At 44.0% G+C, this 115,343-nt stretch carries 98 protein-coding genes, 1 rRNA gene, 2 pseudogenes and 2 other annotated features (1 of these 103 running past the window's edge); of the genes and pseudogenes, 12 read left to right on the forward strand and 89 right to left on the reverse strand.

The annotated features are described in order from the left end of the window. The 10 genes from AC58QD_RS00005 to AC58QD_RS00050 all read right to left on the reverse strand — a co-directional run. Positions 1 to 115, reverse strand: a 16S ribosomal RNA gene (locus AC58QD_RS00005); the annotation flags it as partial. Between the two features lie 418 nt (positions 116 to 533). After that, positions 534 to 2,051 (reverse strand): malate:quinone oxidoreductase, encoded by a 1,518-nt coding sequence (locus AC58QD_RS00010; RefSeq protein WP_497328704.1) that lies wholly within the window; start codon positions 2,049 to 2,051, stop codon positions 534 to 536. A 424-nt stretch (positions 2,052 to 2,475) separates the two neighbouring features. Then, complete coding sequence (gene ypfJ, locus AC58QD_RS00015) at positions 2,476 to 3,318, reverse strand: KPN_02809 family neutral zinc metallopeptidase (protein ID WP_497328706.1); 843 nt, start codon at positions 3,316 to 3,318, stop codon at positions 2,476 to 2,478. Between the two features lie 222 nt (positions 3,319 to 3,540). Next, positions 3,541 to 6,798 carry a glycoside hydrolase family 44 protein gene (locus tag AC58QD_RS00020; protein WP_497328708.1) on the reverse strand — a complete coding sequence of 1,086 codons (3,258 nt, stop codon included), beginning with the start codon at positions 6,796 to 6,798 and terminating at the stop codon, positions 3,541 to 3,543. Between the two features lie 432 nt (positions 6,799 to 7,230). Further along, positions 7,231 to 8,598 (reverse strand): fused MFS/spermidine synthase, encoded by a 1,368-nt coding sequence (locus AC58QD_RS00025; protein ID WP_497328710.1) that lies wholly within the window; start codon positions 8,596 to 8,598, stop codon positions 7,231 to 7,233. A gap of 343 nt (positions 8,599 to 8,941) precedes the next feature. Next, positions 8,942 to 11,365, reverse strand: a complete 2,424-nt coding sequence (locus AC58QD_RS00030) for a heavy metal translocating P-type ATPase (RefSeq protein ID WP_497330022.1) — start codon at positions 11,363 to 11,365, stop codon at positions 8,942 to 8,944. A gap of 64 nt (positions 11,366 to 11,429) precedes the next feature. Continuing rightward, entirely contained in the window at positions 11,430 to 11,627 is a 198-nt protein-coding gene (locus AC58QD_RS00035) for a cation transporter (RefSeq protein ID WP_497328712.1), read from the reverse strand. A gap of 38 nt (positions 11,628 to 11,665) precedes the next feature. Then, positions 11,666 to 12,286, reverse strand: coding sequence for a nitrite reductase (locus tag AC58QD_RS00040; protein ID WP_497328714.1), 621 nt, complete (start codon positions 12,284 to 12,286; stop codon positions 11,666 to 11,668). A gap of 27 nt (positions 12,287 to 12,313) precedes the next feature. Next, a complete protein-coding gene (locus AC58QD_RS00045; RefSeq protein WP_497328716.1) occupies positions 12,314 to 13,153 on the reverse strand; it encodes a DUF8832 domain-containing protein in 840 nt (279 codons plus the stop codon). Between the two features lie 149 nt (positions 13,154 to 13,302). Next, entirely contained in the window at positions 13,303 to 13,620 is a 318-nt protein-coding gene (locus tag AC58QD_RS00050) for a metal-sensitive transcriptional regulator (RefSeq protein WP_497330024.1), read from the reverse strand. Positions 13,621 to 13,820: 200 nt separating this feature from the next. On the opposite strand from AC58QD_RS00050, the gene AC58QD_RS00055 reads away from it, so the two are divergent. Beyond that, the gene (locus tag AC58QD_RS00055) at positions 13,821 to 14,282 is read left to right on the forward strand and encodes a VOC family protein (RefSeq protein WP_497328718.1); all 462 of its coding nucleotides are present in this window, start codon (positions 13,821 to 13,823) and stop codon (positions 14,280 to 14,282) included. A gap of 252 nt (positions 14,283 to 14,534) precedes the next feature. Here the strand turns inward: AC58QD_RS00055 and AC58QD_RS00060 are convergent, their stop codons facing one another. The 15 genes from AC58QD_RS00060 to AC58QD_RS00130 all read right to left on the reverse strand — a co-directional run bounded on the left by AC58QD_RS00060 (position 14,535) and on the right by AC58QD_RS00130 (position 31,567). Then, positions 14,535 to 15,062: a hypothetical protein gene (locus AC58QD_RS00060; RefSeq protein ID WP_497328720.1), complete on the reverse strand. Its 528-nt coding sequence runs from the start codon at positions 15,060 to 15,062 to the stop codon at positions 14,535 to 14,537. Positions 15,063 to 15,298: 236 nt separating this feature from the next. Then, positions 15,299 to 15,748: an NUDIX hydrolase gene (locus tag AC58QD_RS00065; protein WP_497328722.1), complete on the reverse strand. Its 450-nt coding sequence runs from the start codon at positions 15,746 to 15,748 to the stop codon at positions 15,299 to 15,301. An 18-nt stretch (positions 15,749 to 15,766) separates the two neighbouring features. Next, positions 15,767 to 16,759 (reverse strand): S41 family peptidase, encoded by a 993-nt coding sequence (locus tag AC58QD_RS00070; protein WP_497328724.1) that lies wholly within the window; start codon positions 16,757 to 16,759, stop codon positions 15,767 to 15,769. A 397-nt stretch (positions 16,760 to 17,156) separates the two neighbouring features. Further along, complete coding sequence (locus AC58QD_RS00075) at positions 17,157 to 17,825, reverse strand: RraA family protein (RefSeq protein ID WP_497328726.1); 669 nt, start codon at positions 17,823 to 17,825, stop codon at positions 17,157 to 17,159. A 46-nt stretch (positions 17,826 to 17,871) separates the two neighbouring features. Further along, entirely contained in the window at positions 17,872 to 19,710 is a 1,839-nt protein-coding gene (locus AC58QD_RS00080) for a hypothetical protein (protein WP_497328728.1), read from the reverse strand. A 39-nt stretch (positions 19,711 to 19,749) separates the two neighbouring features. Continuing rightward, the gene (locus AC58QD_RS00085) at positions 19,750 to 21,552 is read right to left on the reverse strand and encodes a hypothetical protein (protein ID WP_497328730.1); all 1,803 of its coding nucleotides are present in this window, start codon (positions 21,550 to 21,552) and stop codon (positions 19,750 to 19,752) included. A 7-nt stretch (positions 21,553 to 21,559) separates the two neighbouring features. Then, positions 21,560 to 22,711: a Gfo/Idh/MocA family protein gene (locus tag AC58QD_RS00090; RefSeq protein ID WP_497328732.1), complete on the reverse strand. Its 1,152-nt coding sequence runs from the start codon at positions 22,709 to 22,711 to the stop codon at positions 21,560 to 21,562. Positions 22,712 to 22,807: 96 nt separating this feature from the next. After that, positions 22,808 to 23,797, reverse strand: a complete 990-nt coding sequence (locus AC58QD_RS00095; RefSeq protein WP_497328734.1) for a Gfo/Idh/MocA family protein — start codon at positions 23,795 to 23,797, stop codon at positions 22,808 to 22,810. 4 nt (positions 23,798 to 23,801) lie between these two features. Next, positions 23,802 to 24,176 (reverse strand): RidA family protein, encoded by a 375-nt coding sequence (locus AC58QD_RS00100; RefSeq protein WP_497328736.1) that lies wholly within the window; start codon positions 24,174 to 24,176, stop codon positions 23,802 to 23,804. A 37-nt stretch (positions 24,177 to 24,213) separates the two neighbouring features. After that, complete coding sequence (locus AC58QD_RS00105) at positions 24,214 to 25,326, reverse strand: mandelate racemase/muconate lactonizing enzyme family protein (RefSeq protein WP_497328738.1); 1,113 nt, start codon at positions 25,324 to 25,326, stop codon at positions 24,214 to 24,216. Positions 25,327 to 25,339: 13 nt separating this feature from the next. Next, positions 25,340 to 26,179 carry an amidohydrolase family protein gene (locus tag AC58QD_RS00110; protein WP_497328740.1) on the reverse strand — a complete coding sequence of 280 codons (840 nt, stop codon included), beginning with the start codon at positions 26,177 to 26,179 and terminating at the stop codon, positions 25,340 to 25,342. A 36-nt stretch (positions 26,180 to 26,215) separates the two neighbouring features. Further along, on the reverse strand, positions 26,216 to 27,937 hold the full coding sequence (locus tag AC58QD_RS00115) for a DUF4091 domain-containing protein (protein WP_497328742.1): 1,722 nt from the start codon (positions 27,935 to 27,937) through the stop codon (positions 26,216 to 26,218). Between the two features lie 31 nt (positions 27,938 to 27,968). After that, positions 27,969 to 28,838: a carbohydrate ABC transporter permease gene (locus tag AC58QD_RS00120; RefSeq protein WP_497328744.1), complete on the reverse strand. Its 870-nt coding sequence runs from the start codon at positions 28,836 to 28,838 to the stop codon at positions 27,969 to 27,971. A 27-nt stretch (positions 28,839 to 28,865) separates the two neighbouring features. Beyond that, positions 28,866 to 29,771: an ABC transporter permease gene (locus AC58QD_RS00125; protein WP_497328746.1), complete on the reverse strand. Its 906-nt coding sequence runs from the start codon at positions 29,769 to 29,771 to the stop codon at positions 28,866 to 28,868. Between the two features lie 80 nt (positions 29,772 to 29,851). After that, on the reverse strand, positions 29,852 to 31,567 hold the full coding sequence (locus AC58QD_RS00130) for an extracellular solute-binding protein (protein WP_497328748.1): 1,716 nt from the start codon (positions 31,565 to 31,567) through the stop codon (positions 29,852 to 29,854). Between the two features lie 402 nt (positions 31,568 to 31,969). Between AC58QD_RS00130 and AC58QD_RS00135 the strand changes: the two genes are divergently transcribed. Continuing rightward, positions 31,970 to 32,767 carry an IclR family transcriptional regulator gene (locus tag AC58QD_RS00135; protein WP_497328750.1) on the forward strand — a complete coding sequence of 266 codons (798 nt, stop codon included), beginning with the start codon at positions 31,970 to 31,972 and terminating at the stop codon, positions 32,765 to 32,767. Positions 32,768 to 32,965: 198 nt separating this feature from the next. On the opposite strand, the gene AC58QD_RS00140 is transcribed toward AC58QD_RS00135, so the two are convergent. From AC58QD_RS00140 to AC58QD_RS00190, 11 genes are all read right to left on the reverse strand, one after another. After that, on the reverse strand, positions 32,966 to 34,444 hold the full coding sequence (locus AC58QD_RS00140) for an Lsa family ABC-F type ribosomal protection protein (RefSeq protein ID WP_497328752.1): 1,479 nt from the start codon (positions 34,442 to 34,444) through the stop codon (positions 32,966 to 32,968). Between the two features lie 415 nt (positions 34,445 to 34,859). Beyond that, the gene (locus AC58QD_RS00145; protein WP_497328754.1) at positions 34,860 to 35,831 is read right to left on the reverse strand and encodes an NAD(P)-dependent alcohol dehydrogenase; all 972 of its coding nucleotides are present in this window, start codon (positions 35,829 to 35,831) and stop codon (positions 34,860 to 34,862) included. A 30-nt stretch (positions 35,832 to 35,861) separates the two neighbouring features. Beyond that, entirely contained in the window at positions 35,862 to 36,578 is a 717-nt protein-coding gene (locus tag AC58QD_RS00150) for a DUF4386 domain-containing protein (protein WP_497328756.1), read from the reverse strand. Continuing rightward, entirely contained in the window at positions 36,575 to 37,495 is a 921-nt protein-coding gene (locus tag AC58QD_RS00155) for an NUDIX hydrolase (RefSeq protein WP_497328758.1), read from the reverse strand. The genes AC58QD_RS00150 and AC58QD_RS00155 overlap by 4 nt, the downstream gene beginning before the upstream one ends. 225 nt (positions 37,496 to 37,720) lie before the next feature. Then, a complete protein-coding gene (locus tag AC58QD_RS00160) occupies positions 37,721 to 37,921 on the reverse strand; it encodes a tautomerase family protein (RefSeq protein WP_497328760.1) in 201 nt (66 codons plus the stop codon). Between the two features lie 44 nt (positions 37,922 to 37,965). Continuing rightward, positions 37,966 to 38,457, reverse strand: coding sequence for a GyrI-like domain-containing protein (locus AC58QD_RS00165; protein WP_497328762.1), 492 nt, complete (start codon positions 38,455 to 38,457; stop codon positions 37,966 to 37,968). Between the two features lie 281 nt (positions 38,458 to 38,738). Next, on the reverse strand, positions 38,739 to 39,131 hold the full coding sequence (locus AC58QD_RS00170) for a YheC/YheD family protein (protein WP_497328764.1): 393 nt from the start codon (positions 39,129 to 39,131) through the stop codon (positions 38,739 to 38,741). A 7-nt stretch (positions 39,132 to 39,138) separates the two neighbouring features. Continuing rightward, positions 39,139 to 39,696 carry a class I SAM-dependent methyltransferase gene (locus tag AC58QD_RS00175; protein WP_497328766.1) on the reverse strand — a complete coding sequence of 186 codons (558 nt, stop codon included), beginning with the start codon at positions 39,694 to 39,696 and terminating at the stop codon, positions 39,139 to 39,141. Positions 39,697 to 39,783: 87 nt separating this feature from the next. Further along, positions 39,784 to 40,050 (reverse strand) — a binding site (T-box leader). A gap of 79 nt (positions 40,051 to 40,129) precedes the next feature. Beyond that, complete coding sequence (locus AC58QD_RS00180; RefSeq protein ID WP_497328768.1) at positions 40,130 to 40,447, reverse strand: hypothetical protein; 318 nt, start codon at positions 40,445 to 40,447, stop codon at positions 40,130 to 40,132. A 43-nt stretch (positions 40,448 to 40,490) separates the two neighbouring features. After that, complete coding sequence (locus AC58QD_RS00185) at positions 40,491 to 41,153, reverse strand: chloramphenicol phosphotransferase CPT family protein (protein WP_497328770.1); 663 nt, start codon at positions 41,151 to 41,153, stop codon at positions 40,491 to 40,493. A gap of 221 nt (positions 41,154 to 41,374) precedes the next feature. Beyond that, entirely contained in the window at positions 41,375 to 42,067 is a 693-nt protein-coding gene (locus AC58QD_RS00190) for a metallophosphoesterase family protein (protein WP_497328772.1), read from the reverse strand. A gap of 224 nt (positions 42,068 to 42,291) precedes the next feature. Here AC58QD_RS00190 and AC58QD_RS00195 point away from each other — a divergent pair, with 224 nt between their 5' ends. Then, entirely contained in the window at positions 42,292 to 43,053 is a 762-nt protein-coding gene (locus AC58QD_RS00195; RefSeq protein WP_497328773.1) for an alpha/beta fold hydrolase, read from the forward strand. Between the two features lie 294 nt (positions 43,054 to 43,347). Here AC58QD_RS00195 and AC58QD_RS00200 read toward each other — a convergent pair whose 3' ends face one another. The 10 genes from AC58QD_RS00200 to AC58QD_RS00245 form a co-directional block, all read right to left on the reverse strand. After that, the gene (locus AC58QD_RS00200) at positions 43,348 to 43,728 is read right to left on the reverse strand and encodes an iron chaperone (RefSeq protein WP_497328775.1); all 381 of its coding nucleotides are present in this window, start codon (positions 43,726 to 43,728) and stop codon (positions 43,348 to 43,350) included. A 105-nt stretch (positions 43,729 to 43,833) separates the two neighbouring features. After that, the gene (locus AC58QD_RS00205) at positions 43,834 to 44,826 is read right to left on the reverse strand and encodes an SGNH/GDSL hydrolase family protein (RefSeq protein ID WP_497328777.1); all 993 of its coding nucleotides are present in this window, start codon (positions 44,824 to 44,826) and stop codon (positions 43,834 to 43,836) included. Positions 44,827 to 44,997: 171 nt separating this feature from the next. Continuing rightward, on the reverse strand, positions 44,998 to 45,777 hold the full coding sequence (locus tag AC58QD_RS00210) for a DUF817 domain-containing protein (protein ID WP_497328779.1): 780 nt from the start codon (positions 45,775 to 45,777) through the stop codon (positions 44,998 to 45,000). A gap of 78 nt (positions 45,778 to 45,855) precedes the next feature. Continuing rightward, complete coding sequence (locus AC58QD_RS00215) at positions 45,856 to 46,299, reverse strand: Type 1 glutamine amidotransferase-like domain-containing protein (RefSeq protein ID WP_497328781.1); 444 nt, start codon at positions 46,297 to 46,299, stop codon at positions 45,856 to 45,858. A gap of 24 nt (positions 46,300 to 46,323) precedes the next feature. Continuing rightward, positions 46,324 to 46,875 carry an AAA family ATPase gene (locus AC58QD_RS00220; RefSeq protein ID WP_497328783.1) on the reverse strand — a complete coding sequence of 184 codons (552 nt, stop codon included), beginning with the start codon at positions 46,873 to 46,875 and terminating at the stop codon, positions 46,324 to 46,326. A gap of 326 nt (positions 46,876 to 47,201) precedes the next feature. Next, complete coding sequence (locus AC58QD_RS00225) at positions 47,202 to 48,176, reverse strand: LacI family DNA-binding transcriptional regulator (RefSeq protein WP_497328785.1); 975 nt, start codon at positions 48,174 to 48,176, stop codon at positions 47,202 to 47,204. Positions 48,177 to 48,510: 334 nt separating this feature from the next. Beyond that, a complete protein-coding gene (locus AC58QD_RS00230; protein ID WP_497328787.1) occupies positions 48,511 to 51,828 on the reverse strand; it encodes a carbohydrate binding domain-containing protein in 3,318 nt (1,105 codons plus the stop codon). Between the two features lie 22 nt (positions 51,829 to 51,850). Beyond that, positions 51,851 to 53,194, reverse strand: a complete 1,344-nt coding sequence (locus AC58QD_RS00235) for an ABC transporter substrate-binding protein (RefSeq protein WP_497328789.1) — start codon at positions 53,192 to 53,194, stop codon at positions 51,851 to 51,853. A gap of 443 nt (positions 53,195 to 53,637) precedes the next feature. Continuing rightward, positions 53,638 to 54,690, reverse strand: a complete 1,053-nt coding sequence (locus AC58QD_RS00240) for an alpha/beta hydrolase family protein (RefSeq protein WP_497328791.1) — start codon at positions 54,688 to 54,690, stop codon at positions 53,638 to 53,640. Then, on the reverse strand, positions 54,671 to 55,906 hold the full coding sequence (locus AC58QD_RS00245) for a Gfo/Idh/MocA family protein (protein ID WP_497328793.1): 1,236 nt from the start codon (positions 55,904 to 55,906) through the stop codon (positions 54,671 to 54,673). The genes AC58QD_RS00240 and AC58QD_RS00245 overlap by 20 nt, the downstream gene beginning before the upstream one ends. Before the next feature lie 228 nt (positions 55,907 to 56,134). Between AC58QD_RS00245 and AC58QD_RS00250 the strand changes: the two genes are divergently transcribed. Next, positions 56,135 to 57,304 (forward strand): N-acetylglucosamine-6-phosphate deacetylase, encoded by a 1,170-nt coding sequence (locus AC58QD_RS00250; protein ID WP_497328795.1) that lies wholly within the window; start codon positions 56,135 to 56,137, stop codon positions 57,302 to 57,304. A gap of 215 nt (positions 57,305 to 57,519) precedes the next feature. Here the strand turns inward: AC58QD_RS00250 and AC58QD_RS00255 are convergent, their stop codons facing one another. From AC58QD_RS00255 to AC58QD_RS00275, 5 genes and pseudogenes are all read right to left on the reverse strand, one after another. Then, on the reverse strand, positions 57,520 to 57,981 hold the full coding sequence (locus AC58QD_RS00255) for a hypothetical protein (RefSeq protein ID WP_497328797.1): 462 nt from the start codon (positions 57,979 to 57,981) through the stop codon (positions 57,520 to 57,522). Positions 57,982 to 58,376: 395 nt separating this feature from the next. Continuing rightward, positions 58,377 to 58,606, reverse strand: a pseudogene (locus tag AC58QD_RS00260) (AAA family ATPase); the annotation flags it as partial. A 215-nt stretch (positions 58,607 to 58,821) separates the two neighbouring features. Beyond that, the gene (locus AC58QD_RS00265; protein WP_497328799.1) at positions 58,822 to 59,757 is read right to left on the reverse strand and encodes a DMT family transporter; all 936 of its coding nucleotides are present in this window, start codon (positions 59,755 to 59,757) and stop codon (positions 58,822 to 58,824) included. Positions 59,758 to 60,058: 301 nt separating this feature from the next. Beyond that, positions 60,059 to 61,198, reverse strand: a complete 1,140-nt coding sequence (locus AC58QD_RS00270; protein WP_497328801.1) for a kanamycin nucleotidyltransferase C-terminal domain-containing protein — start codon at positions 61,196 to 61,198, stop codon at positions 60,059 to 60,061. A gap of 20 nt (positions 61,199 to 61,218) precedes the next feature. Beyond that, complete coding sequence (locus tag AC58QD_RS00275) at positions 61,219 to 61,626, reverse strand: hypothetical protein (protein WP_497328803.1); 408 nt, start codon at positions 61,624 to 61,626, stop codon at positions 61,219 to 61,221. Positions 61,627 to 61,907: 281 nt separating this feature from the next. Here AC58QD_RS00275 and AC58QD_RS00280 point away from each other — a divergent pair, with 281 nt between their 5' ends. Then, the gene (locus tag AC58QD_RS00280; protein ID WP_497328805.1) at positions 61,908 to 62,327 is read left to right on the forward strand and encodes a cupin domain-containing protein; all 420 of its coding nucleotides are present in this window, start codon (positions 61,908 to 61,910) and stop codon (positions 62,325 to 62,327) included. 234 nt (positions 62,328 to 62,561) lie between these two features. On the opposite strand, the gene AC58QD_RS00285 is transcribed toward AC58QD_RS00280, so the two are convergent. From AC58QD_RS00285 to AC58QD_RS00300, 4 genes are all read right to left on the reverse strand, one after another. Continuing rightward, complete coding sequence (locus tag AC58QD_RS00285) at positions 62,562 to 63,059, reverse strand: cysteine hydrolase family protein (protein ID WP_497328807.1); 498 nt, start codon at positions 63,057 to 63,059, stop codon at positions 62,562 to 62,564. 122 nt (positions 63,060 to 63,181) lie between these two features. Next, positions 63,182 to 64,429 (reverse strand): PASTA domain-containing protein, encoded by a 1,248-nt coding sequence (locus tag AC58QD_RS00290; protein WP_497328809.1) that lies wholly within the window; start codon positions 64,427 to 64,429, stop codon positions 63,182 to 63,184. A 142-nt stretch (positions 64,430 to 64,571) separates the two neighbouring features. Further along, the gene (locus tag AC58QD_RS00295; RefSeq protein ID WP_497328811.1) at positions 64,572 to 65,033 is read right to left on the reverse strand and encodes an NUDIX hydrolase; all 462 of its coding nucleotides are present in this window, start codon (positions 65,031 to 65,033) and stop codon (positions 64,572 to 64,574) included. Positions 65,034 to 65,273: 240 nt separating this feature from the next. Beyond that, a complete protein-coding gene (locus tag AC58QD_RS00300; protein WP_497328813.1) occupies positions 65,274 to 65,474 on the reverse strand; it encodes a CDGSH iron-sulfur domain-containing protein in 201 nt (66 codons plus the stop codon). A 154-nt stretch (positions 65,475 to 65,628) separates the two neighbouring features. Here AC58QD_RS00300 and AC58QD_RS00305 point away from each other — a divergent pair, with 154 nt between their 5' ends. Continuing rightward, complete coding sequence (locus tag AC58QD_RS00305) at positions 65,629 to 66,093, forward strand: MarR family winged helix-turn-helix transcriptional regulator (protein ID WP_497328815.1); 465 nt, start codon at positions 65,629 to 65,631, stop codon at positions 66,091 to 66,093. Between the two features lie 44 nt (positions 66,094 to 66,137). Further along, positions 66,138 to 66,629, forward strand: a complete 492-nt coding sequence (locus AC58QD_RS00310; RefSeq protein WP_497330026.1) for an MOSC domain-containing protein — start codon at positions 66,138 to 66,140, stop codon at positions 66,627 to 66,629. 189 nt (positions 66,630 to 66,818) lie between these two features. Here AC58QD_RS00310 and AC58QD_RS00315 read toward each other — a convergent pair whose 3' ends face one another. The 7 genes from AC58QD_RS00315 to AC58QD_RS00345 all read right to left on the reverse strand — a co-directional run bounded on the left by AC58QD_RS00315 (position 66,819) and on the right by AC58QD_RS00345 (position 74,256). Beyond that, positions 66,819 to 68,684 carry a hypothetical protein gene (locus AC58QD_RS00315; RefSeq protein WP_497328817.1) on the reverse strand — a complete coding sequence of 622 codons (1,866 nt, stop codon included), beginning with the start codon at positions 68,682 to 68,684 and terminating at the stop codon, positions 66,819 to 66,821. A 182-nt stretch (positions 68,685 to 68,866) separates the two neighbouring features. Then, complete coding sequence (locus AC58QD_RS00320; RefSeq protein ID WP_497328819.1) at positions 68,867 to 69,115, reverse strand: hypothetical protein; 249 nt, start codon at positions 69,113 to 69,115, stop codon at positions 68,867 to 68,869. Between the two features lie 59 nt (positions 69,116 to 69,174). After that, positions 69,175 to 70,998, reverse strand: a complete 1,824-nt coding sequence (locus AC58QD_RS00325; RefSeq protein ID WP_497328821.1) for a hypothetical protein — start codon at positions 70,996 to 70,998, stop codon at positions 69,175 to 69,177. A gap of 425 nt (positions 70,999 to 71,423) precedes the next feature. Next, positions 71,424 to 71,951, reverse strand: a complete 528-nt coding sequence (locus AC58QD_RS00330; RefSeq protein WP_497328823.1) for a YfiT family bacillithiol transferase — start codon at positions 71,949 to 71,951, stop codon at positions 71,424 to 71,426. A gap of 136 nt (positions 71,952 to 72,087) precedes the next feature. Further along, a complete protein-coding gene (locus AC58QD_RS00335) occupies positions 72,088 to 72,546 on the reverse strand; it encodes a hypothetical protein (RefSeq protein WP_497328825.1) in 459 nt (152 codons plus the stop codon). Between the two features lie 289 nt (positions 72,547 to 72,835). Further along, on the reverse strand, positions 72,836 to 73,633 hold the full coding sequence (locus tag AC58QD_RS00340) for a M55 family metallopeptidase (RefSeq protein ID WP_497328827.1): 798 nt from the start codon (positions 73,631 to 73,633) through the stop codon (positions 72,836 to 72,838). A gap of 236 nt (positions 73,634 to 73,869) precedes the next feature. After that, a complete protein-coding gene (locus AC58QD_RS00345; RefSeq protein ID WP_497328829.1) occupies positions 73,870 to 74,256 on the reverse strand; it encodes a VOC family protein in 387 nt (128 codons plus the stop codon). Positions 74,257 to 74,481: 225 nt separating this feature from the next. Between AC58QD_RS00345 and AC58QD_RS00350 the strand changes: the two genes are divergently transcribed. Beyond that, positions 74,482 to 75,519, forward strand: a complete 1,038-nt coding sequence (locus tag AC58QD_RS00350; protein ID WP_497328831.1) for a C40 family peptidase — start codon at positions 74,482 to 74,484, stop codon at positions 75,517 to 75,519. A gap of 129 nt (positions 75,520 to 75,648) precedes the next feature. Here the strand turns inward: AC58QD_RS00350 and AC58QD_RS00355 are convergent, their stop codons facing one another. Together AC58QD_RS00355 and AC58QD_RS00360 are read right to left on the reverse strand one after the other, a co-directional pair. Next, positions 75,649 to 75,888, reverse strand: a complete 240-nt coding sequence (locus tag AC58QD_RS00355; protein WP_497328833.1) for a hypothetical protein — start codon at positions 75,886 to 75,888, stop codon at positions 75,649 to 75,651. Positions 75,889 to 76,006: 118 nt separating this feature from the next. Beyond that, positions 76,007 to 76,501, reverse strand: coding sequence for an LURP-one-related/scramblase family protein (locus tag AC58QD_RS00360; RefSeq protein ID WP_497328835.1), 495 nt, complete (start codon positions 76,499 to 76,501; stop codon positions 76,007 to 76,009). Between the two features lie 674 nt (positions 76,502 to 77,175). On the opposite strand from AC58QD_RS00360, the gene AC58QD_RS00365 reads away from it, so the two are divergent. Next, positions 77,176 to 77,649: a YiaA/YiaB family inner membrane protein gene (locus AC58QD_RS00365; protein WP_497328837.1), complete on the forward strand. Its 474-nt coding sequence runs from the start codon at positions 77,176 to 77,178 to the stop codon at positions 77,647 to 77,649. A gap of 118 nt (positions 77,650 to 77,767) precedes the next feature. On the opposite strand, the gene AC58QD_RS00370 is transcribed toward AC58QD_RS00365, so the two are convergent. The 22 genes and pseudogenes from AC58QD_RS00370 to AC58QD_RS00475 form a co-directional block, all read right to left on the reverse strand. Beyond that, positions 77,768 to 78,946 carry a M20 metallopeptidase family protein gene (locus AC58QD_RS00370; RefSeq protein WP_497328839.1) on the reverse strand — a complete coding sequence of 393 codons (1,179 nt, stop codon included), beginning with the start codon at positions 78,944 to 78,946 and terminating at the stop codon, positions 77,768 to 77,770. A 149-nt stretch (positions 78,947 to 79,095) separates the two neighbouring features. Next, on the reverse strand, positions 79,096 to 80,109 hold the full coding sequence (locus tag AC58QD_RS00375) for a phosphotransferase (protein ID WP_497328841.1): 1,014 nt from the start codon (positions 80,107 to 80,109) through the stop codon (positions 79,096 to 79,098). Positions 80,110 to 80,613: 504 nt separating this feature from the next. Continuing rightward, positions 80,614 to 80,780 (reverse strand): annotated as a pseudogene (locus tag AC58QD_RS00380) (DinB family protein); the annotation flags it as partial. Between the two features lie 231 nt (positions 80,781 to 81,011). After that, entirely contained in the window at positions 81,012 to 85,676 is a 4,665-nt protein-coding gene (locus tag AC58QD_RS00385; protein ID WP_497328843.1) for an Ig-like domain-containing protein, read from the reverse strand. 374 nt (positions 85,677 to 86,050) lie between these two features. Beyond that, positions 86,051 to 87,526 (reverse strand): protein adenylyltransferase SelO, encoded by a 1,476-nt coding sequence (locus AC58QD_RS00390; RefSeq protein ID WP_497328845.1) that lies wholly within the window; start codon positions 87,524 to 87,526, stop codon positions 86,051 to 86,053. Positions 87,527 to 87,778: 252 nt separating this feature from the next. Then, a complete protein-coding gene (locus tag AC58QD_RS00395) occupies positions 87,779 to 87,997 on the reverse strand; it encodes a hypothetical protein (RefSeq protein ID WP_497328847.1) in 219 nt (72 codons plus the stop codon). Between the two features lie 202 nt (positions 87,998 to 88,199). Next, entirely contained in the window at positions 88,200 to 88,472 is a 273-nt protein-coding gene (locus AC58QD_RS00400) for a GNAT family N-acetyltransferase (protein ID WP_497328849.1), read from the reverse strand. A 79-nt stretch (positions 88,473 to 88,551) separates the two neighbouring features. Further along, positions 88,552 to 89,166, reverse strand: a complete 615-nt coding sequence (locus AC58QD_RS00405; RefSeq protein ID WP_497328851.1) for a class I SAM-dependent methyltransferase — start codon at positions 89,164 to 89,166, stop codon at positions 88,552 to 88,554. Between the two features lie 43 nt (positions 89,167 to 89,209). Next, on the reverse strand, positions 89,210 to 89,665 hold the full coding sequence (locus tag AC58QD_RS00410; protein ID WP_497328853.1) for a GNAT family N-acetyltransferase: 456 nt from the start codon (positions 89,663 to 89,665) through the stop codon (positions 89,210 to 89,212). A gap of 105 nt (positions 89,666 to 89,770) precedes the next feature. Further along, positions 89,771 to 91,036 carry an FAD-binding protein gene (locus AC58QD_RS00415; protein ID WP_497328855.1) on the reverse strand — a complete coding sequence of 422 codons (1,266 nt, stop codon included), beginning with the start codon at positions 91,034 to 91,036 and terminating at the stop codon, positions 89,771 to 89,773. Positions 91,037 to 91,208: 172 nt separating this feature from the next. Next, positions 91,209 to 91,808, reverse strand: a complete 600-nt coding sequence (locus AC58QD_RS00420) for an ABC transporter ATP-binding protein (protein WP_497328857.1) — start codon at positions 91,806 to 91,808, stop codon at positions 91,209 to 91,211. Between the two features lie 3 nt (positions 91,809 to 91,811). Next, positions 91,812 to 92,651: an ATP-binding cassette domain-containing protein gene (locus AC58QD_RS00425; protein ID WP_497328859.1), complete on the reverse strand. Its 840-nt coding sequence runs from the start codon at positions 92,649 to 92,651 to the stop codon at positions 91,812 to 91,814. Between the two features lie 10 nt (positions 92,652 to 92,661). Beyond that, positions 92,662 to 93,540, reverse strand: coding sequence for an ABC transporter permease (locus AC58QD_RS00430; protein WP_497328861.1), 879 nt, complete (start codon positions 93,538 to 93,540; stop codon positions 92,662 to 92,664). Continuing rightward, positions 93,530 to 94,567, reverse strand: coding sequence for an ABC transporter permease (locus AC58QD_RS00435; RefSeq protein WP_497328863.1), 1,038 nt, complete (start codon positions 94,565 to 94,567; stop codon positions 93,530 to 93,532). Before AC58QD_RS00435 ends, AC58QD_RS00430 begins: the two co-directional genes overlap by 11 nt. Before the next feature lies 1 nt (position 94,568). Further along, on the reverse strand, positions 94,569 to 96,161 hold the full coding sequence (locus tag AC58QD_RS00440; protein ID WP_497328865.1) for an ABC transporter substrate-binding protein: 1,593 nt from the start codon (positions 96,159 to 96,161) through the stop codon (positions 94,569 to 94,571). Between the two features lie 144 nt (positions 96,162 to 96,305). Continuing rightward, entirely contained in the window at positions 96,306 to 97,121 is an 816-nt protein-coding gene (locus AC58QD_RS00445) for a glycosyltransferase family 2 protein (protein WP_497328867.1), read from the reverse strand. A gap of 265 nt (positions 97,122 to 97,386) precedes the next feature. Then, the gene (locus AC58QD_RS00450; RefSeq protein ID WP_497328869.1) at positions 97,387 to 98,268 is read right to left on the reverse strand and encodes a carbohydrate ABC transporter permease; all 882 of its coding nucleotides are present in this window, start codon (positions 98,266 to 98,268) and stop codon (positions 97,387 to 97,389) included. A 15-nt stretch (positions 98,269 to 98,283) separates the two neighbouring features. Next, the gene (locus AC58QD_RS00455; RefSeq protein WP_497328871.1) at positions 98,284 to 99,237 is read right to left on the reverse strand and encodes an ABC transporter permease; all 954 of its coding nucleotides are present in this window, start codon (positions 99,235 to 99,237) and stop codon (positions 98,284 to 98,286) included. Positions 99,238 to 99,354: 117 nt separating this feature from the next. Next, entirely contained in the window at positions 99,355 to 100,980 is a 1,626-nt protein-coding gene (locus AC58QD_RS00460) for an extracellular solute-binding protein (protein ID WP_497328873.1), read from the reverse strand. A 192-nt stretch (positions 100,981 to 101,172) separates the two neighbouring features. Next, positions 101,173 to 102,924, reverse strand: coding sequence for a sensor histidine kinase (locus AC58QD_RS00465; RefSeq protein ID WP_497328875.1), 1,752 nt, complete (start codon positions 102,922 to 102,924; stop codon positions 101,173 to 101,175). Positions 102,925 to 102,940: 16 nt separating this feature from the next. After that, the gene (locus AC58QD_RS00470) at positions 102,941 to 104,350 is read right to left on the reverse strand and encodes a response regulator (protein ID WP_497328877.1); all 1,410 of its coding nucleotides are present in this window, start codon (positions 104,348 to 104,350) and stop codon (positions 102,941 to 102,943) included. 111 nt (positions 104,351 to 104,461) lie between these two features. Then, entirely contained in the window at positions 104,462 to 106,240 is a 1,779-nt protein-coding gene (locus tag AC58QD_RS00475) for an NHL repeat-containing protein (protein WP_497328879.1), read from the reverse strand. 286 nt (positions 106,241 to 106,526) lie between these two features. On the opposite strand from AC58QD_RS00475, the gene AC58QD_RS00480 reads away from it, so the two are divergent. Beyond that, complete coding sequence (locus AC58QD_RS00480; protein WP_497328881.1) at positions 106,527 to 108,995, forward strand: NHL repeat-containing protein; 2,469 nt, start codon at positions 106,527 to 106,529, stop codon at positions 108,993 to 108,995. Positions 108,996 to 109,015: 20 nt separating this feature from the next. Here the strand turns inward: AC58QD_RS00480 and AC58QD_RS00485 are convergent, their stop codons facing one another. The 3 genes from AC58QD_RS00485 to AC58QD_RS00495 form a co-directional block, all read right to left on the reverse strand. After that, complete coding sequence (locus tag AC58QD_RS00485) at positions 109,016 to 109,999, reverse strand: TolB family protein (protein ID WP_497328883.1); 984 nt, start codon at positions 109,997 to 109,999, stop codon at positions 109,016 to 109,018. Between the two features lie 193 nt (positions 110,000 to 110,192). Further along, complete coding sequence (locus AC58QD_RS00490) at positions 110,193 to 110,732, reverse strand: hypothetical protein (RefSeq protein ID WP_497328885.1); 540 nt, start codon at positions 110,730 to 110,732, stop codon at positions 110,193 to 110,195. An 11-nt stretch (positions 110,733 to 110,743) separates the two neighbouring features. Beyond that, entirely contained in the window at positions 110,744 to 112,423 is a 1,680-nt protein-coding gene (locus tag AC58QD_RS00495) for a glutamine--tRNA ligase/YqeY domain fusion protein (protein ID WP_497328887.1), read from the reverse strand. Positions 112,424 to 112,495: 72 nt separating this feature from the next. Then, positions 112,496 to 112,749 (reverse strand) — a binding site (T-box leader). Between the two features lie 242 nt (positions 112,750 to 112,991). On the opposite strand from AC58QD_RS00495, the gene qoxA reads away from it, so the two are divergent. Together qoxA and qoxB are read left to right on the forward strand one after the other, a co-directional pair. Further along, positions 112,992 to 113,909: a cytochrome aa3 quinol oxidase subunit II gene (gene qoxA, locus AC58QD_RS00500; RefSeq protein WP_497328889.1), complete on the forward strand. Its 918-nt coding sequence runs from the start codon at positions 112,992 to 112,994 to the stop codon at positions 113,907 to 113,909. Between the two features lie 2 nt (positions 113,910 to 113,911). After that, on the forward strand, positions 113,912 to 115,343 hold the 5' portion of the coding sequence (gene qoxB, locus AC58QD_RS00505) for a cytochrome aa3 quinol oxidase subunit I (protein ID WP_497328891.1). 518 nt of this gene lie beyond the right edge of the window; the window shows 1,432 of its 1,950 coding nt (coding positions 1-1,432); it begins with the start codon at positions 113,912 to 113,914; its stop codon lies off the right edge, out of view.

Genomic DNA, 115,343 nt, shown 5'->3' on the forward strand with positions numbered 1-115,343 from the left:
ACGTGTTACTCACCCGTCCGCCGCTAACCATTCCCGAAGGAATGATCCGCTCGACTTGCATGTATTAGGCACGCCGCCAGCGTTCGTCCTGAGCCAGGATCAAACTCTCCACATTATCCCAATAAAGGGGGTAGAAATTTGACTTGCTCTTAAAACGAGTCTAGCTATTGTAAAAGATCCGAAGACCTTTAAACTTGCACGTTCGTTGTTCAGTTTTCAAGGAACAATCTCGTTCCCAGCGTGTGTCTCTCTCTCGGCCGGAGTAACAATGTAACATGGAACACAACTGCATTGCAAGTGGAAATAAAATCCTGGAGCCTATCGTTATTTTCACCTGCCTCTAAAAAGCGTCGTAGTCTTTTTATCATGCCTGTTTTCAAAAAAAAAATAAAAAGGATTCGCATTTCTGCAAACCCCTGATTGAATGCCATAACCACGTCTATGGAAATCTGCACTAAATAACTGGAATCGATCGCTGTGCCATTAAATCTTCAACAGATTGCTGCCATCGTTCTCATATCAAAACTTGTTATTTATGATACAGTTCTGCGTGCAATCTGTAACGGCACGTTCTCGATTAGACCAAGCGTCCGCGCTGTTGAAGTATGAATTTCGTCGATAAGCTCTGGGTTTTTCAATAGTGACACGCCATAAGAAGGTATCATTTCTTTAACTTTCGGTTCCCACTCTTTCATATGTTGCGGGAAGCATTTTTTAATTACCTCAAGCATAACGTGAACAGCCGTAGATGCACCAGGAGAAGCACCTAGTAATGCTGCAATCGAGCCATCAGCGGCATTAATAACTTCCGTACCAAATTGAAGGGTGCCCTTGCCCCCAGCTTCAGTATCTTTGATAACTTGCACACGTTGGCCTGCTACTACTAAATCCCAATCCTCAATTCTGGCGTTCGGGATAAACTCTCGCAACTCTTCCATGCGCTTTTCTTTCGATAACATAACTTGCTCGATCAGGTATTTAGTTAAAGACATGTTTTTTGCACCTGCCGACAACATAGTTACGAGATTATCCGGTTTTACGGAAGTTACCAAATCAAACATTGAACCGGTTTTTAAAAACTTTGGTGAAAAGCCGGCAAACGGTCCAAATAGCAACGATTTTTTATTGTCGATAAATCTTGTGTCAAGATGAGGAACAGACATTGGAGGAGCTCCAACCTTAGCTTTGCCGTATACTTTTGCATGATGCTGCGCTACAACATCCGGATTCTTACACACCATAAATATTCCGCTTACCGGGAATCCTCCAATATGTTTTCCTTCAGGAATACCGGATTTCTGCAGTAAATGCAGGCTTCCTCCCCCGCCTCCGATAAAGACGAATTTTGCAGAATGGCGCTCAACGTTACCGCTGTCGTTACGTACTTTCAATTCCCACGAGCCGTCACTAGTACGTGTAATATTGTCAACGCTATGTTTGTATTTGATATCGACGTTTTTACTCTTTAAGTGGTCAAACAAAATGCGCGTTAAAGCACCAAAGTTGACATCAGTTCCAGAGTCAATTTTGGTTGCTGCTATAGGTTCATTAGATGGACGACCTTCAATAATAAGCGGAATCCATTCCATCAGTTTTCCAGGGTCATCGGAAAATTCCATCCCTTGAAACAGAGGATTATTTGACATCGCTTCAAAACGTTTCTTTAAAAACGTTACATTTTGTTCCCCTTGTACCATACTCATATGAGGCAATGGCATGATAAAGTCCTGCGGATTGCGTATTAGATTGCTGTTTACAAGATAAGACCAAAACTGCATGGAAAGCTGAAACTGTTCATTAATTTTGATAGCTTTGCTAATATCTATAGATCCGTCAGGTTTTTCGTTAGTGTAGTTAAGCTCGCACAGTGCCGCATGCCCTGTTCCTGCATTATTCCATTCGTTAGAGCTTTCCTCACCTGCATTTTCGAGCTTTTCAAACACTGTAATTTTCCATGCCGGTACTAATTCTTTCAGAAGTGTCCCTAAAGTCGCACTCATGATTCCGGCACCAATTAAGATGACGTCTGTTTTAGTTTCTCTGTTGTTCATTTTTACCATCCTTATACCCTGAAATTTGCAGAAAGGATGTAGGCGCTCCTGCTTAAGCGTCACACCAAGCCAAAGCGCGACCTAGTGACACACCTTTTCTGAATCAATAATAAACCTATCATAGTTTATCACTATTATTTATAGATTAAAATATTTATTTACTATATATATGATAGTTAAATCTATTTACAAGCTGTGACTATGTTAAATTATAACGTTTCTCAGTAAGAGGAGCAATATTAATGATTATGTACAGCCCAGGTTACAACATTGACTCTTGAGTAACACTTCCTTTCAATCTCTACTTAAAAGGATTTTTCAAAATGATGGCAAGTGATTCTCATCTTCCTGTTTAGAAAAAAACATCGCCAACAAAGTGGCGATGTTTTAACTTAAAAACGAAAATATTGTCAGCCTGGTCCCCTTATAGATTTAAAGCATTAAAAGTATCGCCGTCCTTTAAGTTGCCAGATTGATAGCCTTTATTAAACCAACGCTTCCTCTGCTCGGATGTCCCGTGAGTGAAGCTATCTGGCACAACATATCCCTGGGTTTTCTTTTGGATGCTGTCATCCCCTACTGCGCTAGCAGCAGTCAAAGCTTCCTCAATGTCCCCTTCTTCGAGCACATCCATTCCCTGAGCATGGTGGGCCCACACACCTGCCAAATAGTCGGCTTGCAATTCAAATCGAACCTGATATTTATTATACTCCGTCTCACTAAGCTTCGAACGGTAAGACGCTAACTGCTCCGTAGTTCCGAGCAAAGTCTGCACATGGTGTCCAACTTCATGAGCAATAACATAGGCCATTGCAAAGTCGCCTGGTGCTTGAAATTTGTTTTGAAGCTCTTGATAAAAGCTCAGATCAATGTAAAGTTTGTAGTCTCCCGGACAATAGAAGGGCCCCACGGCTGAACTGGCTGAACCGCAAGCGGACTGCACAGTGCCAGAGTACAATACTAGAACCGGATTCTTGTATTCCATACCTTCCTTACGGAATACGTCTGCCCATACCTTCTCTGTATCTGCCAGAACGACTGAGACGAATTGGGACACTTCCTTCTCCTGAGCGGTTTCCTGGTAAGGAGCGTTGCTAGAGCCTGTATTCTGCAGGTCATTCAGCAGGTCCCCCGGATTGCCGCCAAGCAAAGTCATGATAAGAACTATAATTAAGCCGAGCCCGCCACCAACACCGGCGATCCCTCTTCCGCCCATTCCTCTACGGTCCTCAACGTTAGCACTTCCCTGTCTGCCTATCCATTTCATAGTTTCTCCTCCTCGGGTAACTGTGTCTGCATAGACGGTGGTTATATTATTAGGGTTATACCCGAAGTTGCAAAAGTTCAAACGAGCCCAAAGAACTCGATGGCGGATTTTGCAGCTGAAATTTCTGGAAACACAAAAGACACTCTAGAGCAAAAATGCTTAAGCGAAGCGAAAAAAGCGGCCTTCAGTCGATGACTGCAAGCCGCTTTTTGACCTTAATTCTTATTCTGCACTTAGAACGATATGGCAAACAGTCAATTCCGGGATGTTATACGAAAAAGAATTGTCTCTGATTTCTATGATCGGATCCAGCTCCTTGATTTGATCACTGCTGCCGTCAAATGCCCAGACTCGCGCCGATTTATATGCCGTACTACCGGAAATTTTCAACAATGCGTTCATGTCGAATTCATTATTTTTGTTCATGACGATCAAGTGCAGCTTGTTGTCGCTATCTTGGGATATTGACCCATAAACAGAGCTGTTCTCAATATCTGAAGATTCAGCTTTGACGGTCGTGTCCCCGAATTTTGCGCCGCTGCCGTCATAGTTCGTATAGAGTTTAAAAGCTGAAGAAATGTAAGTCGATGCTGTCACCCCGCCCGTCATTCTCCAGAAATTCGCATCCTCTACGCCGTATTTTCCGAAAATGCCAAGTACATCCGCCTGTGCGACGCCGCCATAGATGTTGTTCTCCCCGCCGAAATTGTACTCGGTAAATGCAATTTTAGTATCCGGATAATAAGAGTCGATTGATTGCTGCATCCTTGGAATCAGCGGGAAAAACTCACTGTAAAAGTCAAACAGCCAATTGTTCGACTCCGAGTAGCTCGGATCCCAAAGCTGGCGAGGCGCCTGCACACGTGCTTTATTCGTTTCCAAATTGTCGTTCGAGCGGTAATCCTGAATTCGGTAGCCTCCTGCGGTCGTCTCTGGGTACCAGTGAATATCCAAAACGTCCAGAAGCCTCTTACCTCCGTTTTGGGCAGCTTCCATCCGGAATTGATCCAAATAATAATCGAGGTACCATGCATAATTACCCTGAAGCGTACTCCAATCGGGGGCACCGCGCATGTTGTACATATCATCGAAGCCAAATGTGACCGGCCCGTATATTTTGGCGTAAGGGTCCACCTTCTTAACTGCTTTTGCCAACGCAATACCTTTATTCAGCACTTCTTCCGCTCCTGGAGGCTGAGGATGCATGTACTTATGCGTCTTCGACCAAATTCCGGGCTCGTTATCTATTTCATAAGCTTTAATACCAGTCGGAGTGCTCGCATTGCCGTACTTGGTGACCAAGAAGTTCACCAGTTCATCCATATATACTGCATTGTCGTTCAGATTCGGTGTTGCATCGAATGGCGCTCCTTTTTCCGGCTTCACCTCCACCCATCTCGGAGACGGAGCCATCTCGGCCTCGGTTACATAACCGTTCGTATCCCTTGCCACGTAGCCGGCTGCTTGAAGAGTAGCGATTGTATAGGCGCCTCCGGCTAACGACTTATCGTGAAAACCTGTAATGCCGACACCTGGCTTCGTCGTTGTATCTTCGCTCCAGGGGACGCCGCCGTAGAAATGTGCGACATATGAATCGCTGTGGAAGCCTTCATCATCACCGGAATTCGAAGCGTTGTTTTCCCAATTGTAACTCGTAAGGCGATTGCCGCCTATGCGTCGGGAGGTCCAGCCTTCCGTATCCGTCAAATCATCATTCGTACCATAAATATAGGGGCTGATTGGAGCCCGCTCTGCTGTAGTGTCTACTGTAAAATGCACGTCAAAAGTACCTGACGGGGTTTTGGTCGTGTTTTGTGTCAATAGCGTGCTCCACTCACCTTTTGTGGAATCTTCGTACGCCCGCACCCTGTAAGTGTGCAGGGAGCCCGGCAGCAACCCATCATGCGTGTAAGACTTATTCACACCATTGTTCAGCACGCTGCCGTCTGCTTCAATGTCATATCCCGTTATAACAGCATCAGGCGCTTCCCATGAAATGGTAATGCTGGTGTCCGTTTTTTGCAATTTAAGATTTACTGGAGCAGGGATGTTTTGCAGCCCAGTCGTTTTTACAGAAAGTGGCGCACTCCAGACGCTTTCGCTTGCTCCGATCTTAGTTTTCAATTTGTAAGTATGTCTAGTACCTGATTTCAACCATTCTTGCGTATAGGAAGTACCAGTCACTTCGAACGACTTCCCATCAGCATATACTAAATAGCCAGTAGCACCCTCAATGGGCTCCCACGATAAAGTAATGGCCGTATCGGATGGAGAAGCGACAATATGGGATGGAAATGCTGGAATATCGAGCAATGCCGGCTCGTTGCCATGAATCAAAGCACCGGACAAATAAGCGGTAACCGAGCTACTATAGACAAGCTCCGACGATTTGTTAAACGAGTAGTCGTTTGTCTGGTTGAAAGCCGACCAGTCACTCTTATTAATCCAAGTATTGATTTGGACAAAAGAACCAGCAGCAAGAACTCCGGACTCCCCGGCGAAGCTAAATTCCACATAATGATCGGCGTTACCAGCCGGGATAGGCATTTTCACGAATCGGACATTCGTCTGCGGTGCTGAGCTCCAAAATCCGGCAGACAGCGGAGTACCCTCACCTTCTAGCGTAAAATAGTATCGTAACTTAAGCTGCTCTAGCGAGATCGGTTGATTGCCCGTATTATGGATGGCAAAGTTTGGCCCTAACATAGAGGAAGAGCTCTCCGATCCTGTCTGGAGCTTTATTTTTATTTTATCGGAAGGAACGGTTGGATCGGGTTTAGTCTGAGCTGTGATGGTTGGACTCCAAGCACTGATTTCATCGGTGTTTTTAGCGCGTACCCGGTAGGTATGCATGGTTTCCGGGAGAAGACCTGAATGCTTGTAGGAGGTTGAATACACGGCACCGATTACAGAACCATCAGTTTCCACCTCGTAGCTGGAAGCTTCATCAACTGCACTCCATGTCAAATCAATGGAGTTGATTTCAGGGATTGCATTCAAACCGGTTGGAGCCTGAATCGATTGCTCCTGGCCGTTCCCGCTTACTTGGATGTAAGCCGCTGCTGAAAACCACTCATTGATATTAGAATTCCACCCGGCCCCGAAAATCCCAAGACTGACTATATATTTACCTTCAGAAATAGTAGCTGGCACATTCCAGACAACAGGTACTATTGTGGGTTCATTAGCCGTCACGTTGATCTGATCGACCACGATTTGGCCTACTCGTTTGTACGAGGAATCGAAAACTTCCACATCTACCAAGATCGATTTCGGCTCAGTTGACTTAACGTTTACCTGAATCGTAACACTCGACCCTGGAACTACCGCAGCCGGGTTGGCCGTCGCCGAGGCAGTGATTACCGCATTTGCTTGTGATTGGTTTGGCATAGCCACTAAACCAATGCTGCTAAGCAGCATAAACCAAGCTGTTACAAACGCAATTAGACGGATTTTATTTGCTTTGAATAATAAGTTCATACCTTGTCATTCCACTCCTTAGTTTGTGCTTTATCTTTTTGTTTTAATGGGGGGCCCTATCCCACGAGAGCCATTTTATCATGAATTTTCCAAAAAAAATGTTTCAAACTTAACACTTCCGAAATTTTATTTTTGATTATTTATGTATTCTCGTAATATTATTTCGGAATTATCTGAAAATAGGACATGGCATCCGATTCAACAAGTCGCTAGAGTCGATATTCTTTTACATAGACTCATAGCCTTGGGTGATAGCCTCATTATTAAGCATAAAAGGATAGGCTTGAAACAAAATGGCTCCGCAGATGACTTGATCATCTTGCGGAGCCATTTTGTTCGCACATAAGGTTACGGCTTAACAATACGCGACGATTTAATAGGAACGTAGGCTTGCATTGTGGTTAACCAACTGGGGATGACCATCATTTTGTCTTAGTTCAGGTTCGGAAAACGTGGTGATGAATCTGTTATCAGTTCGCCTTCCTCAAGCTTCACTTCATGATAAAGTGATAATTGGGGAGACTCAATTCGCAATGCGCTTGCGACCAAAATTATATTTTGCGAATCTTGGGAATCAGGCTCAAGCGTGTACGCACTCACGAAAGAGTACTGCTCCTTTAATGTTCTGAACATCGCATTTACCAATTGGTCACCTTTTGTTGCTCCAATCGCATTCGTTATGACATAACCGTTCGGCTTCAATTTTTCTCTAGCAATTTGGAAGAATTCTTTCGTTGTGAGATGGAATGGTATGCTATCGGCACTAAAGGCATCAAGCAAGATATAGTCGTATTTTTGATCGGGTTCGTTCACGAGCAACCGCCGGCCATCCGACACGACAACGTTATCGGGTTGATACCCAAAATACTGTTTGCTCACCTTCACCACTTCAGGATCAATTTCAGCCACCTTAAAGCGTTTGTCCGAGTTTTTATATTTATTTGCTATGGTCCCTACCCCGTGTCCTATCATAAAGACATCTTTGAAGTCAGGGTTATATTGCTCCAACATTTCGAGTTTTGTTGCAATATAGGAAAACAATATACGGTCGGGATTGTTTAAGTCAATTGCACCTTGAATCAACTTATCCGAGAATTGCAGGATACGGAAGTTACCTTGTTCACCCTCATATTGGTTTGTATCAATAACGAATAGGTCATGGTATGGGCTCGAACGTTTTTCAATTAATCTGGCCCCGTCTTGCACAGGATCACTGATCGTAATGAAAGGTAACACACAGGCTAAGGCGATTGGGACGATTTTTACCGATAAACGCTTGTTGTCATTCCAATCGTAAACAATCAAAGATACGACGAGCATAAGCGTAAGCGTGCAAATGACACCTGGAATTGATGCATAAGGAATGATGATAAACGTTGTGAGCAGTGTACCAAAAATACTGCCCAAAGCCGAGCAGATATGTAAGCTTCCGATCCTTCGTCCGTTATACTCAATATCCAGCCCTTTTTTGGTCAGCGCCGGGATCACCGCACACAAAAAAATGGTGGGCACTACAAACAGGACAGTCGCTGCTAACAATAAAGGTAAATGCCCTGGCAAATTCTTAAGCAGCGGAAAGACGACTTTCGCCATGATCGGAACCGTTGCTAAGGACACTGCTGCAATAGCAAGAGTGAGTTTGATTTTAGTAGCACTTGTGTTGGAATCCGAGATTCTTCCGCCAAACCAATAACCCAACGTGGAACCAATAAGAAAAAAAGAAATGACAGCTCCCCAAGTATAAATGGTGTTTCCGTACTCAGGGGCAATTAGGCGCATCCCCACGATTTCAAAGCTCATGAAGACAAAACTGGTTATAAAAACAAGACAGTAATATAAAAAGAGCAATGTACAGTCCACCTTTGTGAAATGATATACAAATGAATAAGGAGTAGATCCTCTTTCAAGAGACCCAGAGCTTAAAAAACACCCCAAACGAGCTGGCGCGCAGCAGGTGTGGAGTGCATCCCCATTGTCAATTATTCATTTCAATAGCCTTAGCATATAAAAGTCCATGCCGTTATGTCAATATTTATGACCTAGGGTAACTCAGCTGACAGCTCCTTGAAGGTAAGATCTAGTTTAGAATGTATATCAAAAAAAAGAAGACCCATCGTTCTAGTCTTCCTTCTACTTAATGCTTTTAAAGTTTAATTTTTTGCAGTCTTAACGCGTTTAATACAACGGATACAGAACTTAAGGCCATTGCTGCTCCTGCTAACCATGGGGCCAAAAAGCCCAGTGCAGCAATAGGTATGCCGATGACATTGTAGGCCAGCGCCCAAAACAAGTTTTGTTTAATGTTGGCCATCGTTTTCTTGCTCATAAATATGGCATCTGGAATGCTTGTTAAATCACCGCGCATGAGCGTAACATCAGCGGCCTCCATTGCCACATCTGTACCTGTTCCGATTGCCATCCCGATATCAGCAGTTGCCAGTGCGGGCGCATCGTTGATCCCGTCTCCAACCATTGCTACCTTTTTACCTGCATCCTGCAGCTTCTTTACCTCAGCAGCTTTACCCTCCGGTAGTACTTCTGCGAGAACTTTATCGATCCCCGCTTGTGCCGCTATGGCATTGGCAGTTCGTTCATTGTCTCCGGTAATCATAATCACATCGATTCCAAGCTCTTTCAAGCGATGCACGGCTTCTTTGGATGTTTCTTTGATCGTATCTGCTACGGCAACCATGCCGGCATAGACCCCATCCATAGCGACCAACATCGTCGTCTTGCCCGATTCCTCTAAACGGTTCATGGTGTCAAAAGCAGACTCCGCTTGAATATTATACTTGGCCATCAACTTGCGTGTACCGATGAGCAGTTCTTTGCCTTCTACAACAGCTCGTATTCCAAAACCCGGGATAGCCTCAAAATGTTCGGCAGAAGGAATTTCAATGCCTTGATCTTTGATACCCGCCACAATCGCTTCGGCCAGCGGATGCTCGGAATTTTTTTCTGCAGCTCCTACGTATCTCAAAAGCGTAAGCTTCTCAACACCGTCTGCAGGAAGTACATCTGTAAGCTCAGGTTTGCCTTTTGTTACCGTACCTGTTTTGTCCAAAATTATGGCTTCTACCCGGTGTGTCGCTTCCAGGTGTTCTCCGCCTTTAAAGAGAATCCCTAACTCCGCTGCACGGCCTGAACCTGCCATAATGGATGTCGGTGTTGCGAGCCCAAGTGCACAAGGACAAGCTATAACAAGAACTGCAATTGCCTTTTCCAGGGCGCCTGTGAAGCTTCCCGGATCAACAGCGAAATACCAGACGAGGAATGTAACGACAGCTATTCCTACTACGATAGGGACGAAAATGCCTGAAATCACATCTGCTACTCGTTGGATAGGAGCTTTAGATCCTTGTGCTTCCTCCACCACTTTGATGATTTGAGCCAGGGCGGTTTCTTTACCGACCTTAGTCGCTTTAATGCGGAGAACCCCGTTTTTATTAATCGTAGCACCGATTACGGTATCGCCTACGCGTTTTTCTACCGGGATACTTTCACCTGTCAGCATCGATTCATCCACTGCTGAGACACCTTCTACGACTCCTCCGTCAACCGGTATTTTTTCGCCAGGCTTCACAACGACGATATCCCCGGCCACAACATCTTCTACCGGTATGATCAACTCTTCAGCGCCGCGAATCACCAGAGCGGTCTTTGCTTGAAGGCCCATTAATGTTTTGATAGCTTCGGAAGAACGACCCTTGGCGAGGGCTTCAAACACTTTTCCAAGAAGGATTAACGTGATAAGTACGGCACTTGTTTCATAATAAAGCTCTACTTGATGGTGACCCTGTCCCCCCAAAGTTTGAAACGTTACATAAAGACTGTAAAAATACGCCGCGGATGTTCCAAGTGCAACAAGCACATCCATATTGGCACTGCCGTTTCTAAGAGCCTTATAAGCCCCTACGTAAAACTGTTTTCCAATCACAAATTGTACAGGAGTAGCTAAAGCCAGCTGAAACCAGGGATTCATAAACAAATCGGGCAACCAGATGAATGAAGTAAATGAAAAGTGACTGACCATGGCCCACAACAGCGGAAATGAAAGAACGGCGGAAACGATCAACTTGCGCTTCTGTTTTTTGATTTCCTTAATCCGGTGATCCCCGTTATCTTTTTGTTCTTGCTTCGGAGCCGCTTTATATCCGAGCTGCGCCACTTTTTTCATCATATCTTCAGCAGACACGCGGGTCGGCGTATATTCTACATGAGCGGTTTCCAACGCAAGATTGACTGTTGCTTTTCCTACACCCGACAGCTTATTCAGCCCCTTCTCGATGCGGGTAGCGCAGGCAGCGCAGGTCATGCCGGTAATTTGAAATTCAATGCTTTCCTTTACCGTGTCGTATCCGAGCGATTGAATCTTATTTTCCATTTGTGTTAAATCCGTTTTGGCTGGATCAAATGTAACAGAAGCCTGCTCAAGAGCAAAATTCACTGTCGCATCAGCGACACCTTCCAGTTTATTCAATCCTTTTTCAATCCGGTTTGCACAAGCTGCACAAGTCATACCAGTAATTTGCAAAGTAGTTTGTTGTTGTTGTTCTATGGCTTGCATCTTTTCCATTTCTAACTCCTCCATCCGATAACCCAACTCAATATTACTCGCTGTTAACTACTTCTTACACAACATCATACCCTTGTTCTTCGATGGCCTCTTTGATCTTATCTAACTCCAGATTATCATCGTATTCCACGGTAACAGAACCAGAAGTCAAGTCTACATTGCCCTGAGCCCCAATAGTTTTTAAAGCTTCTTCAATAGAATTCACGCAATGTTGGCAAGACATTCCTTCAACTTTTAATATAACGTTATTCATTGTTCATTCCTCCTGAGAATAGGTTGAATAAGCCTTTCTTAAACCATGATTTGCTTTAAAGTTTCCAGTGTTATGCGGTCAACAAACTTACTGAACTTTTCTTTACCTTTAGCATGTTCTTTATAATAAGCTATGATTTTAGTAACAACTTGCACGATCTGCTCCTCAGCGACTCCAGACAAAAGCAACTTCGCGAACGAAGCCTTAAGGCCCTTAGGATCACCGCCAACATAGATATCGAATGTATTCTTCATTTTTACAACTCCAATATCTTTGAGCAGCGGCTCACTGGTACCGAGCGCACAGCCTGCATAGCCTACTTTGATAGGAGTTGGAGTTTCAATTCCAACGATTGCTTTATTCAATATACGTGCTGTCAATAAACCGGCTTCTTCAGCCCCCTTACAGAAATTGCAAGCGATAAGCCTTTTTACGGTAAATCCTGACGGGTAAACCCCCAATCCAGCCTTTTCAAGATTTTTCTTTACATCTTCGACTCGATCTTGTTCGATTTCTATATACAGTTGTTGGAAAGGAGTCATTTCAATCTTGCTGTTCGGACCAGCTAAAGTCCCAATCATAGCTAATTGCTCTGGAGTAAACAAACTTCCCCCAACTTGAATGGATGGTGAAACGGCTATCTTTGTTTTCTCTCCCATGATTTCTTCCCTCCAGCTTGATCTCCGTTATTTTATTTCAACTGTAAAAGGAACTGTAAAAACCTCTCCCTTGTGCTGGAACTGTCCCCAAATCTTATATACTCCGCTTTTCGGGAATGATGTTCCGAATTTGGCATCCGGCCCCTTCGCTTTTTCCTCCAATGGGTGTACGTGCAAATACTCATTGGCATCTTGAGATATAATTACCACGTGACCTACAGCACCCAGATACTGCTCCAGATTTTGAATGCCTTGCTTGGTTTGAGCATCCCGTATATTAAAATTCAAGTTCACATCTTGATTCGGTTTAGTTCCGCTTAGTTGGAGTTCTATTTCTTTGCTCGCTACTTGTTTGACCATTTTAGTGTCGGGTTTCAATGAAACATGTTCTCCTGCTTTCCCTTCTACATTCACCATTTCGCTTTTAGTAACGGTTGAGCCATTCATTGGGGCGAAATCAGCAAATAATTTGTACTTGCCACCTGATGGAAACTGGGTTTTTATTATGAAATTTCCATCCCCCTTGTACTCAGGATGAATATGGTTAAAGTATCCTAAATTGTCATCAACGATAATGAGATGCAGAAGCTTTTCATGAGTCTCCTTAAACTGTTTGACCGGATTTCCTTTATCATCCGTTATTTGAATCTTTAACTCCGTGTCTTCGTTTGCTTTTGTTTGTCCGGCGGGGAGAATGAACTTTGCAAGTAAGTTATCCGGTTGTGCCTGTTGTGAACTTTCAGGTCCTCCTTTGTGTTGATCATGCCCAGAACCATGATTCATTCCTTCTTTAGAGCTTGTGTTGCCACAAGCAGAAAGCAAGCTTGCAGCGAGTATAACGGACAAAATAACCGCAATGTTTTTCATTTGTTCTCTCCATTTCTTCGGATAATGTTATTATTTGACTATAGAATACCCCACTACCCTATATTAAGTCAATAATTATTTAGTATACCCCTGTACCCTATAGTTGATTAGATTAAAAAAACATCATTTCTGATGTTTGTTCTGTACGATTATTTCAAGATCCTATTTATAGTTGTCATTAATTCCTCGATGACCTCTGTATCTCCCTCATTGATTCTTTCGACCACACAGCTTTTCAAATGATGTTCCAGCAGCAGCTTTCCTACTCCATTTAATGCTGCTTGTATGGATGAAATTTGGTTCAATATATCATCGCAATACGCGTCCTTTTCAATAAGTCCCTGTACTCCTCTAACTTGTCCTTCGATGCGCTTCAATCGATTCGTAAGACTGGATTTGACTTTATCGGAATGATGGCTTTTACGTCCTGTGCCATCAGTAGTACATAGATGAGTTTCTTCGTCCAGAACGTTACCGTGAATATCTTTATCCAATGAGTATCCCTCCCTTTTATTTTCTACTATACCATACGTGTATATGTGCCTCAATTTTCGGTCTGTATGTTTGACCGAATAAGGCCATATTGAGCAAAAAAGGAAAATGATGGTTGGATGTAGAAATTATATCAAGTTTGTTTTAAAAGTCTGTGAGAAGAGAAGGTGGACAAATGCAAGTAAACGAAGAAAGAAAAGTGGAGGAAAAGTTGGAAGACATCACTGGCATGACTTGTATTTACGTTCCAGTGAGTGACGTCTACGAGTCGATTAAATGGTATCAAAAGAATTTAGGGTGCCAACCAGCCAACAACCATCGTGTTGAGCCTGGGATGGGGATGGCTATCTTAAGATTTCCTGATTCAAAAGGCAACCCTCATGGGCCTACTGGGGCTGTTCCAGCGCTTTTCCTTCACAAGTCGGGGGAAGAAGGCGGTCGATTAGGCTTTTCATGGACATCGGACGGAGGTAAACGTCATGCCGTGGCGTGCTTCATAACTCCTCGTATCCAAGAGCTGTACGAACGCTTTAAGGAAAACGGCGTGAACATCCTAGGCGAAATACGGCAAACATGTGGTCCAAACTTACAGTTCTATGACCCTGACGGTAACCTTTGGGAAATATGGCAACCTTAATTTTTTAATTAACAGAAAACAATCGTTCAAAATTAACCGCCAGTGTTAGGGTGGTTTTCTTTTGGTCAGAAATCAACATTCAAGAATAATAGAGCCTTCTCCCCAATAGGAAGTCATTCCCCCAGCAGAAAATTGACCAAAAAACATAAATAAACATGATCGTCGACATCCTCAGTCATAAAAACGATCCCGATTGTTTGTCGATTATTAGTTATTTTCTTAGTTTTCGCCAAACAAGGAAAATCATCGTTCCTACCCCAACTCCAATAACTGCAAACCAAATAATGGATGTGTACGGTAGAGTTCACCTACAAGATTTACATGTTCAGTTGGCACTTTACCTTCACCTAATATAGCTAGATCCTCTTGCGCTTGATCCAATACATTCGTCCGATTGCAAATTATGGTAACTAGAAGTTCTTTGTCTCCGTACATCGTCGATGGATGGGCATAGACTAAATATTCCCTACCTTCTTCAAAATGAAATCCACAATCCCCTCCACCGCTTCCCGTGTGAATAATGATTTGAGATTCTGATCCACCTTTCCAAATATGGCTCACCTCGAATAGTGCAGCTTTCGTCATACTTCCATTGAAGTTCCTTTGCTCCTTCACTTCAAGGACACGACCAGCAAAAACTGCTTCCGAACGAGTGAATTCAGCTTCGACAGTTAGGGGTTGAGCACATGAACAAGCATAGACTGTAGAAGAAATGAAGATCGTCATGATACTTAAAACTAGACATGACTGCAAAATCAACATTATTATTTTTCTCATCATATATTTCCTTCTTCTCGGTGAGATAAACAACTCAACAATTATTAAACGCTCCGATGTTACCATATGTTTCAATCATTTCTAGCAGTCACCCCTTCTGCCCGTTAATGATAAAAAGCCGCCTTACGGCAGCCCAATGCATTATTTAATGTAGTGAATTAATGAGCGTATTAATTTCAGAGTCTGGGTCCTTCATTTCTTTTAGTTTCAACGCAAATCACGAAAACGCGGTGGCAAAGCTAAGTATCCTCTTCTAGAAGTTCCCCCGACAATATCCCTGCTCTTCTGATTACTTCTATTCGTTCCTGTCTTCCCTCAATTTTCTTTATCATGTCGATAGCTGTTTTAAAATTCGTAATCACGTATCCTGTTGTTTCAAAACCGTTCGGAATTTCTACAAATTGCTCCACCTTAACTAAATAATATAGCCTATACGCGTCGAATTCTTTCCAATACCAACTTGCGAAGAGTGTTTTTTCTTCTGACAATATTAAACCTGCTTCTTCCATAACCTCTCTATCGAGGCCATCAAAAATTGATTCGTCCTTAGCTAATCGTCCTCCGATTGTTGTTAATACTTTTTCTTCCTTATCCCAGACCATTACTAAGTTCCCATTATCTAAGATTGGAACACAATGTACTCCGCCAATAACTTTATTAGCTGGCAACTCAGTGATAAATTCTAGCATTCTACTTTCCTCCTTTCTTCAGGAAACAACTTCTTTCTCGAGTGTTTGTTTTATTTCATCCACTAATCTTTCATATCCTGAGATTGGCTTGTCCGATAGACGCTTCAGTTCACTTTCAAGAAGAGTTGTGTATGTAACACCGAATGCTTCGTCTTGTGGAACTTCGATATCAGGTTGAACTCCCACTCCCTCCCAATTGCCTTTAGTAACTGGGTTTATTGCACGACCATTAGGGATAAACATTTCAAAATCCCTGTTTATTCTGTGCATTTGTCCTGGGTGAGCCCCTCCTCCAGTACGTTCCCCTACAACAATTGCACGACCAATTGATTGTAAGTTGTAAGTAAACTCCTCAGCAGCTGAAAATGTCTTCCGGCTCGTTAATATGTACAATGGCTTAGTACCACCGAATCTCTTTCCAGGGACATAGGGTAGACTCCAAAACTGCTGAGTTTCACCATTTTTTCTCCAATAGAGATTATTCAAATGCGTTGGGGATGGTTCTAACAAATAGCTTGAGAGGAATGCTACCATATACGGAGATCCACCAAAATTATTCCGTAAATCAATTATCATGCAGGATGTGTTTGCAAGGAACGTCATTGCACTTGATACCGTTTCGCCAGCAAGTTCGGGCGGCATAAATGCTTGAAATTCCAAAAATCCGATATTCCCTTTTAACCGCTCGATTTTGGTGAATCCGTAGTTATCCAACCTCATCATTGTTAAGAACTTATCGTGATGTATCTTATTATCTTCCTGAGTATTCTCGACCTGAGGTTCTTCCATTCTATACCGTATTTGTAAATGCTTATCCTGAGAAATGCCCTGTAACTGTGATGTTAACAGTTCTGCAAACGATGATAGGTCTTTAAAATCATCGTATTCGTTGTTATTTAATCGTTGGGTAAGTTCATTTTTTATGATTAGAGCTGTTTCAGGAAATACATAATGCTCCATTAGTAATTTTGTTATCGCTATTATAGTAGCCGTCTTAAAGTCGTGGTCCATAATCTTCCCTCCTGTGAATATTATCCAAATGAGTCTACCACTAATTTCTATACTCCTGATGTTTATTCCTTTTATTGAAACTCGTGATTTAACGAAATAACGAGCAGGTTGCCTTGTCCGGCAATCTGCTCGTTAATATGATTTACTGTAGGCCATGAATCATTATCCTATTATTCAAGGTCAAGGACATGTGGTTAATGAGCCGTTCCAATCGCCGCCACCCGTATCATTTTCTCCGCTGCCAAAGGTTCCGTAGAATAAATTTCCCTGAAATTCCATTTTAAAATATCCTTTTCTTCCCCATGTATCCACCCACTGTCCACGCAGCAGATTGCCTCAAAACGTGGCGTAAGGGATATCGGTTCGAAGATCGGGACTTGTGACGGGTCCATGAAGGTTATAGCACCCCATATTTTTCATAGACTTCCCGAAGCAGCTTTCCTTCCAGAAGCTCCCTGCGTGTATGGTTTTCTCTTTCGACCTTCAACATCGCCATCTCTACGGTTTGCTCAAATATAGCCACAGGAATGACAGCCACCCCGTCGTTGTCGGCAAAGATGACATCCCCCGGATGTACTGGCACGCCTCCTACGACAACTGGGCAATCGTAGTCGATCACAAGGCCCCTTCCCTTGGAATCGACTGGCTTGCAACCGGTACAGAAGACGGGAAAGCCCATCTCCATTATTTTCTTCGTGTCTCGGATCAGCCCTTCCACGATGGCTCCCCGGCCTCCACGCATACGAGTCGCAGTCGACAGCAGTTCTCCCCATATTCCATTATTCTGGGATTGGTTGGTGCATACGACGGCGACCTCGCCCGGCTTAATGCTGTCGATGGATTGGATTTCCGTTTCATACGGATTCTCATGGGTGTGATACACATCGACTGCCAATATCGTTTTGGCGCGGCCCACAATGATCATTTCGCTCGAAAGCGGACGTATTTTCTCATTCATCGCTTGGTTCCGATATCCTAATTCATCCAACGTATCGCAGATGACTCCCGTGTATAAATGTTTCTCCATTAGCTGGAACAATTCTGCGTCCTTTAAGCCTCTCATCATAGGCAAGACCTCCTTCTCTCGTTAGCCACCTCGTTCTCTTGCTAGTCTATATTTGTGCTTCAAGCTTGCCACTGGCCGCGTATAGAATCTCGACCTGATGTCTGCCCTCCGGAATGTAACAAAAGGCCCGATCGATGCCATTTTGTTTGCGGATGACGCAGCTGCGCTTTTCTCCGTCGATCACGTAATTCAGTTCTTCTCCAATCTGCGCAAGAACAGGCATTTTCACAAATACGCCATTCGCGCTGGCGGTTTGAACCGTAAAGCTGACGGATTCTACTTTTCCATGGTCCGAATGGTTAATCGCATAATACTCAATATTGGTCTCGGATCGTTCATTCCACCATAAACAGAGTTGATCGGTTGAGTAGTGCAGGGCTTTATACTGCTTTTCACCGATATAACGCAGAATCTCCTCAATAGCCGGCAGGCAGTTCTCGTTCCATCCATCGCCCGCAATGTAAATTGGGTGCAAGAATACGTTCATTGTCCAGTTAAAATGGCTAGCACGGTCTAGTGCCTGTTGGATTCTGCGGACATCTTCATCACGTGTCTCGTCATATATTCGCGGCTCATAGAGGGCGATCGGGATATAAGTGTATGGAATCCTCCTATTGCCGTGCTCGTGATCGTCATATACGAAATGGGGGTATACTGTGCCGAATCCAAAACCCAGCAAATTAATAGGATTATAAGGAGGAGTAAAAGAATGAGCGCGGGAATTGTCACCCTTCACCCCGTAGTTAGAAGCCCAACGTGCCTGCTCCACCCAACCGGTATGTGTCAAATAATGATTTACGGTTGCAATCGGAATTTCACCGAACGCTGCCACATACTGATCCAATTGCTCTCTCACGTCGGCCTCGGTGAAATGATTATGGGGCGTGGCAAAATCATAATGCAGCGACAAGCTGTGCCCATTGTTCTGGATCGCTCTGTATTCTTCAGCACTGATGGCAAATTTGCCTTCCTTATCTGGCATGATATTCATGTGATAACCGAGCCCTTTGTCCTTCATATAATTGGAGGCTTTCACCTGAATGCCGGGCGTGCACTCGTCGTCACCGCCGTAATGCAGAAGCATATCCGGAACCGAACCGTCCGCAAATGGTGGAAGCTGATGGACGACCGGCTGGGGAATCTCCGTCAATACCCTTTCTATGAACTGCAACCAATAATCCGCATAAGGAACCTCCAAACTGATAATTCGGCCAAGTGCAAGAGAATCTCCGACCCGATAGTAGCCGTCGCCGTCAATATCTCTAACTACTGGCCTTCCCTGATGCATCGTCCAAAGGGTTTGCAGTAGGTCAAAGGTGAAGTAATACGTCTTCCCCAGACCGATATTGCGTTTCACAATCGCTTCGCAGCCTAAGTTCTTCTGAACGGCATCGAACAATGTACCGAGACTTTCGCCGCCTTCCACCTCCACGATCTCGACGTCAGAGATGATGGGAAGCTTCGCTCCTTCATAGGAATAATGCGGATCGGCATTGATCCCGTCAATGGAATTGAAGCGGTAATAGGCAGAAACGGTAAATTCATCGTCGGGCTGCTTAAGTGTCCTAATGCGTTTAATCCCGAACAGATCGTCCGCATCTTTCGTAACAAAGCCAAGCAATACGCCCCCTGCTGCGATCCAACGTTGCAAGAGCTGCTTGCTTTGGTGGTTCAGATTGAAATCGCCGACAATAATATACTTATATGCAGAGAGGGTCTCATCATTTTCGAGATCGATTAGGGAAATTTCGGACGGCCGCAGCCCCATTTCATCGAACATTTCCCCCACGTATTTATACCAATAATTGTTACCCGTGCGATTGGCTTCCTTACAAAGCGCTTCTTCATAAACATAGGCGGTTAATGAAACTTGTTGAGTTTTCATGAATACAGCCTCACTTTCTGAATTAGCTATAGGAGATACCTATGCCACCGAGAATTCAATGTCATGCGATCCTTGCGGGACGAAGCACATCAGCCATTTTTTTGCGTTTCTCCGTTGAACGAATCCTTGTGTGCTAATACCGTCTAGCTTATACGATGCCGTTTCGCTGGCGCTATCAGGAAGCGGGAGCTTCACATAAACGCCTTGTGAGCTTGGGGTAGTAACGGTAAAGGTTAAGGAGGAGGAATCTCCCCAACTCGTTGCATCAAGATTTACGGAGGTAGCTGCACGATCAAACCACCAAAGACATAGTTCATTAGTCGAATAATGCAAAACCCGGTATTGCTTTTCTTCAATAAATCGCAAAATTTCTTCAACGGCGGGCCAACAGTGTATCGTTTCCTTAGCGTCTACTAGATAAATCGGATGCAGAAAAATATTCAACGTCCAACGGAAGTGCGCAGCCCGCTCAATGGAGTCCCGGATTCGGGCGATGTCCGCTTCCCTGCTCTGGTCATAGATTCTCGGCTCAAAAAGGAGGATGGGGATATAGACGTACTCGATTTTGTCATTACCATGCTCGTGATCGTCATACACGAAATGCGGATAAACGGTCCCGAAGCCGCATCCGAACAAATTGATGGGATTCATTGGCGGGAAAAAGGAATGGATGCGGGTGTTATCTCCCTTCATTCCGAGTGCCGCGGCCCATCGTGCCTGGTCCGTCCAGCCGGCAGTAACCATCGAACAGTGATTCACGGTTGCGACCGGCGTTTCCCCGAATGCCGCTTCGTATTGATGCAATTGTTCTCTCAAATGGGCTTCAGTGAAATGATAGTGCGGTTCAAAAAAATCAAAGTGAAGCGACAGATCATGCCCATTGGCCTTGATCTGCTTGTATTGCTCGGCGCTGATTGCGAACTTGCCGGACTTATCCGGCATTATATTCATCTGGTAGCCAAGCCCTTTCTCCTTCATATATTCCGACGCTTTCACCTGGATACCCGGTGTGCACTCATCGTCACCTCCGTAATGCAACAACATGTCAGGCAGTTCGCCGTCAGCAAAAGGCGGCAGTTGGTGAACAAAAGGCTGTGGAACTTGCGTTAATAGATCCTCCAGATACAACAACCAATAATCTGCATATGGAAGCTCCAGGTCGGTCATCCGTCCAAGTGCAATCGCGTCGCCGGTCCGGTAATAACCATCTCCGTCCCAATCCCGATCGACCGGTCTTCCCTGATGCATGGTCCAGATTGTTTTCGGCATATCGAAGCCCCAAAAAATGGTTTTTCCAGAGCCTACCTTCTGCTCCACAATCAGTTCATATTCCGTCTCATATCTCCCTGCATTAACGAAGGACCCCACCCTGCTCCCGTCCAGAGCTTCCACCAGCTCGACATCGGAAAGGATGAACAGCCGCGCGGCTCGATAGTCGTAACGAGGATCGGCCTTAGCTTGACTTGCGGCATTAAATTGATAGGCCCCGGTGACAGTAAAATGATCGTCAGCCTGTAGGATACGTTTCACACGCTTAATTCCGAACAAATCATCAGCACCGCCGGTTGCAAACCCAATTAAAGTACCTCCGCAGGTTACCCACTCATGCAGACGTTCCTTCTCCAGTCCGGATAAGTCAACTTCTCCGATAAAAATAAATTTTAAACGGGATATCGATTCAGGCTGTAGCAGCTGACTGCGGCTAAGCTTGGAAGCGCGCAGGCCCATCTCATCGAATATTTCCTCTATATATTTGAACCAGTAATTTTGCCCACTGCTGTGACACTTGGCACAATGAGCTTCATCATAAACATAACCGGTCAATGACAATAGCTGCTCCATTCCGCTATCACACCCGCTTTCGGAAATCCGGTACTTCCATAAGAGAACCACCTTCGTTCGACGATTCCGCGGCCAAAATCGCAGGCGCTGCTGTTTCCACCGCTTTGTAGACATCCATTCCTACTTCAGTGTCTTCCATGATCGCCGTAATGAAGTTATCAATCGGCCAGCCGTCGGAGCCGGCATGACCGCTTTCTCTAATGAAATCACTAGCGTCATCGACTCTCGTACTCCAGTCCATGTCTTTCCAATCCTCATCGCCCAATGACCACATTTTGGGGTTGTCGTGCTTGGATCTGCTCCACTCTACGGTGCGATGAGTACCTTTAACATGATACCAATGATAGCCTGTTTCCTTACGCGGGCCGTGCGGCGATGTAAAGCTTGCGGCTACGCGCAATATCGTATCATTGCTCGTATGCATCAGTGCAACTTCCATATCCCTTGCCTCGTAATCTTCGACAAAATAGCTCTTCGGCCTAGTCCCCATACAGGAAACTCGGGTAACTCTCCCCCCCGTAATACTGAGCAAAGGACTGAGCGTGTGGGGGAGATAATAGATTGGATTGATGAAGGTCTTGTTGCGCCAAGTCGGCTCCACCTCACGTCCCTGTGGAGGCCTGGCGTTGCCGTATATTCTTTCACCTGTTTTAGGATCGATATAATAGTCCCAGTCCATATAATGCAGATATTCGCCTTCGGCAAAGAGGATCTTTCCGAACTCATTCCGACGTGCCATCTCGCGCCATTCCTGGATGAATCCCCAGTATCTCGTCTGCTCCGAGAGCATATATTTCACACCGGTCTTCTCCACCGTATGGACCAGGTCCCAACACTGCTTTAAAGTATAAGCCGCAGGTACCTCGGTGGTTACATGAATACCTTTCTCCATGGCGTAGCAGGCCAGATCAACCTGCATGTTCGGGGGAGCCGCGATCAGAATGGCGTCCAGTTTCTCAGATGCTATCATTTGCTCAAAGTCCGTATAGAGCTTGACATCAGGATTCCCTAGCTGAGAAGCGGCCAACTCAGCGGTTGCCTGAATACGATCGCATATAGCGGTCACGGTACAATTGGGATGAGCGTTATACAACTTCATTAGCCCTCTTCCCCTTGGACCCACGCCAACAACACCCAATCTTACTTCCTTCTTCCCCATGTTTCGTCCTCCCTCTGGAACGCGGTATTTGTCGAAGACTTGCTTTAACAGCCTTCCTTGCAAATGTTCAGTACGGACGTGGTGTTCCCGAACTGATTAACGCATAATCTCGTACTCCATTCTTTTGCAGAGCCTGAGACTATTGATTCCATCGATGGACCCAGGTACACACGGCTCATCGTTGCGTATGCTGGCAACAAACTTTTTCAATTGCTCTCGAAAGCAATAGACTCCCCAACTCTCATCCAAAGAGACGGTTTCGGTTTGTGTACCCGTCTGCAATTTCACAAACATTTGGAATCGGTCGAATACCGCGATTCCTTTCGGACCTACGATTTCGAATTCGCCTTTCGGAAACTTAGGAAAAAACCAGCCAATTTCCACTTTGGCTATATCCCCATTTGCGAATCGGATTAAGGAAGCGTCATAATTCGTCGCAGGAAATTCCTCGCGTGATTTCAGTCCGAACGCCTTGACTTCGGTAACCGGTGAATCGGCCAAAAAATATAGAAAGTCCGCAACATGCGCACCGTCGTGAATAGAAGGTGAGCCATGCTCCATGGTCAGGCGGATGCGTTCATAATGTTCGGGATTTCCCGTCGGATCCCAGATCTCATCAAAGATGCCCAGTCGATACACCAGTGGGGAGCCTAATCTGCCATCACGTATCCAGTTTCTCAACGTTTCCATCAGCTTGCCATGACGATAGGTGAAGCCCAGCTGCAGCTTTGTTCCCGTATCCTTTTCTATTTCCATTACCTTCATTGCCGTTTCTTCGTCCACGGCCATCGGTTTTTCACACAAAACATGCTTGCCTGCCCTCAAAAAATCCATCGTGATGTAAGGTGTCACCCAGGGAGGAGTGGCGACGATGACAGCATCCAGTATCCGATCCTCCAACAATTCCTTGTAGCTGGAGGTGAAGTGAGACACATTATATTTCTCGGCTAGACGTCCGGCTCTGGTAAGATCTGTATCGCAAAGCACTGCAAGGTTCGTATCTTGATTGGCGATGATCGTAGGGATATGCATGGCAGCCGCAATATCCCCGCATCCGATGACTCCGATATTAAGCGGGTTATTCATACAATTACCCCCTTACCGCCGTGCATTCGATCTCTACCAGCATTCCGTTCAATTGGCAGGCTACAACGGTCCGAGCCGGATACGGTGCGGTAAAATATTGTCCATACACCTCATTAAACGCCGCCCAATGGGTAATATCAGCCAAATAAACAGTTGACCGAACGATATCATCCATCTGGAATCCGTTATCTTCCAATAACCAGCGTATATTTTTCATAGTCTGATGGGTTTGGGTAACGAGATCATCGCCCACCAGATTCTGATCCTTATCAAAAGGCCCCTGTCCCGCCAAGTAAAGCGTGTCATTCTTGAGGATTGCAGAAGAATAATGCCCGAACACGGGGGGAATCGAATCGGATTGTATCGCTTGCTTAGTCATGAATTTCAAATCCTTTCGGTTGACTGGGTATGTATGCTTAATACATCCGCATCGAATCTAATTTATCAAAGTCTAGAGTTACACCAAGCCCAGGACGGTCGGAAATCTGGAGACAGCCGTCCTTGATGACCAATTCTTCATGGGTAACATCCTCTTTGTACCCCGTAAAGCCCCTAATATCCGAGGCGTGAGAGGCAGCCAAATTCGTCATGGCTAAGGCGACATGCCCGGAAGCGGACGCTCCGATTCGCCCTTCCGGCATCGAACCGATCGTGCATTCCTTGTCATACAAGGATGCGAGCTCAAAGATCCGTCTCGCCGGCATGATTCCGCCCGCTTCCGTTATATACACGTGCAGCATATCCGCAGCATCATGTTCAAGATACCGCTTGGCATCCTTAACATCCCAAACACCCTCATCAATCAAAATTAAGGCCTTCGTATTGCTTTTTAACCACGCTATATCCGACAATCGGTCATCTGGCATAGGCTGTTCTACAATAGTCACGCCAAGATTGACCATCTCGTCGATCAATTCCTTCGCCCTCTTCGCATTCGTCCAGGCCATGTTTGCATCTACGCGCAACTTAATCCCGTCAGGAATGGCATTTCTAATTCTACGAATCGTCTTGAGATCTCTTTCGTCATCATCGCCGACTTTCAGCTTCAATTCTTTATAGCCTTCTCCTACCTTTTTCACCGCTCCCTCAACCATATAATCGATCGAGTCGTTCATCGAAATACCGCCGGTCAGAGGAATTTCATCCCTTATTTTTCCTCCAAGAAGCTGATAGACTGGCAGATTTAACGTTTTGCCGATCAGATCCCACAACGCCATTTCGACACCCGCTTTAGCCAACAGGTGCCTCTTTGAAAAACTGCAGAACTGGTCCAATACGGCACTTATTTTCGACACATCGTGAATATCCATTCCAATTAACCGGCAAGCCAAATAATCGTTTACCTCTTTGCACAGACCATGTGCTCCTCCGAACCAGGCCAGCGCAATTTCCCCAACGCCATATTCCCCTGATTCGCCGTGAATAACCACAATCCCATGGTTGGAGGAGCCATAGCTCCCCCAATGATCGCGAATTGGAGTAATAAATGGGAGATTAATAGGGATGGCCTCAACCGAAACAATCTTCATTGCAATTCCTCCATCATTTGAGTCCAAGGATTTCAGGTGTTGAGCGGCCAATAATCTTCTCGATGACACTGTCGGGTATACGCGGCAGATTGGTTCCCTCTACCATTGTATTAAGGTTATGCAAGGCTTCTATTGAGCGGCTGACCGTAAAGAAAGGAAAATCCGTACCGAAAAGCAGCTTATCTTCAATCCCATACTCAATCGCTTCCACCAAGGCGTTATACATCTGCCAGGGTCGTGAGCCCAGTGCCGAGATATCCGTGTAAACATTCGGATGCTTACGGACGACACTGATCGCTTCACCGATCCATGGATGGCCGAGATGTGCAATGATCATTTTCAGATCTGGAAAGGCTCTGGCAACGGGATCCAGATCAGCCGGACGTGATTTCTCCAACGGTCCCTCAGGAACAAATGAAGTTCCTTGATGCCACATAATCGGCAATTTAAGCTCCTGTGCCTTAGAGTAGAGAGGGTAACAGATTCTATCGAGCGGATGGAAATTTTGATAAATAGGGGCCAGCTTCAGCCCTTTCAGATTCAGCTCGGAAATGGCCGACTCCAGGATTCTCTCAGGTCTGCTACGATTCGGATCCACGCTGGCAAAACCGAATAATTTGCCGGGAGACTCCGCGACATACTGAGCCACATATTCGTTCGGCACATTAAAGCCCACGTATGGAGCATCTACTGCCAAGACTATAGCCCCCGTGCATTCCTTCATGGCTTCCCGATGTTCATCCAGTGTGCAGGCGAAACGGAACCCGTCCCCCCATGCCCGCTTTGCCGCTCTTAAGAAGGAACCCGATAAATGATGAACTTCCGCTACATGAGTATGAAAATCGAACAGCATTATGATCCCTCTTTTCGAAAACGATTTTTCGTCTAGCTAGGAATCTAATAACTGCCTATAGGTCTTCTGCAGCCACTGTTCCGATTTTGGAAATTCCCTGTAATTAATGATGGATTGCAGCATTTCATCATCCGGGTTAATATCAAGAGTTTGAAGAAGCGCATAATCCTGCATGGATTCAGCGAATAATTCCCAGCGAATGGAATCAATTGGCCCTTCCTGTCCAGGGTAAACAATAAATGCATCGCCGTAAGGCAGCCTGTGTTGGCCGGACCCATCTGTAAAAGGATCCAGCAGCTCTTGGGATTCCGGATCAAATCCCCCGTTGAAGATGTACCAGAAATTATAGCCCCAATGTAGGAATCCCAACGTCCGAAGTTTATAAAAAACCCATCCCTGCATGCGAATTTTATAAAGCGGAGTGTCAAAAAAACGGTTGATATAGGGTCCCAGAGGTGAGCAGCAATAATACACCCAATGAGGAATCCCCTTCTCTACATAGTTGTCAGCACCATGTGCAATAGGCACCGGATAATCGGTAAGGCCTTCTACGGCATATGCCTCGCTGAATACAGCATCCATAACCTTGATGTCAGGAGCGATCTGTTTCAATATTTCCCGTGCCCTCCGATAATTGTCCATATCCTCGGGACTATCGCTCGGCTCATCCGAAATATGGAACAGCGAGTTCTCCAATATTCCTTCTTCGGATAGAAAACGCTTAAACTCCGGCAAAAACTGACTAAGAAAATTACGGTACTCCTCTCCTCCACCATCCATTTCCTCCGGAAAGAGCAGCTCCAATTTGCCGTTGCGTTCCGTGTAAATCCCTGTGGGTGTTGCCGCTGAAGCCGCGCGGTCCTTGTTGTGGCTGTATGCCCATAAATGCGTCCACTCATAATAGTCGAATCCTAACTCTTGGGCCATCCGGACAATTATTCGAACCCAGTCCCAATTAAACTCATATATGCCTGGTTCCAGCTCCTTCACCTGCAGAAGCTGCGGCGGCCTTTCCATAATTTCACGGCGATAGTTAAGAATTGGCATATAAATCACGTTATTTCCATGATCAAGAAGATTCTGCAGGTAGGCCCGAACTCCCTGAAAAAATTCATTGCCGAACCTGTCTTGTTTGTTCCAATCGTATATACAGTCCGGAAACCACCAATGGGTTACCGGGAAATTTTCACGAGGCTTCAGCACAAGCTGTCTGATGTCGACCGCGGCGTTGAGTACAGCGTCCTGATTGAATCGCGTACTCTTAAATACGACCTTCAAGGAATAAATGCCGGGCGTTATATCGGCAGGCACTCTAACAGTGATCCAAAAGCTCTGGTTCGAGAAGGGCCACACCTTTGCATGAGTTTCCAGAAATAATGGGTCCGGAACAAGTCCGGGGATGTAATCCGAACCCTCCAACTCGTCCAAAGGCGTATTATGTGACACGTAAGCTTGGGGAACCCAGCCGACACGCCGCACCTGGACTTGTATCCCTTCCTTGCCCTCGACCTCGCAAGTAACTTCAATCGGCAACAGTCCGTTATTGTGTAGACATGCCTGGAAAGAGAGCCTTGCATTGCGCGGCGAAACGAGCTCAAGCAGCTGGCCTCCTCCGGGAGGCGACTTGGGGTATACACGTCTCAAGGAACTCTGGAGCCAAAAAATGAGCTGCGAAGGCTGCGTTGCCGTACCGTATGGATAATTATTTTCAATCTGGATCACATGAGGATCAGATGAGGTTCCGTTCAATATCTCCATATTTTCTGACTTCCCTTCTTAAAGTCTGCCCTCAGCCTTTAATCGAACCGATTAGCAAACCTTTCATAAAATACTTTTGCAGGAATGGATATACGAGCATAATCGGTAGAACCGTAACGACCGTCATCGCCATTTTTAATGATTGAGGTGTGATATTTGGAGATTTCTCGAATTGATACTGTTCGATATTCGTAATCGTTTGCAATGAGTTATAAAGCACATATTGCAAAGGAAATAATTCAGGATTCATTGCGTTATAAAATTGGGTATCAATGAATGCATTCCACTGTCCAATGGCGGCAAACAAAGAGACGGCGGCAATAACCGGCATGCTTATGGGAAACATGATCTTGAAGAAGAGATAAAGATCGTTCGCCCCGTCGATCAAGGCGGCCTCCTCCAATTCCTTCGGTATACTCTCAATATAGGTTTTGATCAAAATCATATTGAATACATTAACTGCGCTAGGAATGACATATACCCAAAATGAAGACGTCAGGCCCAAGCCTTGAATCAGGAGATACATTGGAATAATACCGCTAGAGAAATAAAGGGTTATGATGAAGAATCTTCGAAAAAACTTCACGCCCATAAAATCATCACGCGTTAAGACATAACCTGCCATTGATGTGAAAAATATCATGATTACAGTCCCTAGTACGGTTCGGGCTACCGAAATAAACACACCGTTCCAAATTGTAGGATCCTTCAACAAGGTGACATAAGAATCGAAAGTGGGATTTATAGGGTATATCAAAAATTTTCCACTTACTTGCGAAGGATCACTTAATGAATAGTTAATTACGTAAAGAAAAGGAAACACCATCACAACCAATACTAAGGCCATAATCAGATAATTAATGACATCAAAAGTCCGGTCCGCAAACGAAGCTTTATACACCTAAGACCGCTCCTTGCCATTTTGGGATTAAAAGATTGACTTACCTGTTGCTCTTTTGGAAACTGAATTTACTAAAGTAAGAATTACGATACTCACAATGGTTTTAATGATTCCGACTGCAGTAGCGTAAGGAAAGTTCAATTGCCTCAATCCGAATTTATAAATATACATATCAAAAACCTCCATGTTTTCCCAGTTAGTCGGATTCGTAAACATGAAGAAAAGCTCGAAGTTGGAACTCAATATCCATCCGCTATTTAAGATCATCAACACGATCAATGTCGGAATTAAATTCGGAATTGTAATCAGCATCATTTTCTGAACACGGGAAGCGCCGTCAATATCCGCCGCTTCGTATTGTTCAGAAGGTATGGCAGATATCGCAGCCATAAAAATAATGCTGCAATAACCGACCGATTTCCACGCTTCCAAACCGATCGCAAGCCCCCAGGAATATTTCTTGTCTCCAATGAAGTCGAGACCTTCGCTCAATACACCCACCTTCACCAGTAATTCATTCAAGATTCCCGTTGAAGAGGACATGAAAGCATATGCGATCGAGTAAATAATGACCCAAGATACGAAGAAAGGAAAGAAAGAAACAGTCTGTACCGCCTTCATAAAAAATTTCGAACGGATCTCATTAAGGAGAACGGCAAAAATTAATCCCAAACCAAGGTTACTGATAATCATCCCGAGATTCATGACCAACGTATTTCGCAATAAATAAATGTAGTCCTCGCTTTGTGAGAAAAAGACTTTAAATTGATACCAACCGCTCCACTCTGCGTTCCAGATACTTAGACCGACCTGATAATCCTTAAAAGCAATCATCCAGCCTAACAGCGGTATGTAACTGAAGACAAGCACTAGAAGGAACGCCGGGGCGATCATAATCATTAGATATCGTTGTCTGTATAACTTTTGAGCCATATAGGATGCACCCGCTTCCAAGCATGGTGATATTATTGGGGAACCTGCTTGTTAAGGCAGGCTCCGCAGCACAAACTTGGTTATTTCGTAAGCTTGCTAGCTTCTTCCTTATATTTCTTGTTGTATTCATTGATTACGGTTTGCGGATTTAGTTTCTGGTACTCTGGCACCAATTCGTTCCAAATCTTTTCGAATTCCGCATCATCCTTGGCCGTTATCAATCTAGGTGTATTTTTCACTCGGAACTCTGTCATCTTGGTGTGGGTCTGCCCTAGTGGCGTGTTGGGATCGATAGAGATTGAGTTGATTAACCCAGAGCTCGCCCCTTTGCTGTTTTTCTTCCAAGGGTCTACCGAGGTTTTCCAACCTAATTTTTCGACTGCCTTTCTTGTTTCGGGAGTGAGCTCAATCTGGTCGCGGTAATCCCAATCCACTAAGAAGCTGTAAGGTTTGTTATCCTTTTTGGACACCCTCATGTCATTCCCGAGGAAATTAAGGACCCCGTTAAATCCGACCAGAGAGTCAGGATTTTGCTTTTCCTTGAAGAACAGCTCTGTAGGAACCCTCTTGCCATCCTTAATGGTGTAATGTTTACCTTCTATACCGGCCTGTAGAAGGGTTTGCCCTTCTTCCGAGGACGCCCAATCAATGAGCTCCATTATTCGTTTTGGATCCTTTGCGTTTTTCGTGATCACGGTGTTACGGTATGGGACAGAATCTAACTCCATAATCAGTTGGGGTTCATTTCTTTTCATCTGAGTCATGCTGCGAACAGGCATCGTAATATATTGCTGCTCCGGGTGCCCAGCTGCGATCAGTTTATTGTTCGTTGATAAGCCAGGTCTATAATACCAGGCACTGAGTGCGCGTCCGCTGTCAAATTTCTCCGTAACCTGCGGGATGCGATCCGTAAAGCTTTCTTTATCCAAAATACCTTCACGATAAAGGGTGTTAAAAAATTTGTAGCTTTCAAACACGTATTCGTTTAAGAAATAGTCTCCAAATTCATTTTTATCATGATTGAACATAACACCCTGGTTTCCGGCAATACCCGTATATCTTCCGCCTTTTTCATATAGCATTCCAGAAATTCCCGCCATCCCCCAAGGCTCGCCGAAGGGAGCTGTCATGCCTATTGATTTCTGACCGTTAGTCGTCGGATTGTCTTTCAAAGCCTGCTTGAGGAACTTTATCCAGTCGTCAGTAGAAATTAGATTCGGCCAACCCTGTTGCTCAAGCAGATCAATCCGCGTCGCGATATCGTTTGTTTTCAGGTTCGTCATGTAGTCGCTCTGATCTACTTCCCACTTGTATAGCTTTTTGTCTGGAGCAAGCAATCTCCATAAAGGAATCTGCTTCTCATATCGTTTCGTGAAATTCGGAGATGCGGCTAAATAATCGTCCAAGGGAATCACTGCGCCGGCTTTTAAATATTTTTGGAAGTCATCATTATATTGAATCCATAGAACTTCCGGATAATCTTTGGCTGCTAGCATCAAATTGACTTTTTCTCCCCAATTTCCCCCGTAAGGAATGAATTCGAACACGATATTGAATTTATCTTTGATGATTTTACCTATTTCCGTTTCGTCAGACTTTTTGAACTTATAGGCACTGCCCGGATACAAATATTTAATGGTATAAAGTTCTTTTGCGTTAGCTGTGCCTGTTGGTGTTTCAGAATTCTTAGTTTCGGTATTGTTTCCTTCGTTGGAAGATGAACATGCTGAAAGTAACGAAGCCATTAAAACAAATATTAACATGAACGGCAGTAGCTTATTTCTCTTACGATTCATTCGGCTTCTCCCCTTAGTTAAATCTTTTAACTTAACGGCATTAAGCGCTTTCAAAATGTTTGAAATGGTGAAAACAGAAAAAAACACCCTATCAGTTGGCTTATCAGTCACTAGCGTAACAGGAATAACCAAGGAAGGTTGTAATGTAGATGAACATCGAGTCAGGTTCCCCAGTCGGTTGATTTTTCAATCCCTCCCTTCAAAAACCATCTTTTGTTCAGTATGCAGAACATTATTCGAGAATCGTTTACAAAATTATCATAAATCAGTTAAAATGCTTTGTCAATCCTTTAAATTTATTCATTTTGTCATTGCAACTATGCATTTTTTACATTAATATGAGTATAAATTAAGATTAAGTGTTCTGTATCCGGAATGACTTTATGCAGGGGGTTCAGTTTTATGTCTGATCAAAAAAACTCAAAATATTCGGTACCAGCCCTAGAAAAGTCAGTCACCATCCTTGATTTTCTCGCACAGAACAAAGAGGGATTTTCTTTATCTGAGCTTAGCAGTCAATTGGCAATGCCAAAAACCAGCGTGTTTACCATACTGAACACGTTGGAATCGCATAATTATGTAAGGAAGTCTCCAGAAGGTTTATATCATCTAGGTTTGAAGCTTTATAATCTAGGTATGACAGCAATTAATCATATTGACATCAAACGAGTTTTTGTTCCGTATATGGAACAATTAAGGGATAATACACACTTCACGGTTCATATGTGTATGTACGATAATGGGGAAACGATCTGCATGGAAAAAATCGACGGACCAGGCATGATTAGCTTCAAATCTTTTGTGGGCGAAAGAAAAAAAATGAATACGACATCTGTGGGAAAAGCAATTGCTGCTTATTTGCCTGAGAAGGAATTGCAAATTATGTTCAGTAAAGGGTTACAGATCTTAACACCAAACTCCATATCGACAGAAAATGCCCTTCGGGCACACTTGCAGCAGGTTCGAGCGTTTGGTTACGCAGTGGATGATGAAGAAGGCGAAATTGGAGTTCGCTGTATAGGTGTCCCGATTTTTATTGATGAGGGCAATATCTTCGGAGCGATTAGCTTGTCAACTCTAAAAAGCAATCTACCCATGCAAAAGCTCCAGGAATACGGTGAGAAATTAATGACAGTTGCAAATGCGGTCTCCATGCAGCTTGGCTATAAAGGTCCATATCCAAAAATAGAAATCGAGTAAACTGGTTTTGCTTGTTGATGAACTTTCTATTTAATCGTTTATTGAATTCCACCATTGAATAGTATATATTCCACGGGAATCGGAACGCAGGCAAAGCTCATATTGGGGAGGAAAATGATAAAAGCCGCCCGGTTTGAGCGACGGCTTCCTTGATTAATATTAATTTTGTTTTTGAGATTCGATGTTCCTCTTCCTTGCTTAGAGTTCAATGATCTTTGTTGCAATATTTTTGCAAAATTCCCTGTCATGCTCAACAAATAGAATGGTTGGTGAGTAATCAAGCAGTAACTCTTCAATTTGCATGCGAGAAATAATATCAATAAAATTAAGCGGTTCATCCCAAATATGCAAATGAACTTTCTCACTAAGACTTTTTGCAATCAGCACTTTCTTCTTTTGCCCTCCGCTAAAAGCTGAAATATCCTTTTCAAATTGAACTTTGGAAAAATCAAGCTTTCTTAAAATCGTTTTAAATAGGCTTTCATCAATCCCGTTGTTTGCGGCATATTCAGATAAATTGCCTTGAAGATGGGACGTGTCCTGGGATACGTAGGATATTTTCAACTGACTATCCTTCATGAAGGTGCCTGTGTAGTTCATATCCTCTCCGCAAATAAGTTTGATGATACTTGATTTCCCGGAGCCGTTTTTACCCGAAAGAGCAATTCGCTCACCTTGCTCAATAGTAAAACTTAAATCTGCACAAATCATTTTCTCACCATAATAAATAGAAACATTATCAAGTTCAGCAAGTTGGCTTTTATGAAAAGCAAGTTGCGAAATCTCTAAGCTGTCAGAGCTTTCGATATTTTTAAGGAGCTTAGACTTTTCATAAATAGCAGTTTGCTGTCTTTGCTCAATTGCTTTTGAGCGTTTCATCATCTTAGCAGCCTTATGGCCAATATATCCTTTATCTACCTTTGAACCGGAATTCCTTGTTCCGTTTTTTGTTTTTTCCACTTCGTGTGACCAGTGTCCTGTCCGTTTAGCTGAATCCGACAAGCGTTTAATGTCTTTTCTAAGTTTTTCATTCTCTGCAAGCTCAAAGTTGTCTTGTCTCTTTTTATTTTCCCACCAACTGGAAAAATTACCTTTTTGAATTTCTATGTTGGTCTTATTGATTGAAAGTATGTGGTCTACACAGTTATCAAGAAATGATCTGTCGTGAGACACCAGAATATATCCACTTTTAGTATTGAGATACCCACTGACAAGCTTTCTTGCACTCATGTCGAGATGGTTGGTTGGTTCATCAATCAACAGAAAACTATTTTCCTTAATAAATAATGTAGCCAGCAACACTTTCGTCTGCTCTCCGTTAGATAATGAATCAAAGGGCCGATATAAAACATCTTCAGCAACCTGTAGCAATGAAAGTTCACGCATTAATTGCCAGTGAAGATAGTCTGGAAAAATGTCGTTGATTACATCTAGGGTATTATTTCCCTTGTTTTCGACTTGGAAAGGGAAATATTCAAAACTGACATTAGCGGAAATATTTCCGCTGTATTCATATTTGCCAAGCAACAAGTTGAGAAATGTTGTCTTACCTCTACCGTTTCTTCCTGTAAATCCTAATTTCCAATCGGTATCTATTTGAAAACTTACATTTTCAAATATGTTATCGTAACTGCCATCATAGGCAAACGTCAGGTTTGTAACATTTATTAATGACATGCACTTATCCTCCTGTGTGATAAAATATAAAAGCTACAAGAAAGTTACTTTCTTGTAGCTCAAATAAATACAGAAAATCCAACCCACTATAGAGTTAGATAAGGATATATTAGTTGAGTGAAAAGATTTAGTAACTTTCTTGCATATAAACAATAAAACATGCGAAAAATACCGCTTTTTTAGTTTTATTATTTTATATTGTTGCAAGAAAAATTACATTATCCTTTTCAACTCCAATCATTAAATTATTTGTATCATATCATACCCATTGCTTGAATTTCAACAAATTTAGGCATTTTTAACTTCTTTTCACTCATTTTGATTCCACCTTAAAATCATACTAGGGAAAAATACGGCAGATTCTTCACCTAAATACTGGGCAATAATATCTTGAATGTTCTCTTTGGATTTTCTTTTAATGTTCCACACTGATGACGACTTTTCCCTTGGGGAGTCCCTCGCCAAAATACCGGAGAGCTTCAGGAACCTCACTTAACGGGTAACATCTATCTATAACAGGTACTACTTTGCCAGCCTCAAAAAGCACCTGTATTAAATTTTGATCATTATTGTTTGGTTTGTGCATAAGGATCCCCATTTTCTTACTCCCGAACATTGAAATCAAAGGCCCTAGGAACATGATTTGGAAAATTCGAGCCATGGAACCTCCGATCATGACATATGTGCCATTAGGACTCAATGCACGCTTGTAATCGAAAATCGATCGATATCCCGCAACATCTAGAATCAGGTCATAACGCTCCCCATTTTGGGTAAAATTATCTTGAGTGTAATCAATGACCTTGTCTGCACCAATCGATAGCAGCATATCCAATTTCCTCGTGCTGTCCACGCCTATCACTTCAGCCCCGAATGATTTGGCAATCTGCACTGCAAACGTACCTACTCCTCCACCCGCACCATTAATTAAAACCTTTTGTCCTTTCTGAATCTGACCTTTATGCCGAAGTCCCTGCAAGGCAAGGACTCCCGCTTGTGGTATGGCTGCTGCTTCCTCAAATGTCATATTGGCTTGTTTCAGTGTTAATGCACTTTCACTAGCACACACATACTGCGCAAACCCACCCCAACCACACCCCGAAATGTCCCCGAATACCTCATCACCTGGAACAAACTGCTTCACGTCTCTGCCAACCGCTTCAACCCGCCCCGCTATGTCAGCTCCTAGTATTTGGTATCTTGGTTTGAGAAGCCCCTCAAGGCGGACCAAGAACGGTATACCTCTCAGGAGATCCCAATCCCAAGAGTTTATGGATGCAGCATGTATTTTTATCAGAACCTCATTGTCCTTTGGAATCGGTTTTTCTACCTCTTGGAGTTTAAGACCGTCAGTAGTTCCGTATTTAGTATATACAATTGCCTTCATGACGAATTCTCCTTTGCACCTATTCGTGTTTTAGTCTTCTTTATATTGATTTGATTTTATATGTGTTTGGACAGACTCTGAAGTCATTGCCATTGAGTTAAATCCTTTAATTATCAGCCATAACGGAAGTATTATTTCAAATAAGGCTCCTGGAAGAAATAAGAGCATTCCTGGTCTATAGCCGAAAACCTCTAACAAGGCGCTTGTCAACAACGATGCGTATCCAATAAATCCAATGACTGATAATAAGCGTGGAATGAGTTTCGATATATATAATAAGTAACAAAACAACAGGCTATATAGTCCAAGAACGATCATTGCCATCTGGAAGGCCAAATCCTTACCTTTTATCGCTAACATACCTATAGTTTGAAAAAAGGAAGCATCTGGTGGTGCTCCTGCTTCTATAAATTCCTGACTTAATGCTATCAGTAACAATGGGCTGATTGCCCCAACAATAAGGATGATGGCCTCAATTATCCTGAAAGCAACGTAACCAAGAGCTATATTTTCATTATGCTTTTTTAAGATAGGATACAGCATTATTGCAATTCCAATAACTGCAGCGGAATTAATTAACTCAAGGAGCATGCCTATTATCACTTTGGTTTTATTTGGATAAACATGAATAAGGTAATCCGGATCATTTAGAATAGATTCTATAAGTCCATTTCCTAGCATATATGCAACCGTTGCAGTTAGAAATAATACTCCGATAAATCTTGCAGTCTTTCTGTTTGAATTCATGTTTCACCGCCAACTACATATCGCCAATTATTGTTGAACCTGAACAGCTTTGCTGGCCTATGCCCAGCATCCTTTGTAAATTGATTGGTCTCCATAACCATGTTCGCTATTTTTCTTCTAAACGCAGCAGAGAGTAACTCTTTTCCCAAGGTAACCTCGTAGACCTGTTGGAGCTCTGATAGTGTAAAAAGTTCCGGCATCAGATTGAAAGCAATATCTGTGTACTCAATCTTATTCCTTAGTCTCTCAACTGCATATTGGATCATTTCCGCATGATCAAATGCAATTCCATTCGATACAATAATATCTCTTTCTGCTTTTACTGCTTTTCCTGAATAGTTTTCAATAACTTTCATATGAGCCTCAAGTATGTCTTTTTCGTTGGAAAGAGTAATTTTTACCACTTTTTCGAATACAAAGCCCTTCTCCAGTATGGTTTTCTTCTCTTCAAGCACACTGTACCTTACGTTGAACCACCTTGCATCATCCGCATCATCCCCTGCCTTCACTTCGAGTGAGCTGCTATCAACAAGTGCCATATACGAACAGCTGATAACTCGTGTACGCGGATCCCTATTTACATCTCCCCATGTATAAAGCTGTTCCATGTAAACATCATCGATATTAGTCTCGGTTTTTAGCTCCCGCAAAGCAGCTTCATCAATACTCTCGTCCTTTGTTACAAAGCCTCCTGGTAAAGCCCATTGACCCATATAAGGATGAACTCCCCTTTTAACGAGAAGTAGTTTCAGTGACTTTTCCGGTAACTTCCTATAGTTTTCTTTTTCTTCATCTTCTACTGTGAAGATTAACATATCTACTGTAACTGACGGCCTTTCGTAAATACTGACATCATACCTCTGTAAAAACTCTACTTCAGTAAGTCCCTGCCTATCTCTCAGTTGCTCTTTATCCATGTAGATCACCTATTCCTTGATTTTAATATTGTGTTACGATCATTTTGTTATTATCAATATGTTAATATCATTAAAACTTTAATTCCAATCATTGTCAATACCCTAAAATAAAAAAAACGCTATTGAAGCAGATGGCGAAGCAATTGAATTGCCCGTTCGCAAAGAAAAGGGCTGCCACATGGCAACCCTCTCTGTATTTCTATCGTTATCATTACCGTGAAGGACTCATCCTTCTCTTTTGCGAAAATCATCTGTTAAAATACCAGCAAACCCCCAATTCTCATCATCAATTTCTTGAATGACAATGTGGGTATGTTCAGGCTTTTTGCCGAGTATAGTGACGAGGGTCTCGGTAAATTCTTTCACTATTTGGGCCTTTTGCTCTCGAGTGGCGCCCTTCGTTATTTGTAGATTGATATATGGCATCTGTAACCTCCTTAGCGACTACTTTGTTCATAGTATCCATTTTTTTATTTGTTCCGTATTGGAAAGATAATGTCAGTAACTGATTCTTCCGACTCTGGCCCTATAAATTTATCACCATAAATTTCGATATTGTATGGAGCGCAGAGTTCATACTCATTCTCATGAAGCCAAGTAGAGTATAAATATGCATGAACAGATCCCGCTTTATCGGCTGGACCCTTAAAACTAAATGCCACGTATTTATTTGCTGGTACCCTTCTATACACCATTCCATCAGGGATATGTTCTAATGACGAAACTTCAATCCCAATAAAATATTCAAAAGCATCCCGATCTGGATTGTAATTCTCAGGGTCAGTTGATAGCCCGAATACTTCTCTATCATTAATACATGAACCAATTTCATTTTTACGTTTCATAAAGGTAGATGCCAAATAATAAGTAGGCCTGTCTACGTGAAGCACTTGCTTAAGTGTTACATCGATAGCTAATCCAACTAATATCATTTCTGGTTTTTCAATTATTTTTGTGTCCATTCAGTACCTCCCAGGATATATTTCCACTCAAGCGAAAAACCTTCCTACAACATTGCAGCATCTCATTCCTGATCACAATCTGACATTTGTTAGAAAAGGTTTCGAAGTAAACAACTTCAGCTAATCGCTGCGTGACTTTATTCAATGGCATCAAGAAGTATTCAACAGACTGATTTCATTTCCCTTTATTAACCATAAAACTAAAAGAGGAGCTGCAATAAAGCAAGCTCCTCCATATCGTATTTAGAATGGAGCAGCCACTAGGCAACTCCTGTACTAGATTAATTTTTAACGGAATGGTTCTTCTTTGCAAGATAAACGCCGTATTCAAAAGGGCTAGTCCAAGATTGATCCTGGATTGGAGGTCCGAATGGGGATGGAAGCGAATTGACCTCAAAAATCCAAGGATGGCCTTTCTGGTCCAATCCGAAATCAATGCCCAAATCCGCCATATGATATCCGGAATCGTCATACCATCTTCCAATGGAGAGACCCAGATCGGCTATTTGACTTAAGCTCTTCTCCTGAATGATCTTTTCCTTCAGCAGCCAGCTCGGATCCAAAACCATATAGTGAATCCCTCTTCCCCATCCCACATGACTGCCATTCAAGGCTATTCGAAAAAAAAGGGTGGATACTTGCCAAGCGCCTTCACCGTTTTTATTGATATTCAATCGGATATCAGTCGGCTGCCGTATCGTCTAGCATAACATTTAGTTCTGATTTCCTCTCATCCGTTAGGATCAAATCCGGATTTCGGAGTAGATAATCCCAAACGAACGAGTAGGAAGAAACGAATGACACAAATATAGTTCCGTTAGGCTTTAATTTTTTTATACATTCCTCTATAGTTTTTACTCTGTCATTCTCGTCTTTCAGATGATACATCGGGCCCATACACAGCACATGATCATACTGCCCATCGTCGATATCTGATAAATCACGACTATCTACACATAAGCCACTAAGAGGCAGTCCAAGTTCTTTTGCCTTATTAAGCGCAAAGTCCACATTGCTTTGAGAAAGATCAGCCAATGTCACATCACAGCCCAGCTCCGAAAGGTAGAGAGAATACTTTCCTGGACCACCGCCAAGGTCTAAAACTCTGTCATTCGGCTTAACGTAACGGTTTATGAAACGTTTGCTAATTTCATACTCGACTTTGTGACGATCAAGCCGTTTCCATTCATAATTTACTGTTTCATCATAAAATCTTCTCACGATTTCCACACTATCCATGTAAACACTCCCCTCAAAAATAGTACAATCAAGCCGTTACATATTTGTTACAGAAAAGAAAAAATCCCACCCCCAAGACCTTATAGTCTCAGAGACGAGATTAATATACTCGTGGTACCACCCATGATTTGCTAATACATCACCCTATTAGCCTCTTCAAGTACGGCACTACTCTAAGGAGAATGCTTATACTTTAGCTCTGTAACAGGAGCTCCTGTCACACCATCCCCCTTGTTCTGGTTCCGATGTGCTGCTCAGAGGCTTTCTTCAATAAATAATTCTTTACTCCTTTTCAACTGCCGGAGCTCTCTGTGAAAGAATTCATTTATTTACTGCCCTCTTCATCGCATTTCAAATAATGGGATTATGTTACCAAGCAATCTCAATATTGTAAATATATTTTTATACATTTAAAAAAATGAGGAAGCTGTCTTTATTTATCTGGCCTCTGTTTAATCCTGTCACTTAAAACAAGTAAACCCATGACAAAAAAGATCATGCTAATGCCCCATAATACTCCTATCCCTGCGATAGCTAAAGAGTTGTAAGCAGAGCTTGTGAAGGCCCTTGTTTCGAGTATTCTTATCCAAAAGAGTGCACCAATAGAAAACAATATAAGGTGGCTAAGAATCCATCCAAAACCATATTTTTTATACTTAATCATCAAACTAATAGTTACAGCAACTACTGGAACCATTACTAACAGAAATCCGACTCTCAAAAGTAAGGGCACTTCTTGTTCCAATAACATAGCCCTTTATCCCCCATTTTATTAAACCTTGACACCACTTTCACTATCCAGTGGCCATGGCCTCAAGACGCTTGAAAGCCGATGGTAGTGGACCATCTTCTAGTCGCTGACGGATCAAGCCAGCACACACCTCTGAGCTGAGCACCGAAGTATCGATCTCCAGGTCATAGATACCTGGCACATGGATAGTCTGATGCCACAAGCTCACTGGTTTTGGTACAGAGCCGTCATCGGCGTAACCGAGATACCCGGTAGCGATCCGTCGTTCCATGATAACCTCGATTGGGCAACGCACGCCCACGAACAATACTGGCAGGTCCTTCAATATCCGAGCACAGTTGTGGAGAATCCCCTGCGGGACAGAATAGGCGTCATGGTGCCCGATATCCACTACGACGTTTAGCCCCAAGCGGCTGTGTATAGCAATCGCCTCATACATGGCGCGATACAGGATCACAATGAGAGGCTCGAGGTCGGGGCGTTCACCCCCAGGCCGCAGCCCGATCCCTGGCTGATAACGTTCTGGGGTCATCTGCATGAACCGATCGACACCCATGTTTATCCACACACCCTCAAACGTATTCTGGATTACGGTGGCAATGCTGGACTTCCCGGATCGAGGCGTCCCGTTCAGGATCACGATCTGGCCGGGTGTATCTACCTGTAACATCCGTTTCCTCCTTCCGATTCCTATCCTTAATCCCACAATACTTCATTAAGTGATGGGGATCTTAGTATATTCTCCCCTGCACACGTGCTTTTCCTTTAATTTGGTTAAAAATAATCTATTGTAGTAAAAAATTACAGATAATTATTTAAACAAAAGCAAACAGTTGCCTCCACTCTCTAATCACCTTAAACGCAGCGAGGCTGCCGATAATATAACCGGCAGCTTCGTATTCCTCAAAGTATTTAGGCACGATCGTATTATTTTCTACTTTGATATCGCTCAGTGAAGAGACGGCGCAACTCATGTTGCGGTATACTTTTTTCGTGCTCAACATGCTTTAATTCAATATTACCATTTGTAATGGTAATATAGTGTGCGGCGATTGAGGGATCATCAGGACGGTTATAGCCTACACTCCCTGGATTCATCCATAAGCAGTCGTTATGAACATAGGTGACACATTGTCTGTGAGTATGGCCAAAGATCAATCTTTTCTTTTGGTAATGACAATTCTTCTCATTGGTTTGGTGATTCCAAAAGCTCATAAACTCAGGATAGCTACCAATTGTTTCATAGCCTTTGAATAGATGCTGCAAACTGTATGCAATATCATCAATCTGAAAATCGATTTGTTTCGGCAAGTTTTCCAAATAAGTAATAGAAGACTCATTCAATTTTCTGGCGTTGATGATCGGCCACGTAAGCTCTTCAATGGGCAGATCTTCGAGATGCTTGCCACTGCGAAACGTCTCAATGATGAGCTCATCATGATTCCCCTTAACGGACATAATTTTGTTATCCCGAACACAATCAATGACTTCCTGCGGATAAAACCCAACATCGACCAAATCCCCGGCACAATATATCAAATCACTGTTTTTTTCCCTCATTAAAATCGCTTCAAGCGAATCCATGTTGCTATGTACATCGGACAGGATTAACAGCTTCATTGTTAGCTTCTCCTTTTCTTTCCCCCAAGTTTTATCTTCCAGTCTATTGCTCTTTTAACATTAAGAGTGACACAGGTGTCGGCTATTCACCATTAGAATAAATTGTCTTATGCATGGTCAATTCTATCCAAATCATATTGTTCGGTTTGCTTAATGCAACCCACATTCGTTGAGAACGTATCACTAAAGTGATTACAGCGATAACAAAGTGAGGTGTCGTGCTTTTGGTAATAGAGAAATCTAAATTAGATACATCAAAAGGGAAGTTACAATATAATATTAGCGGGAACGGAAAACCTAATATCGTCTTAATTAACGGCGGTTCCGGACCCATAGAAGGTTGGATGAAAATACTACCCAAAATTTCAGTCTCTTCATGTGTATTTTCCTATAATCGTTTTGGTGTTTCTGGTAGTGACAAGCCTCAAGAACCCCAAGATGGACTAACGATTGTCGAAACGTTAAGAGAGGCATTACAGATAGTAGGATTAGAACCTCCATTCATGCTAGTTGGACATTCATTAGGTGGATTATATGCAAATTTATATGCACGATGTTACCCAAACGAAGTAGCTGGCATTGTGTTTTTAGAATCCAGCCATCCCAAAGATACAAGCCTTAATGAATATCAAGGTACGATAGTAAAAACAATTAACAAGATTTTCTCAATGTTTGATTCCTTGTCTTCCCATAAACAATTTAATGAAGTTCATTTTGTTAAAAAAACGGTGGAACAAATCCATGCAAACAATCTTTTCCCCGAAATACCTGTATATGTGATTACTGGCGGGAAAGAAAATCGGATGATGCCAGAGGTAGTTCGTAAAAAAAGAATAGAGCATCAGTTGGAGCTACTTACATTGTCTAGATACAGCAAACATATCCTCGCTGAAAAAAGCGGTCATTTCCCTCAATTTTCAGAGCCCAGAGTAGTAATTGATACGATTAAGGATTGTGTCGAACAAATAAAACAAACCATGAAGTAGCATGCTTACACAACCAAGTTATCGCCCATTCTAAGCGAACAAGAAAAAAGGGCACCGACTAGGTGCCCCCTTACTAGCTTTCATTACTAGTTGAAATCCTCAACTAAGTTTACCAGAGGAGTTCCGACTGAATCGTTTCCGCTCCATGCCTTGATGGTAACGACATCTTTTTGTGGTTCGGTAAAATTACTGACCATCACACGCAATGTATAGTACTCCTCGGCAGCCTTGTGGTGTGGGTTATATAGCTCTTGAATCCATTAATTAATGGGATATGTCTTCTTTTGCTCACATCTACTTCAACTTCGATTCAGCCTTTCTCTTGCTCTCGTTGACCCGAAAATCAACAATCCTCCTAATCAACTCGTAAGGTAATTGCTTATTAATGGGGAATTGAACGGACCCTTTCGCCCACTTATAAGAAGACAGCTCATCTTTAAACATTTCAATCCCACTAGGTGTAGGATAAAAACCGATGTGATTCTCATAAGCTGCAAAATGTACCAAATTCCCATGCAATGCGAATGTCGGCATCTGGTAACTGATTTTCTCCATTGCCTCTGGTGCAGTCTCTTGAATGACTTGTCTAAGCTTGTTTAATATTTCTTGAGTTTCACTTGGGAACTGTGCAACGTATTCATCAATCGTTTTGACCCCATTCTTTTCCACTTTCACTACCCACCTTCGCTTGGAAAAATGTCAAAATTTCATTAATGATTATTCCATAAACTGGCCAATAGCCTGAAATAGCTTGTCCCACATTCACTACAGCCGCTCAGCTTATAAACGAAGACCCGTCAGCATATCCGTCATCCGTGCTCCCATCAGTTGGTACCCTTCCGCATTGGGATGCAACTGATCAGGCTGATTACCGGCATATGCTTCCCCAAACAACTCCAGACCGTTAATATACATTAAATTGCGATCACCATATCCCTGCAAGATGGAGATAGCTGCACGGATTTCCTCACGCATTATCTCCAATGTCATCCCTACAGCATTTTCGGTAGACTCCCTGTAAGAGCAATAGATAGGCGAACATACAACGAGCGGGGTTGTCATGTGTTTTTCTCGGAGCAACTCAATCATCCCTATGACAGCAGAGCGGAAAGTGCGAATGTTCATCGTATTGCCGCCCATCACATTAATACCGAGGCATAATGAAATGATATCGGCGGGAAGCTCTCTAATCACTCTTGCTACGGTTGGCTCAATGTGGCATTGTCCCCCGAAACCAAGGCAGGTTAAATCCCAGCCCTTGTTTCGAGCCACTATCGCCGGCCAGGTTAGGGAAGGGCTTGCGGCTGCTGCACACTGTGTGATTGAGCTTCCGTAGGTAATCCACCGGACACGCTCATTACGATATGGAACAATATGAGCTGCCTCGTCCACGTGTAGTGCTTTCAATATAACCGCGGCATTTTGCGGTAAATAGATCTCGAAACGTTCACCTGCAGGTAGATCAAACAAACAGCGTTCTGCTCCCGGCTCCACTGTAACGGTTTGGATAAGCCTATCGTCTACTATCAGATCGAATAGTCGCTCCTTTTCACCGGGAACGACCTCCAGTTCGATCAAGCCATTTGTGCCTGTACCTACTGAACCTGTAAAGGCTATTCGAACTCCTGCAGCTTCTCCTGCTTTGTCAATTAAACTCTCTGCAAACACTCGAAGCTTGTCGTATGGTAACCTCCATGGACGAATACCTTGCTCGGTTCTTTCCAAAGAAACGGCTCCATGAATCCACTCGCTGGTAATTGGTATTGTGTACATGATCTCGATCCTCTACTTTCCCAAGTTATTTTCACTTATATCGTTACAAAATCATGATGCTCTTTAAAGCGTTTATAGCTATTCGATCTTCCCTTTTCATTATACTATTAAGATAATTCTTTAAGAGTAATAAATAGGGAAAGGAAATCCTTTATGTTTTTTGCAAGTAATTTAACCGGAATCTTTCGTATTCCGGCTAGCTTTAACATGTTTAAGCTGAGCAACAATAATGACGCTAATAATTACGAGAAGGAACCACGAACTGATCTTACTGAAACTAACCAGCTCCCAGGCATGGTACTGGTCAGGATATTTCCAAGCATTAAAAAATGTAGCTATATTTTCGGCTAACCAGATGAAAAAACCTACTATGAAAAAAGCCAGTGTCAAGGGCATTCGATAAGTAATGGTCCGTACCCGATATATGATCCATGTTCTCCAAAAGACAATGAGCACAAGCGCCGTCAGCCACCAACGAAAATCAGGAATGAAATGATGTGTGAAAAAGTTCAGATAAATGGCTCCTCCTAGTAATCCCGCAGAAGTAAGCCCCGGCCAGCCGTTCATGTTCATCTTGAGTCTACGCCATACCTGACACATAAAGCTTGCAACACTTGCATACATAAATCCACTATAGAGCGGTACACCGAACAACTTCGTAAGCCCGGGCTCAGGGTATGACCATGATCCCATCCTTACCTTATATATTTCCAGCATCAAACCAATACAGTGAAATACACAGATAACTTTAATTTCATCGCGTGTCTCTAATCCACTACGGTACATGAGGTACTGCACTGCAAGCAGTATAAAAAGAATGGCATCATAACGGTAAATGAAAGGCAACTCTATTACGCTAGAAAGAGCTAAAGTCCCAAAGATCGCAATAGGAAATATGCAGCTCATCGCCTGATGATAGCCAAAATGCAGTAGTTGTATTATCGGTTTCAATGATGTTATCTCCTCGCCTGGTAACTTTATCCTCCTCTGGTATTAAACAATTAATTCGGGTTGGGTCCAGTCATTTATTTATTTTATGATTGAGATAGATTGGTCATCTTTTATTCTTGTAACTTCACATTTTTCAAGGGCTGCTTCAAACTCCTCTATTCTATCTTCAATTGTCTTACCTGAACCATCTTTAAACAAGTCTTCCCTGTCGTAATGAGGGAATATAAGTTTCTCTGTTAAATCTAATGCGGCAAAATCCTTTATATTCAATGTATTCATTTGAGGAGTGAAAAAATGAACAATTTTAATGTTCGGTCCAAGTAATATTGCACCAGCACTAACACCAACAATCACTACATTCTGAGATGCTATTATTTTAAAAATTTCAACAGCTCCGCTTTTCTTAGTATGGAACAACAAGTTAAACGGATTGCCACCACTGATATATATTACATCTTTCGGTAAAAGGTTTTCTGGATTATCGAACTCTAAATCAATGAAATCAATATTCTGGAACCCCATTCCCTTTAAATCAAAGACCTCTATCTAGTCATCACGAAACATATCCTCCAAATATCTCTCTGTTCGATTTAAAAAACCTTTAGTAATTTGATAATGTTCCGTATCTTCATAACTGATGTTTTCAATGGAGGATAAATCAAAGCTAAAAATCTTTGCGTTTGGGTATCCCAGAAGAATAGACGAATGTGTTGCAATAATAAATTGAGTATTCCGACGCCTTTCCAATTGATGAATGATCCTTAGAAAGGCTAGTTGACGGGCTGGTGACAAAGCTGCCTCGGGTTCGTCTAACAAATAAATTCTCTTTCCTCCAAATCGGTTTAAGAATAGCGATAAAAAAGATTCACCATGAGATTGGTGGTGTAACGATTTACCGCCGTAACCTTGATAATTGAAAGTAGGATCATCTTTGGCCACTTGGTCAAGATGGCTAGCAAAATGGTAAAAACTTTCCGCCCTTAAAAAGAACCCTTGAGTAACTTTTGGAAGCCAAGAAAGGCGTACTATTCCCCAAATGCCGCTTGGGATGAATCCACGTCGTGTTTTGAATACCATTCTTTTGAGGGAGTTAACCATTCTTGGATCCTCCTAAATAGAATATTTTTTCTTGGCATTAAGCTCCTCGATGTTAGTCAGGAAACTTCAACCGCCAGCTTTTATTCCTTCACATGTTATACCTCTCGAATGTTGTAACTGTCCCTCCTTTACTCCATTATGATTACGCTTTCAATTATGCTTTGCAATCCTCTGTCATCAAACTTGATAACGAATAACAGGTCTCTGGAGGTGCACCACCTCCTTTCAATTGATACAAAACCGCTAAGATTCCAATTAGTAATCGATTACATTAAAAGCTAAAACGACCTTTCCGCCCTTCCAGAGAGTTACCGTTTAGCGTAAAACTACCCCTTCCACGGCATCGTGGAGCCTCGAACCGTTAGGTTGCAGTTTACTTCTTCTTGCACCCATTTATAGCTGTTATCTGTCACTACCTGTCCCGTTAATATATCTAGTGTGCGTTTAGCCAAGTATTCAATCGAAGGACCTGAAGTCGTGAGTGGAACATCAAAGTTTTCAAGATCCGGTATATCATCGTATACAACGAGTGACATATGCTCTGGCACCTTCAGATCCAGTTCTCGAAGCAACCGGATTGTCGGATGTAAGCTGCCCTGGCTGTCAACAACAAGAGCACTTGGTCTGTCTGCCTGACTCATCAATTGTATAAACCTGTGTCTGAATGTTTGTTGGAGGGGATCTATAACATAATCTTGTCGATATTCAATCCTCGATTCCGCTACTCCCTGCATGTAACCATTGTATTTGTGCAAATCCAACTGTCCGATGAATCCTACTCGGGTATGTCCCAATTCCGCCAGGTGATGTACTGCATTACGAACAGCCCCGATCCGATCTATGGATAAACTATGTGCCTTTTCACTTTTCCATCCACCCAACAAGAGCATATCACCGCGAAACCTTTCCTTCTCTTGTAAAAATTCCAATGTAGGATTCCAATCTGACCGCCAAAATACTACATAATCGACAAAATAACGATTGAAGGTACGCATAGCCTCTCCGGCTCCCGCCATGGAGAATATGACCTGCAAGCCTCGCTGCGATGCCTCCTTCTGAATCTCAAAGCTTAAGTCATAGAAGAACAGCCCTTTCAGTTTGGGCCAAATCATGCCCAGCATACTTGGTTGCCTCTGCGCAAGCTTCTTGGCCGCCAAGCTAGGTACATAATTCATCTGTTCTGCAATCCGCTTGATGACCTCTCTCTTGGTATCACTGACACCGGGTTCATTATTCAATGCACGCGACACAGTTACAAAAGTAACTCCTGCCTCTCTTGCAATATCTTTAATCGTAACCATGGCATCATATCACCCTTATCTCTTTTACGATTAGTATAGTATACTGCACAACCAAACACAATGTTTAATTAAACTATTTATATGCAGTATTATGAAGTTAACGTTTAAGTTTATGCATAATAAAGCGCTTTCTTCCATACTCTCCCCCCTCCCCTGTACTTTACCTTTTTAGCTTTTAGAGGGACTTTTTCAGTGGTCTTCCTAGATCATCCTGTTAGGCTAAATAGACTTATCCACACAAATTGCCACCTTGTTGCCGACCGTTTACGTGATCGACGCCAAGGTGGCGATTTCTGAAGTAACCTGAACCAGCCTCACAAGGCCAACAGATCTATTATGGAGTCAGATTTTCTACTAAGGAAAGATCATCGAGCCATGCTTGCGCATTCACTGTTTGGTTCACACGGAATTGAACGTAAGCATTCATAGTTCCCACCGGGACTACAAGCGGCAATTCGCGATATGTCCAGTTTGCACTAGATGGCACGGTTAACCATTGGTACGAAATCGTTGCATCCGATGCATTAGTGTACCGTATCCCTAGGAGCACTTGCCCAACAGTCGACCCGTGCTTCGTCCATCCGGATAAGGTGTAGCTTCGATTGGTTGCAAGGGAAATTGGAGCCGAATATACAAAATTGTTGCCATTCGTACTGCTTGGTGACAACCGCATCGAGCGAAGACCTTGATGAACCACCACTGAGTCCCAGAACCCCGCACTTCCAAACCAATTATTGGCTGATGTACCGTTGCCGGCAGCCGTCTCGAAGCCTGGATTTGGGACCAAATTCCGGCTCACTTCCACCATTAATGGAAGTGAATCAAACGTTAGAGTACCGACACTAGCCTGAATCTTCAGGGGGTACGATCCATTCGCAACAGATCCCTGATTCAAATATACCGAACCTTGAACGGTTTCATTCCCTCCGGCGCCTATCGTCACGGATGCTGGTATATTCACCCCTATGAGTGACGATATTTGAGGCAATAGCTCAGCTGTAATGGCATGATTCGCCCTGTTAACCAACTGAATTTGAAAGGGAACATTCTCCGAACCCGACAGCGTAATTGAATTTGGATTAAGTTGTATGGCCATTAGAGGTATAGTGCGGAAGCTATTCGTCGACTGATTCTCAAGCTCCACGTTTCCGTACACGAAGTCCACAACACCTTTTACATCGTAAACGGCTTCACCTGCATCGATCGGGATGGTAAAGGAATGGGTACTACTATACGTCCCGCTAGCATTAAGGGTACCAATTGTTTCTGTAATAGGAGCTAGTTGTAACGAATCAGGAAACTGAATCGTTACCGTTGTGTTTGTTAATGGATAGGCTCCCCTGTTCTTCAACGTTACATTGATTTGCGATGGTTCCCCAGATAGAACGGTTCCCCCTGACCCAATCTGCAACTCGATTCCAATTAGAGCGCCTGGAATTTTCCTAATATGGTCTATGAATTGCTGTAGTGCTGCGACCATTGCCGTACGATCCCCACCGAGCGATTGAGTGGGATGCTTTTCCACCCACGCCATCAGAGATTGTGCCTGGTCGATCAAGCTCGCCACATCTGATGTAACATTCTCTATATTGGGTGTTGAGCTATTCAACATATCCACGACATCCTGAAGCCCTTCGATCAACTCAGTTGTCTTATTCGTCCAGTGCGGTTTAGCCGACAAAAACTGAGCTTCCGCCAACTCTGAAGCCGCTTTATCTGCTGTGAAAGCAAATGGAGTCAATTTGTATACAAGGGTTTCATAAGCACCAAGCTCTACATGCAATTGATCGGTCAGGTCATTGAATGAGCTTGGCAGATCTCCGTACATTAGCTCTGCATGGTATCCAGTGATAGGCAACGGAACAGATAAGGATTTATTCTGAGTCGTGTCATTGAGCGCAATAACATACATCTCGCCATTAGTACCATTATTCCAGATGGCCCATTCCGTGCCGTCAGCTCTAGCATTACTGATGGGCGTTGATTGTGCTAGCTCCCCAATCAGCTCAAGCTCCGGCTTAAACTCGACCAATCCCGACCAAAGCTTCGATGCTGGAAGACTCCAGCCTGGATCATTAATCGAATAATAACCTACACCCGTTGCTCCAGCGAGCAAGGATTGATATGCCATATTGCGAACTTCTGTTATTGTGGGCAAGTATGTCCACGAAGATGGCGCGGGATAAGCAAAGGTTTGCAGGATGGACCACACTGGCTTGCTCCCTTGCACCGCTGCCACTGCTTCCCTGACCTGATCTCCCACCATCGTAATGGGACGATTGGGCAATGGATACGTATCTACAGCGAAAATATCCGGCACGCGAGCATAGTTCACATATTGACGATGATCACCCTCCAACGTATATACCGGATGTGTCGGATCCAACGCTCTCACAATCGCGTATACATTGGACACTTGTTCCACTGACACACCGTTGCCGCTTGGCTCATCGATCGCCATCCACCCCAACAATGCAGGATCGTTTTTGAACTCGTTCACATACTGCTCCAGCTTCACATAGTCATTCGTGATATTAACGTAGTAGTATAGCGGGAATAGCACCTTCAATCCATTTGCATGTGCAGCATCAAGCGCACTGTGAATATCAGCGATTGAAGACGCCTGCGGTCCCTGTACGGTATTAATTCCGATCTGCTTCAACAATGCGTACTGATCCACATTGGCATGATAAGCGATGACCGGGAAGAACGGTTGCCCATCCGATTGAATGATTCCTCCTGGCGGCAGCGTTGTGGGACGAGCCCAGCGGTAGATGAGCGAGGACTCTTCATCCCATAGGGTCTGATCCGGTCCAATAAGGGAAGCCTCCACCTTATAGGCGATGCTCGGTGTCATAACCGATGGATCGAATGTGTATACCAATTCCGGTTGGGCCGATAATCCATACGCCGAGTTTACGACAGTTCCAGATTCGGCCTCGGATATGCGGATATTCACAGTTTTACCGGAATAATCATCATCGTTAAAGCGCATCCCCAGTTGTACTTTTGCTTGTGTCTGATCCGTGTAGTAGTTGATTTGATCTGTAGTCATCGTTAGATTAACCAGCCGGACCGCTGCATCGTCGAACATGACAGACCCTGTTCCCCATAACCGTAAAAATACAACGGCATAGGCTGACTGTTCAGGAGCTCTTAACCGCATTTGATACGATTGCCAATCTCCCGTTACATTTTTCACGTAAGGACCGAACACTTCATCTACCCAATTGGCGATACCGAGCTGTGTATTCTTGTAGAACTCTACCTTCATGACAACCCCTTTGCCCTGAACACCGGACGACTTGAACCACGTGGAGAAGTCATAGGTATTACCTGCCTCTACCGGTATGACTTGGTAAACCCAAGGATTCGCGTATGAACCTGACTGCACATTCACTCCTGCAAGCCCGGTACGAGCAGCCTGTGGGGAAAGGGTGACAGCAGTGCCACCCCACCCTCCCACTGCTGTCCAATGATTCGGTATTCCATTCGTCGTCTGCTCAAAGCTCTCATTTTGCAATACATTTGGATTCACCTGCAACGCCTCAGCCTGATGCGGTAGAAAAGGCAATATGGAGATGAACAGCAACATGACTATACATATGAATACCATTCTTTTGAATACCATTCTTCTGGGGGAGCTAACCATTCTTGGAGCCTCCTGAATAGAATCATTTTTTCGTGGCATTAAGCTCCTCAATCTTCTTCTTTGCATCCTCTTCTGCCTGCCGCAGTGCAGTATTCAAGTCGAGAGCTCCGATTTGTGCTTTCGTCCCGTAACTGGCATATATACCGGCAATTACGGCTTCTTTAGGCGCTTGAGCCGGGATAGGGGCAAATTTGTTGTAGAAGATAGCTCCCCAGTTCTTATCCTTGAAAGCAGTATTCTTGCCAAGCTCCTTCTGGATCGCTTTGTCTTTCAGTACAGGCATAGTACCTAATCGAGCCAATTCTGTTTGGAACTCATTTGAGATCATATAATTTAGTACTTCCATCGCTGCATCCTTATTCGCCGCCATCTTAGTAATACCCCAATAGCTTGGATAGGACGACGACCCTACACCCGGCAGATCCGTGAAGGTAGGCATGGAAACGAAATCCCAATCCATTGTTTTGAATTGCGCTTCCCATACGGTAGCCAGACTGGACACATAATTAATCATGGCAATGTTATTCGACTTCACAAACTCGGTAAAGTCCGGTATTTTATTCGTCGCTTTCATCATGTCTTGCACACCTGCTTCCTGCACAGGGTTCAAGAAAATCGTTTGGAAAAAGCGCTTCCATCTTGCATCTGTATTAATGGTTGGTGCACCTGTTTTAATATCTGTCGAAGGTACGGACAACTGCATCATCCGAACCGAATGGGCTGGTGAATGAGCAAACCCAATATACTGTGTTCCTCCATCATTACGAGTCAGTTTCTTGGAAATATCAGCTACCTGATCCCAAGTCATGCCGTCTTTCGGGTGAGGAACTCCGAATTTATCGAAAAGTGACTTGTTATAGTACATCACAAGGTTATTATTATAGATAGGCAGTGCATACATCTTTCCGCCAGAGACCTGCTTAATCGCGTCAACGAGAGTTGGTTCTATACGGGATAGGTCTACATTGTGTTTCTTAACCAAGTCCGTCATATCGTATTGAATTTCACTGCTGAATGCAGCGTCCTCGAAGTTGCCGATCGTCTGGAAGAAGATGTCGAAGCGCGTTCCAGCAGCAATCAAGTCAGGCAAGTTCGTACCTGTCCCTTTCTGAATATATTTAATTGTATAATCAGGAAACTTCTTGCGCAGCAAATTGCCAAACCGCAGATCAAAGCTCTCTGTAGGGTCTCCATTATTCGAGTAAAAAACGATTTCTACAGGCTCCTTCGGTTTTTGCGGCGTTGCTGCACCAGTAGTTTGATCAGGTTTTGGTGTAGATTCTCCACCTGAACCGCCTGAGCATGCCGACAAAACCGTAACAATCATGATCAATATCAATAAACTCCAGCTTTTATTCTTTCTCATGTTATAACTCCTCTCGAATGTTGTAACTGTTTCCCCTTACTTCATTATGATTCCGCTTTCAATTATGCCTTGCAATCCTCTGTCATCAAACTTGATACCGAACACAGGTCTCTGAAGGTACACCACCTCCTTACAATTGACACAAAACCGCTAAGACTTCAATTAGTAATCGATTACTATAAAAAGCTTAAACGGTCTTCTATCCTTCTAGAGGGTCACCGTTTAGCGTAGAACTACCCATTTCACTTTTCCATCCGCCCAACAAGAGCATATCACCGCGAAACCTTATCTCTTTTACAATCAGTATAGTACACTAAACAATCAAACACAATATTTAATTAAATTTTTAATAATAAGTAGTATTGCCTAAACGTTTAAGTTATTGGCATAATGAAGCGCTCCGGGAATTGAGTCTGGAACGCCTTATCTGTTTCCGCTTAATCCTACATTTGCGACGCTCGATGGTTCGCTGTCACCCCATCGACTGTCAAAGTGTACTCACAATCTACTTCACAGGTTAGCTTGAATTCCTTTTTATCCAAGTCATATTCAAGGGTCGCCACCTTATCTATAGAGTCGAGTACGACCGAGAACAACCGTGTGAACAAATAACCTGCGATCGTTAGCACACCAGATGAAGCCAATTGTACAGGTGAACGATAGTTCCGTCGGTTCTCTTCACTCTCGGTTGCAATCAGAGCCATCATCTCATCTGTCGCATTCCCCCAATGACTTTCAGTCCCCACACCTGGCAGCTCCCTATAACGCACAAGCGCACTCCTGCCTGTTTCAGCAGCCTTGTCAACAAACCTTCTCGAATGCTCAGATGGCACCCGAATATCCGTCTCTCCATGGACGATATAGATCGGAGTGCATAAATTCCCGACCGTCTCAAGACCACTGCGTGACCTATAAGCCATAGCATTCGTATCAGGGCTGCAGCCAATCCATATGTCCAGCTCATCTCGGAATTCACCGACCTTATCCTGATTGTACCAGAGGGCATAGTCAGATATACCACACAATGAAGTAACGGCAGCAAACGTGTCAGGAAATTTGCCGACGATTGCAAGTGCATTGCCCCCCCCACCGCTTCCCGCTTCGAAATAAACGATATTCGGATCGACAATATATTCCGCATAATGGATGCGTGCGTATTCAATCGCATCAATAACGTCGTATAGCTCCCAGCCATTGCAATCCGCTTCGCCTTCGGAGTGAGGCCTGCCGCGCATATCGATTTCAATTCGCAAGTATTCATTGCCAGCTAACGGCTGATCCATAGGTTTAAATCCATGAATACCCATATGCCAGCCATGAGTCCCCGCTACAATGTAACCTGGTTTATCTGGTTTCAATATTCGAGCGGCCAGCTGTATGCCCGGTGTACGTGAGGATTCATAATAGATGAAATCACAGTAAAGAGATGTTTGGTGTACCTTTTCATTCATCTGTTTCTCCAGACGAATCCGATCTTCATATTGCTCGTACGCCATCGGTCACCTCCACAGGTGGATCTAATAATTCGCTGATGCTAACTGGCTTTTCTCCCGCTATTGAGATGTTTGCAGCAGCCCCTATCAGTAGCGACATAGCCCCTGACATACTCCCGGCTTCCTGCCCAAGCGGATCTTCCATCCCACCAACGAATAGCATTTTTCGAAGAAGTTCATCACTTCCACCATGCCCGCCTGCAGCAGCAGGTATTAAGTGTTCCACGGTTTCACCGTTTGGTTTAGTTATATGAATGGAGTATTTATTAGGCCCGTTATATAACTGACTTACTTCCATGCGCCCTTCACTTCCTTGAATAACAGCCCTCCAGCCTTCAAACGGACTGTACGCCACTAACGAATAAGTAAGCATCGCTCCGCTCTGATACTGAACATGAACAGACATGGTATCATATATATTGATCCGCTCTCCGAAGACACACTGATCACGGATATATCCATCTTCTTGCTCTGCTTGTAAGTAATAGCGGTTTACAAAATCATTCTTAGCTATATCAAAATAAAATTCGCAAGACGCCTTATACTCGCATGTCAGGCACCGTTCCCCGCGCTTCTCACGGGTAGGACCGTAGAATACTCGCTTACCGAATGCATGTACATCCTTCGGATTGCTGTCCAGCCACCAGTTGATTATGTCAAAGTGATGGGTCGATTTGTGAACCAGAAGTCCTCCGCTCATCTCCATTTGTGCATGCCATCTACGGAAATAATCAGCGCCATGAGAACGATCCAAAAACCATTCGAGTGCAACGTGATGCACTTCCCCAATAACTTTCTGCTGTAATAGTTCTTTAATTTTGGCCGCATAAGGGACATATCTCATATTGAAAGTGACCTTCAGCGAACGCCCCGTTCTCTTCTCAGTTTCGAGAATTTCCCTGCATTTCTCCGCGTCGATTGTCATCGGTTTCTCTGAAATAACATCGCAGCCCGCTTCCATTGCGGCAATGATGTATGTATGATGAGTCGAATCCGAAGTGGCTACCACTACGGTGTGCGGGCGAACATGCTTCAGCATAGTATCAAAATCATTGTAAATCGGCACGCCTCCGCATTCCTCACTAAGCGCCTTCGCCCTTAAAGTATTGGTATCAAATATTCCTCCGAATCGGACAAAGTCTTTAAGTTCAGTAATAAAAGGCAAGGCAAACATAGCTCGTGCTCGTCCACCTGCTCCAACTAAAGCGATTGTTTTCATACTTGACTCCCCTCATTTCGCTAGCTTAGTAATCGATTTCTTTTTTTCAATCTATCATAGCTTTATTTTTATTGTCAATGAGGTTTAGAAAAAAAAATTAAACGTTTAATCAAATAACAGAAAATAACTTCATACTAGCTCTTGACATGTAATTAAGGCTTATTCTATTATTCAGTTGAATCGATAGAAATCGATTACCGTATAAATAGAAAGTGGTGCATGATCCTTATGGAATCAAATCAAACTGTCCTACAGGGGGTTCATTATCGAACGGGAGAACTGATTGAAGTAAGAATGCATAAGGGGCTTATTACCTCTATCCAGTCTCTAGAACAAGTAACAAATGGCGAGCGCAAGGAATCCGCCTTGCCAATGATTGGTCCAGGCTTGGTCGAACTACAGTTAAACGGCTACAAAGGGATGGATTTTAATACTTTACCCTTTCCGGATGGTACGACAGAGCGGTTGACCCGTGCGATATGGCGGGAAGGTATTACAACTTACCTTCCAACTGTCATAACCAATAGTACTGAGAGAATTGAAGAGGCAGTTCGTACGATTGCACAAGCTTGTGACTCCGATCCAATTACTCGTTCATGTGTGCATGGAATCCATCTTGAAGGCCCTTTTATCTCTCCTGAAGATGGTGTTCGTGGGGCTCATAACAAAGCTCATATACAAGCACCTGACTGGGATCTATTCCAGAGCTGGCAAGAAGCTGCTGGCGGCAACATTCGCATCCTGACGCTTTCACCAGAATGGCCGAATGCTGCACAATTCATCCGCAAATGTACAGATTGCGGTGTCATTGTATCCATTGGGCATACAAACGCTACGTCGAAGCAAATCCAAGAGGCCGTGGGAGTGGGTGCCTCCTTGTCAACACATCTCGGCAACGGGTCGCACTCGATGCTCCCACGCCACCCGAACTATATCTGGGATCAACTTGCAAGTGATGAGTTATGGGCTTGTATCGTTCCTGATGGCTTCCATCTTCCAGATGCTGTAATGAAGGTAGTTTTAAGGATGAAGCGGGATAAAACCATTCTTGTTAGCGATGCTGTCATGCTAAGCGGTATGCCTCCAGGTGAATATTACTACCAAATCGGTACCAAGGTTGTTCTAGAGCCGGATGGTCGACTACACACTGTAGAGAATCCGAATATTCTCGCTGGTTCTGCACAAATGCTGCTATGGGGCATATCTCATCTCGTGAAAGCACAGCTATGTTCTTTTGCCGATGCCTGGGATATGGCCTCCATTCGTCCGGCAATGAAAATCAGCCATCCAGCGCAGAAGGGACTAGCAATAGGTGCTCCAGCGGATCTCATCCTTCTCGAGTGGAATAACGAGAAAGCCTCCCTGATTGCCACGTACAAAAACGGTGTAAAGGTATAAAAAAAGGTTCGAATTTTATCACAATACAGCTAATGGGTTCGATCCCGTGGAAAGGAGAAGCCATTAGCTGTTTGATTTAAAGATGACTGGGTATATTCATTTTCATGGGCAGGCGCTCTACTTGGACTTTGTTATAAGCTTAAGTAAAAATGATTTCAGATCAATGATCCGCAGGTATTGCGGCTTTTGATCTGTTCCAGTAATGATAAGGGGAATCAACGATTCCGCTTGACCAAGAGATCCGTGCGGCGGGTTAACCCGTCTGGCAGCTTTTGAATCCTTTCAAGCGGATTGGACAAAGCACCAAGCGCAAAAAAATCCGGTCCTTGTACAGGAATGGTTCCAGGTAAAGAAGTAGAATCCTGAATCCAGAACGGAATGGATAACGTATGTTCAACCGTACCTCGATAAATCAAGCCATTAATGCTCCCTGATTTCATTCCACGTCTGGACAGGTCTTCATAAATGGTAGGCACTTGTCGGTTCAAATGACTGCCGTTCAAGTTGACTAACGCATCAACCAATGCCAGCTTAACACCATGCTTGAAAACCTCCATCGGTCCAGTTCCATAATTGATGACTTTCTTTTCTTTCATCGAATACCAAATCAAACCAGGTACAGGTTGACCATCTGGATATGTTCCTTTAAGCAAAGAACTGTCAATCGTAACAGACATAGGAAAAGAACTTACCATACCTTTAAAATATTGACCATGCTCGAACAAGAATTGGATTGCGGGAAGTTCTTGGTGTGCTATACCGTTCTACTCGGAAGCACTCGTGCAAAGCGCTGTGGCGCATTTCGATGAGACCGGGATGCGGGTACACGGTATGGATTCCAGGAGGAAGCCCAAACGAATCCGATACCGAAAGCGTGACGGTACAGCGGTATGTGAAATTCCTGAATTAATTAGAAAATGGAGCCCGCAAACACGCACGGCTCCGTTTTTGTTGTTGCAGAATTGATTAGAAATATCTCTCCATAGCAGCAATAAAGGCAGTTTATTGCTGAGTTCGTTAGAAAAATTTAGAGCGGTTTTTGATGAATATTCATTACTGCATAAATGTACAGCGAATCAGTGTAATAAAAATTATTTCTCCCGCCGCCCGCGGTATTAAATCCGCACTGGTACGCTATAGCCTCAAGTAAAGTAGACTTTCCAGAACCATTTTCTCCTACGAAGAAGGTTACAGCGCTATCGAAATCCAATGTGTCCATTCCACTAATTGCTGGAACTGTGAAAGGGTAAGTTATTAAATCTGTAATTTTTCTTTGAGAAGGGTTACTCTGCGTAAAAACAAATAAATACACTCTCCATCTATGCACCAAATGCAGCCGTTCATTCGGTCCTTTCACTCAGGTTTTACAACTTCAGTTTAACAGGTTGTTCGCAAACGATGCTACCTTACTTGAATAAACAAAGAGGAACTCTGTCAACACAGGCTCCTCCTATAGTTCTCTGTAGTTAAATTTATCCATCAAAGCTTTCGGATTTTTTTGAGCAATAGCTTTATTGTCAATTAGGAGTACTCGCTCCGGGACGTTCGCTCACCGGAACTCTACCTTTCTTTACACTTCCCTCTATGCTCTGCAGAGAAGCTATAATCGTGGCTCCTACAAGTAGAATTCCACATATGATCACGCGAATCGAGGAAGCATTACCAAGCAGGACATAATCCAACACGGCTGTTACGGCAGGCTCCAGACAGAACAGGATCGATACCGTCACTGGCGACAGCCTGCGTTGACCGAAGACTTGAAGTAGATTGGCCGCAATCGATACGAACACGATCATATATAATATTCCTAGGAGCGTCATCGGCTGGATCAGCAATGTATGCAACGCCAAGCCACCCGGACTTACGCAGGCATAGACGATCGCCGACAAGGTGAAATAAACTGCGCAGCCCGCTACGCCCAGGAAGGAGACCTGTATGACCGATGCACGCTCTGTCATAAGCATCCGGTTTGTAATTACGATAGAGTAGGCATAACCGAGCATGCCGATCATAGCCAGACCGTCCCCCATCTGTACGTCGCCGTCTTGAGGTCCCAGTAGCAGTGCAATGGCGGCTAGTGCGATGCCGATCGCCCATTTTTCGACGCGAACCGGCTTACTCCTGTCATGGATCCATCGCAGCAACGGAACGACACCGATAATGAAACTGTTAATGACAACTACCCTTGTCGGCGTCGTATACTGTACCGCATAAATAGAGAAAAAACTAAGGACAAAATTGGCCAAACCGAGTCGCAACAACCCAATCTTCCAGATCGAGATCGGAATCGCCATAATGGAGCGATAGAAGCAAATGAAATAGATTACGGCCACTGCAGTATACCTCCAAAATTGGAAAAGCATCTGAGGGTAATCCGTTGTTGCCGCCTTCATCACAATATAGGACATTGCCCATATCAATACCGCTCCAAGCAAAGCCAAATACCCTTTCAACTGACATTCCCTCTTACCAGCCTTTTCATCTTTTACATCCTCTCCTGCAATCTATGTTGTATGCAATAACAAGCCTCTTTTTAGCGCTCACCGAAGCTCGTCTTACCTTCCAGTCTATTGCTCATTTATCTTTAATAGTGACACAGTTCTCGCCTATTCACCATTAGAATAGATTGTCTTATGCCTAGTCAATTCTATCCAAAAGACAGTCTTCAGTTGCCATTCGGAAATAGGGTAAGGAACTTGTCACTGACTTTGACAAGTTCCTTACCCTATAATAGAAAAAGCTATATCCTTCCTTTTAAACGAACTTCGCCATTTCCGCCGTCTTCTCCTTAAGGAATGTTTCAAATTGTTCCATGTTATTAAACCGATTAATTTCGACTCCTTTGGTTCGGAGATAGCTTTCTAAAAGAGAACACAAGCGTTCCACGGCTGCTTGTAGTTGCGATAAATCGTGAGAATTGAGAAGAACGACTATTTCAGGGAGCCCTATCTGTCTGTAAATGTCCTGATAAGCTGAATCGGCCGTCAAGTTGCAGGGCCATTGCCCCGTTTCGGCAAAATATAGAAAGCGGGCGATTTCATCCTGCACATGGATTGCATTGAAAAAAACCGTATCGTAATCGTTCATTTCGCAAGCCGTGATGATTTTGTCTAAAACCCCTTTTTCCTCTTCGTAAAAGCCTTTCATTCTATCCTGGTAAGAAGGAGCGCTAGAATGCTTTTCTTTTTCAGCCAGCACCAATTCAAGGGTATCCGCTGTCAGTTGCTCACATGCCTGTAGGATGTCGTTCGCCATGCAGCCTTGCATAATTGTGTGCATTAACGACTCCAAGCGAGCGGGCCTTAACGGAAGTTGCAGTATTTGCTCCTTGTTTTTGCCAAAACCTTTTGTGAAGTAAGTTCGATTTAACAGCGCAAGACTTTGCAACACTTTCGTTAAAACCCCGTGAGCTTCTGTTCGGTAAAAAGTAATATTATCCGAATCGCCAGCTCGGCCCAGCTTATACAAGTGCAAATAAACATTACGTAGTTCCGCCTCTGCTTTCTCCACCAGACTTCGTGTATTTTCCTGCATCTGCACATTGGAGATTGTATCACGCAGCCCCATGAATCGTTCCCGGTCTTCGTCTGAGCGAACATAAAGCAATTTGCAATCGGCGATAATCGTGGTTTGTGATTCTTGAAAAGAGGCCATTCTTTCCGCGCGCTCCCAACTGATTGGCCAAAAGTCAAAACTTATATCATCAATAATAAACTGGATACTTGCGCGGTAACCATTAGATGAAGCGGGAATGAAAAAAAAGTCCAAGTCAGATCGCCTTGTAGCTGTTCCTTGCGCATATGACCCGTAATAAGCAATTATTGCAATGTCGTCCGGACAGTTGGACCTGATATGATCTACAAGAGTTTCCGAAACATCAAACACGTTCAACACTTCTAAGCCCCCCCTTAATTCTAATAATGCGCATGTACTAATAACTGTTTAATATAATTAAAATCAATTGATTGGTTTTTAGATATATAGAAAAAACCTTTATATCTTATTGTATCATTTGAGTTAATAATCAGTTCCTTGATGGCTTTTCCTTTATGGTTGTAAATCGTTGTTTTGAAGCTATAACCCATATACCCAAATGTAAGCTTACCTTTTTGAAAGGTAATATTGTTTAAATTATTGATAATATAATTAATATCCGATTCATCCTTAATTTCTAATTCGTATCCTGTGTTTCCATCAAAGACAGTAATTTTTGAAACTTTTGATGGTTCTATATTCACAACATTATGTGGAATATATGTAAGCCCAAAAGCTAATAGCAACAATAAAGGTATAGCTAATGTAACGAGTATTCGTTTTTTCAAATCATATCCCTCCCAACTCCGGAGCTTGCTGCTAAAGCCATTCCGCATAATAAACCGAGCATAATCTTTGGGTTATATAGTAATTAACGCCAAATAATTGAGAGTGTTGCGTCAGGATCCAAAATAGTTGAACTATTGATATTCGTTAGAGCTCGATGACGTTTTTTTATTTGCAATTTGTCTCTCAATTATAATTGTTAGCAATCTAGAAGAAACGATAGCATCATCTATAGGTTAAAATAAAATGGACACATAAAATCTAGAAGGAGTTGTTTAATTAGATGAATGGAACAAATTTTAGTGTTGTGGAAGCGGGTTCTTTTGGTGGTCTTCTAAGTGTGACAGAGGGTCCTTCTGCAGGCAAGTACTTCCTGAAGGACAGGCTTGGACTAACTGGCATGGAAGTTTCACTTAACCAACTACCGGAGGGAGCGGCCGTCCCGTTCTACCACACACATCGTGAGAATGAGGAGCTATTCCTTTTCATAGGAGGCTGCGGTCAGTTCCAAGTGGATGGACAGATTTTGGAAGTCAAGGAAGGAACAGCAGTTCGCGTAGGACCTGAAGGCGAACGTACGCTCCGCAATAACGGTACTGGGGATTTGTATTTCATTGTTATTCAAGTCAAAGCGGACAGTCTCCGCCAATGGGTGATGACTGATGGCGTCATTCTGGATAAACCGGTGACCTGGCCGGAATAGTGATTATATGTTTGAAAAGCAAAACGAACAAGCTCAAATCAAATTAAGGGAGAACAAGAAGGCCGTAGTGTGCGTATCACTCTACGGCCTTCCCGACTCATATATAGATTTTACGATATTCTGCCCCGATCGTAAGAAGCTCTCTCTCAAAAAGTTTCATAGCAGGTAAATACGAGCACTTAACGCAGAGAGGCTACCGTTCATCTTTCTGCGGTAGCCTCCTGGTGTAGTGTATTATGAATTTTTATGGACTATAAACTCAATTACAGGATAAGAAATTATGTTTCTATCCCGATATGTATTTTGAATCACGTCACTATTAGCACTTATAATTCCATTTTGAAGAATCACTGTTTTAAAGCCTCTTTCTTTTGCACCATTATAAGTGAATAGAACACAATGCTCTGCTGCAAAACCTGCCACAATAACTAGACCAATTTCCTGCTTTAATAATATCTGTTCTAATTCTGTCTTCCAAAATGCATTTGATGCTTCTTTAGTTATCTTGATATCTTTTTGTTCAACTTTGATCTCCGAGATGATATCGAGTAATTCAGAGTTAAGATCTTCTGCTCCTTCAATATCCTGAATATGTATAACACAGTGATTTTTTGAACGAAGTAGGTCTGCGACATAGTTTATGTGTTCACATGCACTTTCGACATTAAGTTTTTCTCTTTGATCCTGTAAAAATATTTTTTGCATATCTACAATTAGTAATCCAATTTTCATTGTAGGTCTCCTTATTCTTTTATAGTTTTTAATTCGCGAAGCAACTAAACATCCCCTATAATCCCAATTCAATTATGACGTCCATTAGCTAAATACAAAGTGCTTATTGATTGATCTGTGAGCTATTGTCCTTTGCTAATCCAAAACGTAACTCGGCTGCCTCTCGCGACAGTCCCGCCCTGTATAGGCTCTTGCTTGAATACAGTTCCTGCTGCCTGTTGATTGACTTCCAAATAGTACGTATAGCGGAGCCCTGCCGCCAGCGCCTGCTGTTCTGCGGCCTCCTTAGTCAGTCCAGTCAAAGCAGGTACGACCACAGTTTCAGAAATGGCGGGCTGCGGCGTTTTTAGTTTCTCGTCTGGTTTTGGCGTCTGCGATGGGGAAGGCTGCTGCTCATTTTTCGCTGATACGGCTGGAGTTGGTGATGAAGGTTCCCCCTTAAGGTCTATTGTTCCATAGAGCAAGGCGAATACTCCCGCGAATACGGCTACACCGAGTAATGACAGTGATAGTCCCAGCAGCAGTTTTTTACTAAGTTGTATGAGACGCCATCTTTGCGTTGGGCTTTCCGTTTCGTTACCATGTTCCGGCTGAAAGCTATACTCGTCCTGCACGGGTAGCTCAGGATCCAGTGCATCGGATTTGGTTGAATCGACACTAATGTTCTGCGCTTTTAATCCATCCATCAAGCTGTCGAGACTATGAACAAAAGCAGCTAATGAGAGACGTTCATTCCACGCATTTGTAATAATGGTGACTGCGGCTTCTTTCTGGTTGGCAAAAGGAATATCACCAAGAGACCGACGAAGTCGGAGCTCGAATGATTCAGCCTCTATCGGCACATCCATCCTTCGGGTTACAAGCTGGACGAACAATAAGCTGAGTTTTTTTGACATGCGCAGATTTTGCTCTGGCTCCGGGTTGTCCCATGTGTTGATCACGTTGATTGTTCGATCGCCAGTTATCCAAATATTGTTCGGGGCCAGCGAGAAATTCAAAGACCGCTCTTCGGCCGCATCCAGCATGCTTCGAGCGAACTGTATTATCATCGCCAACGCTTCCTGAAAGGAAATCGAATCGTTCAGAATGAATTGGTCCAAGATGCAGCCTGCTTTATTATTAATGATGACATAGATAAGATCGTTAACGACCTCAATGTCCAGGATGTGCATAAAATGAAGATTTGTGAGTTCATGAGCGGATTTTCCGATCTTGCGGATATATTCCTCGACAGAGGTCTCATCTAGAATAGGGACTTCATATATGAACACATTTCGCTTCAGCGACAAGTCTTCTCCTATAAATAAGCGGCCGTGGTTATGCGGCGCAATGAATTCCTTAAGTTCATACCGGTTTGACTTCATCATCATTAGAATCACCCAATTTCTACATATTCCATAGTATTCGGAATGAGAACATGTTTTAGGTTGCAAAGGGTCCGGTTTGTTGAGCAATTTGCGCGTTAACGCAGCGAAGGCTGCCAATCATCGGGTGTATTTTGTTACGCTCTCGTTACCCGTCAGTGGAATATTTCTGATTTAAATATTTCTTTAAGTAGATAGTATTTGCTGGATTTAAACTCGGAAGATCGGTCAAATCAAAAAAACGTACCTCATGTGATTCGGTTGGATCGTTCACTAATTCTCCTGTGTACTCTTTGCTAAGATACAATGCTGTTACCGAAAACAATTCATCTCCATTTGTTAGTTTGAGATAGAGATCTGGACCAGAAAATAGATCCAACATGGTTAAACGTTCTATTCTGAAGCCAGTCTCTTCGTACACTTCCCTAGTTGCAGTATCCTCTAAGGACTCCCCTGGCTCCATAAGACCGCCAGGTAATCCCCAATTACCATCTCTGCGATGTTGTAAAAGAATTTGTTGGTTGTCATTTTGAATGATAACCACTGCACCAACTAAAATTAAAGGTCTTGTTCCAACTAAATTACGTAATTCACGAATATATTCGCTCATACAGTCACCCCCGAATGGTTTCACATCAAAATGATAACATAAATAATATTCAAGATATGAGTTGTTCATAACACAGATAATTTGAACATCAAAAAACATCGCCTACAAGGTGCGATGTTTTAACAATCATATTCAAATAGTAAGCCTAGCCACATTCGTTGGTAATAGAACGATTCCCCATGGCTGACAGTGAACGTTAATCTCTGATTACGATAGGGGTTTTCGTTTATCTATAAAGTTTTATTTTGCCGAAGATGCTTCTATGAAGCCGCAAGAGTTATGAGAGCCATCACAGAAAGGTTGAGTTTTGGAATGGCCACAGCGGCAAAGAGCGATCGAATCCCCTGTTTGAAATGCTGCTCCATTACCGTCAACGAATTCGAATTCTCCTTTAATTACAAAAGGACCTTTATCATATTTGGTGATGTTGGTTTTAGACATGATTCTTTTCACCTCCTTCAATGTAGTTTCAAAGTCAACTGTTGACTACGCAACAAATATAACAACAAAAAGTTGCTTAGTCAACAATTATTTTGTTGCGTGAGCAACTACACTGATGTATATTGAATGTAACTTATCGGAAGGGGTGGCATACGTGGAAAAAGTTACGGAGCATGAACTCTCTGCATGGAGAATTTTTATTAAAACTCACGCAATGATCATTGAAAAGATCGAACAAGATTTGGCTGAGCAAAAACGGGTTCCGCTCACGACATATGACGTCTTAATAGCTTTGTATGAGGCACCTGACCGAAAGCTGCGTTTAGGGGAATTGAATAAAAAAGTGGTTCTAAGCAAAAGCGGATTAACGCGATTGGTTGACCGGTTAGAACGGGAGGGATTGATTCGAAGGGAAAAGAGCGAAGAAGATCGGCGAGGCGCTTATGCAGCACTTACGGACGTAGGCGAAACAGAATTGCGTAGAGCATGGCCTGTTTACGCGAGGGGGATCAAACAGTACTTTGCTGCGCAGCTTTCAGAAGGTGATTTGCAATCTCTTCATACCGCATTAGAAACTTTAAATAAAGCTATGAAATCCCAGAAAGAGGCGTCCTCTTGAACGTAAATGCTTTCGTTGAGTATGTTTTGTTGGCTGATGATCCAATGACCTTTGTGACACGAGAGGTACCTGGCATCTACTTGGAAATTGGAGGTATTCCGGGCGATCGGCATTATGGTATTCTCCGTCCTGCGGATTCCCGGCAAAAGATCTACCCTCGAGGCACGATGATAGCAAACCGGCGTCAAATCAGCATCGTTTCATATGAAGAATGCTCGCAAATCGCCGGACTAATGGGTCTTCCGGCAATAAAGCCGGAATGGCTTGGTGCTAACATTATGGTAAGCGGGATTGAAAAGTTAACTGAGCTTCCGCCTGGTGCCCGAATTCTATTCCCGGATGGAACAGGCCTGATTTGTGAAGGAGAGAACCTGCCATGTGTAGGACCTGGAAAGGTAATTGAAAGCTTTTATAATCAATCAGGTCTTCATCGCAAATTCGTGCCGGCAGCTCATAAATTAAGAGGCATCGTCTGTTCAGTAGAACGGGAAGGACGAATAAATAAAGGGGATTCAGTAAAAATCTTACGTGGTTAAATCAGCGCAGCGTATAGAGTTGTCCTAAACTCCGGAGCGAAGAAAGGTAAACAATCGTCACAATACTTGATGCAGAAAAGGCCACTTTTTGATTTAGGTGGCCTACTTTAGATAATGCAATCCAACAACGTTTTTCTTATATATTTTACTGTAATGGGAAACACACAATCGTCCGTTGCTTACAACAATTTATCCGGCTTCAGAGCTTGACATTATTCTGTACAAACCGTCCGGCCCTTTGACGGGTTCCGCGTAGGTTGGCCCTCCCTGCGCTTGCCAGGCAACCCACTCATCGCGAGTCGGATCGTACCTATAGTAGCGCTCGTCTTCGATTTTGATCATCAGTTCTTTCCCCCACGCGAACACAATGCCCTGGCTCGGAGGGTTCGCGATCTGCTTCTCCGTCTTGCCCGGTTCCCAGTACGCCCATCCGTCCGGCCGGATGATAGGTATGCGCTCCGCCTTGTCGACTGGATCCGCCACGTAACGTTGCAAGTAAACACCATCGGAAGTTGCCAGCCGAACGACCCCTTTGGCAGATAATACCGTATTCTGGTCCGTCACCAAATCCGTAACCGGCGCGCCCATCTCTGTTCGCGTCCAGTAAACGCCTTTGTCCGTCGGCGTCACCGTCAAATCCAGCATCGAATATTTGCCGACAAGTACCGTCTCCGTGAAGTTCCTTTGTACGTGACTTGACGCCATGTCCACGAACGTAATCGCTTTGGTCATATCTGTACGGTCGCGATTCTCATAAGCGACTACGTACAACCGCTTCCGAATCGAATCCCACTCCGCGAAATTGATGTTATTGCTCTCGTCATCCGCATTATCCGTAATCGTCCGTCGGGTCATCGCAGTTGTGTCGTATGTGTATACCCCATAGAAGGACGCGTACAACAGAGTGTCCGAATTGATCCATCGGATGGGAGCATTATTTGGCTCTATGGTCGAGTAAAATAGCTCTTCTATGATTAGAGGCGGTTGCTCACCCCGTTCCAAGACGAATGCATAGCTCCACCCGTCTCCGTCTCCCATTGAAGGACCAAGACTGATGATGCCTACATATTGCTTTTTATCCGGTGAGAATATCAGTTGCTCATAGTACCGATCCCTCGTCCCACCTCCGACATCTGCTCCTGTCCCACCTACTTTCCAAGATACTGCTGGGGTTCGTTGAATGTGCATACTACCTTCCCGATCCAGGGTATTGCCGCTTACAGCCTGCAATTGATCGATACGAAGTATTTCATCCCTTGTTCCATTCCTCAACGAATAACCGGGATCAACCAGATCGATCCGAAGATGGGTATCGTCTACCCATTCCATGGGCAATACTGATTTCGATCCGTCAAGGGCGGTCGGGAACGAACGTTTCATCGTCTCTGTGAATGCGAGCGTAACGGTCTTCGCATCTATAGGCACCAGCAGACGGTTTCCATATTCCCGGGCTCGAATGTGAAGCATTTCCGGTTGGTATTGCCCGGATGGCGAGACCGGCTTAAACGTTAACGGAGCCATGCGGCTCACCGTGACCGGCGGCAAATCCCCCATTCGCAGCACGAAAGACGCCCCAACGGCCTGTGTGCGCGACAAGCGGAACTGTTTGGGCGACCGTTCATTTCGCGACCAAGTCTCTTTCACACCATTAAGAGTGATTTGATCTAACAGAGCTTGAATTTCTAGTTCCGTTGTATTGGAGAAAGTAATAACCAATGAGGCTCCTTCCAGGTGATGCACAACTTTGGTAGGTTCTTTGGGGAAATTGGCCCCTCTCCATGACGTTACCTGCCTGCCCGACCCATTGACTTGCTCGCCGAAGAACACGTCCTCGAGCTTCTCACGAAACGAGAGCGGAGCTGTCGATGGGGTTACGGTTGGCGACGAAAGTAAAGTTGCAGGAACTGGCGTAGGTGGGATTGTCATGCTTGTATCTACTGTAGAGGAAGGCTGTGTAATGGAGTTGTTAGCGGGTGGGTTCTCCTCCTCGCATGCGGTGATAATAACAATGAATAGTATTAGTCCTACAACGAACCTTGCTTTTTGCCATCCCACAGCTATCCCCCCAACTGGAATCGATTTACTATTTAAACGCAACTTGTAGGAAATGGTTGCAGTATTCTCGCGTTCCCGTCGGTGAAGTTTTGGCATCCCAGCGTATCAGAAAAATACCTAAATGGAAAGCGGATCCTCATAGGCCGGCTCTCAATGCCGCTATCTATCCCGACTTAATCGGATTAATTCGGGGTTCTCCAAAAAGAACCAAACACACCCGTGACAAGCCCAATTAGCCCTATAAAAAATCCAAAACCAGCATAGCCGTCAAAAGCTAAAACTACTATCACTCCAAATAATGATATATGAACGCCTAAAACTTGAATTTGAATAGCACTCGGTCGGATAAAGTTCAGGATTATTCCAACGTAAAACAATATAGTAACAAATAAAATAAGAACCGTTAAAATTAATAAACCTAGACTAGCCATTTCCTGCCTCCTTTGAAAAACGGATACCCAATTTTTGCGCAGGTTATGGCAGCCTGCAATTAACGATTATTTCGATCAAGGGATACTTTGTACATGCCGACCGAGGACTGCGGAGATATCGCCAATATTTGCTGCTCTGTCTCCCATCGTTTCCAAGTATTAGTCTGTACGTCATATTGATAGTACTCCGTGTCCTTCCATGCAACCGGTTGATTACCCGCAACTCGTATAAATCCGGGGGCTAGGGGAGCCGCAATAGGCCCTTCATCACCGTAATTCCATACCCACAGTTTCTGATAGGCTTGATCCCCGACTTGAAAAGAATAGTGATCCTCGAGAAGAAAGACGATCTTGTCATCCGCATAGTGCACCTGTCCGGGAAGCACCGTCTTGCTGCCTTCTCTGCTCTCATAAATGGTTAATGGCCAACCTTCCTCCTGCGTAGTTGTGCGGAAGACACCTCGTTGCAAGGGATTAACAGTCATTCTGTAAGCCATAAAGCCATTACTCGTTCGGATAGCAGCTGTTCGCAATTGTTCGAATATTGCAGGCTTTTCCAGCCCATTGTATACAAAAGAATTTACTACCACTCGATCTGTATGATCTATTGTTTCTTCATACTTTTGCGTCATAACATGGAGTTGTCCGGCAATACGGTCAAAGGTGACGGTATGATACCCGCCTTCCTCATTTTCACGATTCATTAAAATCCTCCGCTCCCCTGTGGAGATCGTATATTCATATATCCTTGCATAGTCTGCATATAGAATCCGGTTATTATCTACCCACTGTACAGGTGAGCCTTGCTGCAAAATATTCAGATAGATTGAATTTTCAATATATACCGGTGCTTGGCCCGACTCTTCCAAGATCAATGCATAGTACAAACCATCTCCATCACCATCGGGACGTCCGATCGCCACTGTACCCACATATTTATTGCGATCTGGAGAATGAATGATCGTTTCATAAAACGAATCCCTCGGAGACCAGCCTACTCGCTCCCCCGATCGAATATCTCTCCACTCTCCTGCATGAACCTGACGAATACTGAGATCCCAGTCATAGCCCCCAGTATAATTTCCACGGATTGAACGAAAACCCATTAGACCCACACCATTCTCTACTCGTTCGTGTCGACCAAACTGTATGTGGTCCTCTAATTCCAAACGGTATCGCCGATTATCCAACCACTCCCCCTTAGGCATACCTGTGGATGTGGATTGATCCATTTCTTCTGAAAATATCAAGGTTATCCGGGTATCCCGGTTGGAAACTAGAAGAGCTCTCATAACCGGGTTCTGATCATAGATTCCTTCCAAAACGATAGATTCATCTTTCAACTCCGAGGTGTCAACAGTTAATTGAAGCGGCTCCGCTTTCACAATCCGAATAGGCGGTATATCTCCCAGTGTAACCGTAACCGCATCGTCCATCTCGGTAAACCTCAACACAGCTCCCCTTTCATCGATATCCAATTTGGTTTGAGTTCTACCTGCTATAGTAATTTGTGAGAGTAGTAGCTCCTTCCTTATTCGGTCAAGTTCAATGAAATCGACTCGAATACTAAACTCCTCCATATGACGTACGATAGAATAAGGCTTATTGGGCAATTCACTATTGCTAAGCATTCTGAATGTATATCCCATCGTGGCATTACTTTGTCCAAAAGACAACTGTAGTATAGAGCTGCGTAAGCTAAGCGCTTGATCCGTTGGAGTAGGACTCGGAGTTCGAGTAGCAAGGGGAGTTTCCTCAGGGATATGCAGTACCACATTCGCAGAATCCTTGCTACCGTCTACATCTCCCCCTTGGACTTCATCTTTGCAGCCAACCAGCAGAACCATACTGACTACAATAAACAGAAAAGTCCAGCAACGCATATAAGGTCCCCTCTTCTCATGTATGTTTCTAATGTAATATTTTACCACTACTAATTAGACGTTCACTCATGATAAAAGGTTTCCAAAGTTCGAAATCTTAAGCATTACTACTCATATAATTAATTTTTTCTTATCCGCTTCTCAATAAAATCATAAACATTCAAAATTTCTTCTTCATAATCCCTGTTAATCTCAAAATAATCTACACCATTTTCAGCACATTTTTTTCTAAATTCATCATGTTCATTGATAAACTGATTGATCGTTCGATCTTCAGGAGAGTTACGATTTTCAATCGCATTTCTGTGTTTAACTATATCTGATGTGAAGTTTTCATTGATATAGTACAGCTATTACCACTTATCAATATGACCATAATGTAATTTTCATCCTTGTACTCCATATTTTCCATCCACCCATTGTAATCACCAATCCAGACGTTCTTTAAGTGAACTGATTTGTGCGATATGATGTCGACCGTGCCAAGCAAATCTTTGAGCTGCAACATTGAGACTCATGACGCCGTGAGTGGGACTCGTAAATGTCCTTTTATAATCAGTGGGGCTTAATGAACAGAGTAACGCTGCAAATCGACTATGTAACGATTCAAGCAGAATCAATGATGTTTCAACAGGTGTGTTTCGATAATCGCTCAGTTCTGCCCACAAATCTTCTCTATACGTGCTTGCAGTAGGGTTATCTTCAGTTAATGCTTTCTTGAAACGAATAAAGGCGTTCATATCGTTATCAGCCATATGGTGAACTACCTGTAGGATAGTCCAACCCCCAGGGCGATATGGTGTATGTAGTTGCTCCATAGTTAGGTTTTTCACATTCAGCCGAAGGATTTTTGCTATCTCTGATATATCCTGAATCGACCTGTTACGTTGTTCTGGAGTGGGATTATGTATGGGTTGGAATTGCCCAATGGGATAACGAAAATGGTCTTCCATTTAATCAGCCCTCAAATGAGTTATTTGTTACTCTCGAATTCGAGAAACATCAGTTAATTTCCTTTATATTCGAACGATGCGTTGCTAAATCCCAAATCAACCAAATGAAAAAGGATGAACACTATGTTCATCCCTCCTACTTATCTTTCTCGATCTCTGCGGCAGGAAACTGCCAACCCTGCAACATGTGGAATTCACGGTAAAGCTGCAACAGCTCGGACTCCCGTTCCATGATTAGACGGGACAGCTCCTCGATCCTGGGCGCGCCATCCTGCTTAACGGTTAATTCCGGCTTCAAGTCAACGGGTTCATATCCAAAACTCTCGACGACCCAGTGATCGGCTTCCGAGCGACCCTGCATACGATACACTTCCATATATGTTTCGAAGATGTCATTGACTAGCTTCCGTCTTTCCCAGCTCATGATGCCCATTGCATCCTTCGCTCTCGATACCGCCAGCATGAGTTGAAAATCGTTAAGCTCTCCCCGCACCGCTTCAACCCTGTTGATCTCCTCGAGCAAGAGCGGGTACACCATTTGAAACTGCTTCGCTGCCTGTATCATGTCTCGTTCTGTGATAGAGGAGTGGTCCACTTGACTTCATCCCTTCTGAGTGTAGTGAACGGTTAGACTCATTTTCCGTTCATAATACGTTTCTCTCACACTATTCGTAGCCCGCACTCTGTTTTAGTTGGTTACCTTCTCAAATTGACCACCAAACCGAGTCTCAGTAAGCAAAGCCAAATAACCGATTAACAGACGTCCCCCCTTTGCTTGCTGGTAAGGGATAGACAGTCTTAATTAATCGGATTGAGTGGTAGAGATCGGTGTGTTCGCCCTCACATCAACCAGTAAGTGCATAGACGTTTAGACAATTTCGCTTTTAATGAAAGGTTCTCGAGAGCAACCTTAGCAAATCATCATCTTTAATAAGCCGTGTTCTGCCGTCGAGTCGGAACGTATCTGTCTCATTGTAATAACGTGAATCTGCTAGGCTGGTGTTCATGTAAGCTATCTTCATTTCGTATGGACCCGGGATCGAATAAGGATTACACTCCTTCCTGCGACTTACCGCCTCCTTGACTGATTCACCTATCTCCGCATAAACTCTTTTGGGGGCCTTAAGCAAACCCGAGTGCCTGCCCCTCCCTTTTTTTGTTTCATAGGTAAATACTGTGCCCAGTTGGCGTTTCGCTTCCGCACATGTTTTATCATCGCCGGAAACGAAAATAACCGGGACACCGTGCAGTCCGAACAGCAGAGCTTCAAATCCGATTTCGCCGATTGGCGAACCGTTAAGCTCAAGACCATAAATATCAGCTAAGCTCCAAGAGTGATCCAAGATGGCCCCCTCAGTACCCGCCATGCCATGATACCCGATCAACATTGCTCCATCGAAGGTGGTGTCAATACCTGTAAAGCGATTTGACATTGACGATGGACCGAGGACGTAGGATGCTGCGGGATGTAATCGGTCATATAGAAAGTTAAAACCTGAGGAATGAGCATCCTTGACGATGATCTCCGTCGCTCCTGCTTGTACTAATGCCTCTACAACGGCGTTCACTTCATCCGTCAGCAGCTGCCTCGTTTCCTGATACAAGTATTCTCCACGTATGATCTGTTCCCTGTAAGCTACTCCCGCAATCCCTTCCATATCCACGCTGACGTAAATTTTCATCTCTTTCATCTCCTGCATTTTATGCTTTTAATTTTAATAGTGACACAAGCCTAACGTATTCACCATTAGAATAAATTGTCTTATGCCTAGTCAATTCTATCCAAATTTTTTGCTCGAGTTGCAGTTTCGGCCTCCCTGAACGCAAAAGAAATAGGGCTGCACCAGCCCTATTCTTCCATTGTACATTTCTATTGTAAGTCTTGCTCTGGCTCTGGTTAGGATTAGCCTTCTTCAACTTAGCAGCTGACCATCCATAAGACGCCGTATTTATCTTCCAGTTGCCCGAACATACCGCCCCAGAATACCGGTTCGAGCGGATGCATCACTTTGCCGCCTGCTGCAAGGTTATCAAACGCTTTTCGGCCTTCGGCTCCAGATCCGAACTCCAAACTGAGATTGATGCCGTTCCCGGGTGTAATGGGACCGAAGGAATCGGACATGAAGATGGTTACCCCTCCGGCAATCAGACACAAGTGCATGACTTTGTCTTTGATCGCATCATTCGACTCTGGAGACTCTCCATACGTCATGACGGACTGAATTTCCCCGCCGAGCGCTCCAATATAAAACTCCGCTTGAGCTCTGGAATCCTCCGAAAATAAGTAAGGTTTAAGTGTTGCCATAATCCATCATCCTTCCATCAGTTATTGGGTATGTTTGTTCCCATTATAGCAATACTGAAGGGGTGGGATTTCTTATGGATTGCTGTGTTTTGATCGCAGGAGATAAAAATTATAGTCACTTAACAAAAATGCTTTATGCCCCAAGAATATTGGATATCCCATACATATTTTGACCCGTTCAAAAGCAACCTAATAATTATTGTTAATAACTAGGGGGCTTTGAAAATGAGTAACTATAAGCGGATTATATGTAATATCGTTTTAATCGGAAGTTTATTATTACAAACGGCATGTGCGCAGAATTACAAAACGAAAGATAACTCCGATGGAGTAAGGAATATTCAACCCTTCACTGCAAATGTAACCGATGAGCGAATTACGCTTGCTTCTCACCAAGGTCAAAAGTATGTTCGAATTCAACCTTTAGCAGATCTTTTGGGATACCAAGTCAAATTTGACGAACAAAACAAAACCATTACCATTGGTGATATTGACCCTTATTATCAATTAACATTGGATTCTTTATCCGCTCAAAAAGAAGAGGAAGATATTCAACTTACAGAAGCTCCAACCATGATCGAAAATCAACCTTGCATCCCAATTTCCTTGCTATCGGATCTTTTTCAACAAGATCTTAATTATGAAGTTGAGGATAACAGTATTGTCTTACATCCCACCTCCAACGAAACTATAAGCATTGAAGATGTGGAAACAACTGAGGAACCGAATCAGCAAGAACCTTTCTTTCAAGACGATCCAGATGACCCATTCAAGGGAGAGGATCCGGAAGTATGGAAGGAGTCAGATGCAGAAAGTGTTTGGAATGATGATATACTTAATGATGAAAGTATTACTGCATTAAAAAACATCAACATGAATGCTTTAATAAAGAGAGCTAGACAATACATGGGAGTACGTTATGATTTTGGAGCCGGTCCATATCTACGAACCAAACGCTTCGACTGCTCATCGTACACTCAATACATTTATGGAAAATATGGGATTAGTTTAAAAAGAGTATCTAGAAATCAGGCAAGACAAGGCACATTTGTGAGTAGAAAAAAATTGAGAAAAGGGGATTTGGTGTTCTTCTCTGTTCCAGGTCGGTTTAAGTCAAACAAAACGGTTGGACATGTTGGCATATATATTGGTAACGGAAGAATGATTAACACTTATTCTAATAAAAAAGGTGTCCATATTGCTGCAATCAACAAAGGATACTGGTCAAAAAAATATATTACTGCCAGACGAGTGGCTTATTGATATCTGATCTATTCACACCAATCACTCAAATTTTCTGAGTTATTTGAACAAAAAAAATGCAAGCATTATGTGCAAAGTCCACATAAGCTTGCATTTTTTTACTTTGAGTTGTTCTTCCTTGCAACAAAATTATCTAATTTCTTTTATCTGACGTTTAAGTATGTAAGTATTATCATTTTCCTTCACAGCCAGCTCCCAACCCTGATCTCCCAGAATATTGAATACTCTAGTCAAAGAGATGTCATTGAACGATGGAAGTTCGGCGTCTTCATTTATATAGTACTTAACTCCAAACTGATCAGTTTTTTTAATTAATACAATATATTCATACTTCGTGAAAGTATTTTTAATAACAGTAAACTTTAACATCTTACCACCCTCCACCATTCCAATATCTGTATAAATAATAGACGTTTTTAATTAGAAATGGTTGCACAATTCTATTAGTTCCGTCAGGATCTCACTATTACTACTGTATCGTTGTTTATTAAGTCGCCGCCGACGCACGCTGCCTTTTCTGAATCGCATGCATGCCCATAATCACCGCTACAAGTTCGTAAGTATCCAATAATTCGGATTGATTATCCAAGAGAAAGGCACCTGATGAAAACCAGCCATTTACTTGTTCAAAACGAGCGACAAGCGCACTGTTTTCGTCGGAGATATCATACTGCTTCGAAAATACCGGGGATACGATCTCGTAACTGCCTCGACTTTCGGTTTCGTATGTGAACTTCTTGGTGAAAAACGCGAATCGACTTCTCACCACGCCCAATTGCTTACCGTCAGCACCGGTAACCTCCCATTTGCCCGAGAAGAATGGGAAACTTCCGCTGCACAGAAGCTGACCATTCTGTCCGTACACATCAATTGCAGAGCCGAAAGCACTCTTCATGTCCAGATGACCGACATTTTCTTCCTGACCATTCAAAATTTCCGTAACACCTGTATTGAAAAAATTATCCCGAAAATACAGATTCAATGTACTCGCCTCCCTCAGAAGTATTACGATGAAGAGGATGTTAAGTTACACCAATTTTGATATTGTTGAATCTCAATGCCCATCATCGCGCAAGGTTTGTGAATAAGGAAGGATTTTCCTTGATAATGCCGAATACTACTTTCGGAGGTGTTATATGCAAAATAAATATCCACTATTAAACGAGCCAGATAAGACTATGTTTGTATTCGAAAAGTTTGGTAAGGTTTACGGCCACATAATAAAGAATCCTACAGACAAAGCTCCAGCAAAGTTAATTTTCGAAACAGCGAAGTACGATTCAGTGGAACTATTAATGACCGATTACCCTCCAAAGATCGAGGTGCTTTGATAAGTTCAATTGTGGTTTAGTTTTAGGAAGGTTACAAAAACATACTGATGAAACGGTATATTTAAATGATATTTAATGCCACCTACGATTTTTTTTCGTTAAGTGGCTTATTATTTGAAGACTTCTGTTCTCGAAGAGTGTTGATTCAGCACAATAAACGTTTTGCGTAACAATGCCTGGATTGTCCACCGACTGGCACGTCCCGAGGTTATTAATAATTCGTTTACCGTATACAATAAAAAATGTATAATAATGGCGCAAGAACTTTCAGGCACAATATATCTTTGATTTACTTAGTTATTACTAGACTTAAGGAGATGGTAAAATGAATCAAAGGTATCGTAAGCGAAACACAGCTGCGTTTACAGCAGTGTCTTATTTTGCTTTAGCAGCAGGTCTTATCCTCTTCGGCCTCGGGGTATTCAATTCGGATTGGCAGTTGAACGTCAAAGGGTACTATATTCTGTGTGTTGTGTTGATCGCAATGTCATGTATTGTGGTACAGAAGGTTACGCGCGACAATGCAGAGGATAAGGAACTTCAAATTGATAACCCCAAGCATCGAAGAAGAAATACACAAGCTTTTACAGGAATGTCTTATGCAGGTTTGATAATTGGATATGCAATGTTCTTAATTGGTCTTTTTAATGCTGACTTCGAGTTAAACGTAAAGGGGTATTACATAGCTGTTGTTCTCTTAATCTCGTATAGTGCAATAGGCGTGCAGAAAGTTGTACGAGACAATGCTGAAGATAATGATATTATTAACGAGCAAAATAACAGGAATCTAAATTCATAAGAGGTACGCAACAATAAGAATGGATAAAGATCTCAGATTTTCTGAGCCGCTTTATCCATTTCTTTTATAAATTGGCGAGCCCGATTCTTTTTTCATCTTTTACCGATATATTCACAACCTACTGTTTCTCCAAATAATTGATCGCAATCGAGGCAAGCATGGCTGAGCCGAACTGCATCGCGCTTTCATCCAGATCAAACGATGGATGATGCAGCGGGTAGGAAGTCTCCTCGCCGCCTCGGGTGCCAAGGCGGAACATTACAGCAGGCACGCGCTGCGCGACGTAAGCAAAGTCCTCCCCGCCCATCGTAGGTTTAACCGGCTCCCAGTTACCTGTGCCCATTACTTCCTCGCTCGTGCGTGTGAAAAGATCATACATGGAGTCATCATTCACAACGACCGGATAACCGTCTTGAAATTCAAGTTCGTATCCGGCGCCGAACGCCTCTGTTACGCCCTTGATAATAGTCTCGATTTTCCCCTTCATCTGCTCGCGCAGCTTTGGATTCAGCGTTCGCACGGTGCCGAGAAGCTCAACCTCTGGCGCTATGACATTCGTCGCATATCCACCGTTAATTTTGCCGATCGTCACCACGACTGAATCGAGCGGGTCCACCTGTCGGCTGGCAATTTGTTGAAGCGCCGTAATCACTTGGGCCGCGATCGGAATCGAATCGACAGTCATGTGTGGGCCCGCCGCATGCCCGCCTCTTCCGACAATTTTGATCCTTAGTACATTGGTCGCCGCCCAAGCTGGCCCCTTCGTAACTGCGGTTTGGCCTACGGGGTAAAAGGGCGAGACGTGAAGCGCTGCCGCCGCATCGACCTTCGGATCCTCCAGGATACCATCTTCAATCATCGCTTTCGCACCCGCTTGCCCTTCCTCGGCAGGCTGAAACATAAACTTGACGTTGCCTCTCTGCATACCTCTCTCCGCTAGCAGCTTGGCCGCCCCCATCAACATGGCCGTGTGAGCATCGTGCCCGCAAAGATGAGCTTTGCCTTCCACTGTCGAACGGTAAGATACCTGCTTGCCGTCCGGAATCGGAAGTGCATCCATATCTGCGCGAAGCAGGATTGTGGGTCCTGGCTCTTTGCCGCGCAGAAGTCCGACTACTCCTGTTTTGCCTACACCCGTGCGGGTTTCCAGGCCCAGACTTCGAAGGTGGTCGGCAACAATGCCGGAAGTCCGATGCTCCTCGTAGCCCAGCTCCGGATTCCGGTGAAAGTCCCTCCTCCACGCAACCAACTGCTCGTTCAATAACTTCGACGATTCCAGTAAACGATTACCATCCACGGATACTCCTCAATCCTTTCTCTACATTGCTGAATTGTAATGTACACAGAGATAAACTCACCTATCCCAAAATCGTCTTGTTGATATGGAAAATTATAACAGCGCACTAAATTTACATCAATATTTTTATTCTCCTCGGTTTGGCTTTTTCAAATTTCATTATTTAGCCATTTTTCTATTTCAGAAACCATATCCGCATAACGTCTAATGGAGTTTATCGTACCTGTTACTTGAGCAGTCCCCAACTGCTGTTCTCCTTCGTCTGTACATTCAATCCATAAAGATCGTTTCAAATTATATTCCAGCCAGCCTAATTTCCCTAAAAAGCCATTTGCTAAGATCATTGTCCAATTTGCTTGTAGTGTTCCGAATGCCCTCTTATATCCCCCAATAAAAGCAAAAAATCTTTCTTTGTCAACGATCCCAATTTCATTCTCGGACCAATAAATAGCTGTTTCAATTAAGTCTTGCACAGGATTTCTAAAGCCAGCTGATTCCCAATCAATAAGGATGGGATTGTCTTGGTTCCACATAACATTTTTAGGATCTAAATCCCCGTGGCTAATAAGCATGTCTGATGTAAGCAGTTTTGCTGATGTGTTCGCCAAAATATTCCAATGTTTAAGTTTATCGATGTTTTCAAGAAGTAGGTTTACCCATTCCGTGTTTATTTCTTGCCCTTTTTGCAAATAGTAGTTCCAGTCCGTTAACTGTCCATCCTCTGACCAGTTATACGTTATGCCTAATTCCGAAAAATCCGTCTTATGGATATCCGATAGAATAGCTCCTATTTTTTCACAATGGACTGTATTTATTTCGTTAGGTTTCAGACATCTACCCTCTACCCAATCAAATATTAGATAGAACTGTCCGTCTACTTCTTGCATAACAGTTCCATTCAACTTTTTCGCTGGAAGAGCAGGAATATGGTTAGATGCAAAATAAGCAATTCGTTCTGATGTGATAAAGTTTTGCATGGCCACAAGTCTACGCATGATTTCTGGGTTTAATGCTTTAACTGCATATTTCCCTGTAGTGGTTTCAATCGCATACATACGGTGCATGAACCCGCCTGACAACGCTTCAACTACACCGACTATCTCCCCAAGCATTAAATGGTTGCATAATTTTTGAAATTGCAGATTATCCTGTATTTCACTCACCTTTTGGTATTCCCCTTTACGAATAGTCGCTTTCCATGTTACTACTTAGGTATCGATTGCTCGAATTCGTTGTGCGATTCCCACCTTACTCAAGCAAAATATCTCTATTCTTTGATCTTTCACTCATGCTTTTCGTGACATCTTGGATTCTAGTGGTCCTCGCCTACTGATAAGCCATGTTACTACTGTCTATTTGCGCCATTTCATCGCTCAGGCACTAATTAGCCCACCTGACTATCCCTTATTTTCTCATTGTTACCCGATTTTCCTCAGAATCTGACCAATAACCAGTAGTAAAACTTGCTATCCCAGAAAAAACTGGCTTCTCCACACAAATAACCTATCCTAGCACTGTCTAACTGATCTCCACGGTCCTAAGTAGTAACACAATATCTCGTTATTTTTGTTCAAAATTACCGTGGCAGCGGTTACAATATGCTTCGGAGAATGATCCATATACTGAATGATCCTTTCATTATTAAGGTTTGCTCATATTTCATAAGTTTAGCATGAGTTTTTAAACAAATCTCTACCAATTACATTTGCTGATACTGGTTGTAACCCAAGTTCTCTATCCATATGGATAACTGACCACTATGATGTATTTCATGAGCAATCACATGACGTAAGATTTCACCTTTGGTGTAATGTCCATCCGTCCATGGTTTTTTACACAGTTCAAACCACTCATCTCTTACCATCCAATTATACCAGAACAGATTTATCACTATATGCCACTCCTACAATTTCAGTTTAATGATTATTGCTCGGCCCGTTTATTCTTTTTCCTCTTTACATTGTTGAGGTTGATTATAAATGCAAAAGACCCGGGAGAGGGCACTTTTTTTCAAAAGTGTCCATCTCTCGGGTCACTGTTCACTTACAGGAACCGGGGCTTGTTATTAATCAGCCAAACCGTCCCGAATATGAGCGGCATTATCTAGCAGCAAAGCTGCAAACGCCGATTCGATACCTTTCCCAGCTTGAGCATGTACTTCATGCTCGAATGTCGTCAACGCTTCCTCCAGCTTTTTCCGATCATCACCTGCATCAGCCGCTCGCTGCGCTTTCACCTTTAAGCTTTGCAATATACCTATGTTTTTGATCCAGTCCTTTGCAGCACGGATTTCAAGCGCTTCGATCAATTGCCCGGCATCCACCACTACGTTAAAGACAAACTCTTTAATCGTCTCATGGCCAGCAAGATCGACTGCGACAGCCCGAATACGATGCTCACCTGCCGCCAGCGCAAGCGATGACACGGTAAATTCCGCATCTTTTGCTACACCATCCAATGTGATCGCCAGCGTTGACACGCCCGAAATGGAATCACTCGCATAAACGGCCATCGTTACAGACTCGGTCTGCTTAATAGAGGCAGGTCCACTGAAGGCAATGACTGGTCCGTTCAGATCGGCGATAACCGCAGCGGAAGAGGTGAAGTTGCCCTCCTCCGTTGCTGCTGTAATCGTCGTCCTTCCTTCCCCCTGAGCCGTAACGTTACCGGCTTCATCAACTGTGGCTACATCCGGATTGGCAGATGTCCATCGGACATTGCGGTTCAGTGCCGAATCCGGAATAACGCGAGCAGTCAATTTGGCTTGCTGCCCGTCCTCGGTAAAGTTCAGCACGGCTCGGTCCAGCTCAACTCCCGACACTGGCGGAGGACCGTATATAGCCACCTCGGTAATGCTGTTATAGTTGTTGGCGGAGTTTCCGCTGCCCATAATCCTAATATATCGGGCTTGCGTCGGTTGCAAGAGGAATGCTTCCGGTTGAACTGTCGTACCCGAGCTTTCCCCGCTCATCAGCGTGGTCCATTGCTGTCCATCAATCGACGCTTCAATATCGAAGTAGGCTCTGCGAGTCGTTCCGTTGAAGATAGCGACAGAAACGGCGCTTACCGGCTTCACTTCCCCCAGATCGTAGCGGAGCCACTGTTTGCCTGCAGCCGACCACCGCGTATCCAGGTTGCCGTCGATCGTTTTATCCGGCGTATTTCCTTGCGCCGCTTCCGGAACAGAACTTGCATCCACTCCCGTTGGCTCATATTGCAGCATTCCCGGAGGATGCCCGATAAGCGGCAATCTTTTGAAGAAAACAGTGTATGAATTCACTAGTAGAGGATTAGTTGAATCTTGTACCACGACGCGTGCGCTTCCCGGTATTCCGTCAGACTGCGTGACGGTAAACGGATACGCGGACGATGCTCCGATTACCGGCGCGGATGTCGCATCGAAGGGTACCGCCACTTCATAATAAGTTCCCTTTGGCGTAAATCCTGTTAGCGGCTGACCATCGACAGTCAGCCCGTTAAGTGTAGGCTTGCTCGGTCGCGGAGCCGGACTGCCGTCCGGGATCGACCAAGCGGCAAGCGGAGTGAAGGCCGGCGCTTCGGTCGGAATCGGATCGGTTTCATAGAGCGGAACCAGCCACACTAGAAGGTTGCCTTCCTGCACATGCGTCATATGCACAGTCAATTTGCGTACGCCGAAATTGGTCGACTGATCGACCGGATTCGGTGAGGTCGGCAGCGCCTCCGCGTCCATAGCCGAGAATACCGCTCCGGTTGGGGCTTCAATCAATTTCGCATACAGACGCTTATCCCCCTGCCTCAGAATAGCGGCACGGCCGTTCTCGACAATCTCGATAGCAGCCTTTGTATGCATAAACCAGTACAGCTCGGAAGGAGTTTTCAGCTTCATTTCATCCTGGATGAGCAGCTGCGTCCGGTCTCCGGTCAGCATCATCCCACGCTTCATGCTGACGGCGTCTGTTTTGTATACATTCGTCATATCCAATATTCCGAACGCGCCCCGAGGCTTCGACTCCTCCCGTATGCGGATTGCCGTTTCCAGCGGGTCCTGCTGCACGATCGGATTTTGAACCGGATTGACTACAATAGTGTTGTGGCCCTCCGTCTTTTTGCGGTAATACGTCCAACGTTGGTTCCGATAATCCCAGAAGCCTGGCAAATTGTAATTTTCATTGCCGGAATCCATCGCCCATCTTTCACCAAGTGCATCGAATACAAATGTTCCCGCGTCGAGATCATGATGACTCTTCAGCGTCTCGTTCACGCCTTTCATCGAGGCGAACAACGCTTCCGGGTCATCCCAGGCGCTCCTCATTGAAGACGACTCGATTGCCGAATAAAATCGGTCTAACCCGGTCGGCTTCACATCGAACAATCCGGGTTTGTACAAAACCAAGTAAAGCGGGTGGAACACGCCTTTTCGACGGGATAAATCGCCCAAATGCCAAGCGTACTCCGGCTTCCCGAAAAAGCTTGCGAACCACATCGATTCCGGCTGCGCCATTGAAATACCGCCGTCGAAAAAATCAAAAAATCCGCCTTCGCCGAGCAAATGGTAAGGGAAATCTCCGGATTCCTCGAATCCATCCAAAGCGGACAAGCCATAGTCAGTCCCCATCACGTTGTTCATCGCAGCGACCATATAGCTTAAGTATTGTCCGCCATAATGCCAGTAGGCAGGACCTTCCGGCCACGCACCGTCCGGCGTATAATGGCGAATCGCTTGCTGAAGCTTTATGTACATGCATTGGAGCGTTTCCGCAGCTGCTGCTGCTGCAGCCGGGTTTTCATCCATAATGGCAAGCGCGGTCAAGCCAAAGTTTCCATTGTCCACCAGGTTAATATTGTTGAACTCGCCATTATGTGTGAACACGCCACGATACCAATCCAGTGCGACATTGAGCGATTTCAGGCGAATCGCATCCGCAATGGCCGTGCGCTGCTCAGGCGTCATCGCTTCGTATACCCAGTCGTAAGCAAGAGCGATGGAATGGGAAAGCTCTGCGAGCGCTAATATATTGTTCGTCCGGGCGCCCCAATCCGCATAACCCGTCAGCGCTTCTAGCTCTTGAATCGTTCGAACCGCATAACGATTATCAAGACTAAGCTGATACATAAGCCCTGTCCGCATCAAACGATCCCGAATCGCGTAATTGTTAGCCCCATTAACCGCATAAGGAAGTGGTGTGGTTTGCAGCACCGGCTCGGCTTGTTCTGTCAGCTTTTCATACCATTCTTTCATGTAAGGGTCAGATGTGATCAACCCCCGGGCGCGCTCAAAATCACTCCGGTCGGCCAACAGCCGCGGATGCTGTCCGTAATCGGGCTGACTACGGAACTGTGCATCGAGATCCGAAGCACTCGGAATTACCACAATTCGGATGGAGCCTTCCGTACGGCCGCCTTTGCCATCCAACGCTGCTACCCGAAACCCGTCATAGCCGACGAAATCGGTTTGCGGTGTATACACATAAGCACCGTTAGCACTCAGTTGCAGCGTACCGTTCTGCGGCTCCGTCACCATCGACCAAGTAATGGTGTCGTTTTCTTTGTCGGTTGCTTGCTTCAGCTGGTCGTTCAGCACAGTATTTTTCGCTGTTGAGGACCACTTCAGATCCAAGAAAGGAGCATCGTTAACTTTCTCCACTTGAATCGAAGCAATGGCGAATTGTGGTCCTCCTTGGCCAGTAGAGCCCATAAATGCGAATTCATCGGTTCCAGTGAAATCGGGATTCGGGTAGTACAAAAACCGCCCGTCCGGATACACGGTCACCTTGCCGTTCTTCGGCTCCGTCGCTTTATCGAACATTACTGCAGCGCCGTTACGATCGTTCGCAATTAAGCGGCCTTCTAGCTCCCCATCCTCGGCAATCGTTCCTTCAAAGGGGCTGACAACCAGGCTCGCCGGCGCGCCAACGCTAATTACCGCCGTATCGGTGTACCCGCCTTCAGTCGTACGGACCGTAACGATCGAATATCCGTTCGCTTTGGCGGTTACGACGCCATTACCATCAACGACTGCTACTGATTCGTCGGACGAGTCCCAAGTCACACCGCGGTTCGTCGCATTAGCTGGACTATACTCTGGCGCAAGTGTAAGGGTTTCCCCTGTCTGCAACGAAGCAACCGATGGATTCAGCGTTACGCCGCTCAGGCCGACCCACTCCTCTACCGCGAAATCGTCGAACCACACTTTTCCTGTGCTATTTTCCAAAAACGCCTCTACCTTAAGCCATGCCGGGTTCGTCGCATTGGTCGGAATCGTTACATTTCTTTCGATATACGTCCAGTCGGTCGTTCCTTTCGCTTCGGCAAAGTTGATCAATATATTGCCGCCGGATGTGCGGCCGACCTGAAAACGGACCAATGCTTTATTCGAAACGTTCTCCGTCTTCATCCATCCGCTTACTTTGTACGTTTTACCTACCTCAACGGCGTTTGTCTGCTGATGCATCGTACCGCGAGCCGTTGCCGAAGCTTCCAGCCGAACCGACCTTGATCCCGTATGGGCTACCGTATTATCGACGGCAAATACCGGTGAGCCGCTGAATACAAACCGGTTCCAATTCGCCGCCGCCACACCGCCAGACCAGGCGTTGTTTGCCACCGTCGCTTCGAAGCTCGGATTCTCCAGCAAATTCGTTGATGCAGCCGTTTGTACAGCGTCATCGGCATTCGCCCTCCCTGGCCATACTTGCACCAAACCTAATAGCATCATAATGGCCAGCGCACCGCTGATCGTTCGTTTCATCAATATGCCTCCTTGATAATTCGATTTACAGCATCTCACAAATAAATAACAATGTAAGCACTTTCATATTTTTTATCACATTGTTGTTGCCCTCCCATACCTTGTATTGTCCGCGGATCATCCACCGCAACTTTACTATAGATGAACTGGAGAAGGCTGCCTACAACTCGTTGTTCTTGCGCATAAACCGCCCTTCACTTACCGCATAAACCGATATTAAGGCTGGCTAACCATTCTTCAGATATTCCGCCTGGAGACTTGCTAATATGAGAAATATAAGTAATAGAAAAAGGGCATATTAGTATGCCCTTTTCTGGAAACATTGTTATGAAGTTTTTCTTAACCCTTAATCGGGTGGACCAATTCTTTCTATATCAGGTACCGCAAAAGGTTCGGTATGGACGGGTAGATTGCACAGGCAGTGTTGAGTATTCAGCCTGTTCGGGGGAGTGCGCATAAGGGTTTGAAAGAACATCAAGAAGCGCCTCCATAACGTTGTAGTTTCCATGTTTCACCGCAGCTTCTAATGCGTCTTCTACCCGGTGGTTGCGAGGGATTAACGCGGGATTGCTGTTTCGCATCAACTGATGTGAGGAAGCTTTGGGTTCCTGCTGCCTGTCAAGTCTCGCCTTCCACAGCTCATGCCAATGCGCAAATCCCGGAGCGTCGAACAGGCCCATTTCTTCCGGCTTATCAAAAGTTAATGCACGGAAGGTATTAGTGTAGTCCGCACCAGACTCCTGCATCAGCTTGAGTAAGTCTTCAACAAGGGACTCATCTTCTAACTCTTCATTAAAAATTCCCAGTTTTGCCCGCATTCCCGTGAGCCAATTATGGTGATACAACTCGGTAAAATTTGAGATTGCATCCTCGGCCAATATGACTGCTTGCTCCTCGTCGTCATGCAAGAGCGGCAATAAGGTTTCAGCAAATCTAGCGAGATTCCACGCGGCAATGCGTGGCTGATTGCCATAGGCATAGCGGCCATGACGATCAATGGAACTGAATACGGTTGCTGGGTCATAGGCATCCATGAAGGCGCAAGGACCATAATCAATAGTTTCTCCACTAAGGGCCATGTTGTCGGTGTTCATCACCCCGTGAATAAAGCCTACGAGTTGCCATTTGGCAATCAGCACGGCCTGACGCTTGATCACTTCTTGCAGCAGGAAAAGATAGCGGTTCACATCAGCGTCAACCTCTGGAAAATGCCTTTGCAATGTGTAGTCAGCCAGAGCCCGGAGATCCTGATGAGTGCCCCATTTTGCAACGTATTGAAAGGTGCCGACGCGCAGATGGCTAGCAGCCACACGAGTCAAAATTGCACCGGGTTGCTCGGTTTCGCGGGTTATTGACTCTCCTGTTGTCACTACCGCTAAGCTGCGGGTAGTAGCTATACCAAGCGCTTGCATAGCAGAACTGATAATGTATTCGCGCAGCATCGGCCCAAGTGCCGCTCGACCATCACCTCCACGGGAATAAGGCGTTCTACCTGAACCTTTAAGCTGAATATCAACCCGCTCTCCTAGAGAAGTGATCTGTTCGCCAAGCAGAATAGCCCGGCCGTCCCCTAACATCGTAAAATGCCCGAATTGATGCCCTGCATAAGCCTGAGCAAGAGGTGAAGCGCCCTCGGGAATACGGTTGCCAGCAAGCACTGCTACACCATCATTGCTTTGCAGCGCCTGAACGTTCAAGCCCAGGGATGTTGCTAACGGACCATTAAGAATGATCAACTTCGGTGAACGTACAGGGGTTGGGTCGATCCTGGTAAAAACTGATTTCGGCAGACGTGAATAACTGTTGTCGAAGTGCCATCCTGTTTCTATATTTTCTTTTTTCTCTGTCATTGTATCTCCTTTTATTTTGTTTTATTATTTTAGTTTTTTCTTTTTCAAAGCCCCAGATCATAGGTATTATAATATTTTTTGTTGTCTACTTCTGCCCATTTATTATACCCTTTCCACACATAGATCACACCTTAGATGTACCCGACAATTTGTTGATGAATGAGTGGAAAAAGGTATTTTCATGAAATCTTTCGCTCTTTTAGATGATAAGTTATCAACTTTGATAGGGACCCGCTAAAATAATGGGTTTAGTCACAGAAAGAATATAAAAATGATAGCCCGGACTAACGTATAGAGTAAAAAGAGCAATAAACTCACAATAGTGATAATCGCAATAACCTTTAAATTTTTCTTTAATAATCCTGACTTCATCCTTTTTAGCATGGATAACACGATTAGACTAACCATTAATATTGCTACTGCAGTAATGACAAGTGGTGCTGCTATTTCCCAAATTTGGCCTACACTCATTTATACCATCTCCATTTGAAGTTTTGTCTTTGTTCAATATCCATAGAAACCATACCTTTCATTGCCCAACTTATTTCAACCCGTTTGCGCAGCAAAGGACTGCCATAAAGGCAGCCCTTACAATATTGACCATTGCTCGGAAGTGAGTTTTCCAAAATACGATATTGTGCGGTCCTACAACATTTTCTTCAACAAGAGCTCATCATCCTGATGATAGAGCAGCTTCCGCAACATACAATTCGGTAATCTCTCCTTGAAGTCCGTTATAACAGAATGATCGAAAACTTTGAGCGCAACCAAAACCAACGACCTTGCCACCTATTTCTGCTACAGCAATCAATTCAGCGCTGTTATTTAGGCTTTCAATTATGTCCGCAGAAGGCCTTTGTTCACCTCCGTTAAACTCTTGATTAAGTCTTGAAAGTTCATTTGCATCACTTGGGCTCGCCAGTCTTATCCCTGCATCCAATGTCATTCACCTCACCTGACTCAATCATAGATTACTGGTGTGAAACTCTCTTCGAGAAAGAGTTCTCTACTCCCCTTACTCATTTCTAAGTTAATTCTTTGTTTGGCGACGCCCACACCAAATGAACGGTATTAAACATGTAGTGTTCCATATGGTGAATATGTATTGGTGACTGTTGAAAAATTCGGATCAAATCACGATCCATATGGCAGCCAACCATCCGCAGGAAGATCGGCTCGATGATCTTTTGGGTACTGCCAATGAATCGGTTTGAACTGAGACCATGCTCCATTAATAAGATTTGGCCGCCCGGCTTACACCACCTGTTGAATGATTTTAACACTCCAGCAGGATTATCGTACCCGCAAAAAGATAATGTCGAGACGATGGTATCGAATGAATTTTCAGGAAACGAAATGGATTCAATATCGGATTGAATGAAATGTGCCCGAACACCATTATCCACTGCGGACTCTTTTGCCTTGGATAACATCGCGTTGCTGAAATCTACAGCCGTCACATTTACATCTTCGGGGTAAAAGTTGAAATTCGCGCCGGCGCCAACGGCAACTTCCAGTACCTCCCCCCTTGCATTCCCGATCAATTTTTCCCGCCATTTCCCCTCCGATCGCTTCTTCCTTCTCATTTCGTACAATCTGGATTGATTATCGAATTTACGTATTAGCTTCTCTTTGTTCATGGAATTCTCCTCCAGACTATGGCAATTGAGCAGCACATTACTTTTAAAGGACAAATTTTAAGCGAGGACCGATCTCTACAAAGCCCTCTCTTTTATAGAACGAAACTGTCCGTTCCCACTTCTGTGAATTCGGTGCTCCAACTTCGATGCGTTTCCAATTGCGATTTCTGCTATACTCAATGACAGTCGACAACAACTCATGTCCAATTTTTGATGAACGTTTTTCAGGTGAAACATAGAACTCACGTATAACCCCAAACCTCCCACCTGCATATATTGCATGGGATTCAGCGATCGTCACTACACCCTGACATTGATTTGATTCAGAAAATGCCAGAAAAACCGTGTACGATTGAGGCTGTTTAAGCAGTTCAATACAGGTTTTAAGATAAACTTCTCTATCACAAGGAGCACCGCCCAATTCTGTAAGAAGCCGAATGACCATATCAGTAATAACTTCAATATCTTCCTCGCTGGCTTCCCTTATAAGCAATGACATTCCCGTTCCTCCACAACGAATTTTCCACAATTATACATTAATACATATTTAGATGCATTATAAATCTCTTCTTCCTTTGACAATTCAGGCAAAACAACTAAGAAACTAGTTCTCCATAATATATTTATTCAAGAAGGCATTGCGGAACTTTCCTTGGGGATCACAGTGATTCAGCAGTTGTTGAAAGTCGGGCAGCTTCTCGTAGAGCGATTGCAGCCGGACGGGCGACATAGTAAACAGCTTGCCCCAATGTGGACGAGCATGGAAGGGTGCAAGCTGCTCTTCGATGATCGGCAAAACTTGTTGAACGGCCCCCCAATCAGCTTTCCACGTAAAGTGGATTGCAACAGAATCCTGCTTGTAACAGGGGCTCATCCACAGATTGTCTTCTGCAATCGTGCGAATCTCGGAAACATGAAGGAGTGGCGATATGAACTCCCTTAGCTGGTCAATCGCACACAATGCGTGATATGCATCTTGGCGCGGCACGAAATACTCGCTTTGCAGCTCCTCTCCTGCGCTTGGCGTGAAATCCATTCGAAAGTGAGGCAGCCGTTCGTACCAGGGTCCCGGAATGCCCATCTGTTCGCTGCAATTCTCCGCTGTGTAACCCGGCACCGGGTGCAAATGCGCGGTTGCTCGTATCGCACCAAAAAAATCAGGTTCCACGTGAGCGGTAGCTTGATCTGTTATTCTTCGCTTTAACCAGACTTGATTGAACATTGATTTCTTCCAATCCGTAAATAGACTTACACTGTAAGCACTGGAGAAAATATCGTCGAAATGCTCTTTAAGATGCACCAAAGGCAAGTTCTCGTATACGTACTGACTCATCTGAAATACAGGGATCACATCCAGTGTGATTTTCGTGACTACGCCCAATCCCCCAAGTCCAACAACTGCTCCGGCAATGACCCCGTCATGTTGTTCACGTGAAAACTCAACCGACTCCCCATCCGCTTTGATGACCTCCAGGGAATGAACCGCTGTAGCAAGATTGCCGTTCCGATCACCGGAACCATGCGTTGCCGTCGCGATTGCACCTGCAACCGTAATGTGCGGAAGCGACGCCAAATTGTGCAAAGAATAGCCGTTACTGTGAAGATATTGACACAGCTCTCCATATCGGATTCCAGCTTCTACCGTTACCTTATTGCGAGTGTGGTCTAATGCTGTCACTCTGTTAAGCTTCTGCAGCGAGAGAAGGCTTTCGGTACAATCGGCGATTCCATTAAATGAGTGGCGCGTGCCAAGCACCTTCATTCGACTGCTGCGGGCCACCAATTCTTGTACTTGTTCCACATTGTCGGGAACATGGAGTTCCGTAGCGCTATACCTGTAGTTACCTGCCCAGTTTCGATCATTTTCCATTCCTTACACTCCCTCCCGGACCATTTCGGATAAAAATCATGACGTGTAATAGGCTTCCTAGTTAATTGTATAACAAGTGTTTAAAATCGATAATTAAAATAATTACACGAGACGACATTTCTTTTTCGCTTTTACTTTGCATTTCACAGTGGTTTCTGTCGGGAGTCATCGTTTAGATCAATTGTATTGTTCTAGTACAAATAACTTTAGCCAAATTCTCGTTATGGGTAATTACCAGAACGCCAATGTTGTTTTGCTTTGCATAGCCGAGTACAATATCCCATATTTGAGATTGAGTTATCACATCCAACATCGTGCTGATTTCATCCGCAATGATAAAACGCGTTTGAGGCTTCAGAGCTCTCATCACGCAAATCCTCTGAAGCTCCCCGCCAGAAAGTTCATTAGGCCAGCGGTTCAGAAATTGCTCCCTGATCCCCATCTCCTTTCTGAGCCCGTCGTCGTACTCTCCAGCTTCTGCTAACGTCTTGCCCAGTTTCCACTTGGGGTTCACGGCAAGTTCGGGATGCTGATAAATCAGCTGGACTGGAGAATAGACTCCCATCGGAATAGGCTTACCCTCCAGCAAGACCTCTCCTTTGTACCCTTCGATTTGCCCCGCCAATATTTTGCCCAGCGTACTCTTACCGCGTCCGCTTGTTCCGACTAAGCCAACCACTTCACCAGCGTTGACTTCGAGGGAAACGTCTTCCAATACCCATTCTCTACTGCTGTTATATCTGTAATGAATACGTTTTGCCTCCAGCATCATGTTTCACCGCCTTCCAGCTTCCTGCATCGTATCAATATCATCACTGTAATCCTTGCTCCGGATTGAATGAAATCCGTTTTGCGGCAAAGCATGCCATAGGGCTTTACTATAAGGATGCTTCACATTGTCCGAAGAAGCCTCGAAAGCCTTGGCGTCCACCACCTCGATCGATACCCCATTGTTAAACACTGCAATCTTGTCCGCTATAATAAAGGCGAGATCGATATCATGGGTAATCATCAAAACGGCTTGCCCATTCTTAGCCAATTCCTTCAAGGTGCTCAATGTCTCTTCAACCATAGATTTATGCAAACCCGGGGTGGGTTCATCCGCAATGATCAGATTGGCTCCCGAAGTTAACGCTGTACCGATGAGCACCCTTCTCGCCATGCCTCCCGACAATTGAAACGGGTATTTGTGCTTCACCTCGTCTGCCAAATGAAAACGATTCATAATGCTCTTGACTGTGTTTTTCACGCTCTTTAAGGGACTGTCAATCTGTTTCCCCGTCTTCATTAAAGGATCCAGATAACCAACTGACTGAGGGATAAGTGAGATTTCCCTGCCCCGCAGCTGTTCTTTTCTTTTTTGGGTAAGCTCCTCGCCTTTATATTTGATGCTTCCTCTGGTGCGTGCATTGGAAGGGAGTATTCCTAGAATAGCGTGAGCGAGCAGACTTTTTCCTGATCCACTGGCGCCAACAATGGCCATGATCTCGCCTGGAAACAAATCTAGTGTGAAATTGGAAATAACTTGGGTATCTCTCTGCTTTAAGCCCTTCCTGTACTGCTTAAAGCTGACACCAAAATCCTTTACTTCCAAAAGAGGTATTTTTTGTTCCATGTTATATCTCCTATTCGTGAGCCTTGTATGGATTATAGAGAGCCTGTATATTTTCTCCTAATATATCGAACAGCCTAACAATGACAAGCAAAGACAACCCTGGCATAAGAGCAATCCACCATTGACCCGTGCTTAAATAATTGAGCGATTCCGACAAGATCACTCCAATACCAGGCTGATGAGGGGATAAGCCGAATCCAAGAAAGGTCAGAGATGCCTCGTGCAGAATAGTATGAGGAAACATCAGGATCAACCCCACTAGAAATTGTGGATATACATGGGGAAGCATATGATGTAGCACGATATATCCTTTGCTCTTACCAAGACTTCTAGAAGCGATCACATACTGGCTGGACTTAAGCTGTAATACTTCCGCACGGACAACCCTGGCGAGATATGTCCAATGCGTAAGAATCATACCGATAATAATGCCTTGAGGCCCTTTTCCAAAAATAAAAGAAATCAAAATCAGAAAAATGAGCATAGGCACTCCCATAACGACATCAATCAACCAATTTACACAGGAATCCACCCTTTTACCGCCGATGGCAGCTGCCGTCCCCATGAAGAGAGCAATGATTCCGCTTCCGATCGTAGATAATGCTCCGATAATAATACTGAGAGAAAGGCCTTTCAAAGTACGCAGAAACATATCCCGTCCGAACCAATCCGTCCCGTAAATATGATCGAACGATGGCTGAAGGTTCTTATCGATAAAATTAACCCGCAATGCGCCCTCTGTTATGAAGTTCCCGGTAATCAGAATGGTCAGGAGCAATAGTGTGCAGAAACCAATGTAAAATAAAGTTTTTTGCCGCATATTGTCTAACCCGAAATAGAAAGTTTTTCTTTTTGCAAGTTCAGAGTAAACCTTGGTATTAATGTCCATGTATATATCCCTCCCTGATTCGAGGATCGACCAAAGAATACAATAGGTTTGCAATAAAATTACCTACAAAGACAAAAGCGGCTGCGAACAAGGCGATTCCCACCAGTAACGGCAGATCTGCTCTGATTCCGGCTTCAACTACCGCTTTGCCTAGTCCCGGATAGGAAAAGATTCCTTCAGCCAGTGTAGACCCCCCGAACAATTCGGCAATAGAGGCAAACTGCAGTGTAATGGCAGGGAGTAGAATGTTTTTCATTCCATGTCTTCTCATGATAAGCCACTTGCTCTCACCTCTCGCTTTGGCGAAGAGGACATAATCACTGTCCAATACATCAATGAATTTCTGCCGGGTATGCAGCGCGATACTCGCCACCCCGGTCAAACTTAACGTAAGAGCGGGGAGAAATAAATGATACACCCTGTCTCCCCAGCTTGCATCAGCGACGGTTGAGTGAATAGGAGCACTTAGTCCGATAGGAAACCAACCTAATTGAACTGAAAATACAATCAGGAGAAGAATCCCAACCCAGAAGATGGGCGCGGATGCCAAGATCAGACAGTACATCTTGATGATTTTATCGATAAGCTTGCCTTTGTTCAGGGCTCCAATAATTCCCATAACGAAGCCTAGAATCCCTGATATTACCCACGCAGTTCCCATAAGTAGAAGAGAGGCCGTGAATTTTTCCATAATAACGTCCTTAACCGGCTGGTTGTATACGATGCTGGTACCCATATTGCCGCTCAGCAGTCCCCTGATCCACTTCACGTAACGCACAACAAAGCTGTCATTAAGTCCCCAGTATTCTCTCAGGTGCTCAATTTGTTCTGGCGGCAAAGATGCATGTTCTCCACCTATATACGCTTCAATCGGATCGATCGGGGAATATTTCATTAGAATAAAGCAGACTATGGTAACGACAAACAACAGTAGAAACAAACGAACGATTTTTTTTCCTATAAAACGTGAAGAGTTCATGATTTGAGACGACTCTGTCATTGGATCAGGCTTGACTTCAATTCTCATATCAGTTCTTCACCCAGTCTTTAATATTCTCTACCGTGATCCAGTAAGCGCCTCTGTGGGGGGCTGGCCGGAAGGCTCCGATTTCTACGCCGTCTTTGATATAGAACGTATGATGAAAAGCGACCATAGGCACAAACGGGCTATCTCCCAGAGAATTGGCGCCGTGCTCCCCGTCCCACTGCGCTTTCTTCCAGAATTCCATTGCTTCGTCCTGATTCGTCGTTTGAATGGCATTTCTCAAGTATTCATCCACGAACTCATTCTTATAGCTGGGAGAATTGGTTGTGCCCTTTGCAATCCGCTCCGAACTGAAATTGGTATAGATTTCGAAGGGACTATCAGCGCCTTTGCCGAATAGATACGCTTCTTTGTATATCAACTTTTGTTTGCTGATTTCATCCCAAACTTTGGCTTCAAGGTTTACTTTTATCCCTATTTTCTTGGCGCTATCCTGAACACCTAACACCACGGCCTGTCTCTCTACTTCTCCCGGAACATATAGCAGCGTGAATTCTGCTTTTAGCCCGTTCTTCTCAACAACACCATCATTGTCCGTGTCCGCCCAACCGCTTTCTTGTAGTATTTTCTTTGCTTGCTTCACATCCGCATTGACAATGTTATTCGCCTCATTATCCCAAGGCATCCCTGGATTGTGGGAATAAACCGGTCGTGCACCTCCGTTTAACGCATTCCGGCTTATCCCTTCCCGATCCATTCCATAGGAGAGCGCTCTTCGGATGGCTCTATCCGATGTTACGTCATTCCCGATAGGAGTTCCTTCCATTTCGTAGGTGCCTTTTTTTACAGTCGGCAAACTTAAAGAGACAATATCCATAGTTTCTATGTTTCTTTGAGTGTAACCAGGGATCTTCTGTCCGATATAATCCATGCTTACTCGAGCAATGTCGATTTCTCCCCGTTTCGCACCGGCAAAGCTGGAGTCCATATCTAAGTATAAAAATGTCACTTTTTTGATATTCGGCTTTTTGCCGTAATAGAGTGGGTTGGCTTCTATGATGAGCTTCTGACCTTTTTGCCACTCTACGAACTTGTAGGGGCCAGAACCTATCGGATTCTGACTATAATTCTCGCTGTACGCATGCTCCGGAATAATCGCAATTCGGGTTAATGTGTATTCGAATGTAGAATCAGGATGATCCAGCCTAAATTTCACGGTATAGTCACCATCCGCAAATACCTGTGTTACATTGGACAGATCTATATACGAGGTAGTCTTCCTCACTTTCTCGAAAGTGAAAACCACATCGTTTGCCGTAAACTTTTTACCATCTGAGTATAGTACATCTTCCCTCAGCTTGACCGTTAGTTCTTTCCCGTCCTTACTTACTATTCTCTCAGTAGCTAGATCGTTAACGAGGTTCATCTCTTTATCAAATACGACCAACTTGCTTTGAAACAATGCCTCTCCCAAACCTGGCCAGTCAAAGGCCGGATCAAAGCCCTTAGCCGGCTCGCCTTTTATTGAAACGACGATTTCCTCGGAGGAAGTTGGTTTAATTTCCTCCTCATTCGAACAGCCACTAAGCGTGATAGCTACCGACAGAAACATAGACAACCATATCCTTCTCTTCATTCTGTGCCTCCTGATTTATTCGTAATTATTACGATTAGATCATAAACCTATTCTTGATATGCGTCAAACTTTATTATTATATTTTTGGTCACAAGTTCAATTTGGCCCCTCGTAAATTAAAAAAGGCCGCGATTACCGCGACCTTCAATGATCTTTAGTTCTTGCTTCCTGTAAGACTTTTTTTAATATCGGACCCCAAGTGGAATAAACAAGGCCCACCAACCAAATCAACGACCAAGATGTATTCTCTGACCCTTGGCCATCCCTCTCTTGTTCTATAAACTTCTTGTAATTATCAGTCTTACATAGAAGTTTAGATTCTTCCATTAATTCATCATTACGTGTTCTCCAAGTGTGATGTTTCGCGGATCTTCGCAAACATACATAGTTGGATGCATCCGTTGCATAAATTTTATAGCGCTTTTTCAAACATTTCTTCAGAAAGTCGCTGTCTTCACCTAGATTTACATGGGGGAACTTTACCTTTTTACAAACTTTTTTCCTTATAACTAGAGTAGCACCTTTTATTCCGCCTGATTTCCTCATGAAAGTGTTGGTCTCCATACGATCCAAGTGTAACGCCAGTTCTTTCTCTTTCTCGAAATACATAAAAACAGTTCTCTTGCACACGATGTCGGCATTCGTCTTTTGCATGGCATTCATTTGTTCTGAGAGATACTCAGGTGCGTAATAGTCATCATCATCCAATTTTGAAATTAGATCATATTTCGCAAGTCTAACACCAAAGTTCAAGCACTCTCCGAGACTAGTTTTCTTTCTCAGTTGAAATACTGATATATCTGGATAAGTCTCCGCTTTTTTCTGCCATTTTGCTAGATTCATATCCTCATCGTTTAGAATGATAATCAGTTCCTTAACCTTCACATTCTGAGTCACGTAATTATTAAATACATGATCGATATATTGTTCTCTCATCGTACAGCATATAACAGAGATCATAGTTGTCCTCCTTCATCTACTATTAGGTCGGATTTCATTAGATTCTATTTATATGTTATAGCGATCTGGAAGATTTGCTTGGACACTATGTGCAAAATAGAACCCAATTACGAGTCTACCTTTCTTGTAATACTTAAGAGCTCTTCAATTAAAAAAACGAAAAAAAAGCCCTATATGGCCGACGAATCCTTCGAAAACAAAATAGGACGAGGTCCACAGTTTGTCTAACGAATAATTCCGCCATATAAGGCTTCGAACTTTGTTATTAACCTTTCACTGCTCCTACAAGCTGACCATGAATGAAATACTTTTGAACGAAAGGATACACGATAATAATAGGTAAAATAGTCAGCATTAAAGCAGCCATTTTCAAATTATTCGGATGAATTAACGTCTCGTCGCTTATAAGTGATTTTTCCATCTCCGAATCAATCAACTGTGCGCTAATCAGAATGTCCCTTAACTGAAACTGCAACGTCCACATCTTTTTATCACGGATGTAGATCAATACGTTGAACCACTCATTCCAATAACCCACTGCACTGAAAACGACAAACGCCATAGCCATTGGCAACACAAGTGGAAGGATTATATTGATCAGGATGCGCATTTCACTCGCCCCGTCGATTTCTGCCGATTCGATCAACTCTTGTGGAAGTTGATTAATCTGATTACGGAATACGATAATATAAAAAATGTTGATGATACCAGGAAGAATAAGAGCCAAGTACGAATTGTTCAGACCAAGCTTGTTCACAAGCAAGTATGTCGGGATGAGACCACCACTGAAGTACATCGGAATAATTAGAAACGTAAACAGAAATCGGGTGCCGACTAAATGCTTATGCGCCATTACATATCCAGCCGCAAGCGATAAAACGATTACAAGCGTCGTATTAACGAAGGTAAGAAACACCGTATTCATGAACGTGCGTATAAATTGTTTGCTATACGCAAGCTTATGGTAGGCTTCAATATTGAACCCTTTTGGCCAAAGTCCGATTTTGCCAAACGCTGCTGCCTCATAGCTGCTGAGCGAAATGGCAATTGCGTTAATAAACGGTACAAGTATCGATATGCAAAATAAAACAAACAACAAATAGTTGAAACTATCGAATATTCTGCCTGAAGTCGAGCGGTGCAACATCTATTCTCCTCCTTTTCAATAAAGTCCTACCCCGACGAGCTTCTTAGACAGCCTGTTCGCGGTGATCAGCATAAGGAACCCGAGTATGCTTTGCACAAACCCGATTGCCGTTGTAAGGCTGTATTGCGAATTCTGCAACCCGATCCGGTATACGTAGGTACTGATAACGTCGGAGACATCGAGCACAAGCGGGTTTTGCAGCAGGAACAATCGTTCGAAGCCGATCTCGAATATATTAGACAATCTTAAAAGCAGCAGCAGCACGATCATCGGAACCATTCCCGGCAGCGTGATATGCCATACTTGGCGGAGTCGGCTGGCACCGTCTACCTTTGCCGCCTCGTACAAGCTAGAATCGATTCCAGCGATGACGGCAAAATATAAAATGGCTGACCATCCGACTTCCTTCCAGACTCCTGCTGAGACCACGATACCGCGGAAGAGCTCTTTCTCCGTCATAAAAAAGATCGGCTCGATTCCGAACCAGCCGAGCATCATGTTGAATATACCGTCATTGGGCGATAATAACTGGTAGAAAAAACCTGAAACAACGACCCATGACAAGAAATGTGGCAAGTACGATATCGTTTGCGTAACTCGCTTGAAAGCAGTGCTAACAAGTTCATTAGCAAGTAACGCGAATAGAATCGGAGCCGTAAAACCGAAGATCAGATCGTAAAAGTTAAGGATGAGCGTATTCCCCATTACACGCCAGAATGAATCGTCCGTTAGAAATCGAATGATATGTTTCATGCCAACCCAAGGGCTGCCAGTAACGCCACGGAACGGAGAAAAATCCTGAAAAGCGATAGAAACTCCATACATCGGAATATATTTAAAGACAAACAGCAAAAGTAGTGTTGGGGCAAGAAGTAAATATAGTGCGAACTGCGTCTTCATGTTCACTCGCCGCTTACGTTTTGCGGTTGGCCGTTTGCTGCTCGGTGCAGATTCTAAAGCTACTTTCATCGGCCCAATCCCTCCTGTTTTCATCCATATAATCATGCTTGTCTCACTTAAGAGGAACGTACCCGCGGTGAACCGACATCATCCACACGACGTCGGTTCACCGCGGGTACACGTTTATTACCATTCGATTTCTTTAACACCAAGCTTTTTCAGCTTATCCTTGTTTTCGGTCATATATTTCGTATATTCATCATAGATGAACCCGTATTTCTTCTTGTATTCATCGACCTTTTGATCGAACTGCTCCATCGTAATCTTACCCATAATCGCTTCGATCGTAGCCGTCGATATGAATTGGTTCGATTCGGTTTTTTTGCTTGCTGTATCGGCAGACAATGTCACGAATGGATCCAGCGCCAAGCCGGTTGATTTCGCTGCATCTTCTACCCTTTTCATCCCGTCCATACGTCTTTTGAACTCGTCCTTATCCATTACTTTCTCAGCGGCCGCGATGCTTGATTCTTTTCGGTCATTGAACCCGAAAATAAGACTAAGGTGAAGCGCATATCTTTTATTCGCATGAGACAGCCCTTGACCATCGATCGGTAATTTCTTGCCGTTCTCTATCTTGAAATCTTCGCCCTCTTTACCCCAGAAAATAGCATCATGCAGTTTATCTGAAGCAAACCCTTCAATCACTTTCCACGCTCGATCCTTGTCCTTCGTTTTCGCGGAAATATAAAGGCCATGGGCGTTAATTGGATACGAAGCTTTAGGCTGAACATACTTGATATCCTTCAGGACTGAAGGATACTTCGTGAGAGGCGGCGCAATCTGGGTCTCTTTGGTTGCATCTTCTGGAAGCTTCGCTGCTCCAGTTGGAATAACTTGATCCGCTGTGTTCACTTCAAACAGTACGTTTCGGTTTTTCTTCTTTTCAGTCCATTTGGCCCCGTCTGTTGTAGCGAATTCTTTGTCAAGCAGTCCTTCATCGTATAACTGCTTCATCACGATTACGGCCGCCTTGTACTCAGGCAGTGTAAATGTACTGACAACTTTACCGCCCTCTACGCGATAAGAATTCGGTCTAGCTCCGTACCAATAAAAGATAGGCAAGCCTCCATAAGCGATTCCAAATTCGTTAACAACGCGGTTGGACATCGGAAGTGAATTCGGATCTGCTTTTTTGATTTTACGCAGAAGCTCGATCCATTCCTCAACCGTTTCCGGCCATTTGCCTCCGTTATACTTGACGACAAGGTCGTAGCGTGCCATGACGCCATCTCCCTGCGGCACCGACGTCCAAGACATTGGTATGCGATAGTAATGGCCTGAACTCGATTTAGCCATTTCCAACATTTCCGGTGTAATGTACTTCTTTATGATCGGTGATTTGTCGTAGAAAGCCTTCAGGTCCAGAAAAGCACCTTCGTCTCCCCGTTGGTTTGTTTCGTCCGGATACACCGTATGTAAGATATCTGGTAAGTTCCCGGATGACAGCATCAGATTGAACTTTGTTTTGAAGTCCGTATAGTTCGGCACTTCTAACTCCAGATCAACGTTCGCATAATCCTCCACGATGTTGAGATACGGATTGTTGCTTGGATCGACTCCTTCAGGATGAGCGATACCTGAGTTATTCATGAACATGCTCATCTTGATTCTTTTTTCTTCCGTTTTCGCGGGGGTTGGACTGGCTGAAGACGCTGGCGGATCGCTCTTACTGGAACAGCCCGCTGCTACAACACTTGTTAACAACACGGAAGCCATGAGTACTGATATCGCTTTCTTTTTTCTAAGCAAAATTGACACCCTCCTGTTAATATTAGATTCGACTCCACTATATCTGATCGATTGTTCTAGAGTCTGTATCTATCATAGAACACGAATACCCCTTTTTGAGGTCAGGATTATCCTTAATATGGACCAAGATTGCACGAGGTTTTCGAATGCCATCCCGCATTTTCGGATGATTCCTAACCTTTTAGCGGACAATTATGCTCCATCTTGCTCGTCCGTGATCGGAATAAGCAATACAATTGAAGTTCCGATGCCTAGTTCGCTGTTAATAGTAAGACTCGCTCTGTCTCCATACTGCACCTTAATCATCCTATTCACATAATGAATACCAATACCCATCCCGGACTTTCGACGTTCCTCTATTCCACTATCGAGCAACCGTCTGATTTCCTCCACATGCATCCCCAATCCGTTGTCCTTCACCTCAATGCGAAGACGGTCCTCACCTTCAAATCCGGCTTTAACCTCAATCCAGCCATCATCTCCTAGTCCGTGATAGAGCGAATTTTCTACAAGGGGTTGAAGTATAAATCGAGGGATCGGTACATCCATCAGTTCGTCCCCAGCCTGTATATCTACTTCAAATTGAAAATCATAACGTATTTGCTGTAATTCCACATAATCATTAAGGCAAGCAATTTCCCGTCCTAATGTTGCTGTTCCTCCTTTGCCCATGTTGTAATAAAGCACTTTGTTAAGGATGGAGACGAGCCTCTCAATCTGTTCCTGTCCATTCAATCGCGCCAACCAACGAACGGTATCGAGTGTATTATGAATGAAATGCGGATTGATCTGAAACAGCAGCTTTTCTACCTCTAGTCGTGATTTCATTTTTTCGTTCCGTTCTACTTCCAGCAGAAGCTGCCATATGCGCTGCCGCATCTCCTCAAATCTATCAAGTACATAATCGAATTCGGCGATCTTAGGATAGTTCAGCGGAGAATGTAAGCCGCCCATTTGCAAAGACCGGATCTCTTTGTTAAATCCCGTAAGCGGTTTGTATACGGTTCTCCATAGCATCCATGCAAATCCTAACGCGGCCATCAGTGTGACGATTGCAATGATAGCGAACTGGCGAATCCAGCTGTTTCTTTCTTTGTCGTATTCGACCTTTGGAATGACGGCGGTCCACTCCCACTCTTCACTCGTCTTTTCGGAGAAAAGATAGCTGTCCTGAGTTTTGCGGAAGGGCATACCTGAATCCTCAGATGAGAGTATTGACCCGACGGCATAATCACCCGTTTTCTCACTGTATACGATCCGATTCTGAGTATCTGACATTAGGTATGCTGTTGTCATCCCGGACTGGTTATCGCCCAGTAGTTGAGATAATAACTTCGGGTTCGTTTCTACATAAATATGCAAATTCTCGTATCCGGGAATGAAGATCCGGCGATCCACAGAAAGGACAAGTGAATCGGACGAAGTGTCAATCGATGGGTGCAGGGCATGATAGGAAATCCCGCCGAAGCTGTATAGCATCGGCAGTTCATCCGGGTTAAGGTCTAGCGGAAGGCCGGTGTCTTTGAATGCCATTTTGTTCGTGTCGGAGAAGTAATAATGGATGAGTCCTATATTCGGATTCGTATACGTTATTAAAAAGATATAGTTCTGTATTTCCTGCTCCATTTGATATCGATCGTAATAATCGGATGATAAATATCGGCTCAGATCCTTGCCGATTCCTTGTTCGAAAGACAATTGCATGGCGACATGGTTTAAATTTTTGAGCTCCTTTTCTATTGAAAAAGCGGTATAATTCAACTGGTTCTGTACACTGTTCACGATTTTGTTATCCAGCATGGAGGCGATCGTGTAATAGGAAGCCCCACCAATCAAAACCAGAGGTACGAGCGAGGAAAGAAGGAGGACAACAATTACTCTGCTCTTCAGAGTGTAAAAAATGTTGGGCCAATTATGTGTAATTCGCGTTAAGACAGGATGCATATTGGTTCACGTCACCTCACTTTGGAAGTTGCCGATATTCACTTGGCAGTACTCCAATTTGTTCGCTGAATACCCTGCTGAAATATTTTTCGTTAAAGTACCCGCATTTTTCCGCAACCCAGTAGATCGGGTTTGCCGTTTGCTGAAGCAGTTCTTGCGCATAGGCGATTCGAATGCTCCGGACATAATCGTTAAACGATTGACCGACAATATCCTTGAAGCATTGGCTAAAATAGCTCCTGCTCATATTCGCCACCTTAGCGGCATCGGCAAGCCTCATTTCCTGATTGAAATGATGGCGAACGTATGTAACCGCCTTCATGATACCCTGCACAACATCATCCGAGTAAGTTTTACTCAGTTTCCTGCGCAAGTCTCTACGAACCATTTGCAGCCATTCTACACCGTTTGACCAATTGGGAAAGGGACGTAAAGAACCGAATGGCGGAATGGATGATTCTGGAACGAATCGTCTCCACTCCATCACAGCCGAATAGAATATGCTCTCCAATTGAGAAACGGGCGGTTGAAGCCGTTCTGTCTCTGTAATCAAATTGTTGAAAATAGAGTCATCCATCACCCAGAATAGGGAGGTCCAGCTCTCCCGAAGCTGGATCATATCGCTATCCGCATAGACTTGCAGCCTTTGTTCACTAAGCTTATCAGCCGATAGCATGTAGAAGCTGCGTCCTTTATCAAAATCATAATAGAACGCATGCTCTTTGTATGCTCGCAGCATCGCATACAGTTCATTCTTATTGCTCTCATACGCTCCAGTAACGAGGATCATCGCCCAATCTTGTTCAATCCCGAAACGGCTGAGAGTATCCGATTCAAATTCCTCATCCCTGTTGTCTCCGATTTCAAGCAGCCACATTCCGAACCCGATACTAATAAGCGATTCCTTATGAACGTACGGAAGTTCTTGAAGTACTTCCAAATTGTATCGCCCAGTAAGATCCACGAAGACGATAACGCTCTTGTCTTCCTTTGTTTCCACAACTGCTTTGGAAACGGTCGATTTATGGCGCTCCGCATGTTTAGTCTCGTTATGTATCCGATCTGCAATACGGCCAAGCACTTCCTCCATTTGTTCCTTCTCCAACTGCACTTTGGCGATGTAATCAATAGCCCCGATGCGCAAAGCTTGCTGAATAATATCGAATTCTTGATGGAACGTGAGAACGACCATCCATATATGTGGATATAGGCTTCGCACGTTGCGCATCAACTCGATGCCATCCATAACAGGCATAGCAAGATCCGTGATCAACAGATCAATCTCATGCAGCTCGAGAAATTCGAGAGCCTTCATTCCGTTATTGACATCACCAACAACTTGCATGTTGAAATCATCCCAAGGCATTGTATAGATCAGGCCTTTTCGGACCAATTTATCATCATCAACGATTAGCACTTTCAGCATGCTGTTTCCCCCTTGTATCCACGGAATTCTTGTTACTCGTACTTGGCATCTAGAATGGACTTGCTTTCTTGTATAGAAACGCTCTATTCCGGAGAACAGAGCGTCATAGGCTTAATCTTCAATATCATAACAATAAAGTCGTGCCGCAGGCGTGCAGTAAATCTTATTATTCTCTTTATCCATATGGTAGCCCAGAACCCAACCTTCTGCCTCAGCAACAACTGAGAAATGATCGTTCAGTATATCATATCGGAACAGTTTATTGTCACCTGAGCCGTATATAATGTTGCGGTCTGTGATATCCATACCTGGCCATATTGCTTTTTGAATCGGAATGTCTTTTTGCCAGACGACCTGGTGCTGTACATAATCATAGGCGAATAAAACTCCATTACCAGTCAACCCATAAATAATACCGTCCTTATACTTGATCGACACCACTTGTTCCGCCCCTGTAACAGGATGGATTTCCTTTACTTTTTGTTCCTGATCGATATCCCATATGAACAATCGTGCATCCATAGTCGGTTTATCAGCGCCGGTGCCCACCTCATTCGTAGTAGCTGCACAAATATAGCGAGTTCCGGGGATGTTGTCTAGGACATAAACGGACTGCTCGTCTACAATTCCACGCCATACGGTAAATTGGTCTGTAAGAGGGTTCAGCCTCGTCAAGGCGCCGGAAACCTCGCCATAATTAGGAACCGAAGCGATATATATATTGCCGTCTGCCCCTGTTATCATGCTGATAGGTCTATTCTGCATGGATCCGATAGGTCCAATTTCCCGAGGGTTATGGTCCGCATCCTTGCCCACATTCCAAGGCTTCCCAGGGTCATAAACGGAAATATAGGATCCCGGATAACTGCCCGAATACAGCTTATTGCCAACGTTTGTCATAGAGTAAATTTCCCCGCCCGAGGAAGGGGATGGACTTCCAAGCTTCACCGTTTCACCCGTCATTGGATCGTAGCTGAACATCCGTAAAGGCAGAGCAGAGCTTCCATAAATCTTGTCATCCGGACCTTTATGCACCATCCACATCATTAGTCCACCGGATTCATATTGAAGGTTATGAGTAACCTCGTTCCCTTTCTCGTCTGCAATAGTTATATGGGTGTTCGTTACGGAAACGACTTCCCGCCCCCCAGACAATAGAAGCTTTGGAGCAGCACCGATTTGTTCTACCCGGATAAGTTCATTGCCTACAACCTGATAAAGATCCTGGCTTTTCGGTGCTTTCACAAATATGTTCCCTTGTACATCCTGCGTCATTTCCGGGAAACCTGTAAGCACCTCCGGATAGGTGATGACCTGCATCCCACCCGATTCCGGGTCGTAGATACCAATCTTAATCTGCTTGCTCCCAAGGGCAGTAACAACTTTCCCATCGTTCCGCACACGAACTTGCCGGCAATAAACGGAGTCTTTGTCGAATGTCCCCAGATCGCTTACGATCTCTGTACTTAAATCCAAAGCAAACAATTTTCCACCTGGGTAAGTTCCACCATATAACTTTCCTTTTCCATCATAGGCAAGTGACCATATATATTCTTCTCCCTGCACAGCTTGTCCCAGATCTATCATTTCATCCTGCTCGGCATCGTACCGCAGCAAATGACCTTGGTAGTAAGTCCCCAGGTATATCCGACTTCCGGTCGAGGCAATGCCCCAAGCCCCTTGCTTGGCTCCAATATTGGGATTATTCTCCGCTCTGTACTGCGTCGTTTCATTCGTGTCCGCATTATACTTCAATAGCAGAACAGAGTTCTCATATTGGGTCAGGGAAATATAGATGCAATTCTGATTTCCTTTCCCATCCTGCCCTACCACATAACCTTGACCTAATATAGCCCCTTCTTTAACTGGTGCGCCCAAATCTTTAAACATGATTGTTTCTTCCTTCCATTATTTGTTATTTTAGTTGTTGCCTGTTGACTCGATTTTACATTGGCGTTCTACATTCGATCCCTTCCAACCATATTCCTTCTTCTTTGGGAAAGAGTTCTGAATTGTCTGCATGTTTTTACGAATTGTCTGATCTGCAAGCTGATGACGGAGTACAATTCAATTGCACCATAAATGAAAGCGCTTAAATTTATTAAGAAGGGAGAGAGCGCAAAACTTTTCGTGTGAATCATAATCTACGAATCCATTAACTAAGGAGGCTTATTCTATGATCAAGAAAATGCTAGCTGCTATTGTTTTATTGGTTTCCATTCTTCCGCTCCTCCCTGCTCATGCAGCAGATATGCTCATCCCTAATTACAGCTTCGGTTCCGGTTTGACTTCATGGACACAAACCCACGGTTCGGGAGGAATCACCGTTTCCTCGGAACAGGCCCGTACAGGTACGAACAGCGTTAAGATCGTAGACAACTCTACTACAGCTTCGTATGGATTACAGAGCGCTTATATGCCCGCTATTGCAGGTAAAAGCTATTATACTTACGCATGGGCTAACATTCAGAGTGGCAGTGCTGATTTATATCTTCGTTTCTACAATAGCTCCCATACTCTCCTCACTTCGTCGTTCTTAAGCAAGAGCTCTCCAACCAATCAATGGTTCTCTATAAAAACCGGCGCGGTTGCACCGGCAGGAACCGCTTATGTAGCTGTGTTACTCTATAGTAACGCAGGAAACATAGGGACCACTTACTGGGATGATATATTGATAACGGCGGATCTAACAAATATCGGAAACGTCGTCACTTCTACGTCCATGCGCAGTGCTACCTTAGCGATGGATGGCAGTGGAAAGCCTGCCTTTTACCTTGGACTAAGCGGGTCGTCAGATACTAATGTTAATATGGTCGAGGTGAACGTCAACACGGGAGCTATACAAAAGCAAATGAGCTTGCCAGGTACAACGTTTGCGCATTCCGCTGCGACTACTGTAGATAACAAAGTTTACATGGGTACTTATCCGAATGGATATTTGTACCAGTACACGCCAGGTACGGCAAGCCCTGTCAATCTGGGTAGAGCGATATCTGACGCAACGTATATTCTTGGACTTGCTGCGGGCGATTCGCCGGGTAAAGTATACGGCGGAACATATCCTTCATCAGGTGTATTCAAATATGAACCTTCGCCGGGATTCTACACATTCTTACCTAAACCGTTTTTTTACTGGTCCCATTACACATACTCCATTGCTTATGACGCTCCGAGAAATGTTCTGTACGCGGGAAGCGGCGGGTATTATGCTCAAATCAGCAGACTTGAGAACTCTGGCGGCCTGCGCCACGATAATCTGCTTCCTTCCTCTATTGCAAATGCGAATACAGCCGTAGATAAGATGAGTTATGAGGGAGATAAATTGTTTGCTCGGGTAATTCCTGAAAATAAAGAGGTTGTATTAAATGTGCAGAAAAATACGGATGGCACAATAACAACTACGGTGGATGCGAATTTCTCAATCGGTTCATTTGGAGTCTCGCCTATTAAAGACGGCAAAGTTTATTATTCATTCGGGGGATTGCGAACTTACGATGTGGCTACAAAAACGACTGCGCCCGCTGAGAATCCGGATGGTACCCCTGTATCCATGCCAATCAATGGCTATGCATGGGGGCTGGCAACGCTGGACGATCAAGTGAATTATCCAGGTGAAACGATCATTAGCGTCGGCCATACTTCAGGTACAATTTTGCTGTTCAAATACAATCCGACATCCAAGAATAGCAGCAGCATATTATTATCTGATCTTCCAGGCGTGCCTGTAGACATTAGTGCTCTGGGATCAGCTGGGCCGGATCAGAAGATTTATGCCGGCGGTTTCCTTTCTGGCAATCTGGGCGAATATACTCCGATGCGCAGTGATCTGAATAAGATGAACTTCGGTGTTCCGCAGCTCGAAGGGATGACATCCATAGGCAACACTCTATACATGGGCGGCTATCCGAATGCCAAGATTTATAAGAACGACATGAGCCAGCCGTGGGCACCTTCGCTTGTTGTAGATATTGGTGCGACCGATTTACAAGAACGACCGTTTGGAATGGCTCAGGGAGACAACAAAGTATTTATAGGTACGGTAGGCGCATCCGGACAACTAGAGGGTGCCCTCACGATCCACGACACCATCACTGGCACCTCCCAAATATTACGGAATATCGTACCTAATCAGAGCATTGTGTCTGTCGCCTATTATAATGGATATGTTTATGCAGGCTCTACTATAGGAGGCGGCAAGTCTACCACCCCAACAGCAACCGAAGCCAAGCTTGTCAAGCTGAACGTGGCAACAGGGGCATACACGACCTATTCCATGCCCGTTTCCTCCCAGGGAATTACAGCGCTTACGTTAGGACCAGATAATAAAATATGGGGATTGTCAGAAGGTTACGTCTTCGCATTTAATCCAACTACCAATACTTTTGATTATCATGCACAAAAATTTACAGATGTTAACTATGCGACAGGAAGTCAAATTACCCAAGATGGATCATTAGTACAAGGAAGACCGGGCAGCAACCTGATATTCGGGACAATTAAAAATCATTTCTTCAAGATTGATACCTCAACGAATACGGTTACAAACATATACAATGGAGTGAATGACTTCAGAAATGCGACTTCTGACGGCTATGGCAACATCTATTTCAAAATGAATAACGACCTTTTCCGTTGGGCTTACTAAACTCAGCACCAGGACATCCGTTAAATCGGATGTCTTTTCTTATGCCCCGTGGATGAACATTGCAGGGCGGTCATCCGACCTCCTTCGACGATCTTGAAAGAAACCTGGTTACGTAGATCCACGACCCATATTTGACTTGCTTGTTCCATGTCGCTGCATCCAGACAAGTAAGCGATGCGGTTTCCGTCAGGCGACCAGGTTACCGGGGTGGAGAAGCAGTCGGAGACAGCCCTCGATCTTTTCTGCCTGCCCGTCCGGCTGTCGGTTTGGATGATGGAGTAGTAACGGTGTTGGGTAAAAACGGTTGCACTGTATGAGATGATGGAAGAGTCGGGCGACCATTCCGGAAAATAGTTTTTTGCGAGTGGTCCCCCTTCCAAAGTATTCGTGCCGCCTGTCGCCAAATCGATGGTAGTAATGATGGAAATGCTGGCCCCAGGCGATGTGAAGAGCACGAAGCGTCCGTCGGGGGAAAGCCTGACGTTGTTATGCAGTCCCTCCGTATTTTGCGTCAACTGCCGTTTGTTCGTTCCGTCATCATTTATCCGATAGAGTTGGCTGAACCCGGCTGAATCTGACGCGGAAAACAGAAGCTCCCTGCCCGAAGGAAACCATTGGGCATCCCTGGCTCCCTGCTGAAGGATCGTGCGGCTAGAATGGGTAATCATGTCGTAAATGACAATCTCCCCATTTTTCACGTAGGTCAGGAACCGGCTGTCAGGCGACCAGTCCAACAACGTGTAAGGTTCGATTTGATCGATCTGTGCAGTGGACCCTGTAGTCCTATCAAGCACATAAACAATATTCCCTTTCCCGAGAAAAGCTATTTTCCGACTATCTGGCGACCAATAAGGAACAGAAAATTCCTCTCCTAGCCCTTGAGTAAGACGATAGTTAAAAGTGTCTGCAGGACGATATAGCCAAATGTCGAATGTCCCGCCACGGTCTGACGTATAGGCGATCCATCCGGTATCATAAGACCGCGACGTTTCAAAAAGTTTCATGGGCATATCCTCCCTGATTCTACGTGAGTTCACTTTGATCAGTTTATTCAGGGAATCGCCCATAGGCGCATGTACCAGAATTTTTTTGCAAGGTTTTATTAACCTTGAATCGCCAACAATTAAAAAAGGCTGCCAGTTTAGAGCTGGCAGCCACATGTTTATTTTCGCTATCGTGAACGTCAATCAATCTTTTCTATTCGGATTCAACTAATACTACTCCCATTTCTGATAATTCGTTATCGTCAAATCCACTTAAATGATCTGAAGAAACCCATTCATAATTAGCTAACCCAAGTCTTTGAGCTATTAGATAAGCTGGCGGGTTTTCATAGTTTATGTTGCTGTCCTTAAAGTCAAAAATTTGCTCAAGACCAACTATGGAGTTCCCTTGCGATATAACCAATTCTTCCAAGAATTCGAGATCGAATAGATTCTTCTCAATAACTAGGCCCTCTCCTGCCCAGTTTGCTTCAAAATCAAACACAAGTTCATCTTTATTGTATATTTTTAATGTCCACATATGTTCTTCGAGATAGACGTAATAGACTAGTATTCCAGGATTCATTTCGCTTACTACTTCGTCTACATTTTTACCTCGATATTCAACAACAAAGGTAACCCACCCATTCTGTTCCCCATAAACATACCCCGTCATTTCAGCATCGCGTAGAAGATTTATTGCTTTTGTTTGATCCAAAGTTTTTAGATGAAAGCTTTCGCTGAATTCACTCATTTAGGCCATCCTCATCTCTTATTCCAGGTATCTTTCAGCGGTACGATACGGTTGAATACAAGCTTGTCGCCGGTAGTGAACTTGTTATCTACACAAAAATAGCCATGACGGAAGAATTGGAATTTCTGTTCCTTGCGGGCATGTTGGACGGACGGTTCTATCATAGCGTCCTTTACGATAATATGCGAGTCCGGATTGATCGTATCCGTCCAATCCTTGTTGTCCTCATTCGGAATGTTAGGGTCAAGCAGTAGTTTCTCATACAGATGAACGTCAGCCTTTATGGCGTGCTCGGATGAAACCCAATGGATCGTCCCCTTCACCTTACGCCCGGTAAACCCAGTTCCACTCTTTGTAAGTGGATCGTAAGTACAACGCAGCTCTGTAATTTCTCCTGTATCCCGATCCTTGATTACTTCCTCACACCTGATGAAATACGCCCCCTTCAGCCTAACCTCGGCATTCAGACTCAGCCGATGAAAACCCTTGGGTGGCTGCTCCATAAAATCATCCCCCTCGATATAAATCGTGTTGGAAAAAGGAACCTTTCTTTTTCCCAAAGCTTCATTTTCGCTGTTGTTTTCAATCATTAACAGCTCCACTTCATCCTCTGGGTAGTTCGTAATGACGACCTTTAAAGGCTGCAAAACAGTCATGACGCTATTCGTATTTTCTTTCAGATCCTGCCTCAGGCAATGATCCAGCAACGAGATGTCGACCGTGCTTTGGGTCCGAATGCTGCCAATCTCCTCAATAAAGCTGCGAATACTGTTAGGCGTGAAGCCTCTTCTTCTTAAGCCTCGGAGCGTCGGAAGCCTGGGATCATCCCAGCCGTCTACGAAGCCCCCTTCTACAAGCGGCCTTAAAAACCGTTTGCTTGTCACAACACCCGTTAAATTCAACCGGCCGAACTCCCTTTGCCGCGGAGGTTCTGGTATATCAAGCTCGTTTAAGACCCATTCATATAAGGGTCGGTGGTCTTTGAATTCGATTGAGCATAAGGAATAGGTGATGCCTTCAATCGCATCTTGAATAGGATGAGCAAAATCGTACATTGGATAAATGCACCAGTCATTTCCCGTCCTGTAATGCTTAGCATGGATAATTCGATAAATAACAGGATCTCGCATATTTATATTGGGTGAGCCCATATCGATCTTGGCGCGAACAACCTTGGAGGAGGCCGGGAAGTCGCCATTTTTCATTTTCGCAAAAAGCTCCAGGTTCTCCTCGACTGATCGGTTTCTATAAGGGCTGTTTCTCCCCGGCTCCGTCAAAGTTCCTCGATACTCCGTTACTTCCTCTGGTGTCAAATCACAGACGTAGGCCTTCCCATTCTTGATTAATGTGATTGCAGCATTATATATTTCGTCCGAATAGTCTGAGCCGTAGTAGATATGATTTCCAGGATCGTAGCCGAGCCACTTGATATCCTCGATAATCGCGTTCACATACTCGATATCTTCTTTAAGGGGATTCGTGTCGTCAAAGCGTAAATGAAACGCTCCGTTAAACCTCCGGGCTATTGTATAATTCGTGTGTATAGCATAGGCGCTTCCAATATGAAGATAACCGTTAGGCTCGGGAGGAAATCGCGTGCACATGTCCCTTCCAAGTGATCCCAGCTCAAGCTCCTCACTAATCAGCCTAATTAAAAAATTTTCGGTCTGGTGCTCCCTCTCGTTAACCATGTCGACTCCTCCTAATGAACTTTATAAGTAGTAATCCGAAACAAAAAAAACTTCACCTCCAAGACATCATGTCTTGGGGACGAAATTCTCGCGGTACCACCCCAGCTTCATTAATATGTCGCCATATTAACCTCTTCAAGTACGGCATTGCAAGCAATGCTTATACTCTAGCTCTATAACGGGAGCTCCCGTCATGTCATCCCCGCCTAAGGTTCCGACATGCTGCTCAGAGGTTTGGTTCGGGGAAAAGTTCTATGCTCCTTTTCAGCTGCCGGAGCTCTCTGTGTTAGAACGTTTTTCCTTACTCTTCTCATCATCGCGTTTGAATATTGCTTCTATGATAACAAATCATTCCCTTTTTTGTAAATCAATATTCTTAGTTCAAACAAGCAGTCATTTCGCAACTACATACTTACCTACTTTTTACCACTTCTTGAACAAATCATGGCGTACTTGAAACAACTATGTGACGAATTTCACATAATTCTGTGACATCGTTCAAACTCGATTGTTTTATTGCTTCTGCGAAACTATGCTGTAAGTATCGATCCAGGAAAGGAGCTCTTTCATGAAAATCAAATGGGCTTTTCTCGCAGTAATTCTTACTATGGTCACAGGTTTAACTGGTTGCGGAAAATTAGCAGTCCTTGACCCTAAAGGACCGCAGGCTCAAAGACAAGCGGATGACATCATGCTATCGATCGGGTTAATGTCGGCTATTGTCATTATTGTTTTCATCATTTTATTGTTTATGCTATTCAAATATCGAGCCTCCAAACAAGCAGATGATTATGAGCCTCCTCATATTGAAGGAAGCAAGATTGTAGAAACGATCGTAGTTGGAATTCCCGTTCTCATTATTATTTTCCTTTCGGTTGTCTCCGTTCGGAGTAATTATATCGTTGAGGCAACACCTCAAGGATATGAAGGTCAGAAACCTTTAGTAGTCTACGCTTCCTCTTCTAACTGGAAATGGCATTTTAGTTATCCAGAACAAAATATTGAAACTGTAAACTACTTATACATCCCAACTAATCGCCCTCTTGAATTTAAGCTTTATTCTTACGGGCCGATCACCAGCTTCTGGATTCCTCAATTAGGAGGACAAAAATATGCAATGGCTGACATGGTAAACACTTTACATTTGGCGGCTGATGTTCCTGGTGAATACATGGGGCGTAATGCAAACTTCAGCGGTAAAGGGTTCGCAGAAAATACGTTTAATGTTAAAGCAATACCTGCAGCTAAGTTTGACGAATGGGTTAAAGAGGTGAAAGAAACGGCCAAACCTCTTACCGAAGACAAATTCAGCGAATTATTGAAACCAGGGCATCTTGGACAGTTGACGTTCACTGGAACTCATCTAGAATTTTTACCCCCGCCAGAAGACGGACATAATCATGGGTCAAGCAGCACAGATCCTGATCCAGATGCGGATGCTAATACTAAAAAAGATTCACATGGTTCACATGAAGGGAGACATTAAGCATGGACTTTTTTGAACGATTTGCTGTACCCCACCCAAGTCCAGCCATTTATGCATCCATGGTTGCCATTGCACTTACCGTCATTGCGATCATCGCAGGCTTAACTTATTTCCGAAAGTGGGGTTATCTTTGGCGTGAATGGCTAACAACGGTCGACCATAAACGAATCGGTATCATGTATTTGATATCCGCTCTCATAATGCTATTCCGTGGCGGTGTAGACGCATTGATGATGCGTGCGCAAACGGCCGTTCCCGATAATACGCTGCTGGATGCTCAACACTATAACGAAGTTTTCTCAACGCATGGAATTGTTATGATCATTTTTATGGCGATGCCTTTTATCTATGCCCTAATGAACTTCGTTGTTCCCTTACAAATTGGAGCACGTGACGTAGCTTTCCCGCGTTTGAATGCACTTAGCTTTTGGTTATTCTTCATGGGCGCCATGCTGCTCAATATCTCATTCGTCATTGGCGGCTCCCCTGATTCAGGATGGACGGCTTACTTCCCGCTTGCAGGGAATGAGTTCAGTGAATCTGTAGGAACGAACTATTATGCGCTTGCTCTTCAGATATCTGGTATCGGTACATTAATATCCGGCATCAACTTCATTGTAACCATTCTCAAAATGAGAGAACCTGGTATGAAATTGATGAAAATGCCAATGTTCACATGGTCTGCCTTAACCGCTAACATAATCGTTGTTTTTGCTTTCCCTGTATTAACAGTAGCGCTGATCATGATGACAATGGATCGATTATTCGGAACACACTTCTTTTCCATAACGAATGGCGGCATGGATATGCTGTGGGCGAACCTGTTCTGGGTATGGGGACACCCTGAGGTATACATCTTAATTTTACCTGCATTCGGTGTATATAGTGAGATTATCTCAACTTTTGCACGTCGAAACCTATACGGTTATAAATCCATGGTAGCGTCCATGGTGATTATCTCTTTTCTTTCTTTCTTAGTATGGACACACCATTTCTTTACAATGGGCCAGGGAGCACTGACCAACAGTATTTTCTCCATTACAACAATGGCCATTGCTATTCCGACCGGGATCAAGATATTTAACTGGTTGTTTACTCTTTGGAAAGGAAAAATTGTGTTTACCGTGCCGATGCTCTATGCAATAGGCTTCATTCCGATATTCACAATCGGTGGTGTGACCGGAGTTATGCTCGCCATGTCAGCCGCTGATTATCAGTACCATAATACGATGTTCCTGGTAGCTCATTTCCATTACACCATTATTCCTGGTGTCGTATTCGCCATGATTGCTGGACTCACCTATTGGTGGCCCAAAATGTTCGGCTTCATGCTCAATGAAAGGCTCGGGAAATGGGCGTTCTGGTTTATAGCTATCAGCTTTAATGTTACCTTCTTCCCCATGTTCTTTACGGGTTTAGATGGTCAAGCGCGTC

Source organism: Paenibacillus sp. J2R1T-4 (assembly GCF_059692235.1).

Coding starts and splice junctions, on each gene's coding strand:
- qoxA (WP_497328889.1), top strand. CDS start 112,992: ATGAAAATCAAATGGGCTTTTCTCGCAGTAATTCTTACTATGGTCACA.
- AC58QD_RS00110 (WP_497328740.1), bottom strand. CDS start 26,179: ATGCTGTTCGATTTTCATACTCATGTAGCGGAAGTTCATCATTTATCG.
- AC58QD_RS00225 (WP_497328785.1), bottom strand. CDS start 48,176: ATGGTTACGATTAAAGATATTGCAAGAGAGGCAGGAGTTACTTTTGTA.
- AC58QD_RS00495 (WP_497328887.1), bottom strand. CDS start 112,423: ATGGTTAACGAGAGGGAGCACCAGACCGAAAATTTTTTAATTAGGCTG.
- AC58QD_RS00350 (WP_497328831.1), top strand. CDS start 74,482: ATGAGTAACTATAAGCGGATTATATGTAATATCGTTTTAATCGGAAGT.
- AC58QD_RS00160 (WP_497328760.1), bottom strand. CDS start 37,921: ATGCCATATATCAATCTACAAATAACGAAGGGCGCCACTCGAGAGCAA.
- AC58QD_RS00385 (WP_497328843.1), bottom strand. CDS start 85,676: ATGAAACGAACGATCAGCGGTGCGCTGGCCATTATGATGCTATTAGGT.
- AC58QD_RS00400 (WP_497328849.1), bottom strand. CDS start 88,472: ATGACATTGGATGCAGGGATAAGACTGGCGAGCCCAAGTGATGCAAAT.
- AC58QD_RS00325 (WP_497328821.1), bottom strand. CDS start 70,998: ATGCGTTGCTGGACTTTTCTGTTTATTGTAGTCAGTATGGTTCTGCTG.
- AC58QD_RS00480 (WP_497328881.1), top strand. CDS start 106,527: ATGATCAAGAAAATGCTAGCTGCTATTGTTTTATTGGTTTCCATTCTT.
- AC58QD_RS00220 (WP_497328783.1), bottom strand. CDS start 46,875: ATGGTTAACTCCCTCAAAAGAATGGTATTCAAAACACGACGTGGATTC.
- AC58QD_RS00430 (WP_497328861.1), bottom strand. CDS start 93,540: ATGGACATTAATACCAAGGTTTACTCTGAACTTGCAAAAAGAAAAACT.
- AC58QD_RS00465 (WP_497328875.1), bottom strand. CDS start 102,924: ATGCATCCTGTCTTAACGCGAATTACACATAATTGGCCCAACATTTTT.
- AC58QD_RS00390 (WP_497328845.1), bottom strand. CDS start 87,526: ATGACAGAGAAAAAAGAAAATATAGAAACAGGATGGCACTTCGACAAC.
- AC58QD_RS00175 (WP_497328766.1), bottom strand. CDS start 39,696: ATGGATAGTGTGGAAATCGTGAGAAGATTTTATGATGAAACAGTAAAT.
- AC58QD_RS00130 (WP_497328748.1), bottom strand. CDS start 31,567: ATGAATCGTAAGAGAAATAAGCTACTGCCGTTCATGTTAATATTTGTT.
- AC58QD_RS00085 (WP_497328730.1), bottom strand. CDS start 21,552: ATGGAGCAGCTATTGTCATTGACCGGTTATGTTTATGATGAAGCTCAT.
- AC58QD_RS00310 (WP_497330026.1), top strand. CDS start 66,138: ATGACCTTTGTGACACGAGAGGTACCTGGCATCTACTTGGAAATTGGA.
- AC58QD_RS00145 (WP_497328754.1), bottom strand. CDS start 35,831: ATGAAGGCAATTGTATATACTAAATACGGAACTACTGACGGTCTTAAA.
- AC58QD_RS00440 (WP_497328865.1), bottom strand. CDS start 96,161: ATGAAGAGAAGGATATGGTTGTCTATGTTTCTGTCGGTAGCTATCACG.
- AC58QD_RS00345 (WP_497328829.1), bottom strand. CDS start 74,256: ATGGCAACACTTAAACCTTACTTATTTTCGGAGGATTCCAGAGCTCAA.
- AC58QD_RS00240 (WP_497328791.1), bottom strand. CDS start 54,690: ATGGCGTACGAGCAATATGAAGATCGGATTCGTCTGGAGAAACAGATG.
- AC58QD_RS00040 (WP_497328714.1), bottom strand. CDS start 12,286: ATGGGAGAGAAAACAAAGATAGCCGTTTCACCATCCATTCAAGTTGGG.
- AC58QD_RS00475 (WP_497328879.1), bottom strand. CDS start 106,240: ATGTTTAAAGATTTGGGCGCACCAGTTAAAGAAGGGGCTATATTAGGT.
- AC58QD_RS00410 (WP_497328853.1), bottom strand. CDS start 89,665: ATGTCATTGCTTATAAGGGAAGCCAGCGAGGAAGATATTGAAGTTATT.
- AC58QD_RS00435 (WP_497328863.1), bottom strand. CDS start 94,567: ATGAGAATTGAAGTCAAGCCTGATCCAATGACAGAGTCGTCTCAAATC.
- AC58QD_RS00140 (WP_497328752.1), bottom strand. CDS start 34,444: ATGTCATTAATAAATGTTACAAACCTGACGTTTGCCTATGATGGCAGT.
- AC58QD_RS00420 (WP_497328857.1), bottom strand. CDS start 91,808: ATGATGCTGGAGGCAAAACGTATTCATTACAGATATAACAGCAGTAGA.
- AC58QD_RS00060 (WP_497328720.1), bottom strand. CDS start 15,062: ATGATGAGAAAAATAATAATGTTGATTTTGCAGTCATGTCTAGTTTTA.
- AC58QD_RS00320 (WP_497328819.1), bottom strand. CDS start 69,115: ATGGCTAGTCTAGGTTTATTAATTTTAACGGTTCTTATTTTATTTGTT.
- AC58QD_RS00155 (WP_497328758.1), bottom strand. CDS start 37,495: ATGGATAAAGAGCAACTGAGAGATAGGCAGGGACTTACTGAAGTAGAG.
- AC58QD_RS00470 (WP_497328877.1), bottom strand. CDS start 104,350: ATGCTGAAAGTGCTAATCGTTGATGATGATAAATTGGTCCGAAAAGGC.
- AC58QD_RS00250 (WP_497328795.1), top strand. CDS start 56,135: ATGGAATCAAATCAAACTGTCCTACAGGGGGTTCATTATCGAACGGGA.
- AC58QD_RS00425 (WP_497328859.1), bottom strand. CDS start 92,651: ATGGAACAAAAAATACCTCTTTTGGAAGTAAAGGATTTTGGTGTCAGC.
- AC58QD_RS00100 (WP_497328736.1), bottom strand. CDS start 24,176: ATGACTAAGCAAGCGATACAATCCGATTCGATTCCCCCCGTGTTCGGG.
- AC58QD_RS00035 (WP_497328712.1), bottom strand. CDS start 11,627: ATGAATAACGTTATATTAAAAGTTGAAGGAATGTCTTGCCAACATTGC.
- AC58QD_RS00285 (WP_497328807.1), bottom strand. CDS start 63,059: ATGAAAATTGGATTACTAATTGTAGATATGCAAAAAATATTTTTACAG.
- AC58QD_RS00295 (WP_497328811.1), bottom strand. CDS start 65,033: ATGAGCGAATATATTCGTGAATTACGTAATTTAGTTGGAACAAGACCT.
- AC58QD_RS00135 (WP_497328750.1), top strand. CDS start 31,970: ATGTCTGATCAAAAAAACTCAAAATATTCGGTACCAGCCCTAGAAAAG.
- AC58QD_RS00235 (WP_497328789.1), bottom strand. CDS start 53,194: ATGAGAAAGAATAAAAGCTGGAGTTTATTGATATTGATCATGATTGTT.
- AC58QD_RS00340 (WP_497328827.1), bottom strand. CDS start 73,633: ATGAAAATTTACGTCAGCGTGGATATGGAAGGGATTGCGGGAGTAGCT.
- AC58QD_RS00190 (WP_497328772.1), bottom strand. CDS start 42,067: ATGAAGCTGTTAATCCTGTCCGATGTACATAGCAACATGGATTCGCTT.
- AC58QD_RS00025 (WP_497328710.1), bottom strand. CDS start 8,598: ATGAGCTTTGAAATCGTGGGGATGCGCCTAATTGCCCCTGAGTACGGA.
- AC58QD_RS00010 (WP_497328704.1), bottom strand. CDS start 2,051: ATGAACAACAGAGAAACTAAAACAGACGTCATCTTAATTGGTGCCGGA.
- AC58QD_RS00125 (WP_497328746.1), bottom strand. CDS start 29,771: ATGGCTCAAAAGTTATACAGACAACGATATCTAATGATTATGATCGCC.
- AC58QD_RS00030 (WP_497330022.1), bottom strand. CDS start 11,365: ATGCAAGCCATAGAACAACAACAACAAACTACTTTGCAAATTACTGGT.
- AC58QD_RS00020 (WP_497328708.1), bottom strand. CDS start 6,798: ATGAACTTATTATTCAAAGCAAATAAAATCCGTCTAATTGCGTTTGTA.
- AC58QD_RS00490 (WP_497328885.1), bottom strand. CDS start 110,732: ATGAGTGAATTCAGCGAAAGCTTTCATCTAAAAACTTTGGATCAAACA.
- AC58QD_RS00075 (WP_497328726.1), bottom strand. CDS start 17,825: ATGATGAGAGGCTTAAAGGACGCAGAATTGTTCCAGCTAATGGAGAAA.
- AC58QD_RS00255 (WP_497328797.1), bottom strand. CDS start 57,981: ATGTCTGTTACGATTGACAGTTCTTTGCTTAAAGGAACATATCCAGAT.
- AC58QD_RS00090 (WP_497328732.1), bottom strand. CDS start 22,711: ATGGGGAAGAAGGAAGTAAGATTGGGTGTTGTTGGCGTGGGTCCAAGG.
- AC58QD_RS00450 (WP_497328869.1), bottom strand. CDS start 98,268: ATGTTGCACCGCTCGACTTCAGGCAGAATATTCGATAGTTTCAACTAT.
- AC58QD_RS00280 (WP_497328805.1), top strand. CDS start 61,908: ATGAATGGAACAAATTTTAGTGTTGTGGAAGCGGGTTCTTTTGGTGGT.
- AC58QD_RS00405 (WP_497328851.1), bottom strand. CDS start 89,166: ATGAACAAAGAGAAGCTAATACGTAAATTCGATAATCAATCCAGATTG.
- AC58QD_RS00165 (WP_497328762.1), bottom strand. CDS start 38,457: ATGGACACAAAAATAATTGAAAAACCAGAAATGATATTAGTTGGATTA.
- AC58QD_RS00290 (WP_497328809.1), bottom strand. CDS start 64,429: ATGATGATGAAGTCAAACCGGTATGAACTTAAGGAATTCATTGCGCCG.
- AC58QD_RS00045 (WP_497328716.1), bottom strand. CDS start 13,153: ATGAAAAACATTGCGGTTATTTTGTCCGTTATACTCGCTGCAAGCTTG.
- AC58QD_RS00300 (WP_497328813.1), bottom strand. CDS start 65,474: ATGTCTAAAACCAACATCACCAAATATGATAAAGGTCCTTTTGTAATT.
- AC58QD_RS00355 (WP_497328833.1), bottom strand. CDS start 75,888: ATGTTAAAGTTTACTGTTATTAAAAATACTTTCACGAAGTATGAATAT.
- AC58QD_RS00080 (WP_497328728.1), bottom strand. CDS start 19,710: ATGAAAACTCAACAAGTTTCATTAACCGCCTATGTTTATGAAGAAGCG.
- AC58QD_RS00070 (WP_497328724.1), bottom strand. CDS start 16,759: ATGGACCACGACTTTAAGACGGCTACTATAATAGCGATAACAAAATTA.
- AC58QD_RS00065 (WP_497328722.1), bottom strand. CDS start 15,748: ATGCTAGAATTTATCACTGAGTTGCCAGCTAATAAAGTTATTGGCGGA.
- ypfJ (WP_497328706.1), bottom strand. CDS start 3,318: ATGAAATGGATAGGCAGACAGGGAAGTGCTAACGTTGAGGACCGTAGA.
- AC58QD_RS00455 (WP_497328871.1), bottom strand. CDS start 99,237: ATGAAAGTAGCTTTAGAATCTGCACCGAGCAGCAAACGGCCAACCGCA.
- AC58QD_RS00245 (WP_497328793.1), bottom strand. CDS start 55,906: ATGAAAACAATCGCTTTAGTTGGAGCAGGTGGACGAGCACGAGCTATG.
- AC58QD_RS00180 (WP_497328768.1), bottom strand. CDS start 40,447: ATGTTATTGGAACAAGAAGTGCCCTTACTTTTGAGAGTCGGATTTCTG.
- AC58QD_RS00105 (WP_497328738.1), bottom strand. CDS start 25,326: ATGAAGATTGTTTCGGTTGAGGCCATCCCTATTAATCTCCCATTTATT.
- AC58QD_RS00485 (WP_497328883.1), bottom strand. CDS start 109,999: ATGAAACTTTTTGAAACGTCGCGGTCTTATGATACCGGATGGATCGCC.
- AC58QD_RS00115 (WP_497328742.1), bottom strand. CDS start 27,937: ATGGAGATATTGAACGGAACCTCATCTGATCCTCATGTGATCCAGATT.
- AC58QD_RS00095 (WP_497328734.1), bottom strand. CDS start 23,797: ATGAATAACCCGCTTAATATCGGAGTCATCGGATGCGGGGATATTGCG.
- AC58QD_RS00205 (WP_497328777.1), bottom strand. CDS start 44,826: ATGTACACAATACCAATTACCAGCGAGTGGATTCATGGAGCCGTTTCT.
- AC58QD_RS00330 (WP_497328823.1), bottom strand. CDS start 71,951: ATGGAAGACCATTTTCGTTATCCCATTGGGCAATTCCAACCCATACAT.
- AC58QD_RS00055 (WP_497328718.1), top strand. CDS start 13,821: ATGCAAGTAAACGAAGAAAGAAAAGTGGAGGAAAAGTTGGAAGACATC.
- AC58QD_RS00395 (WP_497328847.1), bottom strand. CDS start 87,997: ATGAGTGTAGGCCAAATTTGGGAAATAGCAGCACCACTTGTCATTACT.
- AC58QD_RS00445 (WP_497328867.1), bottom strand. CDS start 97,121: ATGATCTCTGTTATATGCTGTACGATGAGAGAACAATATATCGATCAT.
- AC58QD_RS00230 (WP_497328787.1), bottom strand. CDS start 51,828: ATGGTTAGCTCCCCCAGAAGAATGGTATTCAAAAGAATGGTATTCATA.
- AC58QD_RS00365 (WP_497328837.1), top strand. CDS start 77,176: ATGAATCAAAGGTATCGTAAGCGAAACACAGCTGCGTTTACAGCAGTG.
- AC58QD_RS00215 (WP_497328781.1), bottom strand. CDS start 46,299: ATGGGGTTCCAGAATATTGATTTCATTGATTTAGAGTTCGATAATCCA.
- AC58QD_RS00150 (WP_497328756.1), bottom strand. CDS start 36,578: ATGAATTCAAACAGAAAGACTGCAAGATTTATCGGAGTATTATTTCTA.
- AC58QD_RS00415 (WP_497328855.1), bottom strand. CDS start 91,036: ATGGAAAATGATCGAAACTGGGCAGGTAACTACAGGTATAGCGCTACG.